This window comes from Pseudomonas farris, from assembly GCF_019145235.1.
GTDB classification, from domain to species: Bacteria; Pseudomonadota; Gammaproteobacteria; order Pseudomonadales; family Pseudomonadaceae; genus Aquipseudomonas; species Aquipseudomonas farris.
In genome coordinates, this window is sequence record NZ_JAHSTV010000004.1 from 1 (window position 1) to 115,343 (window position 115,343).

A 115,343-nucleotide genomic window follows, 5' to 3' on the forward strand; every position below is an offset into this window, starting at 1 on the left:
GCAAGCCCGCTCCCACATGGAATCTGGGGGGCATACAAAACGCCTCGCAAAAAAATTGCGGCGCAGGTGATACTTTTTTTGATCTCGACTGGCTAGGGAAGGAAGAACTTCTCAACCTCGTCGAAAGGGTCATCACTCCATGTTCGTTGCACGCCCTCAGTGTTCGGATCGCTCATTGAAACTGGCTGTCCGTAGCGCGTTGCTAAGCCTTGCCCTGACCGGTGTCGCTAGCCCGTTTGCCTCGGCCGCCGCGCCGGTACAACAGGATGCCACCGCCACCCGTGCCTACAACATCGCGCCGGGGCCATTGGGTGCAACGTTGTCGAGATTTGCCGTCGACGCCGGCATTGCCCTGTCGTTTCAACCTTCGATGACCGAAGGCCTGACCAGCCCGGGCCTGTCGGGCACTTACTCGACGCAGGAAGCGCTGAGCCGATTGCTGGCCGGCAGCGGCCTGGAAATCGTCTCGCGCAATGACGGCAGCTATACCCTGGCACCGCGCCCGGCCGACAGCGCAGGCGGGTTGACCCTTGACGAAACCACCGTCAATGGCATCGACGCTCGCACCAACAGCCTGCCGCCGGTTTATCCCGGCGGTCAGGTTGCGCGCGGTGGGCGCCTTGGTCTGCTGGGCAACAAGGATGTGATGGACGCGCCCTTCAGCGTCAGCAACTACACCTCGGCCCTGATGAAGGATCAGCAGGCGGTCACCGTGGCGGATGTGCTGGAGCGTGACTCCTCGGTGCGTTCCACGGGCCAGACCGGTGGCATTGTCGACTCCTTCTTCATCCGTGGCTTTCCGGTGGGTGAAGGCAACCTCGGTGAGTTGGCATTCGACGGCGTGTACGGCGTGGCCCCCAACTATCGGGTGTTTACCGAGTACGCCGAACGCATCGAAGTGATCAAAGGCCCTGGCGCCCTGCTCTACGGCATGTCACCCAACAGCGGCGTCGGTGGCGTGATCAACGTGGTGCCCAAGCGTTCTCTCGATGACGACCTGACCCGGTTCACCGCCAGCTATGCCATGGACTCGCAGATCGGCGGGCACATCGACGTCAGTCGGCGCTTCGGTGAGGAACGCCAGTTCGGCGTGCGCATCAACGGCAGCACCCAGCAAGGCGACACCGCCATCGACGATCAATCCCGTGATGTCGATATCGGTTCGATCTCGCTGGATTATCAGGGTGACCGCCTGCGCACCACCCTGGACCTGATCAGCCAGAAGGAAGAATTCGACGGAGCGTCACGGCCGTTCCTCATTGCTTCCGGCGTGGACGTTCCCTCTGCAGCCAATGGCCGGACCAACGTCAGCCAGGACTGGGGTTGGTCCGAAACCCGTGACAAGTCCGCCCTGCTCGGTGCCGAGTACGACCTCAACGACGCCCTGACCGTGTTCGCCCACGCCGGCGGCGGCAAGTCGGATGTCGCGCGAATGTCCGACCAGACCCCGACCATCCTCAACAGCGCTGGTGATACGCGATCGGTCCCCGGCTATTACAAATTCGAAGTCGAGCGCTACACCGTCGATGCCGGTGCCCGCCTGCGCTTCGACACCGGCCCGATCAGCCACAGCACCACCGTGCAGGTCACCCGTTACCGTGACGAGTTGTCCAGGGGCATCAACTCCGGGCCGGCGGTTCTGTCGAACATCTATCACCCGGTCGACCGTCCGAAACCGTCGATTGCCAGCCCCGATGCGCTGAAAGTCTCCGAGACCGAACTGTCCGGTGTGGCCCTGGCCGACACCCTGTCGATGATGGACGAACGCTTGCAGGTCACCCTCGGCCTGCGCAAGCAGAACATCAAGTCCGATAACTACAACACCGCCGGTGTGGTCACCACCTCGTACGATGAAAGCGAAACCACGCCGCTGTTCGGGGTGGTGGTCAAACCCTGGGATCACGTTTCGTTCTACTACAACTACATCGAAGGCTTGAGCAAAGGCGACATCGCACCGGCCACGGCCTCGAACTCGGGTGAAATCTTCGCGCCTTACATCTCCCGTCAACAGGAAGTCGGGGTCAAGGTCGACTACGGTACCTTCACCTCCACACTCGCCCTGTTCCAGATCAAGAAGCCCAGCGGCGAACTGGCCAACGGCGTGTTCTCGGTGGAAGGCGAACAACGCAACCGTGGCGTGGAGTTGAACGTGTTCGGTGAAATCGCCCAGGGCACGCGGCTGCTCGGTGGCGTGACCTTGCTCGACGCCGAACTGACCAAAACCGGCACTGCCGCCAACCGTGGCAACAAACCGGTGGGCGTACCCGAGGTTCAGGCCAACCTCTGGGCCGAATGGGACACCCCGTGGGTCGAAGGTTTGACGCTGACCAGCGGCGCGATCTACACCGGCAGCCAATACGTGAACCAGGCCAACACCCAGGAACTCGATCCATGGACCCGCTTCGATGTCGGAGCGCGTTACGCCACGCGCATCGCGGAACACCCGACCACGTTCCGGGCGACGGTGCAGAACGTATTCGATCGTGAGTACTGGTCCGGTGTCGCGTCTTACGGCGCCTTCTCCCAAGGTTCGCCGCGCACCCTGCAACTGTCGGCCACCGTCGATTTCTGAAAACGTTCAGCCCGAGCAGTGGCCTGAGCCGCTGCTCGGGCTGACCCTGTAAAGGCTTCAACCATGGCATCTGTTCATCGACACAGCCACGCCTTCGTTGCCCTGCTATTGGCAGGACTGCTGGGCGTGGCGTTGTTTTTTTCACTGGCGCCGCGCAACGCGGTTGCCGCGGTTCAGGACCCTGCAGCAGTCACGGTGACCGACTTGCTGGGACGCAAGGTCAAGGTTCACCTTCCAGTCAGACGGGTGATTCTCGGTGAAGGTCGTCAGCTGTACCTGGTCGCCGCGCTGGATACGCAGAACCCGATCGAGCGCATCGTCGGTTGGCGCAAGGATTTGATCCAATCTGATCCGGACACCTACGGCGCCTACCTGCGCAAATTCCCCGACATCGCGAAGATCCCCACCTTCGGCGGCTTTGAAGACGGCACGTTCGACATCGAGCAAGCCATCTCCCAGCAGCCGGACGTGATTATTCTCAACATCGAAGCCCAACACGCCACTGAAGACGCCCGCTACATCGAGAAACTCGACGCCCTAGGCATTCCGGTGGTTTATGTCGACTTTCGCAACAACCCGATGGACAACACCGAACCGACCATGCGCCTGTTCGGCAAGCTGTTTGGCAAGGAAGCACGCGCCGAGGCGTTCATTAATTTCCGCAACCAGCAGATCCGCCGCGTTACCGACGTCATCAAGGCCAGCCAAGCGCCGCGCCCGAATGTGTTCATCGAGCGTATCGGCGGTTACACCGATGACTGCTGCCTGAGTTTCGGCAACGAGAACTTCGGTCGTTTCGTCGAGATGGCCGGCGGCAACAACATCGCCAAAGGCATTATTCCCAGCACCTTTGGCCAGTTGAACCCTGAACAGGTGATTGTCGCCAACCCGGATCAAGTGGTCGTGACCAGCGCCAACTGGGAAGCCTTTGCGCCCAACGGCCGTTGGGTCGGTGTCGGCCCGGGTGCCGACCTCACAGAGGCCCGACGCAAACTGGCCTGGTACACCCAGCGCCCGGCGTATGCCGGGATCAAGGCTCAGGGCACCCAGGCGTTTCATGGGATCTGGCACCAGTTCTATAACAGCCCTTACCAATTCGTGGCCATCCAGCAACTCGCCAAATGGTTTCACCCGACACTGTTTGCCGACCTCGATCCCGACGCCTCGTTTCGCGAACTGCATGAGCGATTCCTGCCGGTACCGTACGAATCGGGTTACTTCGTCAGCCTGAAGGAGAGCCGTCAATGAGCTCCTTGGGCGAAGCGCAGATCGTACAACGCGACACGTATCGTCAATTGGTGCTGCGCAAACGGCTGATCCTCGCGGCGTTGTTGGTGTTGCTGGTGTGCAGCGTGTTGCTGGATCTGGCCCTGGGCCCCGCCAGTTACAGCGTGAGCGAAGTACTCAATGCGCTGTTTTCACCGGACACCGCGTCGGCGCAAGTGCGGGTGGTGATGTGGGAAATCCGTCTGCCGGTGGCGCTGATGGCGGTGGCGGTCGGCGCGGCGTTGTCGCTGGCCGGAGCGCAGATGCAGACCATCCTCAACAACCCCCTTGCCAGTCCTTTCACCCTCGGTATTTCTGCCGCCGCCAGTTTCGGCGCGGCCATGGGCCTGGCCTTCGGCGTGGCGCTGTTCCCGTTGGCGGCGCAGTACATGGTGCCGGTGAATGCCTTCATCATGGCGATGCTTTCCGCGCTGCTGATCCATTTCCTGAGCATGCGCCGTGGCGTGACGGCGGAAACCATCGTGCTGCTCGGCATTGCGCTGGTGTTCACCTTTAATGCGCTGCTGGCGCTGGTGCAGTTTTTTGCCACCGAACAAGCCGTCGCGGCGGTGGTGTTCTGGACCATGGGCAGTTTGACCAAAGCCACCTGGCCGAAACTCGGGGTGATTTGCCTGGTGATCCTGATCACCCTGCCGATTTTCGCCAAACGTGCCTGGGCTTTGACCGCCCTGCGCCTGGGCGATGACAAGGCCGCGAGTTTCGGGATCAACGTGCGCAGCCTGCGCTTTCAGACGCTGATCATGGTCAGCCTGCTCGCCTCGTTTCCGGTGGCGTTTGTCGGCACCATCGGCTTTATCGGCCTGGTCGGACCGCACATTGCGCGGATGCTGATCGGCGAAGATCAACGGTTCTTTCTACCCGCCTCGCTGCTGACCGGCTCGCTGATTCTGTCCGCCAGTTCAGTGGTCAGTAAAACCCTGATCCCGGGCGCGATATTTCCCATTGGCGTGGTCACCTCGCTGATCGGCGTGCCGTTCTTCATATCTCTGATTCTCAGCGGGAAGAAAAACTCATGGTGAAGATCCAGCTTGAGAACCTCGGCGCCCGCTACGGCCAGCGCGAGATCATTTGCGGCGTGACCACCTCGACCTTCACCGGTGGCCAGGTGGTCGCCGTGGTCGGGCCGAACGCGGCGGGCAAGTCGACCCTGTTCAAGCGCATGGCCGGGCTGATCGATGGGCCAGGTCAAGTCATTCTGCAAGACTCGAAAAAAGGCTCACGAGGCATCAGCTACATGCCCCAAGGCCTGAATGCCAGCGCCCGCCTGACGGTTTACGAGTCAGTATTGCTGGCGCGCAAACAGCTAACGCCTGGCTGGGTCGTGCACGACGACGAGTTGAGATTGGTGGACGAAATCCTCGGCGCGCTGGGGATCACCGACCTGTCCTTTCGCAACCTCGGCGAACTCAGCGGCGGCCAGCAACAGCTGGTGTCGATTGCGCAAACCCTGGTGCGCGAGCCGGAAATCTTGCTGATGGACGAGCCGACCAGCGCCCTCGACATGCATCGACAGGTGCAAGTGCTGAACTTCATGCGTGCTCTGGCGCGTAAACGCGAGGTGATCGTGTTCATCGCGATCCACGACCTGAATCAGGCCCTGCGCTTCGCCGATCAGGTGCTGGTCATCGCCAACGGTACCAGCCACGGCAGCGGGCCCAGCGATGAGGTGATCACTGAGCAGATGCTGCGCGAGGTCTACAAGGTCGAAGCGCGGATCGAGAAATGCAGCCGTGCCCAGAGCCACATTCTGATCGACGATATCGTCTGAAACCCGACGTCAAAGGTCGAAGCGGTCCACTGCCCGACGGCGTTCATTGTCGTCGCGCACATCGTAATTGGCGGTGGTCTGGATGTTGCTGTGATGGGCCAGTTTCTGCGCAATCGACAGATCGTGCTCTTCAATCACGCGGGTAATGAACGACCGTCGGAAATCATGCGGCATGATTTTCACCCCGACCTGTGCGCCGCGTTGCCGGGCAATGTAGTAGATCGCATGTTTGGTGATGCGCTCGCGGGTAATGTGGCTGCCACGGCGGATGCGGTTGAACAGGAACGGATCGTCCGTCTCGCCCTCCTTTAACTGCGAACGCCGCAACTCCAGCCACGCATCCAGTTTGGCGAAGGCCCAGGCTGGCGCGTACTTGATCAGCTGTTTGTTGCCCTTGGCGGTGACGCACAAGCTGCGCTCGGTGAAATCCACCTGGGCGAGATCGAGATTCACCGATTCCGATTTGCGCATCCCCGAACCGTACAGAATCCCGATGATGGCAGCGTCCCGTAGCCCTTGTGGCCGTGGATCGGCGGCGCAGACCTCCATCAAGTCTCGAATCAAGGTGCGCTTGAGGTTGCGCCCCTGGGGCAGTCGCGTGCCGGCAATGCCTTTGACCGAACGCATTTTCAGCAAGTGCTCCTGACTGATCAGGCTCATGCGCCACGCTTCGTTCATCACCCCTCGCACCGCGTTAACGTAGAGCGATGAGGTGTTCGGCGCGTAGCCGTCTTCGCGCAAGGTCGCCACCAGCGCAATGACATCCTCGGGTTGCAGCTCGTGCCAGGGAATCTCTTCGATGTTCATGTCTTCGAAGTCCAGACGGTCAGCGGCGTCCTGCAACACATAACGCATGGTCAACTGGCTGGACGGCGCCAGACGCGCCAGATACAGGGTCAACGGGTTGGCTTTTGAAACGATGGATTCAGTAGTAGGTAAGTCAATCAATGAAACGGCCTTGAAATGAATAAATACGCAGGCTCCCGTCATCCTTTGAGCCCGCCGGGCCGTCACGCTGCCGACCATGGACTGGAAAGTCAATGGTGGCTTCTTGGGTTGTCGGCGAAACCAGGCATCGCCAATACCGAACGTCTGCTTGACTGGAAACAACACGATAGACGAATTGAAACATGACCCGGCCTATCCTGACTCAGCAACCGTGGCTGCTCGAAGTCCACCAGCGACTGCCCAAGGATGGCAAACGTTATGAACAAGGCAATCTGATGATGCTGATTTTGCCTCAGGAGGCATCATGAGCCTGCTGCTCGTATTGGCTGCCTGCCTGCTGACCTGCCTGGGCCAAATCGCCCAGAAGTACGCCGTGGAAAGCTGGCGCGGCAAGACGTCGGGCTGGGGCGAGAAACTGCGCTCGCCGTGGCTGTGGCTGGCGCTCGCCGCTCTGGGATTGGGCTTGCTGGTCTGGCTGCTGGTGTTGCAGCGCCTCGAAGTCGGCGTCGCCTATCCGATGCTCAGCCTGAATTTCGTGTTGATCACGCTGGTCGCCCGCTTCATCTTCCACGAAACCATCGACCGCCGTCACTGGCTGGGCGTTGCGCTGGTGATCGCTGGTGTGGCCTTGCTGGGGCAACACGCATGAGCCTGCGTCGCGGACTTGCCTTCGCCCTGGGCAGCGTGCTGCTGGGTAGTGCCGCGCAGTTGGGCATGCGCTGGAGCATGACTCGCCTGCCCCATCCCGAACAGTTAATAAGCGCCTTGAGCAACGGCAGCGTCGATGCGTCCGCCGTGGCCGTCGTGCTGGCCGCCATCCTTGCCTATGCCGTGTCGATTTTCACCTGGCTCGCCGCCCTGCGGGATTTGCCCCTGGGTCGGGCCTATTCGCTGCTGAGCATCAGCTACGCGCTGGTGTACGTGCTGGCCGCCAGCCTGCCGCTGTTCAACGAAACCTTCAGCCTTTCGAAAACCCTGGGGGTGGCGCTGGTCATCCTCGGTGTCATCACCATCAACTCTCGACCTGCTCGCGCGCCCACTCTCAGGAGAGCTCCATGAAAATCAGTGTATTTGGCAGCGGTTATGTTGGCCTGGTGCAAGCCGCCGTCCTGGCTGAAGTCGGCCACGACGTGGTGTGCATGGACATTGACGAGAACAAAGTCGCGTTGCTGCAACAGGGCCACGTCAGCATCTTCGAACCGGGGCTGGCCAGCCTGGTGCGTGAGAGCCTGGAGGCCAAACGGCTGCAGTTCACCACCGACGAAAAATTCGCGGTGCAACATGGCCAGGTGTTGTTCATCGCCGTCGGCACGCCGTCCCGGGAGGATGGTTCGGCGGACCTGTGCCACGTGTTGTCGGTGGGTGAAGCCGTGGCGCGTCACCGTGAACAACCGGTGATTCTGGTGGAGAAATCCACGGTGCCGGTGGGCACGGGCGATACCCTGCGCGCGCATATCGAAAAGTGCCTGCTCAAGGTCGGTCGGCTGTTGCAGTTCGATATCGTCTCCAACCCCGAGTTTCTCAAGGAAGGTTCGGCCGTGGCCGATTGCCGGCGCCCGGACCGTATTGTCATCGGCTGTGAACGCGATGACGTGCGCGACGTGATGCGCGACCTCTACGCCCCATTCAACCGCAACCATGACCGCATCATGTTCATGGACCTGCGCAGCGCCGAACTGACCAAATACGCCGCCAACTGCATGCTGGCGACCAAGATCAGTTTCATCAACCAGATTGCCGAGCTGGCCGAACACTTGGGCGCCGACATCGAATCGGTGCGGCTGGGCATCGGTGCCGATTCGCGCATCGGTTATCACTTCATCTATCCCGGCTGCGGTTACGGTGGCTCGTGTTTCCCCAAGGACATGCGCGCGCTGATTCACAGTGCCGAAGCGGCCCATTGCTCCAGCGACCTGTTGCAAGCGGTGGAAGCCATCAACCAGCGGCAGAAACACAAACTGTTCGAACGCATCAACGCCTTCTACAAAGGCGATTTGCGCGGCAGAACCTTCGCCGTGTGGGGCCTGGCCTTCAAACCCAACACCGATGACATGCGCGACGCGCCGAGCCGGGTGCTGCTGGAATCATTGTGGGCCGCCGGGGCTCATGTGCGGGCGTTCGACCCGGAAGCCATGCAGGAAACCCAACACCTTTACCCTGATGAATCTAAGCTGATGCTTATGGGCACACCAGAATCGGTTCTTGCCGGGGCCGACGCCTTGATCATCTGCACCGAATGGCAGCAGTTCAAGGCGCCGGACTTCAACCTGATCCAGCAACGGCTTAACGCACCCGTGATCTTCGACGGGCGCAACCTGTACGACGCCGAACGCCTGGCCCGCAGCGGTTTCCTGTACTTCCCGATGGGCCGCGGTGAATCGCGTAACCTGCCGATTCCCCATCAGCAATGGCCAGCGGCCTCGGTCGTGGCCTGACGCGCCGCTAACTGCCGAAGGCCGCGATCTTTCGCGGCTTTGAAGTTGCTGAAGATCAAGATCAAAAGATCGCAGCCTGCGGCAGTTCCTACATAAAGCTCGGTGTACGCAGGCCTTGTAGCAGTTGCCGAAGGCTACGTCGCCGGTATTTCGATCAAACGATTACCTGGCGCCGCACCATGCCCTTGTAGGAGCTGCCGAAGGCTGCGATCTTTTGGCGGCTTCGAAGTTGCCGAAGATCAAGATCAAAAGACCGCCGTCTGCGGCAGCTCCGACATAGAAGTATTGTCCGTTAGTTATTGTCAGCCACGCTGGAACACATAGGCTTGACGTCAAACCGGCGCCTTCAAATCCACCCCTAACGCCTGGGTAAACGCCTTCACCAGCGGACTGCGCACGGTGTTGTGGCGCAGGATCAGATTGAACGGCGTGACGATGTTGATCAGGTCCGGACGCACCGCCCGAAACTGCCCCTGAGCCACCAACGTTGCGGCGTAGTGCTCGGGCAGAAAACCCACAAAACGGCCGGTCTTGACCAGCAGCGCCACGGCTTCGACTTGAGTCGCCGAGGCGGAAAAGCTGTCGTAGCGGGCAAAATTCAGTTTGTCTCGATGGATCGCGTAACGGTGGTTAATGCACTCGTAATCCTGCAGCACATTGCTGCCCATCTCCGCCTCCGGCATCGAGAACAGTGGATGGCCGACGGCGCAATACACGTACGAGCGTTCTTCATAAAGCGGGAAGTAATCGAACTCTTCCCTTTTCTGATAAACCGGCACGATTCCGGCCATTAAACGCCCCTCGACTACGCCTCTTTCTACTTCATCTAACTGAGACGCCTGAAGTTGAAACCTTACTTTCGGCGATTCTTCATTCATCTTTCGAATCGCCGCAACTAACGGTGAATTATCGTCGGTAATCGTATTATCAATAACACCCACCCCAAGGTCGCCAATCAGTTCGTTCTGGGCTGAACTAAGCCGATCACGAAAGTTGTCGACCGAGGCAAATAAATCGATTGACGCCTGGTACACCAGACGCCCTTCTTCGGTCAGGTGAAAGCCTTCCCGCCCTCGGGTACACAGGCGCATGCCGATGCGAATCTCAAGGTCGGAGATCTGTTTGCTGATGGCTGCCAGGCCCACATTCAGCTCATTCTGCGCTGCGCTGAAGCCGCCGGCCTCGACCACGGCCTTGAACACTTTGAGCAGTTTGAAGTCCAGACCGCTGAGGGCCAGCGGTGCCCGATGTACCGTTTTTGGCGGCGGGTTTCCGGAATTGGAAAGTGGGGTTTCCATAATGCTTATTTACCTCTGGCGCCCTATTCAACAATCTGTGCCCAACAACAAAAACATAGCTGGCCAATAATAATGAACACAGAAAACAAGGCTTGGCAACCGTTAATAAATCCCGCAGATCAGTGCCAACTCACTGATTTCGAACTATTAAAAGCTGACACTTCGATCAGCTCTCGCCATTTAGCAACTGCGCTTTTCCCCTGCCCTTGAATTTGATTGAGCCGAACCACGTCCGAATGATTTTTCGGCGGGTGTTTCGGGCTCGGTATACCGATTTCAATTCGCTTTACGACGAGGAAAACAACAATGTCTCAAACCACCGACCGTCTCTGGGGGGCCCGCTTCAAGAGCGGCCCGTCCGAAGCCCTGGCGGCCCTGTCCCGTTGCCCTGAGCGCTACTTTCGCCTCACCCCGTACGACCTCGCCGGTTCCAAGGCGCATGCCCGGGAATTGCAGCGCGCAGGGCTGTTGAGCGAGCAGGAAACCCAGACCATGCTCGACGCCCTGGAGCGTATCGGTGATGACTTCCGTGCCGGCAGCATCGCGCCGACGCTGGACGACGAAGACGTCCACACTTTCATCGAGCGCCTGCTGACCGAACGCCTCGGCGCACTGGGCGGCAAGCTGCGCGCCGGCCGTTCACGCAACGACCAGACCGCCAACGACCTGCGGCTGTTCCTGCGGGATCACGTGCGCACCCTGGCCGTCGAAGTGCTGGCCTTGCAACAAGCACTAGTGGACCAGGCCGAGCAACACATCGAGAGCATCTGCCCGGGTTTCACTCACTTGCAACAGGCCCAGCCGATCGTCTTCGCTCATCACTTGCTGGCTCATGCCCAATCGATGCTGCGCGACGTGCAGCGTCTGGTGGATTGGGACGTGCGCACCTCGCTGTCGCCACTCGGCGCCGCAGCCATGGCCGGTTCCGCCATCGCGCGCCTGCCGCAGCAGTCGGCCAAGGAAATGGGCTACAGCGGCGTGTGCGAAAACTCCATCGACGCCGTGGCCAGCCGCGATCACGTTGCCGAGTTCCTGTTTATCGCCAGCATGCTCGGGATCAACATTTCCCGCCTCGCCGAAGAATTCTGCCTATGGTCGTCGCGGCAATTTCGCTGGGTCGCACTGGACGATGCCTACGCCACCGGCAGTTCGATCATGCCGCAGAAGAAAAACCCGGACATCGCCGAACTGGCCCGGGGCAAGGCTGGTCGCCTGATCGGTAACCTGACTGGTTTGCTGTCGACCCTCAAATCCCTGCCGCTGTCCTACAACCGCGACTTGAGTGAGGACAAAAACGGCGTGCTCGACAGCGTCGACACCTTGCTGCTGGTGTTGCCGGCCATGGCCGGAATGGTTGCGACCATGAAGGTCAACGTCGAAGAACTGCGCCGTCAGGCACCGCTGGGTTTCACCCTCGCTACCGAAGTGGCCGACTGGTTGGCGGTGCGCGGTGTGCCGTTCAAGGAAGCTCACGAGATCACCGGCGCGCTGGTCCAGGCCTGCGAGAAGCACGACATCGAATTGTGGGAAGCGTCCCCGGCGCTATTGGCCGAGATCGATCCGCGGCTCAAGCCTGAAGTGCGCGACAGTCTGACCCTCGAAGCCGCCATCGCCGCCCGCAGCGGCTGGGGCGGCACCGCGCCGCAACAGGTGCGCGAGCAGATCGGTCGACTGAAAACCGCCCTCGCTGCGCAGCACGAATGGACCGAGAACTATCAAGGTTTCCGGCTCTGAAGCAGGACACAAAACCTGTGGGAGCGGGCTTGCTCGCGAAGGGGCCGTGTCAGTCGCCATTTATGTTGAATGACACACCGCATTCGCGAGCAAGCCCGCTCCCACAGGGGATTGTGGTTGGCTTGAATTACCAAGTGTACGGAGAAATAACATGAGCCAGACTCAGGCAGAACGACTCCAGGCGGAGCGCAAACTGGCGGAAAACCAGTTCGATATCACCCAGTACCAGCATGTGCCACGGCGTTACTACGGGCGGATTTTCTTCGCCACGGTGATCGTGATTGCGATTGTCGGCCTGGTGCGGGCCTTCGCCGAAGGCAAGATCGAATGGTCGTACATCGGCCAGTTCCTGACCTCTCAGGCCATTATGTGGGGCCTGCTCAATACCATCGTCATGGCCGTGCTGGCGATGGCGCTGGGCATCGTCTTCGGGGTGATCACGGCGATCATGCGCATGTCGGCCAACCCGATCCTGCGCTATGTGGCGCTGACCTACACCTGGCTGTTTCGCGGCACGCCGCTGATCCTGCAACTGCTGCTGTGGTTCAACCTGGCGCTGATTTTCCCCACCATCGGCATCCCCGGCCTGTTCGAAATGGACACCGTGAGCCTGATGACGCCGTTCGTGGCCGCCCTCCTCGGCTTGAGCATCAACCAGGGCGCCTACACCGCCGAAGTGGTGCGTGCCGGCCTGCTCTCGGTGGACACCGGGCAGTACGAAGCCGCCAAGTCGATCGGTATGCCGCGTTTGCAAGCCCTGCGCCGGATCATCCTGCCCCAGGCCATGCGGATCATCATTCCGCCGGTGGGCAACGAGTTCATCGGCATGGTGAAAATGACCTCCCTGGCGAGTGTCATCCAGTACTCGGAACTGCTCTACAACGCCCAGAACATCTACTACGCCAACGCCCGCGTGATGGAGCTGCTGATCGTCGCCGGTATCTGGTACCTGGCCACCGTCACTGTTCTGTCCTTTGGTCAAAGCCGTCTGGAGCGTCGTTTCGCTCGCGGCGCCGGCAAGCGTTCTTGAGGAGTTCAACATGAGAAGCATCGTCAAGGCCGTGAGCCTGAACAAGTACTACGACCATTTCCACGCGCTCAAGGACATCAACATCGAGGTCGAGCAAGGCGAAGTGCTGTGCATTATCGGCCCGTCCGGCTCCGGTAAGAGCACCCTGCTGCGCTGCGTGAATCAGCTGGAAAAAATCGACAAGGGCGGCCTGTGGGTCGACGGCGAACTGGTGGGTTACCGCATCGCCGGCAACAAACTGCACGAACTCAACGAGTCGCAGATCGCCCGTCAGCGCCTGGCCACCGGCATGGTGTTCCAGCGTTTCAATCTGTTCCCGCACATGACTGTGCTGCAAAACATCATCGAAGGGCCGTGCCAGGTGCTCAAGCGTTCGCCCAAAGAAGCGCACGAAGAAGCCTTGGAATTGCTCGCTCGCGTCGGCCTGTCCGACAAGCGCAACAGCTACCCGATCGAACTGTCGGGCGGCCAGCAACAACGGGTGGCGATTGCCCGCGCGTTGGCCATGCGACCCAAGCTGATGCTGTTCGATGAACCCACTTCGGCACTCGACCCGGAACTGGTCGGTGAGGTGCTGTCGGTGATGCGCGATCTGGCGCAGAGCGGCATGACCATGATCGTTGTCACCCATGAACTGGGCTTCGCTCGCGAGGTTTCCAACCGCATGGTGTTCATGGACGAAGGACAGATCGTGGAGGCTGGAAGCCCCGAAGAAATACTAATAAGTCCACAAAACCCTCGCACCCAAAGCTTCATTTCTGCCGTTCGAACCTAAGCGCCAGCCTCGGAAACCAAGAGCTGCGTAACAACACTCATAAGAGAACGACCATGAAGAACTTCGTTATTCCAGCAGTACTCGCAGGCGTTATGGCTTCCGGCTTCACCTGGGCCGCCGAGTTACCGGCCAGCATCAAGGAAAAAGGTGAGGTCGTGGTAGCGATCATGCCGAACTACCCGCCGATGGATTTCAAGGACCCGGCCACCAACACCCTCACCGGTCTCGACGTTGACCTGGGCAACGCCCTGGCCGAACGTTTGGGCGTGAAGATCAAATGGCAGGAAACCGGCTTCGAGCAAATGATCAACGCGCTGACCACCGACCGCGTCGACATGGTGATGTCGGGCATGACCGACACCGCCGAGCGTCAGGCCAGCGTGACCTTCGTCGACTACTTCACCAGCGGCCCGCAGTTCTACACCTTGCAGAAAAACAAGGACACCAACGAGATCATCGACCTGTGCGGCAAGAAAGTCGGCACCAGCCGACGTACGACCTTCCCGGCGGAAATCGCCGAGTGGAGCAAGGCCAACTGCGAAGCCGCCGGCAAGCCTGCGATCAACGTGATCGGCACCGAAGGCTCGGCCGACGCCCGCGCGCAACTGCGCCAAAGCCGTATCGACGCGGCCATGCAGGGCAGCGAAACCCTGCCCTACCTCAAGACCCAGGAAAAGGACATGTACAAAACCGTGGGCCTGCCGATTTCCAAGCAGTTCACCGGGCTGGGCGTGAGCAAGAAAAAGCCTGAGCTGAGTGAAGCGGTGAAAGTGGCGATGCAGAGCATGGTCGATGACGGCAGCTACCAGGCGATCCTTAAAAAATGGGACCTGGAACTGGGCGCGATCAAGACCGTGACCATCAACGCCGGCAAGTAATGCTTGCCCCGTAGGAGCGAGGCTTGCCCGCGAAAGCGATTTGACAGGCGACATAGATGTTGAATGTGCCGGCCTCTTCGCGAGCAAGCCCGCTCCCACATTAAGTCTGGGTCTGATCACAATTTTGTGGCCAACCGATAAACCTGTGGGAGCGGGCTTGCTCGCGAAGGCGGTGTGTCATTCAACGTCAATATTGACTGGCAGGGCCTCTTCGCGAGCAAGCTTCGCTCCTACAGGGACTGTGTTTTATCTATAAATAGTTGGAGCACCACATGTCCTCCTCACCACAACCCACCTGGCCCGATCAGCACACAGCCTGCCTCGCCCTGGCCTTCGACCTCGATGGCCCGACCGGCGATGCGATGCTCAACGGTTCGATCTGGCGCAAGCCCGAGTATTTTGGTTTCGGTGGTTACGGCCCCTATCGGGCGCTGCCGCGCATTCTCGATTTGCTGGATGAGTTCCGGATCCCGACCACGTTCTTCGTCCCGGCCTGGGTCGTTGAAAACTGGCCCAAACAGTGCCAGGCGATTGTCGAGCGCGGGCATGAGGTGGCCTACCACGGCTACAAACACGAATCCTTTTACGCCCTGACGCTGGACCAGCAAAAGGACGTGATGAGCAAATCCCGCGAGGTGTTCTGGAAACACCTGAACATCCGCGCCGAAGGTTTTCGCACGCCATCCGGCGACTGGCGAGCCGAGACACCGGCCATGCTGGTGGAAGCCGGCGTGACCTATTCCAGCAGCATGCGCGGCGATGACCGGCCGTACCTGGTCAACGTGCCGGGCTCCGATACGCCGCTGGTGGAAATCCCCGGGCGCTGGGAAATGGATGACTACTCCTCCCTCGCCTACACCCGCGCGCCGGACTTTCCTTCGGGACTCGACCGCACCGCCAGCTACGCGTTGACCCTCGACAACTGGTGCCGCGAGTTCGACGGCGCCATGGATGAAGGATTGTGCCTGACCACCCTGTTCCATCCCAAGATCACCGGCAAACCGGGGCGCATCCTGCTCCTGGAAAAATTCTTCGAACACATGCGCCAACGCGACGACGTCTGGTTCGCCACCTGCCGCGATGTCGCCCACTGGTGGCTGAAGGAGCATCACCATGGCTGATTCCACTGTCTGGCCCAACGGCTACCGCTGCGCCGTGGTGCTGACCGTCGATTACAACGACATCCACGGCATCCTCACCCAGGCGCCGGAAGTCGCCGGGCGCGACAAAACCTTGTCGGTGTGGCGCTATGGCACCCAACGCGGTGTCGAGCGTTTGCTCGGGTTGTTCGAAGAACTACGCGTTTCCAGCAGTTGGTGCATCCCCGGCATCGTTGCCGAGGAAAACCCGCAGCACATCCGGGCGATCCTGGCCGGCGGGCATGAGATTGCCTGCGCCGGATATCGCCATCAGAACTACGACAACCTGACGCTGGCCGAGCAGAGCGCCGAAGTCGCCAAGGGTTGCGCGGCCTTGAGCGCGCTGACCGGTCAGCGTCCGACAGGCTTTCGCATCCCCGCCGGCAACGGTGCGCCAGGTTTCATCGAGGCGTTAAGGGAGCAAGGCATCCGCTGGGATTCGTCATGGCGCGGCGATGATTTGCCCTTCGCGCACCCGACCGCGCCCGACGTGATCGAGTTGCCGTTGCACTATGAACTGGAAGACGAGCCCTACTTCGCCTTCAACCTCAGCCCGGCGGTGCCTCCCGCGCAATCGCGGATCGCCTCTTACAGCCATACCTTGGGCAACCTGCAAATGGACTTCGCCGGGTTTCATCGATTCGGGCTGTGTTACGTGCTGCGGCTGCACCCGGAAATCATCGCCACGCCTGGGCGGATCGGCGTGTTGCGCGAATTGCTGCAAAGCATTCAACAGCATAACGACGTGTGGATCGCCACCGGTGCCGAGGTCGCTCAGTGGTGGGCTGAGTCGGCAGCGCCCTTGGACGAGGATCACCCAGCGGCGGTGTACGAACGTCATTACCGGGATTACGGCGTATGAAAGATCAAGAGATCGCAACCTTCGGTGGCGCCTACGATGGGGTCATGCGGATGGAGCGGCTGGCGCAGTTCTGCGTCGATACTCGCTTCGAAGATTTACCACCCGCACTGGTCGTGCAAGCCAGGCGACACATCCTCGACACCTTCGGCGTAACCCTGGCTGGGGCTGGCAGCGATGTGGCGAAGCAGGCACGTCGGGTTTTCGAGGGTGAAGCCGGGAATACGTTGGTCTGGGGCACCAGTCAGCGAGTCGGCGCAGCGCAGGCCGCCATGCTCAACGGCATCGCCGCGCATGCCCTGGAGCTGGACGACACCGGCGGCTGCGACCACTCCGGCGCAGTGGTGCTGCCGGCGGTGATGGCCGCGGTGTCGATGTCTGAGCGATCGGTTTCTGAAACACCGGTAAGTGGCCGCGAGTTGATCACCGCTGTAGTGATCGGCTACGAAATCGGCCGCCGGGTGCTCGAAGCCTGCGGCAGTTACTCGGCCCACAACGGCGCCGGTTGGCACTCCACCGCGACGTGCGGGGTGTTTGGGGGGGCAGCGGCCAGTGCGCGAATTCTGGGTCTGGATGCGCAGCAAACCCTGGCAGCGCTGGGCATCGCCGGTAGCTTCAGCGGCGGTCTTTGGGCCTTCATTCATGACGGTTCACAAAGCAAAAAACTCCACAGTGGTCGGGCCGCCGAAGGTGGATTGCTGGCGGCGCGGTTTGCTCAACAAGGCATCACCGGCCCGACAAAGCTGTTCGATGATGTCTGGGGCGGTTTTCTCAAGACCCTCGCGGCGGATACCGCCGTGCCTGAGGCGCTGGATGCCGAACTGGGCCATGTGTGGAAACTCGCCCGCTGCTCGATCAAGCCCTACGCGGCATGCCGAGGGACGCATTCGGCGATCGATGCATTGGGCCTGTTGCTGGATCAATTGCAGGTCAGCGCGGATCAGGTCGAGAGCGTTCAGGTTTCGTTGTGCGGATTTCTTCAGGACATGTGCGGCGGTCAGGACATCAACACCCTGCCGGCGGCGCAGATGAGCCTGCGTTATGCCCTCGCGGCCCGGTTGGTGCATGGGCATTGCCGGTTGGAAGCCTACGACGATGAACAACGCCATCACCCGCGGATTGCTCACTGGATGTCGCGCATTCACCTTGAAGTCGACCCGCTACTGTCGGAGGATGGCGAGCCTGTGGTCAGCCTGCAGACCGTGGACGGTCGGCAAGCGAGCCTGTGTGTTGAGGTGCCGCTGGGCGCGCCGGGCAATCCGCTGAGTGATGAGGCGCTGGAGGAGAAATTCTTCAGTCTGGCTGGGCGGGTTATGCCACGGCAGCGGGCGGAAGGATTGATTGAGCAGTTGTGGCGGCTGGAAGAACTGGAGTCGGTTCGGGTGCTTGATCGATGGCTGACTTGAGTATGGCATTGCCTGATCCGGCCTCTTCGCGAGCAAGCCCGCTCCCACAGTTGATCGGGGGTTGATCACAAATTTTGTGATCGGCACAGTTCTAATGTGGGAGCGGGCTTGCTCGCGAATGGCAGCGACTCGATATCCCGGCGAACACTACAGAATCTAAATAAATAAGGACATTTGCCCCACCGTGGCCACTTACTCCCTCGTTATTCGCCGCTTGATGATCGTTTCGCTGACCATCGTCGTCAGCCGCGCCATTACCAGCCCGTTGCTCACCCTGTTTCTGAGCAACAAACTCGGCCTCAACCAACAGGACGTCGGCCTGTTGCTGGGCATCGCGGTGTTTATCGCCACCCTGCTCGCCCTTTACGGCGGTTACATCATCGACCGCCTGGAAAAGCGCCGGCTGCTGATCCTCGCCATGCTCTCCAGCGCCATCGGTTTCGTGCTGCTGACCTTCGCCGAAAACCTCTACCTGACCACCGCCACCCTGGTGATCACCGAAACCGCCTCGGCGCTGTTCCTGATCGGGTCCAAGGCGATCCTCAGCGAAAACCTGCCTATGGGCCAGCGCGCCAAGGCTTTTTCGCTGCGTTACACCCTGACCAACATCGGCTACGCCACCGGCCCCATGCTCGGCGTGGTCATCGCCGGGGTGCAGCCAACAGCGCCGTTCCTGATTGCCGGCGGCATCGCATTCTTCAGTATTTTCCTGATGAGCGGGATTCCCAAAGACCCGGCCCAGATACCCGCCATCGGCCAGCCCCAGAGTTTCCTCAAAACCCTGATCACCCTGAAGAACGACCGCACGCTGATCATGTTCACTTGCGGCTGCCTGCTCAGCACCGTGGTGCACGGTCGTTTCACCCTGTACCTGTCGCAATACTTGCTGGTCACCCAAGACACCAAACGTGCCTTGGAAACCATGGCTGCCCTGCTCGCCTGCAACGCCATCAGCGTGATCCTGCTGCAATATCAGATCGGCCGGTTCCTCAAACGTGAACAACTGCGCTACTGGATTGCTGGGGGCACCAGCCTGTTCATCCTCGGGTTGATCGGTTTCAGCCTGGCTGACAGTCTGGTGAGCTGGTGCGTGGCGATGTTCATTTTCACCCTCGGCGAAATGATCATTTATCCGGCCGAATTCCTCTTCGTCGACACCCTGGCCCCGGAAGAACTGCGCGGCAGCTACTACGGCGCGCAGAACCTCGCGGCCCTCGGCGGTGCGCTGAGCCCGGTGATCTGTGGCTATCTGCTGATGCATACGCCTGCCCCCACCATGTTCTATGCCCTGAGCGCATTGACGGCGATGGGCGGTTTTCTCTGCTTCATGAGCGGTCGGCGCGTGGCAATACTGCATAAATAATGCACTGAAGCTGCATTAATATGAATTTGTCAGCATCAGGAATGATCGGCACACTGTGCGGCGTTCCTCCCCCAATAGTTGGAACTACTTCAAGGGCTTTCTGGGTATCCCAGCTAAGCCTTTTTTTTGCCTCGATTTTTTGGATTGTTTGCCTCATGTTTGCTCGCTGGTTACCTGCCGCCATCAATACCCGTCCTTCAGAATGGAGCCGCGCCGCTATCGGCATGTCGCTCGGCACGATGTTCAGCGTCTGGCTCTGCAGTCAGGTATTCGGCATGCAAGTGGCTCAGCACTTGATCGGCCCGCTGGGTGCCTCCGCAGTATTGCTGTTTGCCGTGTCCTCAGGCGCCCTCGCCCAGCCTTGGTCGATTCTTGGCGGCTACTTGAGCGCCGGGGTGGTTTCGCTGCTGGTCGCTCACGTACTCGGACGCACCCTCGGCAGCGCCTGCCTCGCGGCGGGCATGGCGCTGATTCTGATGTGCTGGCTGCGTTGCCTGCACCCGCCTGCGGGAGCGTTGGCGTTGCTGTTGGTGTTGGCAGACCCGGCGACCATTGCCCTGGACTGGAAAGCACTCGGCCCGGTGATGCTCAGTGGCTCGACGATGCTGCTCAGCGCACTGGCGTACAACAACCTGACGCGCATTCGTTACCCAAAACGTCCCGCTGAACCGGCACCGATGATGCCCGTCCCCGACAGCCAGGCGATCACTGCCGCGGATCTGAAACTGGCCCTCGCCGACATGGAGGCCTTCTACGACATCACCCCCGAAGACCTCGAACAACTGATTCATGCCAGTGAGCTGCATGCCAAGCGGCGTAGCATCGGTGAAGTGCTGAGCAGCAGAACCTGAGGAAAAGGATTTTGTGGTGTGCAGGCTTACCCCGATGCCAGTCAGTCAAGCGCAACCCCACAGGTTCCGTATCTTGACTGACAGATTCGCCGCCGGTTGCTGCCGAAGTTTGCATTCCTTTGATGGTGCCTTAAGGTAAAAATGCAAACAGCACCTGCACGTATCCCGGTTGTACATCACAATTTTGCACTGATACGATCCAGCATCGCTCGCGCGCGAGCTTCTCTATAAAGAACAATAAAAGCAGGGAGTTAGTGATGACTGCTCAGGTTTCATCCCCGACAACACAGCCCATGGATGCCACGCAAAACGAAGTGTTGGCCGAGGTTCGCAATCACATCGGTCACCTGACCCTCAATCGCCCCGCCGGCCTCAACGCCATTACCCTGGACATGGTTCGCAGCCTGCAACAGCAGCTCGATGCCTGGGCACAGGATCCGCAGGTGCATGCGGTGGTGTTGCGCGGCGCGGGTGAGAAAGCGTTCTGCGCCGGCGGTGATATTCGCTCGCTGTACGACAGTTTCAAAAGCGGCGACACCCTGCATGAAGACTTCTTCGTCGAGGAATACGCCCTCGACCTCGCCATCCATCACTATCGCAAACCGGTCCTGGCCTTGATGGACGGCTTTGTGCTGGGCGGAGGCATGGGGCTGGTGCAAGGCGCCGATTTGCGGGTGGTCACCGAGCGCAGCCGTCTGGCGATGCCGGAAGTGGCCATCGGTTATTTCCCGGACGTCGGCGGTAGCTACTTCCTGCCGCGCATCCCCGGTGAGCTGGGCATTTATCTCGGTGTCAGCGGCATGCAGATCCGCGCCGCCGATGCACTCTATTGCGGCCTGGCCGACTGGTACCTGGAAAGCGACAAGCTGGGCACGCTGGACGAACAACTCGATCACCTCGAATGGCACGACACGCCGCTCAAGGACCTGCAAGGCATGCTGGCGAAACTCGCCGTGCAGCAACTGCCGGCAGCGCCCCTGGCGGCGTTGCGGCCGGCTATCGATCACTTCTTCGCCCTGCCTGATGTGCCGAGTATGGTGGAACAACTGCGTGAAGTGACCGTCGCCGACAGCCATGAGTGGGCCACGGCCACCGCCGACCTGCTGGAGAGCCGTTCACCGCTGGCCATGGGCGTGACCCTGGAAATGCTGCGGCGCGGTCGGTACCTGAGCCTGGAACAGTGCTTCGCCCTCGAACTGCACCTGGATCGCCAGTGGTTCGAACGCGGCGACCTGATCGAAGGCGTGCGCGCCTTGCTGATCGACAAAGACAAGAACCCGCGTTGGAACCCGCCGACTCTGCAGGCGCTGGACGCTGAGCACGTGGCGAGTTTTTTCACCGGGTTCGACCAGAGCGGGAGCTGAGTCATGCACGATATCGAATTGAGCGAAGAACAAGTGATGATCCGCGACATGGCCCGGGATTTTGCCCGCGGTGAAATCGCGCCCCACGCACAGGCCTGGGAAAAGGCAGGCTGGATCGATGACGGTCTGGTGGCGAAGATGGGTGAACTGGGTCTGCTGGGCATGGTTGTGCCCGAGGAATGGGGCGGCACTTATGTCGACTACGTCGCCTATGCGCTGGCGGTGGAAGAGATTTCTGCCGGTGACGGCGCCACCGGTGCGCTGATGAGTATCCACAATTCCGTGGGTTGCGGGCCGGTGCTCAACTACGGCACCGAAGAACAGAAACAGCAATGGTTGCCGGACCTCGCCAGCGGCCAGGCCATCGGCTGCTTTTGCCTCACCGAACCCCAGGCCGGTTCCGAAGCGCATAACCTGCGCACCCGCGCCGAACTGCGCGACGGCCAGTGGGTGATCAATGGCGCCAAGCAATTCGTCAGCAATGGCAAACGGGCGAAGCTCGCAATCGTGTTCGCCGTGACCGATCCGGAGCTGGGCAAGCGCGGCATCTCGGCGTTCCTGGTACCGACCGAAACCGCGGGTTTCATCGTCGACCGCAGTGAACACAAGCTGGGTATCCGTGCTTCCGATACCTGCGCCGTCACCCTGAACAATTGCACTGTTCCCGAAGCCAATCTGCTCGGCGAACGCGGCAAAGGTCTGGCCATCGCCCTCTCCAACCTCGAAGGCGGCCGCATCGGCATCGCCGCGCAAGCCTTGGGCATCGCCCGGGCAGCGTTCGAAGCGGCGCTGGCTTACGCGCGGGATCGGGTGCAGTTCGACAAGCCGATCATCGAACACCAAAGCATCGCCAACATGCTGGCCGACATGCACACCCGCTTGAACGCCTCGCGTTTGCTGATCCTGCATGCCGCAAGGTTGCGCAGTGCCGGCAAACCGTGTCTGTCGGAGGCTTCACAGGCCAAGCTGTTTGCATCCGAGATGGCCGAGAAGGTCTGCTCGTCGGCGATACAGATTCATGGCGGGTATGGGTATCTGGAAGACTACCCGGTGGAACGCTACTACCGGGATGCGCGGATCACGCAGATTTATGAAGGGTCGAGCGAGATACAGCGGATGGTGATTGCCCGGGAGCTCAAGCACTACCTGGTTTGAAGCCTTAAAAGCTTCGCGAGCAAGCCCGCTCCCACATTAGTCCTGCGGTGTACACGGCATTTGTGAACACCCGAGATCAAATGTGGGAGCGGGCTTGCTCGCGAAAGCGTCCGCAAGAACGCTACATCACTTACCCTGGAACTCCGCCTCCCGCTTGGCAATAAACGCCGCCATCCCTTCCTTCTGATCCTGCATCGCAAACGCCGCATGGAACACCCGACGCTCAAAGCGCACGCCTTCCGACAGGCTGACTTCAAACGCGCGGTTGACGCTTTCCTTGATCATCATCGCAATCGGCAGCGACTTCTTGGCAATCAGCGCCGCGACTTTCAGCGCCTCTTCCAGTAGCTCATCCGCCGGCACGATGCGCGCAACAATGCCGCAACGCTCCGCTTCCACCGCATCGATCAATCGCCCGCTCAGGCACATTTCCATGGCCTTGGCCTTGCCCACTGCGCGAGTCAGGCGCTGGGTGCCGCCCATGCCTGGCAACACACCGAGGTTGATTTCCGGCTGACCGAATTTGGCGTTGTCGCCCGCCAGAATGAAGTCGCACATCAACGCCAGTTCACAGCCACCGCCCAAGGCGAAACCGTTGACCGCGGCGATGATCGGCTTGCGGCGGTTGGCCACGCGATCGCTGTCACTGAACAGGTCATCGAGGTAGATCTGCGGATAGGTCAGCTCGGCCATTTCCTTGATGTCGGCACCGGCGGCGAAAGCTTTTTTCGAGCCGGTCAGCACGATGCAACCGATGTTCGAATCGGCTTCCAGACCATCGAGGGCGTGGTTCAATTCGCTGACAATTTGCGCATTCAACGCGTTCAAGGCTTGTGGACGGTTGAGGGTAATCAGGCCGACGCGGCCGTGGGTTTCCAGCAAAATCGTTTCGTAGTTCAGCTCTTTATTGCTCACAGAGGGGACTCCTTCTCAAAGATTGCGCGAAATGACCATGCGCTGAATGTCGCTGGTGCCTTCGTAGATCTGGCACACCCGCACGTCGCGGTAGATCCGCTCCAGCGGGAAGTCGTTCAGGTAACCGTAACCGCCAAGGGTTTGCAACGCCGAGGAGCAGACCTTCTCGGCCATTTCCGAAGCGAACAGCTTGGCCATGGATGCTTCCACCAGCGCCGGTTTACCGCTGTCGCGCAACGCCGCCGCGTAATGCACCATCTGCCGGGCGACGGCGATCTGGGTTGCCATGTCTGCCAAGCGAAACGCTACCGCCTGGTGTTCGATGATCGGCTTGCCGAAGCTCTCGCGTTCACGGGCATAGTCGCGGGCCGCTTCGAACGCGGCGCGGGCCATGCCCACCGATTGCGAGGCGATGCCGACACGGCCGCCTTCGAGGTTGGCCAAGGCGATCTTGTAGCCTTCGCCCTCCTCGCCCAGTCGATTGGCCACCGGGACCTTCACATCCTCGAAGAGAATCTGGCAGGTGTCGGAGGCGTGCTGACCGAGTTTGTCTTCAACTCGCGCAACTTTATAGCCCGGCGAATCGGTGGGCACGATCAGCGCCGTGATCCCACGCTTGCCAGCACTCGGGTCGGTCACCGCAAACACAATCACCACCCCGGCGTTTTGCCCGGAGGTGATGAATTGCTTGCAGCCGTTGAGCACGTAGTGATCGCCATCGAGCCGGGCGCGGGTTTTCAGGCTGCTGGCATCGGAGCCAGCTTGCGGTTCGGTCAGGGCAAACGCACCGAGCATCGCGCCGCTGGCCAGCGGTTTGAGGAAGCGTTCTTTCTGATCGTCGTTGCCGAACTTGAGGATCGGCACGCAACCCACCGAGTTGTGCACGCTCATGATGGTCGAGCAGGCGCCGTCGCCGGCAGCGATTTCTTCCAAGGCCATGGCGTAGGCCAGGTAACCGGTGTCGCAACCGCCCCACTGCTCCGGCACCAGCATGCCGAAGAAACCCAGGTCGGCCATCTCGCCAATGGCTTCCTTGGGGAAGCGATGTTCACGGTCCCATTCGGCGGCGAACGGTTTCAGCCGTTCCTGGGCAAACTGCCGGGCCGCGTCGCTGATCTGAAGTTGTTCGTCATTGGGAATCATGCCAAGTCCTTAAAATTCAAGTTGAAACGCAAGACCTGTGGGAGCGGGCTTGCTCGCGAAGAGGCCGTGTCAGTCGACATCAATGTTGAATGACACACCGCCTTCGCGAGCAAGCCCGCTCCCACAGGGATTGGTGTCAGCTTCAGTACAGGCATTCCACAGCCATGGCCGTGGCTTCACCGCCACCGATGCAGATCGCTGCAACACCGCGTTTCAGGCCTTTCTGGCGCAAGGCCGAGAGCAAGGTCACAAGGATCCGCGCGCCAGATGCACCAATCGGGTGACCCAAAGCGCAGGCACCACCGTGGACGTTGATCTTCTCGTGAGGGATTTCCAGTTTGGTCATGGTCACCAGACTGACCACCGCAAAGGCTTCATTGACTTCGAACAATTCGACTTCGTCCAGGGACCAGCCGGTTTTCTTCATCAGCTTCTTGATCGCGCCCACCGGTGCCACCGGGAACAGCCCCGGCGTGTCGGCAAATGCAGCGTGACCATGAATCACCGCCAGCGGTTTCAGGCCTTGTTTCTCTGCTTCGGAACGGCGCATCAACACCAATGCCGCCGCGCCATCGGAGATCGAACTGGAGTTCGCCGCCGTCACGGTGCCGCCATCACGGAACGCCGGTTTCAGCGAGGCGATCTTGTCCAGTTTGGCTTTCGGCGGTTGTTCGTCGTGGCTGATCAGCACCTGCTCTTTGCCGACGGTCACGGTGAGCGGCACGATCTCGGCGTTGAAACTGCCGTCCTTGATCGCCTGTTGCGCGCGGGTGGTCGAAGCAATGGCAAAGGCGTCCTGAGCTTCGCGGGTAAAGCCGTTGGTTTCAGCGCAATCCTCGGCAAAGGTGCCCATCAGGCGGCCCTTGTCGTAGGCGTCTTCAAGACCGTCGAGGAACATGTGATCGAGCACCCGGCCATGGCCCATTCGATAACCGCTGCGGGCGCGGTCCAGCAGGAATGGCGCGTTGGACATGCTTTCCATGCCCCCGGAGACCACAACATCGGCACTGCCGGCGATCAGCATGTCGTGAGCCAGAATCGTGGCTTCCATGCCCGAGCCGCACATTTTGTTCAGCGTGGTGCAACGGGTCGATTTATCCAGCCCGGCGCCCAGTGCCGCTTGCCGCGCCGGGGCCTGGCCGAGGCCGGCGGACAGCACGCAACCGAACAGCACTTCTTCTACGGATTCAGGGGCGATACCGGCGCGCTCAACGGCAGCACGAATCGCCGCGGCGCCCAGCTGCGGTGCGGTCAGGCTTTTCAGTTCGCCCTGAAAACCGCCCATCGGGGTGCGGACGGCGCTGACAATAACAATCGGATCGTTGGAAAGTGTCATGTCTAATCCTCCTTATTTGGCGGCCATGCGCAGGGCACCGTCGAGACGGATCACCTCGCCGTTGAGCATGCTGTTTTCTATGATATGCCTGACCAGCGCGGCGTACTCGCTCGGCTTGCCCAGGCGCTGCGGGAACGGCACGCCAGCGGCCAAGGATTCGCGCACTTCCGGAGTCATGCCGGCCATCATCGGGGTTTCGAAAATGCCCGGGGCGATGGTCATCACGCGGATGCCGAAGCGCGCCAGTTCACGGGCGGCGGGCAAGGTCAGGCTGACGATCGCGCCTTTCGACGCCGAATACGCCGCTTGGCCGATCTGGCCGTCGAAGGCCGCGGCCGAAGCGGTGTTGATGATCACGCCACGCTCACCGCCTTCGTCGGCTTCGGTTTCGGCAATCGCCGCCGCAGCCAGGCGCAGCATGTTGAAGCTGCCGATCAGGTTGACGTTGATCACCTGGCTGAAGCTGGCCAATGCATGGGGGCCGTTCTTGCCGAGGATCTTCTCGCCACGGACGATGCCGGCGCAATTGACCAGACCATTGAGGCCGCCAAACGCTTTGACCGTCGCCTGCACCGCTGCTTCCGCAGCAGCTTCATTGCTAATGTCAGCCACTACGCTTTGCGCGCCCAGACGTGCAGCCTGAGCCGCGACGGCTTCGGCATTCATGTCCACCAGCATCACCTTGGCGCCAGCAGCCACCAGCATTTCAGCAGTGGCGGCACCGAGGCCGGACGCACCGCCGGTGACGAGAAAAACCTTGTTTTCGATCTGCATCATTGTTTCCTTGGATTCAAGCTGAAACGTTCTTCGCGGTGGCCTCTTGAGCCTTGGCGATTTCCTGGTTGCGCAAGATAAAGCGCTGCAATTTGCCGCTTGGGGTTTTCGGCAATTCGCTGACAAATTCGATTTCACGGGGGTACGCGTGCGCCGCCAGACGCTTGCGCACGTGTTGGCGTAGCTCTTCGGCGAGTGCAGGTTCGGCGCGGTATTGCGGGCTGAGCACGACGAAGGCTTTCACCAGCTCGGTGCGCTCCGGGTCGGGCTTACCGATCACCGCCGCTTCGACCACTGCCGGGTGTTCGATCAGCGCACTTTCGACGTCGAACGGGCCGACGCGGTAGCCGGAGGTAGTGATCACGTCGTCACTGCGGCCGACGAAGCTGATGCTGCCGTCCGGGTTCCACTCGACGGTATCGCCGCTCAGGTAATAGTTGCCGACGAAGGCCTTGGTCGGAGCGCCTTCGTAGCCGCCGAACCAGTACATCGGCGACTGGGTACGGTCGATGGCCAGAATGCCTGGCTGGCCGACGCCGAGTTCTTTGTATTCGTCATCGAGCACCACGATGCGGTGACCCGGCGAGGCGAAACCGGCAGCGCCGACGTGCACTGGATGATCGAGGCCGTGGTGATTGCACAGAACCATGCCCAGTTCGGTCTGGCCGTAATGGTCGTGGATCACCACGCCGAGGTTATCGGCGAACCAGCGGATCACTTCCGGGTTCAGCGGCTCGCCAGCGCTGCTGACGATGCGCAGCTTGCCCTTGATCGAGCGGGCGAACTCGTCGCCACCGGCAATCAGCAAGCGATACGCGGTCGGCGAACCGGTGAGGTTGGTGATCCCGTATTTGTTGATCACCCGGCAGGTGCTTTCGAGGGTGAACGGGCCATCGTAAAAGGTGATCGGGTGCCCCATCGCCATCGGCCCGGTGACACCGAAATAGATGCCATAGGCCCAGCCCGGATCGGCGACGTTCCAGAACGCGTCTTCAGGGCGCAGGTCTACGGCATCACGGGTGTAACTCTGGAACGCGACAATTGCCTTGAGCGGCACCGACAGCGCTTTCGACGGGCCGGTGGTGCCCGAGGTGAACATCAGCAGGAACGGGTCTTCGCCAGTCAGCAATACCGGTTCGCACTCGGAAGAATAATTGGCCAGTTCGGCCCAGAAACTGAAATCGCCACGCACGATGCCCTGGCCCTTGGGACCGCCAACGGTGACGATAGTCGGGCAGTCGGCCACTTCAGCAAGTTTCGGGCGATTGACCGCGTCGGTTACTACGACTGCGGCGCCGGAGCTGTTGAGGCGATGTTCGATGGCTTTCGGGCCGAATGCCGTAAAGAGCGGCTGATAGACCGCGCCGATGCGCCAGGTGGCGAACACGGTGATCAGTAATTCAATGTTGCGTGGCAAGAGGCCGGCGACTTTATCGCCCTTCTTCACGCCCTGGGCCAGCAGGAAATTGGCAAACCGCGCGGCCTTATCCTGCAAGTCGCTGAAGGTGTAGGTCGCGCTGGCGCCGTCGCGGCCTTCCCAGAACAGCGCGATGCGCCCCGGCAAGGCATGCCGGTCGCAACACTCGACGCAGGCATTGAGCGCGCTCAACGACCCTGTGAGCGCGGCATCGACGGTGTGCTGATAATTGAACTGTGACGTGGCAGACAAGTAATCGCGCATTGCCAGAATCCCTGTGTATTTTTATTAGGTTGGGGGAACCGTAAATAACAGGGAAATACTCGCTCTGCGCGGGGCGCGGGACAATGGTCAAAGCTATCAAGTTGTGTGACTGGTTTGGCCAAGGTTCAAGGGATGCAGCGCCTGGGCGGACGCCTTCGCGAGCAAGCCCGCTCCCACATAAGTTTTGTGTGGGTTGCAAATAGGTGGGCAGACACAATTCCACTGTGGGAGCGGGCTTGCTCGCGAAGGCGCCAGACCAATCAACACAAAATCCGGATCAACTGGCCTCGTTAAGAATCAAACTCCGATAATGCCCCGGATTAGACCCCGACCACTTGCGAAATGCCTTGTAGAACGAACTGGTATCGGCAAACCCCAAACGGGTGGCGATTTCGGCGAAGCTGATGGCAGGCTCGGCCAGCCAGACGATGGCCAGTTCCTTGCGCACACTGTCCTTGAGCCCCTGATACGTCTGCCCCTCTTCAGCCAGGCGGCGGCGCAGGGTCGAGGCCGACATGCACAGTTGCTGCGCCAGCGCCTCGGTTTCCGGCCAATGCTCGGCGGGCAGTTGCCGCAGATCGTGCTTGATTCGACTGGCCAGGCTTTCGGGGTCGCGATACTTGACCAGAATGTTCGCCGGCGCATGGGCCAGGAAGCGTTTGAGCTCTTCAGAGCTGCGCTTGATCGGCAAATCCAGGCAGTCAGCGGAGAAGATCATCCGCGTGCGCGGCCGGTCGAACCGCAGGTTCTCGGAGAACATCACCCGATAGTCATCACAAAAATCCGGCGCCGGGCAACGCAACTCAATGGCCAAAATCGGTATCCGCCGCCCCGCCAGCCAGCAGGCCACGCCGTGCACAATCATCCAGTAAGTGAAATAGGTGAAGGCACGGCGCGGGTCTTCGTCGTCCTCCAGCAGCACGATTTCCGCCAGGCTTTGCTGGCGAACCAGTTGCGCGGGCATGCGCTCCAGCATCAACGACAGAAAGCTCAGGCCCGAAGTCAGCCCGGCCGCCAGGCTTGGCTGAACCATCGAGCAACGACACAGAAACTCCAGGCTGCCGGACTTGAGCTTGCGCGGGTCCATGCCAAAAAACTCATCGTCCCCGCGGCGGGCCAGCAACCGCCACAACCGCGCATAAGCGGTGGCCGGAACACGGGCGTCGGTGGTTTCCAGCAACGCCGGATCGATGCCGACCTTGTTCAACACCTCTTCGGTGGCAGCGCCCGGGGCGCAACTTTGCAACAGCGCTTCACGCACCAGTTGAATGGAGATGGTGTCTTTTTCCGACATTGACCGTGGCGAGCCTTGTTCTTGTGTGAGTGGTGAGCATATTAGCGCAGCCATCAGCCCGGCGCAGATCCCTGTGGGAGCGGGCTTGCTCGCGAAGGGGCCATAACAGTCAACATTGATGTCGCCTGACACACCGCTTTCGCGAGCAAGCCCGCTCCCACATTGGATTTGAGTCGATCACAATTCCAATGTGGGAGCGAGCCTGCTCGCGATGGCATTTGGGCAGGCGCCACACCTACCCCGCCGTGTTAACCCTCACAAAATCCGATACAACAACCGCTCGATCCGTACCCGACTCACGCGCTTGAGAAACTTGGCCACTCCCGCCGGATAATCCGGCAGCGTTTCCAGATCCTGATACCGCTCAATACGGCTGGTGTGTTGGAAAATCTCCGCCAGCTCATTGCCACGCGGTTCCAGCAATTCACCTTTCGGATCATCAATCAGCAACGCGTTTTCCAGGTCGAGACGGAACGCACGTGGGTTGAGGTTGTTACCGGTCAGCAAGGTGTAGCGCTGATCGATCCACATGCCCTTCAGGTGATAGGTGTTGTCACCATCCTTCCACAAATGCAGGTTCAGCTTGCCACTGTCGATGCTGCGCTGATGGCGCTTGGCGAAGCGTCGCAGGCTGATTTCGTAAAGGTACGGCAACGCCGCGATGACCTTGAACGGCTCGCTAGGCGGAATGTAGAAGTCGTTGGCGGTTTTGTCGCCGACGATGATGTCGATCTTCACGCCCCGCGCCAGCGCCCGGTTGATTTCCCGGGTCACTGCCAGCGGCAGGTTGAAGTACGGCGTGCAGATGGTCAGCTGATGTTGGGCGCTGGCGATCAGCTCGCAGATCACCCGGCTCAACGGGTTGTTCTTGCCCACACCGAGCAAGGGACTGACCGATAAACCGCCCTTCGCCGTATTGCCGGCCGTGGTGTCGTACGCCGCGTGCTTGAGGCGGCTGCGCAGGTCACCGATGTCGTTGCGCAGGCTGCGGGTGGTCGGCAGGTTCGGCAGGTCAAGGCGATGTACCGCTTTGGAGGCGATCAGACCGTGCTGAATCAGGTGCTGCATCGAATCGGCCAGCGCATGATTCTGCAGCAGGTGATAACGGTCGAAGCGGTACTTGTCGAATTTGTGCAGGTAAACGTTGTTCAGGCTCGCGCCGCTGTAGAGCACGCAATCGTCGATCACAAAGCCCTTCAAATGCAGCACGCCGAACAGCTCGCGGGTCTGCACCGGCACACCGTACACCGGCACCACGCTTTCGTGGGTACGGGTCGCTTCCTGATACCAGGCCGAGTTGCCCGGCTGCTTACCGGCACCGATCAAACCGCGCTGGGCGCGCAACCAGTCCACGACCACCACCACGTCCAGTTCCGGGCGCGCCAGTTTGGCGGCGTGCAGGGCATCGAGGATTTCCTGCCCGGCCTCGTCCTGTTGCAGGTACAGCGCGACGATATAGATGCGCTGGGTTGCCTGGGCGATTTGTTCCAGCAGGCAACGGCGGAACTCGGCGGCGCCAGAGAGGATGGTGACGGCATCGGCGGTCAGCGGAAAACTGCGCAGTTTAGGCAGCAGAGAGCGTTTGAAAAGCGACGGCATAGGGCTCGCAAAAGGGTCGAATCCGAAGAACCCGAGAGCTTACACCATGGATTGCCTTGGGTCTTGTTACTGTCTGTAATGGCCTCTTCGCGAGCAAGCCCGCTCCCACATTTGAAATGCGTTCCCCTGTGGGAGCGGGCTTGCTCGCGAAGGCAATTTCACAAGCGACACAAATTACCACTTGACCAAGGAGAACGATCATTCTACTGTTAGCCACATGAACGAAATCACTAGCAACGACACACGCGACATCATTCTGGATGTCACCGAAAAGTTGATCTACAAAAGTGGCATCGCTGCCACCGGCATGGATCTTCTGGTGAAAACCGCCGGCGTTTCCAGAAAAAGTATTTACCGCTACTTCGCCAACAAGGAGGAGCTCACCGTCGCGGCCCTGCAACGCCGTGATGTGCGCTGGATGAATTGGTATCGAAGCGAAGTCGGCAAGGCGCAAACCCCGGCCGACCGGCTGCTCAACCTGTTTACCGTGCTCAAGGCCTGGTTCGCCTCCGAAGGCTTTCGCGGCTGCGCATTCATCAACACCAGCGGCGAAACCGGCGATGCGCAAGACCCGGTTCGCCTGGTCGCCAAAGACCACAAACAGAAGCTGCTCGACTACGTGCGCGAGCTCTGTACCGAACATGGCGCACAAGACCCGGAGACGCAGGCCAAACAGCTGCTGATCCTGATCGACGGTGCCATCACCGTAGCGCTTGTGATGGGTGATCACAGTGCCGCCGATAATGCGCAATGCATGGCGCGAAAGTTATTGGACCTGTAACACTTTTAATAAGCCCGACAACTTGCTTGAACGTTAATTTGATAGGGAGACTTAATATGTCTACTGCCGAAGTTCGTCCGCCATTGCCACCGTTTACCCGTGAATCGGCCATCGAAAAAGTTCGCCTGGCCGAGGATGGCTGGAACTCCCGCGACCCGGAACGGGTGTCCCTGGCCTACACCCTGGACACCCAATGGCGTAACCGCGCCGAGTTCGCCCATAACCGCGAAGAAGCCAAAGCATTCCTGACCCGCAAATGGGCAAAGGAACTGGACTACCGCCTGATCAAGGAACTCTGGGCCCATGGCGCCAACCGTATCGCCGTGCGTTATGCCTACGAATGGCATGACGACTCCGGCAACTGGTTCCGTTCCTACGGCAACGAGAACTGGGAGTTCGACGAGAACGGCCTGATGTTCAACCGTTACGCCTGCATCAACGACATGCCGATCAAGGAAAGCGACCGCAAGTTCCACTGGCCGCTGGGCCGCCGGCCGGATGATCACCCGGGCTTGTCCGACTTGGGCCTATAGGTTCACACAGTTCAAATGTGGGAGCGGGCTTGCTCGCGAACGCGGTGTGTCAGTCGACATCAATATTGAATGTCAGTCCGTCTTCGCGAGCAAGCCCGCTCCCACAGTGGCTTGTGGTGTTCAGGCTACCGCGGCGGTTTGCTTCAGTTGAGCTTTGGCCTCCAACTCCCGCACCAACGGCAACACCCGCTTCCCGAAATATTCCACCTCTTCCTGAAAGTGCAGGAACCCCGCCAGCACCAAATCCACGCCCACCGCTTTCAACGCGACGATCCGCTCGGCGATCTGCTGCGGTGTGCCGATCAGGTTGGTCTTGAAACCATCGTTGTACTGCACCAGATCTTCAAACGTCGATTTCGCCCAGTTGCCCTCGCCCTCGGGTGACGCCCTGCCCGCTTGCTTCGCCGCGTCGCCAAACGCGTTCACGGCTTGCGGGTCGGCCTGATCGATGATCTGCGCCAACACCGCCCGCGCCTCTTCTTCGGTATCGCGCGCGATGACAAACGCATTCACCCCGACCTTCACCGAATGATTGTTCGCGGCCGCTTTCGTGCGGATGTCGTCGACCTGGGCCTTGATGCCTTCGGGGGTGTTGCCGTTGGTGAAGTACCAGTCCGAAACCCGCGCCGCCATGTCCCGGGCCGCACGGGAACTGCCGCCCTGGAAGACTTCCGGCTGGCCCAGCGGCTTGGGTTTGAGGCTGTAGTTGTCGAAGCGATAGAAGTCGCCGCGAAAGGTAAAGTTGTCCTGGGTCCAGATGCCCTTCAATGCACGAATAAATTCTTCGGAGCGGCGATAACGTTCGTCGTGTTCCAGCCAGTGTTCACCGATGGCCTGAAACTCGCCCTTGAACCAACCACTGACAATGTTCACCGCCACCCGGCCGTTGGTGAGTTGATCGATGGTTGCCAGTTGTTTGGCCGCCAGCGCCGGCTGCCATGGCCCCGGCAGGATCGCCGCGATGACTTTCAGTTTAGTGGTGGCGGCCAGCAGCGCATGACTGAAGGCAACGGATTCATGCTGGAACTCGGCGCCATAACCGGCGGTGAAACGAATCTGGGTCAGGGCATATTCGAACCCCGCCTCTTCGGCCAGTTGCGCCAGTTTGCGGTTGTAGTCGATGCCCCAGTGGGTGCGCTGCTCGATCTTGCTGACCACCAGCCCGCCGCTGACGTTCGGTACCCAGTAGGCAAATTTGACGGCTTGATGACTCATTGGCATGTCCTCGGGTTTTCAGGGAAGTCCTGAGGCCAGAGCAGCAACCGTGCCAGCGCTGAATCGCGATTTGTGACACTACCGTCTTGAGTCGAGCGAGATCCCTGTGGGAGCGGGCTTGCTCGCGAAGGCGGTTTAACATTCAACATCTTTATTGACTGGCATATCGCTTTCGCGAGCAAGCCCGCTCCCACAGGGATCCGGGTACACCTGAAGCAATTTGCTGATGCTCTGTTGGCACAGCAACAATTCAGGCCACGCCGAAATCCACAACATCCAATAAACCAAGGTCTGCGAGCTTCGGCATGGACCGTGCAATCCCCCACGGTATTCACTGTCGTCCCAAGGAGCTGTCCCATGACCGAACATCAAGTAATCAACCCGCTATCTACCGGCACGGATTATGAAGCGCTGGCCGCACGTTTTCGGCCGATCTTCCAACGCATCGCCGCCGGTGCCGTTGAGCGCGAACAAACCCGCAGCCTGCCTTACGAACCGATTCAATGGCTCAAGGACGCTGGCTTCGGCGCGGTTCGGGTGCCGGTTGAATACGGCGGTGGCGGCGCGTCCCTGCCGCAGTTGTTCGAATTGCTGATCGAACTGGCCGAAGCCGATTCCAACGTGCCCCAGGCCCTGCGCGGGCATTTCGCCTTTGCCGAGGATCGTTTGAACGCAGCGCCGGGACCGGCTAGGGATGTCTGGTTCAAACGCTTCGTGGAGGGCGACATCGTCGGTTGCGCCTGGACCGAAATCGGCAGCGTGGCGATCGGTGATGTGATCACCAAGGTTTCGCCCGACGGCGATCAGTGGCGGCTCAACGGCGAGAAGTTCTACAGCACCGGCAGCATTTTCTCTGACTGGATCGACGTCTATGCCCAACGCAGCGATACCGGCGGCGACGTGATTGCTGCCGTCCGCACACGCCAATCGGGAATTGTGCAGAGCGATGACTGGGACGGTTTCGGCCAGCGCACCACGGGCAGCGGCACCTCGCGATTTATCGATGCCGAAGTGGACGCCGAGAACATCATCGACTTCGCCACCCGCTTCAAATACCAGACGGCGTTTTATCAATTGGTGCTGTTGGCGACCCTGGCCGGAATTGGCCGCGCCGCATTGCGTGATGTGGCGCATCAGGTGCGCGAGCGTAAACGCATCTATAGCCACGGCAATGCACAGCGGGTCAGCGAAGATTCGCAAGTGCAGCAGGTGGTTGGTGAAGTGGCGGCGTGGGTGTATGCCGCCGAAGCCAGTGCCTTGAAGGCTGCGCAACCGGCGCAGCGGGCTTATCTGGCGCGGTTCTCCGGGGATAAAGCGCTGGAGCGTGCGGCGAATGTGGCAGCGGAGATTGAGTCGGCCAAGGCTCAGGTGGTGGTCTCGGAATTGATCCAGCGCGCGACCACGGGGCTGTTCAATGCCTTGGGCGCTTCGGATGTTCGTGAAGGCAAATCGCTGGATCGGCATTGGCGCAATGCGCGGACCGTGTCGTCGCACAATCCGGTGATCTACAAGGCGCGGATTGTCGGGGACTGGGCGATCAACGGGACTGAACCGCCGTTTGTTTGGCAGATTGGTAATGGGCCTGAGCGCAAGTGATGCGTCGTCGGGGCTGACGCCTTCGCGAGCAAGCCCGCTCCCACATTCGACCGAGTTCCTTCAGGGGAATGCGATTAAATGTGGGAGCGGGCTTGCTCGCGAAAGGGCCAGACCGGTCGCCGCAGAGTTTGGATATGGGTAAGATACCGGCCTTCCTCGCAGCCCTCTTCTGCGCCCTGCCGAATAAGCCCATTCCATGCCTTTCGAACTCAGCGTTGACCCCACTACCCTGGCCGTTCTGGCCCTCGTCGCTTTCATTGCCGGTTTCATCGACGCCATCGCCGGCGGTGGCGGCCTGTTGACCACTCCGGCGCTGCTGACCGCAGGCCTGCCGCCGCATCTGGTGCTGGGCACCAACAAACTCAGTTCGACCTTCGGCTCGGCCACTGCCAGTTTCACTTTCTATCGGCGCAAGCTGTTCCATCCTCGGCAATGGACGCACGCCATCGTCGGCACACTGGTGGGTGCACTCACCGGCGCGGTGGTCGCTCATTACTTGCCGGCGGAATGGCTGAACAAGATGCTGCCGGTGATCGTTTTCGCTTGCGGTCTTTATCTGTTGTTCGGCGGCACACCGAAGGCGCCGCTGGACAGCGACGCACCGATCAAGAAAAAATGGCAATCGACACAAGGCTTCAGCCTCGGTTTCTACGACGGCGTGGCCGGGCCGGGAACGGGGGCGTTCTGGACCGTCAGCAGCCTGCTGATGTACCCCATCGACCTGGTCAAGGCCAGCGGCGTGGCGCGCAGCATGAACTTCGTCAGCAACATCGCAGCGCTGTCGGTGTTCATATTTTCCGGGCAGGTGGACTGGATCATCGGCCTGAGCATGGGCCTGTCGGTGATGGTCGGCGCCTTCTTCGGCGCGCGCACCGCCATCAGCGGCGGTGCGAAATTCATTCGCCCGGTATTCATCACCGTGGTGCTCGGCTTGACCGTCCGGTTAGCTTGGCAGCACTGGTACAGCGTGGCCTAAGCGCCGTGCCACATAGACGTCGATCAGATAACGTGCAATCGAGCGTGACGCCGGCAATGGCGGCAGCTCGTGCACGTTGAACCACTGGGCGTCTTCGATCTCATCTTCCTGACAGACAATCTCGCCCCCGGCGTACTCGGCGTGAAAACCGAGCATCATCGAATGCGGGAACGGCCAGCACTGACTGCCCATGTACTGGATGTTCTTGACCTCGATCTGCACCTCTTCGCGGACCTCGCGAATCAGGCAATCCTCGGCCGACTCCCCCGGCTCGGCAAACCCCGCCAACGTGCTGTAGACGCCAGTGACAAAACGTGGCGATCGGGCCAGCAGAACCTCGTCGCCACGGGTCACCAGCACGATCATGCTCGGTGAAATGCGCGGATAGTGGCGTATATCACACGGCTCACAGTACATCGCCCGCTCACGCGGCACCTGGCTCATCACCTGCCCGCAATTGCCACAAAAACGATGTTCACGGGCCCAGGTACCGATTTGCGCGGCATAGCCTAGAACCTTGTAAACGGTGTGATCGCCCTCGAGCATGAACGCTCGCAAGCCTTTCCAGTTGCAGCCCGGTACTTCGCTGTGACTGCGCAACTCCAGCAGGTAGACCGGTTCGCCATCCAGGTGACCGATGCCATGCTCGGCGAGAATCGACAGGTCCTGACGCTTGAGCCATTCCCGTGGAAACAGCGCGCCATTGTCATCGAACAAAAAGCCTTCAGGGCTGCGGGCCACGGCCCAACCGCCGGGTTGATCGGTGTCCAGTACTGCAGTGGTCCAGCGTGAAATCATGTTTAATCAATCCAGAAATTCGGGTTTCTGTTTGCTCATATGGGCGGCCATAGCCACGCGCAGATCGGTAGATTGCAGCATGGCGGCGTTCCAGGTGGCGACGTATTCGAGGCCGTCGTCGATGCGATGGTCACGCATGTAGCTGATCATCTCTTTGGTGCCGGTGATAGCAATCGGCGACTTGCCGGCGATTTCACGGGCTATGCCCATCACGCCTTCAAGCAGGCTGGTGGTATCGCTGTAGACGCGATTGACCAGGCCGATGGTGCGCGCTTCGTCGGCGCCAAAGGTGCGACCAGTGTAAGCCAGTTCACGCAGCATGCCGTCACCGATTATCCGTGGCAAGCGTTGCAAAGTGCCCACATCGGCTGCCATGCCGATGTCGATTTCCTTGATGGAAAATTGCGCGTCCTCGGCGGCGTAACGCATGTCGCAGGCTGAAATCAGGTCGATGGCGCCGCCTAGGCAATAACCCTGAATCGCCGCCAGCACCGGTTTGCGGCAGTTGTCGACGGCATTGAACGACGCTTGCAGTGCAAGGATCTTGCGCCGTAGCAGGCGCGCATTGCGGCCGACATCCTTACCCAGCTCATTGGCCACACCGGCCAGCATCATCAGGTCGATGCCGGAAGAAAAGTGCTTGCCGGCACCGCTGATTACCACCACCCGCACTTCATCGGTGTCATCGATCCACTGGAAAATCTCGATGATCTCGCTCCAGAACGCGGCGTTCATCGAATTGATCTTTTCTGGACGGTTGATCTGCACATGGGCGATGTTATCGGCCAGTTCGACGCTGAAGGCGGTGTATTGAGACATGGCAGTGATCCTTTACCGGGCAGAATATGAGGCCCGAACTATAACAAGGCATCAGTGCCGGCAGTAAGGCAGCGGTTCGGCCAAATGCGGGACTGGCTTATGGATCTTTAGTGTTTGGGCCGGCCCCTTCGCGAGCAAGCCCGCTCCCACAGGAGGATTGGGAGCGCCCCGGATTCAATGTGGGAGCGGGCTTGCTCGCGAAGGCCGCACCTCCGATCCAACTGCCTTTCACTACCACAAACGCAGCCACTTCATGAAACCGACTTAGCGCACGAGCAAAGTTGTCACTATGCTTGCCCCTGACTTTCCAAGGAGGACCCCCACCCATGCCAATTTCTTCACGAGCAGCCTTGCTGGTTATCGACGTACAGAACGACTTCATCCCCGGCGGTCAATTACCGGTGCCGGAGGGCGACCTGATCGTGCCCTTGATTAACCGACTCGGCCGCCAGTTCAAACAGGTCATCATCGCCCAGGACTGGCACCCGCCTGGCCACGCCTCATTCGCTTCCAGCCACCCCGGTCGCAAGCCTTATGACGTGATTCAGTTGCCTTACGGCGAGCAGACACTTTGGCCTGAGCATTGCGTGCGAGCCACACCCGGCGCCGAGTTCCACGCGGAACTGGACCTGCCCCACGCACAACTGATCATCCGCAAGGGCTGCAATCCGGACATCGACAGTTATTCGGCGTTTCTGGAAGCGGATCGAACCACGACCACAGGCTTGGCCGGATACCTTAAAGAGCGCGGCATCGACACGGTTTACATGGTCGGGCTGGCACTGGATTTCTGCGTGATGTTCTCCGCGCTGGACGCGCGGGCGGCGGGGTTCAATGCGTTTGTGGTGGTGGATGCGTGTCGGGCGATTGATCTGGATGGATCGCTGGCGGCAGCAATCGACCGGATGCAGGTGGCTGGGGTCGGGTTGATTCCATCAACCGAAATACTCGGCTGAACGGTGACTGGTAATGCCCTGTGGCGAGGGGGCTTGCCCCCTCGCCACAGGGGTTTCGCAAGATTCAGGCGGGGGTCGGCAACCACAACCTGAACCGCGCCCCCCCCAGCGGCGACGGTTGCGCAGTAAGTGTGCCGCCCTGTGCTTCCAGCGCCCGGCGGCTGATCGCCAACCCCAACCCGAAGCCGCCAGTCGCCCGATCCCGACTACGATCCAGCCGATAAAACGGCTCGAAAATCCGCTCCCGCTCCTCCTCTGGAATGCCGATGCCATCATCATCCACCCAGATCTCACAGCCCTTGGCGCACACCTGCACACCGATCTGAATCCGTTTTTCGCAATAGCGCATGGCGTTGCGCAGCAGGTTCTGGATAGCTCGGGCGGTCAGTCGCGGGTCCAGCGAGAAGCGTTCGAGCTGGCCGTTAAGCAGCACATCAATGACGATTTCCGGGGATTCCAGTTCTTCGTCGACACTGCCGAGGATGCTGTCGATGAATTCATCCAGCGACACGTCGACCTGTTCCGGCAGCCGCGCCGGGTTTTGCAGTCGGCTGTAGGACAGCAGTTCCAGCACCAACTCATCCAGTTCGCGAATGTGCGCGACCAAGCCTTGCAGACGTTCGCGGCTGGTGGCCGGCAAGTCGTCGGACAGCGCCAGGGCCAGGCCGAAATCCAGCCGCGTCAGTGGCGTGCGCAATTCGTGGGACACGGCGTTGAGCAGATCGCGTTGCTGGTTGAGCAGGTTTTCGATGTCGCCAGCCATGGTGTCGAACACGTGGGCCAGGCTACCGATGTTGGAGCTGGAGGAAATCTGCGTGCGCTCGCTCAAGTGGCCCTTGCCGAAGCGTTCGGCCGTGCCTTTGAGACGTTCCAGGTCGCGCCAGTGCGGGCGCAACCACAGCAACAGGCACGCGAGCATGGTCGCGCCGATCAGTACGTTGATGCTCCAGTACAACCAGCTGACGTCCGTCGGGTCCGGCGGCACGACCATTTCCACGACCATCTGCTCGTTCAACGGCGTCACGGCCAAGGTGCGCCAGCCCCAGTCGCCGATGCGCACGACGTTTTCCCCACGCTGCAAGCGCGCACGTTCATCCAGGGTAAATTCGGCGTCGTCGTTGCGGGCCAGCACGATGTGCAACGGCTGGAATTCCTTGTCCATCTCGGCCGCCAATGCCGGCCACTGCTCAATCGGCACCGCGCGAAACTGCTTGACGATCAGCGTTTGTAACCCTCGGGAGTAATCGAGGTTGTAGGTGACAAAACGCTCATGGAAGACCTGGATCACCAAGTCCGGCACCAAATAAATCGCGGCGCTGAACGAGACGATGGTCACCAGATAGAGGCGAAACAGGATTCTGAACATCGACTCAGCATTCCCACTCGGAGCGGCTGAACAAGTAACCCTTGCCCCATACGGTTTTGATCTTGCGCGCCTCGCCGGCGTGGTCGTCGAACTTGCGCCGCAGCTTGGAAATGGCCACGTCCACCGAGCGGTCGGTGCCGTTGAATTCGATACCGCGCAAGCGTTGCAAAATTTGATCGCGGCTGAGCACTTCGCCGGCATGCCGGGCCAGCACCACCAGCAAGTTGTATTCACCACTGGACAGCTCGACCAGTTGTTCGCGCCAGGTCACGGTGCGCTCGGACAGGTCGATGCACAGATTGCCCATGAGAATGCGGTCGTTGGCGGTCAGCGGTTCGCTGAGACTGCTACGGCGCAGCAAGGTGCGCACCCGGGCCAGCAACACCCGTGGTTCGCAGGGTTTGGTGACGTAGTCGTCGGCGCCCATCTCCAGGCCCAGCACCTGATCGTGGCTGTCGTCGCGGGCGGTGAGCATCAGGATCGGCAAAGTTGCCGAATCGGCTCGCAGCAAGCGGCAGACCTGCAACCCATCGAGCCCCGGCAGCATCAGATCAAGAATCACCAAGTCCGGAGGATTGACCCGCGCCCGTTCGCGCACATGATCGCCACGGCTGATCACGCTGACGCAATAGCCGTTGCGTTCCAGGTAGCTGGCAATCAGTTCGGAGAGCGCGGTGTCGTCTTCGACCAGGAGGATGTTGGGCATGGGGTGTTTCCAGAAAGTGCAGTGGCGCCTGTCAGGGCCTCTTCGCGAGCAAGCCCGCTCCCATTTGATCTTCAGTGCGACACAGATCCAGTGTGGGAGCGGGCTTGCTCGCGAAGGCGGCATGACAGGCGCAAAGGAATCAAGCCGCCAAGGATATACGCCCTCACGCTCGCGCGAGCAAAACCCTTACACAATTTCACACAGCGCCTACAAAGCTTCACCGCTTGCCTCGCCGCCCCCCCGTAGGATACGGGAGGTCATTATTGGGGTATTTACATGTCAAAGAATCTGCTTGCCCGGCTCAGCCTGATTGCACTGGCGTTGACGCTGAGCGCCTGTGACCAGTCCTCGACCGCCGAAGAACAGGCGCCGCTGGCCACCGTGCGGATCGAAACTATCCAGGCCCGGCCGCTGTCGATCAGCAGCGAACTGAGCGGGCGGATTGTCGCGCCACGCATCGCCGAAGTGCGCGCCCGTGTGGCCGGCGTGGTGCTGCAGCAGGCCTTCCGTGAAGGCAGCGATGTAAAAAAAGGCGACGTTCTGTTCCGTATCGACCCGGCGCCGTTCAAGGCAGACCTGGACAGCGCCGAAGCCGCATTGCGCAAGGCCGAGGCCAATGCGTTCCAGGCCAGACTGCAAGAGCAGCGCTATGCCCAGTTGATTGAAGGCAACGCCATCAGCGGCCAGGATTACGACAATGCTCGCGCCAGTGCCCGGCAGACCGCCGCCGATGTCGCCGCCAACAAAGCCGCCGTGGAGCGGGCGAAACTGAACCTGGGTTACGCCACCGTCACCGCACCGATTTCCGGGCGCATCGGCCGAGCGCTGGTAACCGAAGGCGCGCTGGTTGGGCAGAACGAAACCACGCCGCTGGCACTGATTCAGCAGTTGAACCCGATCCACGCGGACCTGACGCAATCGACCCGTGAACTCAACGACCTGCGTCGCGCGTTCCGTTCCGGCAAGTTAAAGGAAGTGGGCCAAGGTCAGGCCAAAGCCACGTTGATTCAGGACGACGGCAGCCTCTATCCATTGCCGGGCAAATTGCTGTTCACCGACATCACCGTCGACCCGGGCACTGGTCAGATCATTCTGCGCAGCGAGTTCCCCAACCCGGACCTCGACTTGCTGCCGGGCAGCTTCGTTCGTGTGCGTCTGGAGCAAGCGTTCATTCAGCAAGGCATCAGCGTGCCGCAACGGGCCATCCAGCGTGACAGCGCCGGCATCGCCCAAGTGCTGCTGCTCGACGCCGAGCAGCGTGTTGGCCAGCAACCGGTCGAACTGGGCACGGTGCAGAACGATCGCTGGATCGTCACCCACGGTCTCAAGCCCGGCGACCGCATCGTCACTGAAGGCCTGCAACATGCGCGCCCCGGTGAAAAAGTCCAGATAGATGACACCCCTCTTCCACTTGCCCAGGTTTCTGGTCAGTAAGCAGGACGCTTTTTTATGCCGCAGTTCTTTATCGACCGCCCGGTGTTCGCTTGGGTGATCGCCTTGTTCATCCTGCTGGCCGGTGCGCTGGCCATTGTGCAGTTGCCGGTGGCGCAGTACCCGAACGTTGCGCCGCCGAAAGTCGAAATCTATGCCACCTACCCGGGCGCTTCGGCGCAGACCGTGGACGAAAGCGTGGTCAGCCTGATCGAGGAAGAGCTCAACGGCGCCGATCATCTGCTGTATTTCGAATCCCAGAGCAGCCTCGGCAGCGCCACCATCACCGCGACGTTCCAGCCAGGCACTGACCCGGAAATGGCGCAGGTCGATGTGCAAAACCGTCTAAAGGTTGTCGAGTCGCGCTTGCCGCAAGCGGTGACTCAACAGGGCTTGCAGGTGGAGAAAGTCTCCGCAGGTTTCCTGCTGTTGATCACTCTCACCTCCAGTGACGGCAAGCTCGACGACGTGGCGCTCAGCGATTACCTCGCGCGCAACGTGATGAATGAGATCAAGCGTCTGGACGGCGTCGGCAAGGCCCAGTTGTACGGTGCCGAACGGGCGATGCGGATCTGGATCGATCCACAGAAGCTGATCGGCTTCAACCTGACCCCGGCCGATGTCAACGCCGCCATCGTCGCGCAGAATGCGCAGGTTTCCGCGGGCAGCATCGGCGACCTACCGACTCGCACCACGCAGGAAATCACCGCGACCATTCTGGTCAAAGGTCAATTGTCGACGCCTGAAGAGTTCGCCGACATCGTGCTCAAGGCCAATCCTGACGGCTCCACGGTGCGCATCGGCGATGTGGCGCGGGTAGAGATCGGCAGCCAGGAATACCAGTTTTCCACCCGCCTGAACGGCAAACCGTCGACCGCCGTCAGCGTGCAACTGTCGCCAGGCGCCAATGCCCTGAGCACCGCGACGCTGGTGCGGGCGAAGATGGATGAACTGGCGCGCTATTTCCCGGCCAGCGTCGAATACAAGATTCCGTACGACACCTCGCCCTTCGTCAAAGTCTCGATCACCAAAGTGGTCTATACACTCGCCGAGGCGATGGTACTGGTGTTTGCGGTGATGTTCCTGTTCCTGCAGAACATGCGCTACACGCTGATTCCGACGCTGGTGGTGCCGGTGGCGCTGATGGGCACTTTCGCGACCATGCTCGCGCTGGGTTTCTCGATCAACGTGCTGACCATGTTCGGCATGGTGCTGGCCATCGGCATTCTGGTGGACGACGCGATTGTGGTGGTGGAGAACGTCGAGCGGATCATGGCCACCGAGGGCCTGTCACCCAAGGACGCGACGCGCAAGGCGATGAAGCAGATCACCGGGGCGATCATCGGCATCACCCTGGTGCTGGTGGCGGTGTTCATTCCGATGGCGTTCATGCAGGGCTCGGTCGGGGTGATTTACCGGCAGTTCTCACTGTCGATGGCCACGTCGATTCTGTTCTCGGCGTTCCTCGCCCTGACCTTGACCCCGGCGCTGTGCGCGACACTGCTCAAGCCGATTGCCAAGGGCGAGCATCACGCCAAGGGCGGCTTCTTCGGCTGGTTCAACCGACGCTTCGAACAACTGACCGAGCGCTATCAGGGTTGGGTCGCCTACGCGCTGAAACGCACCGGTCGTTACCTGTTGATCTACGGCGTGCTGCTGATCGGTCTGGGGCTGTGCTTCAGTCGTCTGCCCTCCTCGTTCCTGCCGGTGGAAGACCAGGGTTACACCATTACCGACATTCAACTGCCACCGGGCGCGAGCAAGAATCGCACGGTGCAGGTGGTCGAGCAGATCGAAGCGCACAACGCCACTGAACCGGGCGTTGGCGACAGCACGGTGATTCTCGGCTTCAGCTTCTCCGGCAGCGGGCAGAACGCCGCGCTGGCGTTCACCACGCTCAAGGATTGGTCGGATCGCGGCAGCGATGATTCGGCGAGTTCGATTGCCGACCGCGCCAACATCGCCCTCAGTCAGATCAAGGACGCCATGGCCTTTGCGGTATTGCCGCCGCCGGTCGATGGCCTCGGCACTTCCAGTGGTTTCGAGTTCCGCCTGCAAGACCGTGGCGGCCTCGGTCATGCCACGCTGATGCAGGCACGCAGCCAATTGCTGGCCGCCGCCGAGAAGAGCCCGGTGTTGATGAACGTACGCGAAAGCGCCCTGGCCGAAGCGCCGCAGGTCCAACTGGAAGTGGACCGCAAGCAAGCCAACGCCTTGGGCATTTCGTTTGCCGACATTGGCAACGTATTGTCCACGGCGGTCGGGTCGGCCTACATCAACGACTTCCCCAATCAGGGAAGGATGCAACGGGTGGTGGTTCAGGCTGAAGGTGATCGACGCAGTCAGGTCGACGATCTGTTGAAGATTCACGTGCGTAACGACGCAGGGAAAATGGTGCCATTGTCGGCCTTCGTCCGGGCCAACTGGACCCAGGGTCCGGCGCAGTTGACCCGTTACAACGGTTACCCGGCTATCAGTATTTCCGGCGAACCGGCAACGGGTTACAGCACCGGCGAAGCCATGGCTGAAATCGAACGGCTGGTGGCGCAAGGCCCGGCCGGGCTGGGTCAGGAATGGACCGGGTTGTCGTTGCAGGAACGCTTGTCCGGCAGCCAGGCACCGATTCTGCTCGGGCTGTCGCTGCTGATCGTGTTCCTGTGTCTGGCGGCGCTGTACGAGAGTTGGTCGATTCCGACATCGGTGTTGCTGGTGGTGCCGCTGGGTGTACTCGGTGCAGTGTTGGCGGTGACTTTGCGCGGGATGCCCAACGATGTGTTCTTCAAGGTCGGGCTGATCACCATCATCGGTCTCTCGGCGAAAAACGCGATCCTGATCATCGAGTTCGCCAAAAGCCTGTACGACGAAGGCCATGACCTGATCGACGCCACATTGCAGGCCGCACGTCTGCGTCTTCGCCCCATCGTGATGACCTCGCTGGCGTTCATCCTTGGTGTGGTGCCGCTGGCAATTGCCACCGGCGCCAGCTCCGCGAGCCAGCAAGCCATCGGCACCGGGGTGATTGGCGGGATGATCACCGCGACCCTGGCAGTAGTGTTCGTACCGGTGTTCTTTGTGGTGGTGATGAAGCTGGTGCTCAAACGCAAGAACATCTAACCAACAACACCAATCATCTGTGGGAGCGGGCTTGCTCGCGAAAGGGCCGTCACATTCAACATTGATGTTGACTGACACGCCGCCTTCGCGAGCAAGCCCGCTCCCACATTTGATCCCATTGGATTCAGCTTTGTGGTCACAACGGACAACGCTGGGCTAAGGTGTTTGCACACCCTGGCCCATCGAGTTCCCATGCCCCTACTCGCCCGCACCCACCCTCGCCTGTCCGCCGCTGCCACACTCGGCGTCGCGGTAGGCATTCTGGCTCCGGCCGATTCGATCCTCGGCAAAATCCTCATCGGCTGGAACGCCGGCGTCTGGACCTATCTGGTACTGATGCTCTGGCTGACCATGCGGGCCAAGGCCCCGGACGTCAAACGCATTGCCGAGGTCGAGGACGAAAACGCCGGTCTGGTGTTGCTGCTGGTGTGCATCGCGGCACTGGCCAGCCTGGGCACCATCACTTTCGAACTCGCCGGCAGCAGAGACCTGGAAACCACCCGCAAACTGCTGCGCTACGGTTTCACCGCGCTGACCGTAATCGGTTCATGGCTGCTGATCGGGGTGATTTTCAGCGTGCACTATGCCCGGTTGTATTACACCTGGAACGGCAAGGAACCGGCGCTGCGTTTTGCCGAAGATTTGAAAACCCCTAATTATTGGGACTTCCTGTATTTCTCGTTCACCATTGGTGTGGCGGTGCAGACGGCCGACGTCGGAGTAGCGACGCGGGATCTGCGCAAAATCGTATTGGCGCAGTCGTTGATCGGGTTTGTGTTCAATACGGCGATTTTGGGGTTTTCGATCAATATTGCGGCAGGGTTGTTTGGCTGAAACTGATTGTGCGCAAACTTCAAAGCGGCGGTTACCCCTATCAACTCTGACAGTTACGCTGGTTGCTCATAGCTCTTACGCTGTGGTTTTCCACTGGTACTTAGTGGATTACCAAACGGCTCAAGGGCCAAGGAGCACAGAGTGATGGACAACCAAATTCCCTACCAGACAACCGGCACCCTGTCGGCCAGCATTGGCTACTTCGACGAACATTTCGAAGGATCGAGTGACTTCGCCATCGTGAAGTATCCTGAGCGGTTTTATGTCAAGGCACGTATGGACCTGCCCGATGGTAATTGGCGATACATTTCGATGTATTTACCCGCCAGCATTCCCGATGATGGATCGAAGTTTGACTTGTCACTCGTGATGAACCCGGATTTGATAACTCAAGCCCGGGCAAACTACGAACAATTTTCGCCTGAAGGCGGAAACCAATGGGGGTCAGCGTCCGGCCAACTCAGAATGAGTTACAACTGGAAAACGGCCCAAATGGAAGGTGATTTTCAGTTCGAGTCCAGGGCTGGCTCCCCAGCGATTGAGGTCAGTGCCGGTGAGTTCGATCTGACGGGGATCACCGACGGCGTCAAGTACAATGGCACGCTCACCGGTAGCGGAACGTTCCAGGCCGCCAGCCAGGAGTGGGGCCCCTTCAATGCCGACGTAGTGAGCATTGAATATAAAGAGATCCCCTTTGATCCAGTCGGTTACTGGGAGATCGTCGGCCGCATGAGCATCGACGATGCCATCCCACCGACCCAATCCCATATTGCGCTATTTATCAAAACAAACGTGGAGGGGAAAGAGCACCAGTTAAAGGACAACAATGACGTTTGGGTCACTTACTTCAGGCCAGACCACGGCGGGTTCTTTCAAGCCATCAAGGGTAGCCTCTCGTTCAAATCGCTGCCCGGAACAGGCCATGCCGAAGGTACGTTGATTGCGTATTTTAACGAGGAAGGGAAGGATATTCTGGTAAACGGCGAGTTCCATATTGAAGACAACGTCCCCAAATTCTGATGCCCACCGCCTCAATAAACCGTCAGCCCCAGGCCGGCGGTTTTGCCCTTCCCCGCATAAACCTTCCAGACACTCTCCCCCTACCATACGCTAATCTGCCCCTTACTCTTCCTCCTCGCAGATTCCCATGCCCAATCACATCTGGATCGATCTGGCCCGGGACGCCGACATAGGCATCGAGGCCCGGTACGCGCATTTCAGCTATCTGATCGGCGTCACCGCAGCCCCGGATAAAAGTCACACTAGTGAGGTTTTGTAAACTAGCAAGTCTGTGAGTTTACAGGGCAGCCCCCTTAGCGCTTTGATACGTCATCCCGGAAGTTGTCTTTAATAGCGGGATATCTTGTCATGACTATGGAGACCGTATTGATGAACATGATCACGCAAAAATTCAGACCATCAGTGAACGTCGGCACCTGCATCGGGACGATCAACACCACGGAAGCGTATAACGCAGGTCTGGTGGAGTTCGAGGAGAAGGTCTTTCCACCACTCCATAACGCCGCTTACGTTATGTTTGCGCGGCAACGCTCTGGAGAACCGAATTTTACGACGAAAGAAATCACACTTTCCTTTTCAAAGGGGTTAAGCAATGGCACCTACGATTTGACGCCGCAAGCGCATACTGTCCGGCTTACCTTCGCTGACAATAGTGATCCCGCCAACCCTGTTATTTACACCCAAAGCGGGGGAACGGCCGAGTGGCAATATAATGCCGTCACCGAGGTTTTTTCCGGAACGTTGAAAAGTGCTGTTGTTGAAAACCACGACAATGACGAACCTAAAGCATTAACGATTGATGTGACATTTTTGGTTAGGAAAAAAAATAGTGCACCCTCCAGCCGTTTGCGCGCCGCTCGGTAATTGCATAACCGATTGATAAAACAGTCATAGTAAAAAAGGAAGCGCGAGCTTCCTTTTTACATTACTTAGCAGGAGTATTTACCACTCGTAACGAACGCCAAGGTTGACCCCAAAAGGCTGTTCAAAATTTCGACCGCTGCTGTAGTCGAAGTCGGCGTGTATATGGAGTTTTTTCGTCATGGCGACGGCAACCCCAGTACCCAACTCAACCCGAGAACCGGACAGATCATTATTAAAGACATTGTTGTTGACCTGAACTTCATTGCTCTTCGCGAACTCGTGAGCCCAAGCGGCCCGCAGGTATGGCTGTATCACACGTCCCTGTTCGAGCGGGATATTCCGCCCTGCGGTAGCCCCCACCTTACCGATAAAGGAACGCGTGCGATCCCCTTCAGCTTGCAAATCGTTGTCCAGGGAAAAGTCCTTGCCCTGAATGACCACCGCGGACCATTGAGTGAAAGGTTCAAGGAAGTTGCCATTGGCGAAGCTGATATGGCGTCCGAACTCAATGGAACCTCCAAGGCCTGAGTTGTCATAGTCGCCCTTGGCCCGGGCTCCATCGCTCAAACCGACTTTCGCTTCATTGCGAAAACGGTTGGCCTTCAACACACCGTCGAAATAATAACCGTTTTGGGGATCGAGCCAGGTGGCGTAAGTGCCCAGGTAGTAACTGTCCACACGCCCTGAGGTACCAGCGTTCAGGTCAAGGTCGGATTTGCTGTGACCGCCCATCACACCTATTAGCCATTGGCCGTCTCCGACAGGCAACGGCGCATCTGCACCCAAGGTGAAACCTCGTTGGGTTTGCTGGTAACCGACACCCGAGCCATCGGCGATGTTGTACTTGTTAGCGTATGTGCGGCCCCAAGCACCCGCTTTACCGCCATTGAAACGCAACTCTCCCATACGGGTGCGCAACGAGGTCAACTCGCCTAACCATACAGTCGATGCCGTATTGAAGAGTGCAAGCACCGAACGTGCGCCCGGACTGACCGTGCGAGTGCTCGGATCAAGTATCCAGTCGTTGCCACTTTTTTCCAGCCCGTAGGAATAGGTCCCAAGATCGACCGCTTTACCCAGGAAGAATTGCGCATCTCCTCCCCCTGTCTGAACCACGCGAATCGGGCCGGCGGGATCAACACCACTGCTCGTAATAAACAATTCATGACGACCAGTGGCGGTCCCCGTGACGTTCAGCAAATCGGTCTCGCCCGTAGAGAGATTTGTGCCCATCACAAACCTGCCATTACCCGACAAATTGGTCACGTTCAATTGATAGAAGGCATTGTCAGCACCAAATATCACCGAGCCGCCATTGTTGAGAGTGAGCGTGCCAACGTTGCTGTTATCCACCAGAACCCATCTGGAACTGTCATTGATGGTGGCGCTGGCCACATTTTCCAGGCGGCCGGTCAAGACTGAATCGTTCTCCAGGATCAGTTGGGTGGAACTGCCTTGCTCGGTAACGATGTTGCCGGTCAACGTACTGCCATTAACGGTCATGGTGGTATTGGCACCGCCTTTCACATCCAGCAGCGTATCGTTGCCTGCCAGCAAGCGAGAATTGTTCAGCGAAATGGTTGCCGTCGAAGTCGCGGCGTTGGCAAAGTCAACCAGGATCGCCGAACCGGTATTACCCTGAACGGTGGTGTTTTCAATGGCCAATACGGCGGGTTGAACGTCATTCGGGTCAAGATCGATGAGTACACCGTTTTGCCCGCCAACGATCGTGCTGCTCCTGGCCGCGGCCTGGCCACTGCGCAACCGAAGCCCGTAACTCGTGGCACCGGTGCCTTGAATGGTTGAGTCGGTAACGTCCAGGGAGCTGTAGGCACTGACCAAGGCGCCACCCGAGACACCGCTAATGGTGCTGTCGGTCACGGTAACCCTGGAGCCGGTCTGAGTAGCAATATTACGAACGGCCTGCAGTCCTACGCGATTACCGGTAATGGTGCTGTTATCAATAGTGGCGTCACTGTTGCTCAGCAAGACAGCTGCAAGGCCACCGATGCCTGAAACAGTCGCCCCGCTCAGATTGACGCTCGAACCATTGCTGGCCGAAATCTGCTGAGTCGTGCCACCGGTGTTTACATTGAGTGTCGAACTGTTGGAGGTGATACTGAGCGTCTGCGCGCCATTGACTGTCAGCGTCGCATTCTGGCTAAGGTCCCAGCTTTCCGGTGTCCCGCCATTAATAGTTACATTTCCTCCAACGACGGGCGCCGCGGTTGCAAATGAAGTGAAGCATGCCAGTAGCGAGGGGCACAGCAATGTACACCTGGACGCATTCCTGGAAAAAAATAAAAATTTGCCTCGCATAGTAGACACCTACCTGAAAAAAACTCGAGCGCTGGCACTCCCGGAGATGAGCGAGGCCAGCCATTTGAGGGTCGCTAGGCTATCTGGGAGTTTCACAAAGTTCTGTAGGATTTATCCTCATTTAATAAGAGAAAAATCCTTCAGAATTTCTCTTCAAAACGTATATCAATGCATTTCAACAGTACGACGAGAGTTTCTACCCGTCGCACTGTTACAAGCCCAGCCTTTATCTATGGAAGAGGATGCACTTCTTCACAGAACTGACCCTCACTATTGTCCAGATCCAACCGATGAATAGCAGGTAGTGATTCAGGCGTTGGAGTGCCTCCTGCACCTCCGCGCGAAATTGTATAGGTGACCCTGCCATTTGCATTGTGTGCCGGCCTGAAGTCCTCCGTGTAGTCGCCTATAGCAATGACGACACCCTCATCGGGGTAATCGCCAACAATGTCGTACGTGGCTTCGGCCTCTGTATCAGTAATTGGAACTGCGGGATCAGTTAAGTATGCAAAATAGTTCAGAGTGATTGTTTCACCGCCAACTGTGTATGCGTTTTTCGGTACGCGCACCTGCAGATTTCGTCTAGGCGTACCATCACCCGGGTCCAACTCCGAAGGGAAGTTCAATGTAGAGCAACCAATTCGTTTAAGTGGACCTGCAAGCTTTAATACTTCCGGCGGGGGCATTTCGATTGGAAATTCTTCTACGAAAATATCCTTTGGCCTGGAGTCAGTTGGATTAACCCCGGTCGGCGTGTACAAAATGTAACTCAAAACCTTGGTTCCGCTTCCCTCGGCAAGTACAGTCGACCAAGGCAGAGGCACAGTAAGCGTGGTGTCTTCTTGTCCTGTTGTCAACGCAATGGGCGGACCGATCTGAACACCACCATAAAAAACAGCAATGAACCAGCCTTCTTCAGTAGGAGGAGTAGCAAAGAGGTCAATAAAGATTTCTATTCCATTGTCTTCGTAGTCCTCTTCCAATATCTGGTCATTATTACCATTCGTTGTTGTCAGCCGGGGAGCATCCAATCCAATAAGAATCGGATCCGGACCAATGAATGAAATATCCACATCTATGTCAACATTACTTGTAGCAATCTCACGATTACCGCGAAACATTTTATAGCTAACTTTTGTGGGCACTATTCCATCGGTGTTGCCATAGACCTCTTTTATAAGATCATAAGTAGCAAAAAATATTAATTTGGCTTCGACTCCCACTCTTTGCTCTGGACCAACAGGCTTTCCTCCCCAATAAACAACGATTGTGTCACCTGCCGCGTTGGGCGTCGGTACCGTAATATCGATTTGTACACCCCTCGCATCAAATTGAGTGTCGGCCAGATCGATAAGATTATCGCCATTTTCACCATTCGCCAAAGGCAGCACTGGCGGTAGAACGGTCGCTGGGTCAGGGTCAGGCAAAAAGACCACATTGCGCTGACTGGAATTTGATGTGCGCCCTTTGTTCCCTGGCAAGTCTGTCGCTACATAAATAAGCAGATTAAGCCCCTCCTCCAGATTTCTAAATACGTCAGCAAGAATTAACGCCTCCATTGAAGCATTCAATAGCCCTTCAAACACTGGCGCATCACGACCCGGATCAGGTGCAGGCCCAATGTAGAACCTGTAAATATCACTCGGGTGATAACTTGCGGAGGCGGCTGGTTTGACAATGATCCCATCTTTACCATCGAGATAAGTGTCATCAATCGGCACGCTCGGCCCCAGATCGGCAGGCCACGTTGGTGCACCCGGCGTACGGTCCGATGCCGGACTTTTCACTTTGTAGGGATATGTCAGGTCAATCGCGTACTGGGTGATATCCGAAATACCATCGTTCGTTCCTCCGGCCCAATAGATGTATCGAAAATCATATTCAGTAGGGGTCTCAGGCGTGAGTGCCTCTATCAAGAAGCTTACCGGAATCTCAAACGGCACGTCCCAATCTCGATCAGCCACTGGACCCAACTCAACAAACTGGTCGGGGGCAATATCTATCCAGGTAGCTTCTCCTAGTTTACGAATCTGAGGTTGTAGAATATCATCATCGTGTTCAAGCAATGGCGTGGGAACGAGGTACTTCAAGGGCGCCAGCAAGTCTGCGACAGGTATCCGCAAGTCGGGTAACAATGTTTGTGCCGGGAAAGTAACCGGCTTCGGCGGATCCGCGAGTGCATCGCCTGCCCTCGCGTATTTTTCTTGAAGTGCTGCTCTTCTGGACACTATGGCCTGTTCAACTATTGCGTTCATTTTAACCGTCTCCCTACATTTATAATTGAGAGCGCAACGATTTCAAACAGGAACAACCACTTCGTGCGCCTCCGCCTTCTCCACTTGTTTCCATGCTCACTCAAGGCCCGCACGGAAGTATTTCGCCTGGTATAACCCTGTCTATTTTTACCAGTGCAATCTTTGATATACCCACAAGCCTCATACCGCGATACACCCGGTATTCAACGGTGGCGGAGTCTTTGTCCACCATTGGTTTTATATGAATGGCGTAAGGTTCGATAACCACGAAGTAACCATTCTGAATATCTGAGTCACTTAAGGCTGGGCGAATGACAGTCTTTCGAGCTTCAACAAGTTCAGGACCACTGCCATTCAGGCTTGAATAACCTCTCCAGAGCACCTCACAGCGATCTCCGACGTTAAATCCCAAGAGCGCCGGAATCTTGACTGTGACACCTTCCCACAAAGGCGGTTTTGTACTGCAATTTAGATAACCCTCATCGTTGACATGAGGAAAATTCGCTTCCTCAAGATCGCTTGGAACAGGTGTATGATTAATAGTCAGTTTTCGACGAAATGAAAAGGAGGGATTGTCAGCCGAGTCTCGAAGCTCATACCACAACTCGCCTACACCATTATTCTGCAAGTATTCCGGGGCGATATGAATAATGAATTCAGGCTTCATATCCGCAGGCAAGTAAGTTTTTTCAATATTTACTGGCAGTTGTCCGAATTGTTCAAAGCGGACTTTCAAAATATCCCTTTCACCTGGGTCCTTCGCTGGTTCGGGCCACAAAGGGACTACCACATCAATACCCGTGAGCAATAACTCAAGTGGAATATGCCCCTCAGAATCATCGTCAGCGACCCCTATTACTTTTGGCGCATCGAATGTCAGAGGTTTATTGGGCTCCATATCGTAAATCCTTTACCTGCTCGTGGGATTATTTCTCTATTCCTTTAATAAATTAAGCGCTTAGTTAAATGGCTTGGCTACTGTCATATCTGACAGGTAAAGCTACCGTTTGTCGGCTTTTTCCTACGCACTGAGGCTTCGCAGGCTTGACGCGTTCTCGTTAATGGTGTCTTCTGAAACCGGTTTCATAGCCAGCTCGGACAAATTCCAATAACAAGGTTAAAAACCGTGAACGACTTCTCCGCCGCCCAACGCAGCCGCGTAACCATGCTCGACGTCGCCGAACACGCAGGCGTCTCCAAGGCCAGTGTCTCGCGCTTCATTGGCGATGACCGCGCCCTGCTCTCCGACGCCATTGCCTTGCGCATCGAGCAGGCGATCAGCGAGTTGGGTTATCGCCCGAACCAGATGGCCCGTGGCCTGAAACGTGGGCGCACGCGCCTGATCGGCATGTTGGTGGCCGATATCCGTAACCCTTATTCGATTGCCGTGATGCACGGGGTGGAAACCGCCTGCCGTCAGCACGGCTACAGCCTGGTGGTGTGCAACACCGATCGCGATGACGAGCAGGAACGTCAGCACCTGGCGTTGCTGCGTTCGTACAACATCGAAGGCTTGATCGTGAACACCCTCGGCCATCACCGCGATGAGCTGCGCGAACTGCATCAGGAAATGCCCATGGTGCTGGTGGATCGCAAGGTCGATCAGCTCGATAGCGATCTGGTGGGGCTGGATAATCCGGCCGCTGTCGAGATGGCCGTTGCCCACCTTGAAGAGCGCGGTTATCGCGATGTGCTGATGGTCACCGAACCTTATGACGGCACCAGTTCACGGATCGAGCGGGTCAACAGTTTCAAGGCGCAGATCGAGCAGCGTCCGGCACTCTCGGGCGCGGTGGTTGAAACGGGCGGCGATCTGACCGCCCGTTTGAACACCTTTCTGCAAACTCCCGGCCTTGGCCCGAAAGCATTGTTCTGTGCCAACGGTATCGCCGCGCTGGCCAGCACTCATTCGTTGCGTGAGTTGAAGTGCAATCTGTTTGAGGATGTCGGGCTGATTGCCCTGGATGATCTGGATTGGTATCCACTGGTGGGTAGCGGGATCACCGCCCTCGCCCAGCCGACGGCGGAGATTGGCGTGAGTGCGTTTGAATGTTTGCTCAAGCGACTGCGTGGGGATGACGGGCCGGTGCGTACGTTGGATTTTCCGGCGCGGTTGATTGTTCGGGGGTCGACCCTGGGGAAGCTTCGGTGAAGGTTCGGGCCCATCGCGAGCAGGCTCGCTCCCACAGGGATCTGTGGTGTTCGCAAAACCTGTGGGAGCGGGCTTGCCCGCGATGGGGCCCTGAAGACCACCACATAACTCACATCAATATTTTTTTGACCAAAAATGAAACCGGTTTCAGAGGTGCATAACAATGAACAAACCACCCGTTTCCATCAGCCTGTCCAGCTACGGCGCGGACCTTGTACACCAACGCGGCCAAGGCAGTTTTGTCGAGGTGCTGGCCGCCGCCGGGGCCACGCACATCGAATGGCGCGAAGAGCTGTTGACCCTGGAAGACCCCGCGCAACTGGCTGACGCCACGCAATCCCGGGGCCTCGAAAGTGTGTATTCCTCGCCGATGGAATTGTGGCTGGCCGGGCAATCGACACCCAACCCTGAACTGCTCTCGACCCTGAAGCGCGCCGAGGCATGCGGCGCCAAATGGCTGAAAGTCTCCTTGGGTTATTTCACCGACAACAATGATCTGCAAACACTGGCGCTGCAGTTGCAACAGAGCCCAGTGCAACTGCTGGTGGAGAACGACCAGACGCTGCACGGCGGCCGCATCGAACCGTTCCAGCGCTTCTTCGCCGACGTCGAGCAACACAACCTGCCGATCAAAATGACGTTCGACATTGGTAACTGGCAATGGCAGGACCAATCCGCCGCCAGCGCCGCGCGGCTGCTCGGTCGACATGTCGGTTATGTGCACTGCAAAGCGGTGGCGCGCCGGGCCGACGGCAAACTGGTGGCGATGCCTCCGGCTGCCAGCGACCTGTATCTGTGGGGCCAACTGTTGCGGCACATGGATCATGGCGTGATGCGCGCGGCGGAGTATCCGCTGCAAGGCGATGACTTGGTGCAATTGACCACCGAGCATGTCGCCGCCCTCGCCCGCCTCGGCCAATCCCGCCTGGAGACTGCTCATGTCTGAGATCGATATTCTGTCGTTCGGTGAAACCATGGCGATGTTCGTTGCCGAGCAGAATGGTGAGCTGGCTGACGTCGGCCAGTTCCACAAACGCATTGCCGGGGCCGACAGCAATGTCGCCATTGGCTTGTCGCGGTTGGGGTTTAACGTCGCCTGGCTAAGCCGGGTGGGTGCGGACTCGCTCGGCAGGTTCGTCATCGATACGCTGGAAAAACAAGACCTGGATTGCAGCCACGTCGACATCGACCCGGCGCACCCCACCGGGTTTCAACTCAAGTCCCGCACTGACGATGGCAGCGATCCGGTTGTCGAGTATTACCGTCGTGGCTCGGCAGCCAGTCATTTGTCGGTGCAGTCCATTGCCCCGCCATTGCTCAAGGCTCGGCACTTGCACGCCACGGGCATTCCCCCGGCGCTGTCTGCCTCGGCCCGGGAAATGTCCTTCGAGCTGATGACCCGCATGCGTAATGCCGGGCGCAGCGTGTCGTTCGACCCAAACCTGCGCCCGAGTCTGTGGGCCAGCGAGCACCAGATGATCACCGAGATCAACCGCCTCGCCGCCCTCGCCCATTGGGTGCTGCCGGGTTTGAGCGAAGGGCGTTTGCTGACCGGTTTTGAAGACCCCGCCGACATCGCGGCGTTTTACCTCGACCAGGGCGCTGACATTGTGGCGATCAAACTCGGGCCGCACGGCGCGTATTACCGCACCCATCTGGATGAAGGTTTCGTTGCCGGCGTACCCGTGGAAACGGTGGTCGATACGGTCGGTGCCGGTGACGGGTTTGCCGTCGGCCTGATCAGCGCGCTGCTGGAAAACCATAGCGTTGCCCAAGCTGTGCAACGTGCCAACTGGATCGGTAGCCGCGCGGTGCAGAGCCGTGGGGATATGGAGGGGTTGCCTGATCGGGCCGAGCTGTATGCCGAATTCGGGGCCGCCAATCGCGAGCAGGCTCGCTCCCACATTGGATCGGGTTCAAACACAGATCCCCTGTGGGAGCGAGCCTGCTCGCGATGAGGCCATAACATTCACCGCAAAAAACTGATTCAAAACCGTTACCTGCTGCGACAAAAACAACAAGCTCAGGAGCATCACTATGAAAACCGCAACACTGGCCACCCGCCGCTGGTGGTACATCATGCCCATCGTGTTCATCACCTACAGCCTGGCGTATCTGGACCGCGCCAACTATGGATTTGCCGCCGCCTCCGGAATGGCCGCAGACCTGATGATCACCCCCGGGCTGTCGTCCCTGCTCGGCGCGCTGTTCTTCCTCGGTTATTTCTTCTTCCAGATCCCCGGCGCGATCTACGCCCAGAAGCACAGCGTGAAGAAGCTGATTTTTGTCAGCCTGATCCTCTGGGGCGGTCTGGCGACCTTGACCGGGATCGTTTCCAACGCCTACTGGCTGATCGTGATTCGCTTCATGCTCGGGGTGGTCGAAGCCGCAGTGATGCCGGCGATGCTGGTGTACCTGTGCCACTGGTTCACCCGGGCCGAACGCTCGCGCGCCAACACCTTCCTGATCCTCGGCAACCCGGTGACCATGCTCTGGATGTCGGTGGTCTCGGGCTACCTGATCCAGCATTTCAGCTGGCGCTGGATGTTCATCATCGAAGGCTTGCCGGCGGTGCTGTGGGCGTTTATCTGGTGGCGTCTGGCCGATGACCGTCCGGCTCAGGCCAAGTGGCTGAGCGACCAGGAAAAACAGGATCTGGAAAGCGCCCTGGCCGCCGAACAGGTCGGTATCAAAGCGGTGAAAAACTACGCCGAAGCCTTCCGCTCGCCGAAAGTGATCATCCTTGCGTTGCAGTTTTTCTGCTGGAGCATTGGCGTCTACGGTTTCGTGTTGTGGCTGCCATCGATCCTCAAGGCCGGCGCGCAGATGGACATGATCGAAGCCGGTTGGCTGTCGTCGTTGCCGTACCTCGCCGCAGTGATCGCCATGCTGCTGGTGTCCTGGGGCTCGGACAAACTGCAAAAGCGCAAACGCTTCGTGTGGCCACCGCTGTTGATCGCCTCGATTGCGTTTTATGGCTCGTACGCTTTGGGCGCGGAACATTTCTGGTGGTCCTACACACTGCTGGTGATTGCCGGCGCCTGCATGTACGCCCCGTATGGGCCATTTTTCGCCATCGTCCCGGAAATCCTCCCGGCCAACGTCGCCGGTGGCGCCATGGCGTTGATCAACAGCATGGGCGCACTCGGTTCGTTTGGCGGTTCTTATCTGGTGGGTTACCTGAACAGCTCTACCGGATCGCCCGGTGCATCTTATTTGCTGATGAGCGGCGCCTTGCTGCTGTCGGTGGTGCTGACGATTTTCCTCAAGCCCGGTGCCAGTGATCGGGTGGTGGCCAAGGCCGCTGTGCCCCGCTCAGTGGCGGCTCATTCCTGAATGGATGTTGATATGACGACGATGAAAAAGCAGGTTGTGCTGTACAAGAAACTCTCGCCGCTGCTGATGGCTCGCTTGCATGAGCAGACCGAGGTGACGCTGATCGACAACCTCGACGCCGAGGGCCTGGCAAAGCTGCGCCAGGCCCTGCCCCGCGCCCAAGGGTTGCTCGGCGCCAGTCTGAAACTGGACGCCGGATTACTGGATCTGGCACCGAACCTGGAAGCCATTGCCAGCGTGTCCGTCGGCGTCGACAACTACGACATCGACTACCTGACCGAGCGACGAATCCTGCTCAGCAACACGCCCGACGTGTTGACCGAGACCACCGCCGACACCGGTTTCGCGCTGATCCTGGCCACCGCCCGGCGCGTGGTGGAACTGGCCAACATGGTTCGCGCCGGCCAGTGGAACCGCAATATCGGCCCGGCGCATTTCGGCAGCGATGTGCACGGCAAGACGCTGGGCATCATCGGCATGGGGCGGATTGGCGAAGCCTTGGCGCAACGCGGGCATTTCGGTTTTGGCATGCCGGTTCTGTATCACAGCCATTCGCCGAAACCGGCGGTGGAGCAGCGATTCAACGCGCAATATCGTAGTTTGAGCGAATTGCTGCAGCAGGCCGATTTCGTTTGCCTCACGTTACCCCTGACCGCTGAAACCGAGGGGTTGATTGGTGCTGAACAGTTCGCCCTGATGCGTCCCGAGACGATCTTCATCAACATTTCCCGGGGCAAGGTGGTGGACGAAGCGGCGTTGATCGAAGCATTGCAACAGAAGCGGATTCGCGCTGCGGGGCTGGATGTTTTCGAACGTGAGCCGTTGGGACATGATTCGCCGTTGTTGCAGTTGAACAACGTGGTGGCGACGCCGCACATGGGGTCGGCGACGCATGAGACGCGGGAGGCGATGGCCCGGTGTGCGGTGGAGAATCTGTTGGCAGCGTTGGCTGGGCAGCGGCCGGCGAATCTGGTGAATGGGCGGGCTTGGAAGGGTTAAGGGATTTGGTGTTTGTCAGATAGCATTCGCGAGCAAGCCCGCTCCCACATTTGATCTGCGTCGGGTATAGATTTTGTACCCGACATAGAACCAATGTGGGAGCGGGCTTGCTCGCGAAGAGGCCAGCCCAAACAACACAAATCCATCAGGCCCGCCGCACCTGCAGCAAATCCGCCGCACACGACGCAATCCGCCGGCACGCATCCGCCAGCCGCCCCTGATCCACCACCAGACCAATGCGAATATGCCCCGCCGCGCTCGGCCCGAAGGCTTCGCCGGCCAGCACCGACACGCCATAGTCTTCCAGCAAGCGCTCGGCAAAACCTTGTGCGCCAAGGCCGGTCTGGCGCACATCGACCATCACGAACATCCCGCCATCGGGCTTGATCGGCCGGATGCCCGGGCAACCGCTTAGCCTCGCGCACACCAGATCGCGACGCTGGCGATATTCCTCGCGCATCAGCGCCACTTCCGGCAAGTCTTTATCGAGCGCTACTTGCGCGGCGTTCTGGACGAAATCCGGAAGGCCGAACAGCATGCACAGCGACAGATGCATCAAGTGCTCAGCCAACGGTTTCGGGCCGATCATCCAGCCCACCCGCCAGCCAGTCATGGCATGGGACTTGGATAAACTGTTGATCGTCGCGGTGCGCTCGGCCATGCCCGGCAGGCTGGCCGGGCTGATGTGCTCGCCCTCATACAACAGGTCGCTGTAGACCTCGTCACTGATCAGCCAAAGGTCATGCTTCACGCATAGCGCCGCCAACGCCTTCCAGCTTTTTAACGACAGACTGGCACCGGAGGGATTGTTCGGGCTGTTGAGCAAGATGACGCGGGTTTTCGGGGTGATCAGCGCTGCGACATCCGCCGGTTCGACCCGAAAGCCACTCTCCGGACGCACCGCCACCGGCACCACACTGGCCCCGCAGGCGCCGAACACACCTTCATAAGTCACGTACATCGGTTCAGCGACGATTACTTCGTCGCCAGGATCGAGCAGGCATTGGGCAACCGAATACACCGCGCACTGCGCACCGGGCAGCACGATCACATGATCGGCATCCACCTCCTGACCGCTGCGCCGCTGATGACGGCTGGCGATGCTGCTGCGCAGGGTACGGGTGCCGCGTACATCCGAGTAATGGGTGTCGCCGGCCAACAGGCTATCGATGGCGGCGTGGACGATGGGCAGCGGCGTGTCGAAATCCGGATCGCCGATCGACAGCAACAGCACGTCGACGCCCTGCTCTCGCAATTCCAGCGCTCGATCGTGAATCTTCCAGGCTGCCGCTCCGTCACCGGCGATTCGTTGGGTCAAGGCTGAATAGCGCATGTACTTCTCCTAACGCGCGAGTTCCAGTTTCAACCCTATCTCAAATCACGAAACGCGCCACCATCGCGTTCAAATCAACCGCCAATCGCGACAACTCGTGGGTGGCGGCACTGGTCTGGTTGGCACCGGCGGCGGACTGAGTGGCCAGGTCGCGAATGTTCACCAAGTTGCGGTCGACTTCACGGGACACCTGAGCCTGTTCTTCCGAGGCGCTGGCGATCACCAGGTTGCGTTCGTTGATCAGTTGAATCGATTGAGTGATCTGTTCCAGAGCGATACCTGCAGCGCGAGCCATCTCCAAGGTGCTTTGGGTGCGCTGATTGCTTTGTTGCATCGACGAGACCGCTTCGCCGGTGCCGTTCTGGATGCCGGCGACCATCTTCTCGATTTCCTGGGTCGACTGTGCGGTGCGATGAGCCAGCGCCCGGACCTCGTCCGCCACCACCGCGAAGCCTCGCCCGGCTTCCCCGGCACGGGCCGCTTCAATCGCGGCGTTGAGGGCCAGCAGGTTGGTTTGCTCGGCAATGGCGCGGATCACGTCCAGCACTTTGCCGATGTCGCGGCCCTGAGCCGCCAGGCCCTCGATCATCAACGCGGTGTTTTGCACGTCGTGGGTCATGGTCTGGATCGCGTCGACGGTTTCCACCACCCGGTCACGACCTTCGCGGGCCGCTTGGGTCGACTGGTTCGAGGCTTCGGACGTCGACACCGCGTTGCGCGCCACTTCTTCCACGGCGGCAGTCATTTCGTTGACGGCGGTGGCCGCCTGTTCGATTTCGTTGTTTTGCTGTTGCAGGCCGCGGGACGCTTCTTGTGTCACGGTGCTGAGTTCTTCCGCGGCGGCGCCCAGTTGCGTCGCGGAGCCGGCGATCTGTTCGATGGTTTTGCGCAGGTTGCTCTGCATGGCGGCCAAGGCGCCGAGCAACCGCGCCGGTTCGTCGTTGCCGTCGACCTCGATAACCTTGCTCAAGTTGCCGCCGGCAATGGTTTCGGCGGCGAGCACCGCACGGTTCAGCGGCGTGAGAATGCTGCGGGTCAGCAGCCAGGCCAGCAGCACGGTCAGCAACGAAGCCATCACCGCCACCGTCACGATGCCGATAAAGGCTTCGCTGTAGTGCTCGCCCGCCTTGGCCGACGCGGCTTTGGCATCGGCGGCGTTGAGTGCCACCAGTTTGTTCAGTTGCTCGCCCATCTGATCGGTGCCTTCCTTGATCCGCGTATTGATCAGGGCGCGCATCTCCTCCAGTTTGTTCTGCTGCGACAGGTCCAGCATCTGGCTCTGTGCTTGCAGGTAATTGTCGAGGGTTGTCGCGAAGGTGTTGTACAGCGCGGCTTCTTCAGGGTTGGCCGGCAAGGCGGCATAACTGGCTTGGGCGCTGCGCGCCTTATCGACGAGCACGCCGATGCGGGTCTGAGCCTCCTGCAACGCCGCCGGATCACGGTTGACCAGCACCCGGAACGAGAGAATCCGCATCCGCAGGACGTTTTCCGTCAAGTTGCCCAGAAACCCGATGCTAGGTAACTGCGTCCTTTCCATATCGACAGAGGCCTGGCGGATGATCGACATGCGGTTGACGGCAAACACACCCAGCACGATCACCAGCAAGGCAATGAAGGCGAAACCCAGGAAAGCTCGAGGCGCGATTTTCAGATTACGCAGTGACATAGGATGATCTCGGTAATTGAGGCGGCGAGCATCCTTGCGGTGATCACTGTTCGGGCGGGCGATGGCGCGGGCACCTTGCAGTTTGGCGCCACTGTTGTAGTTGGTTTGTGTGCGCCTATACGTTGTATCGGCCGGGGTTGAGGTTTGTTGCAGGGGTTGGAGAAATATTTTTCGAGGGAGGCTGGAGTGTTTCAGTGGTGAAACACTCGTTAGCTTAAATGCAGAACCTGTGGGAGCGGGCTTGCTCGCGAAGGCGGCGGCACAGTCAACAATGATGTTGCCTGACACACCGCTTTCGCGAGCAAGCCCGCTCCCACATGGATTGCGTTTAACTGACGGGCATTGGTCAGGTCTTGCGGGCCGCCACCCGCCACACCCGCGCGATATCACGGGCGCGTTCGCGCAGCAAGCGCGGCGCTTCGGCGCAGGCCTGCTCCAATGTCATCGGTCCGCTGGCCAAGGCAAAGGCCGCCTCGATGCCATGCTCGTACAACGCCTGGTACCCCTCGCCCAAGGTCCCGGCGATGACGATGACCGGCACGCCGTGCTGGCGTGCAATGCGCGCCACGCCAAACGGAGTTTTGCCGCGCAACGTCTGGGCATCGAAACGACCTTCACCGGTGATCACCAGGTCGGCGCCTTTGACCGCCTCGGCCAGCTCCACCAATTCGGCGACCACTTCCACCCCGGCCTGAAATTGCGCACCGAGAAACGCCTTGGCGGCAAACCCCAAGCCGCCCGCCGCGCCGCTGCCCGGTTCGTCGCGCACGTCTTTGTCCAGCGCTTGCGCGCAGAGTTCGGCAAAGTGGCCAAGGGCGAGGTCCAGTTGCTCGACTTGCTCGGGCGACGCACCTTTCTGCGGGCCGAAAATCGCTGAGGCACCGTGAGGGCCGCACAGCGGGTTATTAACGTCGGCGGCGATGTCGAAGCGCACCTTGGCCAGGCGTGGATCGATCTCACTCAGATCGAGGCGGGCCAGTTGCGCCAGGGCCAGACCGCCCGGCACCAGAGTTTGGCCCTGAGCGTCCAGCAGCTTCACACCCAAAGCCTGCATCGCTCCGGCGCCGCCGTCGTTGGTGGCGCTGCCGCCAATCGCCAGTATCACCCGTCGCGCGCCGGCATCCAGTGCGGCTCGGATCAATTCACCGGTGCCGTAGGTGCTGCTGGTGCAGGCATCGCGCAGGTTTGGCGGAACCAGTTGCAAACCACTGGCCTCGGCCATTTCGATGATCGCCGTGTGGCTCTGTGGCAACCAGCCCCAGGCGGCAACGACCGTGGCGCCCAGCGGCCCGCGAACATGGGTGCGGCGCAGTTCGCCGTCGCACGCGGCCAGAATCGACTCGACCGTGCCTTCTCCGCCGTCAGCCATCGGGCACTTGAGCAATTGTGCATCCGGCCAGACTTCCGCCAACCCCAGCGCAATGGCCTCGGCCACACCTTGGGCACTCAGACTGTCCTTGAACGAATCGGGGGCGATGACGATTTTCATGCGAATTCTCCAGTTCCAATGCGTCCATGCTGCCAGCCGCCATGAACAATAACGCCGGTCCGCTGCACAAGCGCCCAAGAGGATTATTGTTCATTTCCACAAAACCCGGCGGGAGCAGCGTCGTTCACAAATCTGTGCCCCACCATAAATCACTGTGGGAGCGGGCTTGCTCGCGAAAGCGGTGGGTCAGGCAACATCAATGTTTACTGTGCCGCCGTCTTCGCGAGCAAGCCCGCTCCCACAGTGATTTGTGTGATTCACGGGTTGGCGTCTGTCTGGGGGAGGAGCTGGACGCCGAGGTAGAGTGCGAGCATCCCATCCAGCTTTAGCGGATCGACGCCGCTGAGTTCGGCGATCCGCTCCATGCGATAGCGCAAACTGTTGCGATGGATACCCAAGGCATCGGCGCAGGCCTGGCTCTGGCCGTCGTGTTCGCACCAACTGCGCAAGGTCGCCAGCAGCTGGCCGTTGCCATCCTTGGCGATGACTTTGCGCAGCGGCCGCAGCAGTTCATCCAGCGCATCGTCATTGCGGTGCCGCCAGAGCATCACCGGTAGCCGATAGCGGTTCAGCGTCAGCAAACGTGAATGCGGCAACACATCGCGTCCATAGGCCAGCAGGTCACCGACCCGACGATAGCAGCGGCGCAACCCCGACAACCCATCGGCCTGCCCGCCCACGGCAATGCGCAAAATATTCCAGCCCAGGCCATCGAGCTTCTCCAGCAGCCGCTCGTTCTCGATCGCAGGCGTCGCCGGTCGGCACCACAGCAACGAGGAGTTTGCCGAGCTCACGCACCAACTGTCCGGGTAGCGCGACATCAACCAGGCACTGAGTGCTTCGACGGTCTGGCCCGGGCCATGCTCCATGCCCAACTCGAACAGGTACGGCACTCGCGTCAACTGCGGTTTAAGCCCCAGTTGCTGCGCTTCATCCAGCAACCGCGGCGAATCCCCCGCCTCGCTGAGCAGCAGCGCCAACAGATCATCGCAACGCTGGCGCCGCCATTGCTGCTCGGCCTGCTGATTGCGCTGACCCACCAACATCTCGGCGGTCATGCGCACCAGTTCGGCGTAGGTGCGCAATTGTTCAGGCTCGCCGGTGATGCCCAGCACCCCAATCAAACGCTGATCGAGCAACAGCGGCAGGTTGATCCCCGGTTGCACACCTTTGAGATGAATCGCGGTCTGCGCGTCGATCTCCACCACGCGCCCGTTGGCCAACACCAATTGCGCGCCTTCGTGGCGGGTGTTGATGCGCTCCGGTTCGCCGCTGCCGAGAATCAGCCCCTGACTGTCCATGACATTGACGTTGTACGGCAGGATGGCCATCGCCCGGTCGACGATGTCCTGGGCCAGGTCGTGATCGAGTTCGAACATAGCGCGATTCCTTGAAAACGTGATGGAACGGGTTGTTCACCCGCACAGGCCTTGGTCGCAAACCCTGTGCTCAGGCACAAAGACAACCACCCAAGGGGTGGCCGAGACTCACTGGGCGATCAACGTTACCCTTGCGTCGCAAAAAATCATAATAAAGAGAGAGCCCGCCATGTCACAGAGCGCCGCAGCTACCCTGGCCACCGCTGACGACAAAAACGCCGTCTACAAACGCATTACCCTGCGTTTGATCCCCTTCATCTTCATCTGCTACCTGTTCAATTACCTCGACCGGGTGAACGTCGGGTTCGCCAAACTGCAGATGCTCGACGCACTGAAATTCAGCGAAACCGTGTACGGCCTCGGCGCCGGGATCTTCTTCATCGGCTACGTACTCTGCGGTGTGCCAAGCAACCTGGCCCTGACCAAATTCGGCCCGCGACGCTGGATCGCGCTGATGATGATCACTTGGGGCACGCTGTCGACTTGCCTGTTGTTCGTCACCACTCCGACCGAGTTCTACACCCTGCGCCTGTTTACCGGTGCGGCCGAAGCCGGGTTCTTTCCGGGCGTGGTGCTTTACCTCTCGCAGTGGTTCCCGACGTTCCGCCGTGGCCGCATCATGGCATTGTTCATGTCGGCGATCCCGGTATCCGGTTTGCTCGGCAGCCCGTTTTCCGGCTGGATTCTCAACCACTTCGGCGCGGGCCAGGCCGGTTTGGCCGGCTGGCAGTGGATGTTCCTGCTGCAAGGTATTCCGACCGTTATCCTCGGCGCCCTCGCCTACTTCCTGCTCAGCGACAGTTACGCCAACGCCAAATGGCTGACCCCTTACGAGCGGTCGGTACTAGAGGCCGATCACGCTGAAGACCTGGCCAGCAAACCGAAAACCGCTACTGATTCGCTGTTGGCGGTGTTCAAGAACCCGGCGATCTGGGCCTTCGGCCTGATTTATTTCTGCATCCAGAGCGGTGTCTACGCGATCAACTTCTGGCTGCCATCGATCATCAAGAACCTTGGTTTCAGCGATAACCTGGTGATTGGTTGGCTCAGTGCGATTCCGTACCTGCTGGCGGCGGTGTTCATGTTGATGGTCGGTCGTTCGGCGGACTTGCGCAAAGAACGCCGCTGGCACTTGGTGGTGCCGATGCTGATGGGCGCGGTGGGTCTGTTGATCGCGGTGAACTTCGCCGCCAACCCGGCCATCGCCATCCTCGGCCTGACCATCGCCACCATGGGCGCCCTCACCGGCCTGCCGATGTTCTGGCCGGTGCCGACCGCAATGCTGAGCGCGGGTGCGGCTGCCGGTGGGTTGGCGTTGATCAACTCCATGGGGCAGATGGCGGGTTTTCTTAGCCCGTACCTGGTGGGTTGGGTCAAGGACAGCACCGGGTCGACCGATGCGGCGCTGTATCTGCTGGCGAGTGTGATTGTTTGTGGGAGTTTGCTGGCGTTGCGCATGACGCGGACGTTGCGGGTTTAAGGTTCTGCGAAAACAAAAACGGCCCGAAAGGGCCGTTTCTCATTTCATGAGCGCACAGATGCTGTTGTGGCGAGGGGGCTTGCCCCCGTTCGGCTGCGAAGCAGTCGTAAAACCAGCGAATGCGGTTTATCTGATGCACCCGGGTTGAATGGTTTTGGGGTCGCTGCGCAACCCAACGGGGGCAAGCCCCCTCGCCACAGTCAAGCTCCGAACCACAGATGTGTACTAGCCCTGCGGATCGAGATTATCCAGCACTCGATTGACCGCCAGTTCACCGTTCATCACGACCTGTTGAATCCCAAGCATCGTGCTGCGATAGGGTTCGCCCACCAATGTGGCGAAATCACTGAGCATCACGCTCGCCGATTTCATGGATTCGCAGGCGTGGGCCAGCAGGCTTTCCGAATCGACATCGGGCGCAACGATGAACATCTTGCTGGGTTTTCGGGCAGGTTCTTTGGGTGGCTTGAGGTAATGATCGAGGGCCCGGTCGGCGGCTTCGTGGAGTTTTTTCGAATCGAGGGATTCGTAGGGGGATGTCGGATCTGATTCCGGCGGGTTGGGTGTTGGTTTGAACATAGAAGAAGCTCCAGGTAAGACATTAAGGAGCCATCACCCTCGCTACCAAACGAAGGGTGGCGGCCATACGCAGGTTGGTAGACCGGTTACCTGGTGCAAAAACCCGGCGCATCCGAGGACGCCCTACGCATGACCGCCATAAAACAGAAGACGAAAAAAATCTCTGCATTACGTTGCGTTATGCGACAGGTAACCGGGCTACCAAACCCGATCGCTGTTATTCAGCGACAGGGAAACGATATAGCTCCGGCTCAAGGCGCACTAGCCGGCGGATTCTGGCGTAGTCGTAGGCAACGGCGCAAGGATGTGTAGCCTCCGAGAGTATCCATCGACGTCATTTAAACATTGCTGTTTATTGCCACCGACTCAATGTGGGAGCGGGCTTGCTCGCGAAAGCGGTGTGTCAGGCAAAATCAATGTCGACTGACACGCCCTCTTCGCGAGCAAGCCCGCTCCCACAGGGGGACTGAGTCAATATTCCGATTGCTCCCAGTCAGGGTTCTGGTATTTGATTAGGGCTTTCTGATCGGTAAAAGGATTTCGTCATGAGCTATCGCACGCTGGGTCATTCGGGTTTACAGGTATCGACCCTTACATTGGGCACCATGATGTTCGGCGAACAGACCAGCACCGAAGATTCCTTGCGAATCATCGACAAGGCCTGGGACCAGGGCATCAATTTCATCGACACCGCGGACGTGTACACCAACGGCCGCTCCGAAGAGATCGTCGGCGAAGCGATTGCCGGCAACCGCCACGAATGGGTGCTCGCCACCAAAGTCGGTTACGGCCCGGTGGACGGTGTGCCGAACCGCACCGGCCTGAGCCGCAAGCATCTGTTCAACGGCATCGACGCCAGCCTGACGCGGTTGGGCACCGATTATCTGGACATCTATTACCTGCACCGCGAAGACCACGACACGCCGCTGGAAGTCACGGTGTCGGCTATTGGCGATTTGATCCGCCGGGGCAAGATCCGCTACTGGGGCCTGTCGAACTACCGTGGCTGGCGCATCGCTGAAGTGATTCGTGTGGCCGACAAACTTGGTGTCGACAGACCGGTTATCAGCCAGCCGCTGTACAACATCGTCAACCGTCAGGCGGAAACCGAGCAGATCACCGCCGCGCAAAACTATGGCCTCGGTGTGGTGCCTTACAGCCCGCTGGCTCGCGGTGTGCTCAGCGGCAAGTACGCGCCCGACGTGACGCCAGACGCCAACAGCCGCGCGGGGCGTCAGGACAAACGCATCCTGGAAACCGAATGGCGGGTTGAGTCGCTGCGCATTGCCCAGCAGATCCAGGAATACACTCAGGGCCGTGGCGTGGGCATCGTCGAGTTCGCGATTGCCTGGGTGCTGAACAATGGCGCGGTGACTTCGGCCATCGCCGGGCCTCGGACTGAGGAACAGTGGGATGCGTACACCAAGGCGCAGGCGGTGAAGATCACGGCGGAAGATGAAGCGTTTATCGATTCGCTGGTGACACCGGGGCATGCATCGACGCCAGGGTTCAATGACGTGAGCCACTTTGTGTCGGGGCGTAAACCGCGCACGGCTTGAGATTAATCGCGAGCAGGCTCGCTCCCACAGGGTTCTGTGTCGACCGCAAATAATGTGTACGGCATCGATCAAAATGTGGGAGCGGGCTTGCTCGCGAAGACGGTTTCACATTCAACATTGATATTGGCTGGTAGACAGCTTTCGCGAGCAAGCCCGCTCCCACAGGGATTTTGTGTGGACCGCAAACATTGAGTACAACACCGGCCAACTGTGGGAGCGAGCCTGCTCGCGATGGCGGTTTTGCATCCACCATTTGCCTGTGCTTCTGCCACACTCGTTGGGTGTTGATCGTTCGGACAATATTCGCTTCGAAAACCACGTATCCTCTGCGCCCGCTTCACGCTCAATCAATGTCACGCGAGGGCAGTTTGTCTAAAGGTATCGCTTTATCGGTTTCGGCCTCGGTGCTGTTTGCCGTCATGTATTACTACACTTCGTTGCTCTCACCTTTGAGCGGCGTGGAGATCTTCGGTTGGCGGATGCTGCTGACCGCGCCGTGCATGACTGTGTTCATGGTGGTGTCCGGTGAATGGAAACGCGTGGTCGAGATTGTTCGGCGGCTGGCTGGCAAGCCGAAGCTGATTGTCGGCCTGATTGGATCTGCAGTGCTGCTGGGCCTGCAACTCTGGTTGTTCATGTGGGCACCGCTCAACGGTTATAGCCTCGACGTATCGCTGGGGTATTTCCTGTTGCCGCTGTCCATGGTCCTGACCGGACGAATCGCCTATGGCGAGCGTCTTTCCTATCTGCAGAAAATAGCCGTGTTCTTCGCCAGCCTCGGCGTGCTCAACGAGCTGTATCAGGTCGGCGGTTTTTCCTGGGCGACCTTGCTGGTGGTGGTCGGCTATCCGATCTATTTCATCCTGCGCAAACGCCTGGCCACGGACAACCTTGGCGGGCTCTGGCTGGACATGGCGTTGATGCTGCCGGTGGCGTTCTGGTTCGTGCAGGGTGGTGAACAAGGCTTTGGCGTCTTCGACCAGTATCCGTGGCTGTCGCTGCTGATTCCGCTGCTTGGCGTGATCAGCGCTTCGGCGCTGGTGGTCTACATCATTGCCAGTCGGCTGCTGCCGTTCAGCCTGTTCGGGTTGTTGAGTTACGTTGAGCCGGTGCTGTTGCTCGGCGTTGCCTTGCTGCTGGGGGAAAGTATCAAGGCCGGCGAATGGCTGACTTATATTCCGATCTGGTTGGCGGTGTTGGTGTTGGTGTTTGAAGGGTTCAAGCATCTGGTGCGGCAACGACGCCGGCCGATGTAATTGTCCAAAAAAAAGCCCGGCCAGCATTACTGCTGACCGGGCTTTCTTACATCTGAAACGGCTTAATCGGTGGAGAGTACACCCCGACGAACCTGATCACGCTCGATGGATTCGAACAGTGCCTTGAAGTTGCCCTCGCCGAAACCATCGTCGCCTTTACGCTGGATGAATTCGAAGAACACCGGGCCCATCAGGGTTTCCGAGAAGATCTGCAGCAGCAGACGCTTGTCGCCCGACTCGGACGAACCGTCCAGCAAAATGCCCCGCGCTTGCAATTCGTTGACCGGCTCGCCGTGGTTCGGCAAACGGCCTTCTAGCATTTCGTAGTAGGTGTCTGGCGGCGGCGTCATGAAGCGCATGCCGATGCTTTTCAAGTGATCCCAGGTCTTGATCAGGTCATCACTGAGGAAGGCCACGTGCTGGATGCCCTCACCGTTGAACTGCATCAGGAACTCTTCGATCTGCCCGGCGCCCTTGGATGACTCTTCGTTCAGCGGGATACGGATCATGCCATCCGGAGCAGTCATGGCCTTGGAGGTCAGGCCGGTGTATTCACCTTTGATATCGAAGTAACGGATTTCACGGAAGTTGAACAGTTTCTCGTAGAAGTTGGCCCAGTAAGCCATGCGACCGCGATACACGTTGTGGGTCAGGTGATCGATGATCTTCAGGCCGGCCCCGACCGGGTTGCGGTCAACGCCTTCGATAAACACGAAGTCGATGTCGTAGATCGAACTGCCTTCGCCGAAACGGTCGATCAGGTACAGCGGCGCGCCGCCGATGCCTTTGATCGCTGGCAGATGCAGTTCCATCGGGCCGGTTTCGATGTGGATCGGTTGGGCGCCGAGTTCCAGGGCACGCTTGTAGGCCTTTTGCGAATCCTTGACGCGAAACGCCATGCCACATACCGACGGGCCATGCTCGGCCGCAAAGTACGATGCCACGCTGTTGGGTTCGTTGTTGAGGATCAGGTTGATCGCGCCCTGACGATACAGGTGCACGTCTTTGGAACGGTGGGTCGCGACCTTGCTGAAGCCCATGATCTCGAAGATCGGCTCCAGGGTGTTAGGGGTCGGCGATGCGAATTCGATGAACTCAAAGCCCATCAGGCCCATTGGGTTTTCGTATAAATCTGCCATTGTGGCGCCTCATCATTTCTTATCAATTAACGGATCGTTAGTTGCTAGCAATGCTGAGATCGGCGGGTGGCGCACAGGAGATGCCCCGCACGCTGCGGGCGAGGAAGTCACCGTAGATCAATTGAAACCCAAATATCTTCATTGTCGACCCAAGGCTATTACGGGCGAGGCTTCTGCTGCCAGAAGACGATTATTCTTATATGCGTAACCCGATTCTACACAGCGTAAATCAGTTGTCCATCCTTCTTATAAAATCCCCCTTTTCGCAGCCTGTGCAAGCGGTTTGTTGCACAGAAAAATCCCCGCCAGGATCAGCCCGCCGCCCAAGCACATCACCAAGGTCAATTGCTCGCCCAGCAACAACGCGCCAAACAGAACGGCGGTCAGCGGGTTCAAGGCGATGAACACACCTGAACGTGTCGCACCGATTTTGCGGATACCGTCGTAATAACCAATATAAGCCAATGCCGACCCCAGCACGCCCAGGTACATCAGGCTCAACCATTGTTGCGTGCCGAGTTCGGCCAGCGCCGCGATACTCAGCTCACCACGCACGGCACTGGTCACCCAGAGCATCAGCGTGCCCAGCAAAATCGAGTACGTCACCGTCTGCACCGGCCCCAGCGTCTGATTCAGGCCTTTGGAAAACAGCGAATAAATGCCCCAACCGAGCACGCAGCCGAAGATCAACAGATCGCCGATCCAGGCATCAGTACCACCGGCCAGCAATTGCGGATTGCGGCTGACAATCACCAGACTGGCGCCGGCAATGCAGATCGCGATACCCGCCACTTTCGACCCGCTCAGTCGTTCCTTGAACAGCAGCCACGACGCCAGGCCGATCACCGCCGGATTTAGGGCCACGATCAAGGACGCCCGTGACGCGTTGATGTAATGCAGTCCGTAAAAGAAACACAGGTTGTAGAAATAGATTCCGAAAAAACCCAGCAGCGTCAGTTGCATCCATTGCCGAGGGCTGGGGCGCACCAAAGGCACGCGCGCCAGCAGCAGAAACAGCAGCAACGCCACGCTCGCCAGCAAGAACCGCAGGCTCGCGGCCAATAGCGGACTGAGGCTGTCGGCCAAAAATCGCCCGGCGACGAACGTCCCGCCCCAGATCATGGTGACCGCTGCCAGTTTCAGATAAACCGGTACATCCGAGGAATTCGCCAGGGTCTGTTCACACGTAGTCATAAGTCTCCACCATCAGAAATTGGGCACATGGCGTATCATTCGACTAATGCCAGATCATCGTAAAATGAGTAAATACTCATGACCCTCACGCAACTCGAGATTTTCTCGCTGGTGGCCGAACTGCGCGGCTTCACGGCGGCGGCCCATCGTTTGGAGATTTCCCAATCCGCGGTGTCCCACGCGCTCAAATCCCTGGAACAGGAATTGGGCGTTGAACTGCTGCGCCGGCATCAGTCCCAGGTCGAGCTGAGTGACATCGGCCAACAGCTATTACTGCGCGCTCGGGCGATGCTCGGCCTGGCGAACACCTTGCGCCAGGAAGCGGCGGATGCCCGCGGAATGAAACGCGGCACCCTGCGCATTGGCTCGTTCGGTCCGACTTCATCGATCAAACTGCTGCCGAGAATCCTGCAGCATTACCGCGCCGCCCACCCGGGCATCGAGGTTCACATCGACGAAGGTCCCGATCGCCAGGTGATCCAGTGGCTGGAAGAACGGCGTATTGATATCGGCTTCGTGGTGTTGCCCCTGGAGCGTTTCGACACTTTCAGGCTGGTCGAAGACCAGATGGTCGCGCTGTTACCTGCCGACCATGCGCTGGCCAGTCGCGACAGTTTGAGCTTGAGCGATTTATGCCACGACCCTTTTGTGCTGACCGAAGCCGGCTCTTCGGAGTTGGTCTCGCGCTTATTTAATGCGGCGCGGTTGACGCCGAACATTCGCTATCGCTGCTCGCAGTTGCTCAGCACGCTGGACACCGTCGGCCGTGGCGATGCCCTGACCGTTGTCGCCGAAGGCTCTTTGCCTGACGACAACGACAACCGTTACGTGAAAAAACCGCTGTCGCCGCCGGTCAGCCGCCAGGTCGGGCTGGCGGTGCTCGATCAGCGTCAGTCATCACCTGCGACACTGGCCTTCATCAAACTGGCCTCAAGCCTGAATGAACGTTGAGCGGCATAAGCGCCATCGGCCAACTATCATGGCTGAACTCTTCTGGGAGGCGTGTCGCCCTGCCAGCCTTTGAGAGCCCTCTTTTATCGCGATGGATTTGCGAATGCCACTGAACGTCAAAAGCCGCCGCAAGCGTGGCACCCGGATCGTTGTGACTGTTTTGAGCGGATTGCTTCCGGTGTTGCTGGGAGTCGCCATTCTCTATCTACAGGCTGAACGTACACTCAAGCAAAGTACCGAACTGACTGGCGAAGAAGCCGTTCGCCAATTCGAGCTGATGCTCGACAACACGGCGCAAGCGGCGCAAGAGCTGTTGCCGCTGGCCGGCCAGAACTGCAACGACGTCAAACTAGCCTTGCGCGAACAAGTCACCCGCCGGCCGTTCGTGCGCTCGACCAATCTTGTATGGAACACCAACCTCTATTGCAGTTCGTTGTTCGGTGAATATCAGGAAAAGATCAATCCCGGCGATTACACCCAAGGCAAGCTATGGCTCATGAACGGCAATCCGGTCACGCCCAATACCGCATTGTTGGTGTATCGGCTGAGCGAAGGAAACCAGGGCGCATTGACCACGCTGGACGGTTATCACCTGAGCAACGTGCTGCGCCTGATCGGTCGCAAAACATTATTGTTGCTGCAAGTCGGGCCCCACTGGTTGTCGGCCGACGGCAAGGTCCACGACGATGCCCTGCCCGCCTTGCCCGTGGCGCAAAATACGCTGTCGTCCTCGCGTTATGCCTTTACCGTGGCCGCCGGTTTCCCCGAAGGAGAAACCTGGCGTTACATGCGCAGTGAGTACCCACCACTGTTCAGTCTGTTGATGTTCTTTGGTGTGGTGTCAGGCTCGATCGGGCATATTCTGCAGAAGCGTTCGACGTCACCCAGCCGTGAAATGCAGCGTGCGCTGGAGGCAGCAGAATTCATTCCGTATTTCCAGCCTGTGGTGCATGGCGACAATAAGCAGTGGTCCGGCGCCGAAGTATTGATGCGTTGGCAACATCCCAAGGAAGGCCTGGTGCGCCCTGATCTGTTCATCCCGTTTGCCGAACATTCCGGGTTGATCGTGCCGATGACTCGCTCCTTGATGCGACAGACCTCCGCACTGCTGGCACCCTTGTCGGCGTCGTTCGACGGGCCATTTCACATTGGCATCAACATCACCGCCAGTCACAGCCGGGATCTGGAACTGGTCGAAGACTGCCGCGAATTCCTCAGCGCTTTCGCCCCGGGCAGCATCAACCTGGTACTGGAACTGACCGAACGCGAACTCATCGAGCCGACAGCCATCACCCTGCAATTGTTCGAACAGCTTCACGAAATGGGCGTGATGATCGCGATCGATGACTTCGGCACGGGTCACTCAAGCCTGGGTTATTTGCGTCAATTCAATGTGGATTTCCTGAAAATCGACCAGAGCTTTGTCGCCATGATCGGTGTCGACGCCCTCTCCCGGCACATTCTGGACAGCATCATTGAGCTCTCGGCCAAACTCGATCTGGGTATCGTCGCCGAAGGCGTGGAAACCCTAGAACAAAGTGACTATCTGACCGCCCACGGCGTGAACTTTCTGCAAGGTTATCTGTTTGGTCGGCCGATGCCCGGCGCAGACTTCATTAGAGCATTAAGTGATCATTAACTAACCACTTTAAGCACCGAGATCATGATGATACGCACCAAATTGAATCAAAAGACTACTCTTGTTACATGAAGAAAAAGTCAGGATTTACTCTTGGCCAATTAACTACTACAATTTTTCATACCTGTGCAGAACTGGCAGGTGAGCCATTATCACCGAGTCGCTTCAAGGCTCTTGGCTTATAGCTTTGTTTGCGGTTGGTATCAGCCAAACACACTATTGGAGTAAAGATATTGTCCAGACTCGCTGAATTCCGTGCAGCTGAAAAGGCCCTTCAAGAACAGCTCAAGCAGTTGGAATCGCTGAAAAACGATGCCGGGCTCAAGAAAGAAATCGAATTCGAAGAAAAGCTCCAGGGGCTGATGAAAACCTACGGCAAGAGCTTGCGCGACATCATCGCCATCCTCGATCCGAACCCGGCGAAATCCGGCCTGCAGCAGGCAGCAGCGCCTAAAACCCGCCGCGCTCGCGTGGTCAAGGTCTATCAGAACCCGCACACTGGTGAACTGATTGAAACCAAGGGCGGCAACCACCGCGGCCTGAAAGCCTGGAAGGAACAATACGGTGCCGCCACCGTGGATTCCTGGCTGCGTGGCTAAGCACTCGCGATCATAAAAAAGCCCTGCCAATGCAGGGCTTTTTTCTTGGGTAGCGTCTAAATGCAACGATAGTCGCCGATCAATTTGTTACATATCGTCCAACTTTATGCTTAATCCCTTTGGCTATCTAAAAAATGCCGAACACGCTGAAATCTACTGATACGCAAACCTCAAACTAAAGTTTCAAGCTGTTTCGAGCAGCCGTTATGTCGTCCTGACTTGCCTTATAAACCTCTGCCTGCCCCGCATAGGAAAGAACATAGGCCTTATCGGCATCTACCGCAGCGACCAATGTTTGAGACAGCATATGTCGACCATTCTGCGTAATCGTACAGGTAGTTTCCAGCGCCGATAGCCGGCTCAAGGTAGTCGGGTGAATTTTAGTGCAAACGCTCTGATACCCACTCTGAAAAAAGTCCTTTTGCACCGACTTGCGCATTTCCAGCAACACACCTTCCAGGTTCACCTGGTGACCACTTTCCACTTGAGTCATGGTCAGCTCCATCACCATCACCGGCGTACCCTCCTGATCGTTTTTTACTGCGCGCTGCCGGGACACCTGCGGTTTGGCCTCGTCTTGCGGAACGACTTCGACGGTCCATCCACTTGGCCAGGTCATGACCGGAGCCTCTGCATAAGCGGGGGTAATACCTGAAAGCAGACACATCAGGACCAACATCGATTGACAGAATCGGGTCATTGCAATGAATACTCACGAATTGAGCCGTAAAGTCTGAGCCTCACCTGGCTGTCAGGCAAGCCTGCGGTTTTGGTTTGGCGATGCTGGGGCCCTTGCGTATCATTGTGAGCATTAGGGGGGCGTTCTCAACGCCTCTAGCCCCACTTATTTTCCGGAGGGCCCATGAGCCTGCACGAACTCAATACATTTCCCGGTGTGACCGCCCAACCCGACACCGCTACCCAGAAGTTCGTCTTCAATCACACCATGCTGCGGGTCAAGGACATTACCCAGTCGCTGGATTTCTACACCCGCGTCCTGGGGTTCTCGCTGGTGGAAAAGCGTGATTTCCCGGAAGCCGAGTTCAGCCTGTATTTCCTGGCGCTGGTCGATAAAAACCAGATCCCGGCCGATGCCGCAGCCCGCACCGAGTGGATGAAATCGATCCCCGGCATTCTCGAGCTGACCCACAACCACGGCACCGAGAATGACGCGGATTTCGCTTATCACAACGGCAATACTGACCCACGCGGCTTCGGCCATATCTGCATTTCGGTGCCGGACATTCGCGCCGCGTGCGAACGCTTCGAAGCGCTGGGGTGCGATTTCCAGAAACGCCTGAACGACGGTCGCATGAAAAGCCTGGCCTTCATCAAGGACCCGGATGGTTACTGGGTCGAGATCATTCAGCCTGCACCGATGTAAGCCCCACCACAGATCCCCTGTGGGAGCGGGCTTGCTCGCGAAAGCGGTGTGTCATTCACCAGTGATGCTGGCTGACAGGTCGCCTTCGCGAGCAAGCCCGCTCCCACAATTGGGAATGTGCAAGACACAAAAAACCCCATGATCGCTCATGGGGTTTTGTGTTTTCAGCGTCGGCGTTTATGCAGGCGCCGAGGTGCGGATCAAGTGATCGAATGCGCTCAGGGAAGCCTTGGCACCCTCGCCCACCGCAATCACGATCTGCTTGTACGGCACGGTAGTCACGTCACCGGCCGCGAACACGCCGGGCACCGACGTTTCACCACGGGCATCGACAATGATCTCGCCGCGCGGCGACAGCTCGATGGTGCCTTTGAGCCAATCGGTGTTAGGCAACAGACCGATCTGCACAAAGATCCCTTCCAACTCGACAGTGCGCAACTCGTCCGACTGACGATCCTTGTAGCGCAGACCGTTGACCTTTTGACCGTCGCCGGTCACTTCAGTGGTTTGCGCACTGGTGATCACGGTGACGTTCGGCAGGCTATGCAACTTGCGCTGCAACACCGCGTCGGCGCGCAGTTGTACGTCGAACTCCAGCAGGGTCACGTGGGACACGATACCGGCCAGGTCGATGGCCGCTTCGACGCCGGAGTTACCACCACCAATCACCGCCACACGCTTGCCTTTGAACAGCGGACCGTCACAGTGCGGGCAGTACGCCACGCCCTTGTTGCGGTATTGCTGCTCACCGGGAACGTTCATTTCACGCCACCGGGCGCCGGTCGCCAAAATCACGGTCTTGGCTTTCAAAGAGGCGCCGCTGGCGAAATGGATTTCGTGCAGTTCGCCATTTTTGCCCGGCACCAGCTTGTCGGCGCGTTGCAGATTCATGATGTCCACGTCGTACTGCTTGACGTGTTCTTCCAGCGCCACGGCCAGTTTCGGCCCTTCAGTTTCCTGCACCGAGATGAAGTTCTCGATGGCCATGGTGTCGAGCACTTGGCCACCAAAACGTTCAGCCGCCACACCGGTGCGAATGCCTTTACGAGCAGCGTAGATCGCCGCCGAAGCACCGGCCGGACCACCGCCGACGACCAATACATCAAAGGCTTCTTTGGCGCTGATTTTCTCGGCCTGACGCTCGATGCCGCTGGTGTCGATCTTGGCGAGGATCTCTTCCAGGCCCATGCGACCCTGGCCGAAGTTGATGCCGTTCAGGTAAATGCTTGGCACGGCCATGATCTGGCGCTCGTCGACTTCAGCCTGAAACAGCGCGCCGTCGATGGCGACGTGGCGAATGTTCGGGTTCAGCACAGCCATCAGGTTCAATGCCTGGACCACGTCCGGGCAGTTCTGGCAGGACAGCGAGAAGTAAGTCTCGAAGTTGAACTCACCCTTGAGCGAGCGGATCTGTTCGATCACCTCGATACTGGCCTTCGAAGGGTGGCCACCGACTTGCAGCAAGGCCAGCACCAGCGAAGTGAATTCGTGGCCCATCGGGATACCTGCGAAACGCAGGCTGATATCGGCCCCTGGGCGGTTGATCGAGAACGATGGTTTACGCGCATCGTTACCGTTGTCGAGCAACGTAATCTGGGTGGAAAGACTGGCAACGTCTTTGAGTAATGCGAGCATTTCCTGGGATTTCGCACCGTCGTCGAGGGAGGCAACGATCTCGATCGGCTGGGTGACCCGTTCCAGGTACGATTTCAACTGGGCTTTAAGATTGGCGTCCAACATACGGGCGATTTCCATGTATTTGATAAAAAGAAGTCAACAAAAAACGCCCGAGCGAATCTCGCCCGGGCGTTTTTTAAGGGCGGTGCAGCTTACTTAGGAGGTGCGGAGTGCCGCCCTGATGAAGCGCGTCACAGACTTAGATCTTGCCGACCAGGTCCAGGGACGGAGCCAGAGTGGCCTCGCCTTCTTTCCACTTGGCTGGGCAAACCTGGCCTGGGTGAGCAGCAACGTACTGAGCAGCCTTGATTTTGCGCAGCAGCTCGGAAGCGTCACGACCTACACCGCCGTCGTTGAGTTCAACGATTTTGACCTGGCCTTCAGGGTTGATCACGAAGGTGCCACGGTCAGCCAGACCTGCTTCTTCGATCAACACGTCGAAGTTGCGGGAGATAGCGTGAGTCGGGTCGCCGATCATGGTGTACTGGATTTTGCCGATCGCTGGCGAAGTGTTGTGCCAGGCAGCATGGGCAAAGTGGGTATCGGTGGAAACGCTGTAGATTTCGACGCCCAGTTTCTGGAACTCGGCGTAGTTGTCAGCCAGGTCTTCCAGCTCGGTCGGGCAAACGAAGGTGAAGTCAGCTGGGTAGAAGAACACGACAGACCACTTGCCTTTCAGGTCAGCGTCCGACACTTTTACGAAGTCGCCATTTTTAAAGGCGTCAGCTTTGAACGGTTTAACTTGGCTGTTGATGATAGGCATCGATGACTCTCCGTCAGGGGTTAAGAAGTTGATGAGGTGAATCCTACCCAGTCGATCGCCGGTTGGCTCATTGGCAAACCTGATGCTGCTGATTGGTTTTCGCTATTAGCCGACAGTATTAATAGAAGAAAACGTGATCTACGGCGCCAACGGCTTTTCAGCGATACGGGTCATCCCGAGAAACGGGCTGGCTTCAACATAGCGCATGGCGGACTTCATATCCTTCCAGCCCACGTAATTCATCAACGACTTCAAATCCCAACCGCTCTGATGAGCCCAGGTGGCAAAGCCACGACGCAAGGAGTGACTGGTGTAGTGCTCGGCCGCAATACCGGCGCGCTCCAGGGCCTGACGCAATAACGGAATCACGCTATTGGCGTGCAAGCCCTCCTCGCTCAAATGGCCCCAGCGGTCGATACCCCGGAACACCGGCCCGCGGACCAATGCCGCTTCAGTGATCCATTGGATATAGGCCTGCACTGGACACAAGCGCTGCAATGCCGGCGTCTGGTAGGTCTGGCCGAGGTTCTCGCGGTCGCTCTTGCTGCGAGGCAGGTAGAGGGTGATGCCTGAGCCGGCGCTGGCCCGCACATGTTCAATCTGCACGCGGCACAACTCATCGCTACGGAAACCGCGCCAGAAGCCCAGCAGGATCAGCGCCGTGTCACGCCGGGCCCGCAGCAATCCCGGTTGATCGCCCTGTGCCTTGGCGGTTTGCGCTTCCTGCTCCAGCCAGGCCACCACTTGCTCCAGATGCTGAAGCTGCAACGGCTCGGCCTGTTTCTCCTGCGCCGGGTGCAGCGCGCGAATGCCCTTGAACACTTTGCGCACCACAGGTGCCTTGGTGGGATCGGCGAACCCCTGACTGTTGTGCCATTGCGCCAACGCCGACAAGCGCAACTTCAAGGTATTGATCGACAGCACACCTGCGTGTGCCACGAGATAGCGCGCCACGCTATCGCCGGTCGCCGGCAGGAACCCGCCCCAACTGACTTCGAAATGCTCGATGGCCGCGCGATAGCTGCGACGGGTGTTGTCGCGCGTGGCGGCTTGCAGGTAGCGATCCAGATCAGTCATGGGCTCAGTTCTCGAAAACGTACCGCTCAGGCGGGCGAAACCCGGATTACAGCGCATCACACGGGGTAATACCAGTATATCCCGCATGATTAATCACCGAATTTAAACTTTATTCATATCATGGTACATTGCTTATATTAGTGGTACGTACCACAGTATCAAATCGTAGGAGAACACATGGCACGTGGCGGCGTAAACAAGGCACTGGTGCAGGCGGCACGCTCGGCAATCCTCGCCCGGGGCGAACACCCGAGCATCGACGCGGTGCGGATCGAGATGGGCAATACCGGTTCAAAAACCACAATCCATCGCTATATGAAGGAGCTCGATGACGGCGCCGAACCCGCGCAAGCGCCTTCCGAACCTATCGATGATGAGCTGACAAGCCTGGTATCGCGCCTGGCGCAACGCCTGAAAGATCAGGCGCAAGAACCCATCGATCAGGCACGCGCACAGTTCGAGCAACAACGAAAAGAGCTGGAAACCCAACTGCATGAGGCCCGCGAGGCCAATACCGAATTGCACCAGCAATACGAAATTCAAAGCCTGGCGCTGACCCAGGAGTCGGCAGAACTGCAAGACACCCGCTCCACGCTGCAAAGCGAGCAAACCCGCAACGCCGGGCTGAACCAGGCGCTGGCAGATTTCGAATTACGCTTGCAGGACAAGGACGAGCAGATCCGTTCTTTGGAAGAAAAGCACCTGCACGCCCGCGAGGCACTGGAACACTACCGCAACGCCGTCAAAGACCAACGCGAGCAGGAACAGCGCCGCCACGAAGGTCAGGTGCAGCAGATTCAGATGGAGTTGCGTCAAGCGCAGCAAAGCGCACTGGTACGCCAGGATGAAATCACCCAACTGCATCGCGACAACGAGCGCTTGCTGACGGAAAACCGCGGAACGCTGCGCGAGTTGAGCCTGTCGCAAGAGCAACTTAAGCACACCAATAGCCGACAGGATCAACTGCTGGAACAGGTCAACCGTATCGACAGCGAACGCACCCTCCTCCAGGAACGCTTGCGCATTGCCATGCTGGAAAGCCAGTCACTCAAGCAGAACATCGATGAACAGTCGCACATCAACAAAGCGCTGGAAGTTGAACTGATCAAGTTGCAGGCAAGCCTGGATGAAAGCGTGCGTCAGGCCGCTGTCGTTGCGACAGGGCCAGACGCATCAGCCTCGCGTAAGGACGATTAACCCGCGACCGGCGTACGCATGGTGACGAACTCTTCGGCGGCGGTCGGATGCACGCCGATGGTTTCGTCGAAATCACGCTTGGTCGCGCCCGCTTTCAGCGCAATAGCCAACCCCTGAACAATCTCGCCGGCATCCGGACCCACCATGTGGCAGCCCAAGACCTTATCAGTCTTGGCGTCCACCACCAGCTTCATCAAGGTGCGTTCCTGGCACTCGGTCAGGGTCAGCTTCATCGGCCGGAAACGGCTTTCAAAAATCACCACATCGCACCCGGCCTCTCGCGCCTCTTCTTCAGTCAGGCCGACAGTGCCAATGTTCGGCAAACTGAAGACGGCGGTCGGGATCATCTTGTAATCCACCGGGCGATATTGCTCGGGCTTGAACAAACGCCGCGCCACGGCCATGCCTTCGGCCAGCGCGACCGGCGTCAATTGCACTCGACCGATTACATCGCCCAGGGCCAGGATCGATGGTTCTGCGGTTTGATATTGCTCATCGACCTCGACAAAACCTTTCTTGTCGAGTTTGACGCCGGTGTTTTCCAGCCCCAGGTTATCGAGCATCGGACGCCGACCGGTGGCGTAGAACACGCAGTCTGCCTCCAGTACGCGACCATCCTTGAGTGTAGCTTTCAGGCTGCCATCGGCTTGCTTGTCGATGCGCTCGATGTCGGCATTGAATTGCAGGTCCATGCCGCGCTTGGTCAGCTCTTCCTGCAAATGCTTGCGCACCGCACCGTCGAAGCCACGCAGGAACAGGTCACCGCGATACAGCAACGTGGTCTCGGCACCCAGCCCGTGGAAAATCCCGGCAAACTCCACCGCAATGTAACCACCACCAACCACCAGAACGCGCTTTGGCAGCTCTTTAAGGAAGAACGCCTGGTTGGAACTGATCGCGTGCTCGTGCCCCGGAATCTCCGGGATCTGCGGCCAGCCACCGGTAGCAATCAGAATGTTTTTGGCGGTGTAGCGTTCGCCATCGAACTCAACGGTATGGGGATCGACGATTTTCGCGTGGCCTTCATGCAAGGTCACACCGCTGTTGACCAGCAGGTTGCGGTAGATGCCGTTCAGGCGATTGATCTCGCGATCCTTGTTGGCGATCAGCGTCGCCCAGTCGAACTTCGCCTCACCCGGGGTCCAGCCAAAACCTTGCGACTGCTCGAAGTCTTCGGCGAAGTGCGCGCCGTAGACCAGCAATTTTTTCGGCACGCAGCCGACGTTCACGCACGTACCGCCCAGATAGCGGCTCTCGGCCACGGCGACTTTCGCGCCAAAACCGGCCGCAAACCGCGCAGCCCGTACACCACCGGAACCGGCACCAATCACATATAGGTCAAAATCGTAGGCCATTTCTATCTCCTTGGCAGGTCACCAGCATACCTGCGGGCAGCCTTTGGGCAAGCGTTGCAAGCTATTTGGGGCCGGAAAATGAAAAAGCCACCCGAAGGTGGCTTTTCAATACAAGCAGGTCAGGCGCTATCAGTAAGCCTTGCCTGTCTTGTAGAAGTTCTCGAAGCAAAAGTTGGTCGCGTCGATGTAGCCTTCGGCGCCACCACAGTCGAAACGCTTGCCTTTGAACTTGTAGGCCATGACGCAGCCGTTTTGCGCCTGCTTCATCAGGGCGTCGGTGATCTGGATTTCGCCGCCCTTGCCTGGCTCGGTTTGTTCGATCAGGTCGAAGATGTCCGGGGTCAGGATGTAACGACCGATGATCGCCAGGTTCGACGGCGCATCTTCAGGCTTTGGTTTTTCAACCATGCTGTGAACGCGGTAGATGTCGTCGCGAATCATCTCACCGGCAATCACGCCGTACTTGTGAGTTTCTTGCGGATCGACTTCCTGAATGGCCACGATCGAGCAGCGGAACTGCTTGTACAGCTTGACCATCTGGGTCAGTACGCCGTCGCCTTCCAGGTTTACGCACAAGTCATCCGCCAGTACCACGGCGAACGGTTCGTCGCCGATCAGCGGACGGCCAGTCAGAATCGCGTGGCCCAGGCCTTTCATTTCGGTCTGGCGAGTGTAGGAGAAGGAGCAGTTGTCGAGCAGCTTGCGGATACCGACCAGGTATTTCTCTTTGTCGGTGCCCTTGATCTGGTTTTCCAGCTCGTAGCTGATGTCGAAGTGGTCTTCCAGGGCGCGCTTGCCGCGACCGGTAACGATGGAGATTTCGGTCAACCCGGCGTCCAGTGCTTCTTCGACGCCGTACTGGATCAGTGGCTTGTTTACCACCGGCAGCATTTCTTTGGGCATGGCTTTAGTCGCTGGCAGGAAGCGAGTACCGTAACCGGCTGCTGGGAACAAGCATTTCTTGATCATATAAGTCCTTGAAAGGGCTGTGTGTTCGAGTTTCGGCGCAGTCTAATCAGGCAGCGAGCACCTTACAATGCCCCGCACTGGCTAACCGATGCCATCATAGAGAAATAAACCGGCGAATAGTTCAATCGCCTTCCGGTTCGACGGATCGAGCGGTCCCACTCTACGCCCATGAGCGCCGTTTGCGTGCATTTGACGTATCATGGCCGTCTTGATTCCGCCAACGAGGCAGTTATATGTCGGCAGCACAAAACGCAAACGGTTATTCGGTCAGCCAGGACGAGGACGGTCAGTGGTGGATAGTCAATTACCACGGCGAACAGGTCGCCGGCCCATTGCCCAGCAAGGCGATGGCGGTGGAAGTGGCTGCGGTGTTCCAGGACGACCGCTCTGCCCCGACCGCGCCCCGTGAAGCAGCGCCAGCCCGGAGCCCCCGCCGCAAGAAATGACCAGGACCGGCCCCGGCAAATGCCGTTCGAGCATTGAACGGGGACTCGGTGATGGGTTTGGTTTATCTGTACCGAAATGGCCATTCGCTATACCCTCGCGCCAGCCCTTCCCCTCCCGATGACTGATTTCATGAAAACGATACTGGCGCTGTTTGCAGTTCTGGCCTTGGCGGGCTGTGCCTCGGCTGAAAAAACCTACCTGGACAATGGTGAACAGGGGCTGACCATCGATTGCTCCGGCGAGGCCAATTCCTGGGCCACCTGCTACGAAAAAGCCGATGCCTCTTGCGCCGGCACCGGCTATCGGATTGTCGGTACCGACGGCACACCGTCGCCCCAGGAAAGCGACAAGACCCTGGGCGTCGACGTCGGCAACTACAAAAATCGCAGCGTGGTAGTGGTCTGCAAGTAGCTACATGTGGATTTCGGCAAATTTGATCCCGAGCCCGCGCACGGTCTCGATCAAATCGTCGAGGCGACTGAAGGACTCGACTTCATCGTTGTCATCCACCAGGAAAAAACTGCGCCCGGCGCTTTTCTTGAAAAACACGATCCACTCCCCCGGATTTGCCGGGTTCTGAATCACGTGGGTGGCAGAGATATGACCCTCTGCATGGCGCTCCCGCACCTGCTCTCGCTTCATGCTTAACTCCAGAAATGACAATGCCGTCAAAGCGCGACTTTGACGGCATCGATGCTGACTGGGGGTAGTTTATCAGCCGGATATGCACGCGGTGGCGGCATTGCGCACATCCCATGGGCGCAAAGGCACATTGGAGATGCGTTCATGCAGCTTGATGCTGCTGCCGCCGGAGCGGTCTTCAATTTCAAATACCGCTGCCGGCCCCGACGAGAACTTCTGCGGCACGATAACCCGCACGCCTTCCTTGTGCGGCTCGACTTGCAGGGCTCCACGGCTTTCGGCCAGTTTTTCGACCAGGCATTGCGCGTACTCATGGGGTTTCTTGCCTGAAATCACGCTCATAGTGGGCAGCGACTCATTGATGTCCGAGACACTCGCACATCCACCCACTGCCAATGCCAACGGCATGACCAGAACACCCCACTTCATACAAAACCTCCGATAAAGACCTTCCGACAGCTCAAACGCTGGTTTTCTCCGAGGCTCACTGCTTTTATCGCTCATAGAATTCCGTATAACTGTTTTTAATTGTCAAAGCGCACCTCGAGAGCCGGATAATAACCTGTTCGGGCTGATAAACTGCGTCAATCGCCCATGCTATCGTTTTGATTTTGTAGAAAAAGCCCTTCTGGAGGCGCCTCATGAAATTTATCCACCAGCGCGAGCACCTCAACGAAGACGACATCGTCGTCATCCAGTGCTCCCAAATGTGCAACATCCGCTTGATGAACGACGCCAACTTCCGCAGCTTCAAGAATGGCGGCCGTCATACTTACCACGGCGGCGCATTCGACACGTTCCCGGCCCGCATCACTGCGCCGAGCACCGGTTTCTGGAACATCACCATCGACATGGTCACCCGCCGTCCGATCAGCGTGACTCGCAAACCGAGCCTGACGCACTCGATCAAAATCATCCGCCGCTCCAGCTCGAAACTGAGCTGAGCCCACACCAAAACAGGCAGGTATGACCGTGGCTCAGACGACCAAGTACGTCATCAAATACAAACTCAACGGCGAGCGACGCTTTGAATTCGCCCAGCTTGAAAACGGCACCGAAGAAGAAGCCAGGGCTGCACTGGACGTTATTCATGGCCAGACTGAAGATGTCATCAGCGAGATCAGCGTGAGCAAAGCGCTGTAAAGCGATCTGGAGCGACAACATGGACGTCTGCTCCCCTTTCGAATTCGACCGCAAGCGCCGGAGTGTCCACTCCCGCAACGCTCACTAAACTGGCCGCCTCGACCTTTTGGTCAAGGAGTCAGAACCCTTGTTTACCGACCCGATTCACAACGACGCCCTCGACTGGGGCGCGCTTGTGCAGCAACTCGATCAGGATGGCTGCGCAGTCATCAGGTCGTTTTTAAGCCCTGAGACCTGCGATGAAATAAGCGCCCTGTACGACCGGCCCGGGCCCTTTCGCTCGAAAGTGGTGATGGCTCGCCACGGTTTTGGCCGTGGTGAATACAAGTACTTCAAGTACCCGCTGCCGGATCCGGTGGCCCGGTTGCGTAGTGCGCTCTACCCTCGACTGGTTCCAATCGCCAATCGCTGGTACGAATCGATGGACCTGCCGACCCGCTTCCCCGAATCGCACGAAGCGTTTCTGCAGCGCTGTCATGCCGCCGGTCAGGAACGCCCGACACCTTTGTTGCTGCAATACGGCCCGCAGGACTACAACTGTCTGCATCAGGACCTGTACGGCGAACACGTCTTCCCGCTGCAAGTGGCGATTCTGCTGTCAGAACCGGGGGAAGATTTCACCGGCGGTGAATTTGTGCTGACCGAACAACGCCCACGGATGCAGTCACGCCCGCAAGTCATCGGCCTGAAGAAAGGCGACGCGTTGATTTTTGCCGTGAATCAGCGCCCGGTAAAAGGTGTTCGCGGCTATTACCGAGTGACCATGCGTCACGGGGTGAGTCGCCTGCACAGCGGAAAACGGCATACCCTTGGAATCATCTTTCACGATGCGCTATGACCCCATGAGCCCGATCACCCTCGATTTGTTTGGCGACGCCGAACCCGAGCAGCAGCCCAAGCGCGAGCAGATCAGCGAACAATCCTACGTTCTCAGAGGCTTTGCCCTGCCGTGGCTCGACCGGTTGCTGCCGGCGCTGGAGGCGGTTCTGGCTGCAGCCCCTTTTCGGCAGATGGTCACACCCGGCGGTTTTACCATGTCGGTGGCGCTGAGCAGTTGCGGCACCTGGGGCTGGACCACCGACCGCAGCGGCTACAAGTACACCCGCAACGATCCGCAGACCGGCCTGCCCTGGCCCGAGATGCCCGAGGTGTTTTTCGAGCTGGCGCAAGCGGCGGCGCGAGAGGCAGGGTTTATGGATTTCTTACCGGATTCCTGCCTGATCAACCGCTATGTCCCTGGTGCCAGAATGTCGTTGCATCAGGACAAAGACGAAGATTCCTACGCGGCGCCCATTGTGTCGGTGTCCTTGGGGTTGCCAGCGACATTTCTGTTCGGTGGCTTCGAACGCAGCGCCAAAAGCCAGCGGGTGCCGCTGTTGCACGGCGATATTGTGGTCTGGGGCGGCGTGGACCGTTTGCGTTATCACGGCGTATTGCCGATCAAGGAGGGTTATCACCCTCAGTTGGGCGAACAGCGGATCAACTTCACCTTTCGTACCGCGGGATGAAACCGTTGAATTCAACCGCAAGACCCGGAGTGTGGTGTCTCTGTCGGCTGGTTAATCTGCATGAAACGGGTCAACGGACATGAAGCCATGACAACTCAATCGACAAAAATCGCTACCGAAAACGATCCTCGCTGGGCTGCCGTGGTCGCGCGCGATCCCCGCGCCGACGGGCAGTTTGTGTATGCGGTGAAAACCACCGGCATCTACTGCCGCCCCAGCAGCCTGGCGCGTTTGCCGAAGCCACAGAATGTCGAGTTCTTCGACACAGCCGAGCAGGCCCAGGCGGCGGGTTATCGTCCCAGCAAACGAGCGGCGAAAGATCAAAGCGACGTCGCCGCACAACACGCCACAACCGTAGCCGCTGCGTGCCGTCACATCGAATCCGCCGAGACCTTGCCGGCATTAAATGAACTGGCGGACGCGGCCGGCCTGAGCAGTTTCCACTTCCATCGCGTGTTCAAGGCCATCACCGGCCTGACGCCCAAGGGCTACGCCACAGCCCACCGTTCGCGCAAGGTTCGCGAACGCCTGGCGGACGGCGGCACGGTCACCGACGCGTTGTATGACGCCGGATTCAACTCCAACAGCCGCTTCTATGAGGCCGCGGATCAAGTGCTGGGCATGAAGCCCGGCGATTATCGTGCGGCCGGACAGAACAACGACATTCGTTTTGCTGTCGGCCAGTGTTCCCTCGGGGCGATTCTGGTGGCGCAAAGTGATCGCGGCGTCTGCGCGATTCTGCTGGGGGACGACCCGCATCAATTGGTCTGTGATCTGCAGGACAAGTTTCGGCGCGCCAACCTGATTGGCGCCGATCATGAGTTCGAGCAGTTGATCGCTAAAGTGGTGGGTTTTATCGAAGCACCGGCACTCGGCCTGGACTTGCCGCTGGATGTACGCGGCACGGCGTTTCAGGAGCGGGTGTGGCAAGCCCTGCGGGAGATTCCCGCCGGCAGCACTGCCAGTTATGCCGATATCGCTCAGCGCATCGGCGCACCGAAAGCCGTGCGTGCCGTGGCCCAGGCCTGTGGCGCGAACAGCCTGGCGGTGGCAATCCCTTGCCATCGCGTGGTGCGCAGCGATGGCAACCTGTCGGGCTATCGCTGGGGCGTGGAGCGCAAGCGTCAGTTGCTGGAACGCGAAAACGCAGTTGAGTCCTGAATGCCAATGTAGACCGCCACGGACTCCGGACCGGTGTAGACCTCGAAGTCCGTGGCGAACTTGCGGCGAACCTGCGGGTTATCCTCGAAGTAAGCCCAGACCAGACCCCACGTCTGAATGACGCTGTCGGGCATCGGCCCTTTGGCGCTGAACACCAGGTAATCGCCACCCTCAATTTGAATCTGCGCAAAGTCCTCGAAGGGCGCGGTGACCGCTGCGCCCGCGGTCACATCGAAGTGGCCCGAAGCGTCGGACTCGTAGTTGGAATAGACGCCGTACATAAACGAATCCGGCTGTTTGTGGGCGATCTTGTCGAAAACGTCCTCAACGAAAAATCGTTCCCACATAGGGCCGATACGCGCGGTATCTGGCTGCTGCTCTGCGACATTGAGGGTTCGCACCTGCAAACCCGAGACGCTAAAGGGCTGCACTTCACGTAGCTTTACATCCATTGTCGCTATTTCCTTGTTTCTACAGTGTGTCTGTTTGATTGGCGCCGAGACGATCAACGATTGACGTCGACCACCACCCGGCCGCGCAACTGGCCGGCGAGCAGGCCCGGCGCGGCGTCGATGGCTTCGCTCAAGCCGATTTCGTGACTGATCAGTGGCAGCAAGGCGAAGTCCAGATCCTTGGCCAGGCGATTCCAGGCCAGTATCCGCTTGGCTTTGGGCTGGGTCACGCTGTTGATGCCGGCCAGGGTCACACCGCGCAAAATGAACGGCGCGACGGAGGCCGGGAAATCCATACCTTGTGCCAGACCGCAGGCGGCGACGGTGCCGTTGGCCCGAGTACTTGCGCAAGCGTTGGCCAGTGTGTGGCTGCCGACCGAATCGATCACCGCCGCCCAACGCTCCTTGGCCAACGGTTTGCCCGGTTCGGACAACGTGGCGCGATCGATGATTTCGCTGGCGCCCAATTGCTTGAGGTATTCGTGCTCAGAGGTGCGGCCGGTGGACGCCACCACGCGATAGCCGAGTTTGCTCAGCAGCGCGATGGCGAAACTGCCGACGCCACCGTTGGCGCCCGTCACCAGCACTTCGCCCTGCTCGGGGTTCACGCCGTTGTGCTCCAGCGCCAGGATGCTCAGCATCGCCGTGTAACCGGCCGTGCCGATGGCCATTGCTTGCGCAGCGGTGAATGCTTTGGGCAGCGGGATCAGCCAGTCGCCATTCAGGCGAGCTTTCTGCGCCAATCCGCCCCAATGTCCTTCACCCACACCCCAGCCATTGAGCAGGACTTGATCACCAACCTTGTAGTCCGGATGACTGCTGACTTCGACAGTGCCCGCCAGATCGATCCCCGGCACCATCGGGAATTTGCGCACCACCGGGCTACTGCCGGTGATCGCCAGGCCATCCTTGAAGTTCAACGTACTGTACGCCACACGCACCGTCACATCGCCTTCAGGCAATTGATCGTCATTGATCTCTTGCAACGTGGCCCGGTAACCGCTGTCGTCCTTGTCGATCAAAATGCCTTTGAACATCACTGCCTCCCGATGGAATCGCTCAGTTGTCGTGCTGTTGAAATAACACATGAAAACACATCGCCGTAGCCGACTTTTAGCCAATCCTCAAACTCGACTGGCCTTGGGTCAGACATTACTGATACAAATTCGCTTCTACCGACGTCGGAGAACACTGCACATGAGTCAATGGCCAGACACCCGCATGCTTGACCTGCTCGGGATCGAACTGCCGATTATCCAGGCCCCCATGGCCGGCGCGACGACTTCGGCCATGGTGATTGCGGTGAGCAACGCTGGCGGCCTGGGCTCAATGCCCGCCGCGATGCTGAGCATCGAGCAGTTGCGCGAGGAGCTGAAAACGATTCGCCAACACACCCAGCGCCCGTTCAACGTCAACTTCTTCTGCCATCAACCTCCACCGCCCGATGAGCAACGTGCCCAGGACTGGAAGGACCTGCTGGAACCGTACTATCGGGAATTGGGGGTCGATTTCGACGCACCGACGCCGGTGTCCAATCGCGCGCCGTTCGATAATGCGGCCTGCGAAGTGCTGGAAGAGTTTCGTCCTGAAGTGGTGAGTTTTCACTTCGGCCTGCCGGAAAAGTCGCTGCTGGATCGGGTAAAAGCCACCGGGGCGAAAATTCTTTCCTCGGCGACTACCGTCGAAGAAGCCATCTGGCTCGAGCAGCATGGTTGCGACGCGATCATCGCCATGGGTTACGAAGCCGGCGGCCACCGGGGAATGTTCCTCAGTGATGACCTGAGCAGCCAAGTGGGGACCTTTGCCCTGGTGCCACAAATCGTCGATGCGGTGAAAGTGCCGGTGATTGCGGCGGGCGGGATTGGAGATGCGCGGGGCGTCGCGGCAGCTTTTCTGCTGGGCGCGTCGGCGGTCCAGGTGGGTACGGCTTATTTGTTCACGCCGGAGGCCAAGGTCAGTGCTTCTCACCAGAAGGCGTTGCGCACGGCCAAGGAAAGCGAAACGGCGGTCACCAACATTTTCACCGGCCGCCCGGCACGCGGGATTCTCAATCGGGTGATGCGTGAACTGGGACCGATGAGCGCCAAAGCGCCGGCCTTCCCGTTGGCGGGCGGTGCGTTGATGCCGTTGCGGCCTAAAGGGGAAGCGGATTTCAGCAACCTTTGGGCGGGTCAGGCGTTCACGCTGGGCGTTGAATTGACTTCGGCAGAGCTGACTCGGCGTTTGGCGGATGAGGCGTTGGCCAAATTGACTCACTAGACACAAAACCTGTGGGAGCGGGCTTGCTCGCGAAGACGACGGTACAGTCAACATTGATGTCGCCTGACACACCGCCTTCGCGAGCAAGCCCGCTCCCACAGTTTCCGCACTTAGCAGCATTCAGTGCCAACCCGCTCTCTGCACCCGACAAGTTCCGTTTACAGGCAATTCGCTATATATTCCGCTATATAGCGTTTCATCTCGCCTGCCACGGAGCCGTTTCATGATCATTCGTGCCTCACGTTTTGCCCCCGCGTGCCTGTTCACTGTGTTCGCTTTCGGCTCCGCACAGGCGGACGAAGTCCAGGTCGCGGTTGCTGCCAACTTCACCGCGCCGATCCAGGCCATCGCGGCCGATTTCGAGAAAGACACCGGGCACAAACTGGTCACCTCCTTTGGCGCAACCGGCCAGTTCTATACCCAGATCAAGAACGGCGCGCCGTTCGAAGTGTTCCTCTCGGCAGACGACACCACCCCGCAAAAACTCGAGGCCGAAGGTGATACGGTCAAAGGCTCGCGCTTCACCTACGCCATCGGCACCCTGGCACTGTGGTCGGCCAAGGACGGTTACGTCGATGCCAAGGGCAAGGTGCTGAGCGACAATCAGTATCAACATTTGTCCATCGCCAACCCGAAAGCCGCCCCGTATGGCCTGGCCGCCACCCAAGTGCTGGCCAAGCAGGGCCTGACCGACAAGGTCAAAGACAAGATCGTTGAAGGTCAGAACATCACTCAGGCCTACCAATTCGTTTCCACTGGTAATGCCGAACTCGGTTTTGTGGCCTTGTCGCAGATCTACAAAGACGGCAAAGTCACCAGCGGTTCGGCCTGGATCGTTCCGGCCGATCTGCATGACCCGATCAAACAAGACGCGGTGATCCTCAATAAGGGCAAGGACAACCCGGCCGCCAAGGCACTGGTTGACTACCTCAAAGGTCCGAAAGCCGCCGCGCTTATCAAATCCTACGGTTACCAACTCTAAATGACGCTATCGAGTGCCGATTATTCCGCCATCTGGCTGACCCTGAAACTGGCGTCCCTGACAACTGTGATCCTGTTGGTCATCGGCACTCCGATTGCGTTATGGCTGTCGCGCACCCGTTCCTGGCTGCGCAGCCCGGTCGGGGCGATCGTCGCCCTGCCTCTGGTGCTGCCGCCCACGGTGATCGGTTTTTATTTGTTGCTGGCACTCGGCCCTAACGGCTGGATCGGTCAGCTCACCCAATCGCTGGGCCTTGGCACCCTGACCTTCAGTTTTGCGGGGTTGGTGATCGGCTCGGTGCTGTACTCGATGCCGTTCGTGATCCAACCACTGCAAAATGCTTTTTCCGCCATTGGCACTCGCCCATTGGAAGTGGCTGCCACCTTGCGCGCCAATCCTTGGGACACGTTCTTCAGCGTGATTGTGCCGCTGGCCCGTCCCGGCTTTATCACTGCGGCCATTCTCGGTTTCGCCCATACCGTCGGCGAGTTCGGCGTGGTGCTGATGATTGGCGGCAACATTCCCGACAAAACCCGCGTGGTCTCGGTACAGATCTACGATCACGTCGAAGCCATGGAATACGCCCAGGCTCATTGGCTGGCCGGGGCGATGCTGGTGTTTTCCTTTGTGGTATTGCTGGCGCTCTACTCCAGCCGTAAAACCAAAGCGGTCTGGAGCTGATCGATGATTCATACGCGTTTGAAACTGAATTATTCGGGATTCTCCCTGGATGTGGACCTGCAACTGCCTGGCCGCGGAGTGACGGCGCTTTACGGCCATTCCGGCTCGGGCAAGACCACCTGTCTGCGTTGCATTGCCGGCCTGGAGCAGGCCGAGCAGGGCTTTATTCAAATCAACGATGAAGTCTGGCAGGACAGCGACAAGAGAATTTTCGTACCGCCGCATAAACGCGCTTTGGGTTATGTCTTCCAGGAAGCCAGCCTGTTCCCGCATTTGTCGGTGCAGGCCAATCTGGAGTTCGGCCTCAGACGTATCCCTCGTCAACAGCGCCGGGTCGACATGGCACATGCCACTGAGTTGCTGGGGATCGGCCATTTGCTGGACCGCGATCCGCAGAACCTTTCTGGCGGCGAGCGCCAGCGAATCGGCATCGCTCGCGCCCTGCTCACCAGCCCGAAACTATTGCTGATGGATGAACCGCTGGCGGCGCTCGATACCCAGCGTAAAAACGAAATCTTGCCGTATCTGCAACGGCTGCACGATGAGCTGGACATCCCCGTGCTGTACGTCAGCCATTCCCAGGATGAAGTCGCACGACTCGCCGACCATCTCGTCCTGCTCAGCGATGGCAAGGCGTTGGCCAGCGGCCCCATCGGCGAAACCCTGGCCCGGCTCGATCTGCCGCTGGCGCTGGGCGACGACGCCGGTGTGGTGATCGAAGGACACGTTAGCGCCTATGACGCTGACTATCAGTTGTTAACCTTGCAACTGCCCAACACGGAGCTGAGCATTCGGGTCGCCCATTCGCCGATGGCTGAAGGCCAGGCGCTGCGCTGCAAGGTACAGGCGCGGGACGTCAGCCTGAGCCTGCAAGGCGTCGAGCAAAGCAGCATCCTCAATCGCCTGCCGGTCACGGTGATCAGTGAAATCGGTGCCGATAACGCCGCGCATGTACTGATCCGCCTGAACGCGGCCGGCACACCGCTGCTGGCGCGAATCACCCGCTATTCCCGGGATCAATTGGGCGTGCACCCCGGACAGCAACTCTGGGCGCAAATCAAAGCGGTGGCGGTGCTGGCATAAAATCTGTCGGCACCCCGGCAACGGTACGCGGTCAATGGCTTAACGCCCCATGATTCGTCGCCCAGGATTGCCCGCCATGCCAGATACCGCGTTGCCCGATGTTCTGCCGCCCGACCTGCATTACGTCGATGACAGCCAGCCCGGCATCACCCGCAAGCTCCTGCGCGGCAAATTTTGCTACTTCGACCCGGCGGGGCAACGCATTACCGATCCGGATGAAATCAAACACCTCAATGCACTTGCGGTGCCGCCCGCCTACACCGATGTATGGATTTGCCCCGACCCGTGCGGCCATCTGCAAGCAACCGGCCGCGACGCTCGCGGCCGCAAGCAATACCGTTATCACCCGCGCTGGCGGGAAGTACGCGATGCCGACAAATATTCGCGCTTGCGGGACTTCGGCCAGGCCCTGCCGAAACTGCGCAAACAGCTTGAAACTCTGTTGGCCGCGCCCGGCTTCAGCCGCGACAAGGTCATGGCCACGGTGATTACCTTGCTCGATGCGACGCTGATCCGGATCGGCAACACGCAATACGCCCGGGACAATCGTTCCTATGGCCTGACGACCCTGCGCAGCCGTCACGTCGAGGTCAACGGCAGCGCGATCCTGTTCCAGTTTCGCGGCAAGAGCGGCATCGAGCACCTGATCACCGTAAAAGACCGGCGCCTGGCGCGGATTATCAAACGTTGCCTGGAAATCCCCGGGCAAAACCTCTTTCAGTATCTGGACGAAAACGGTGAGCGGCACACCATCAGCTCCTCCGACGTCAACGCCTACTTGCAGACGCTGACCGGCGCCGATTTCACCGCCAAGGACTACCGCACCTGGGCCGGCAGTGCGTTGGCGTTGGCGGTGTTGCGCGAGCTGCAATGGGAGTCGGAAGCCGACGCGAAGCGGCATGTGGTGGAAATGGTCAAAAACGTCGCCCGGCAGTTGGGCAACACTCCGGCGGTTTGCCGCAAGTGCTACATCCACCCCGCAGTCGTCGATGGTTTCATGCGGGGCGCATTGTCCGAATTGCCGCGATCGAGGGGACGTAAAAGGCTCAGGGCCGAAGAAGTCGCGCTGGCGGTGCTCCTGGACAAACTGATCGAGACGGCCGAAACATCGTGAGGCGAACTAACCGACGAGCTGACCTGCCCATTTTTTTGCATGATTGCAAAGGGCTTCTATGCTTGATCTGAATACGAATAGCTTCGGTGACGCCATGGAAGACATTTTCGTTGTGAAACGCTGCAACAAGATCATTATTCATGGTCGCCGGGCCGGAGAACCCGATCACCCGCCACCCGACGCTGCCGTCTGGTATCGCATCGCCGATACCCGCACTCGCGGCTTCATCGGTGACGGCTTCGATCTTGAAGAGGACGCCGCACGCGAATGTCGACGGCTTAACGCGGTCAGCTCGCCGAAGTCCCGGCAAGCCTGAAGCTGACCGGTTTTATTTCCGGGTCTATACTCAAAGGAGCTGAAGGATCAGCACCCCACCGGCAGAAAGCTCGCTCCTCGCGGGCTTTTTGTTGCCCTTTGCCCGATTTCTTTGAACGGAGGTGTATGTCATGTCCGAGAAAGAGTCCATCACCACCCTGCTTACCCTGCTTGACTCCCGTCAGGCGCGCCTTGCCGCTGCATGCAAGGAAATCGCCGATTGGGTTGATAATCAAGGGGGGCATCCGACAGCCCTCAGGATTCGCGATCGTCTGAATGACATCGAGAAAGACACGCCGCAGATTCGCAGCGCGCTGTCTTCACTCAAACCTGTCGAGCCGCCGCTGCCTCGTTTCAGATGAGTCGACCCAAGTACTTGAGCCAGGCACAAAGCCCCATTCAGGGCACCTGAACGGTGACAATCGTCACCAGGCTTATACCTGCCTGCCTGTCATGCACTACACACCCACCCGGCCACATTTGCCGGGATTTTTTTGTTTGTGTCTTTTCCCATTTCACACGGCCTTCACAATTCATCCCCTACAGTGCATCCACTCCTTTCAAGAAATCCCCTGGCCCGCCCGCATGCGGGCCTTTTTTTTGCCTGCTTTATAGCGAACGAACGCCCTCGCCCGTCTGTCGAACGATTACACATCACGAAGGAGATGTCCCATGGTCACTCACTTCAAAGTCGGCGGGCATCTTGCCTGCGGACACAAAGGCAGCAAGCTGACTTCAAGCACCATACTGACTCGCGTGAAATGCAGAAGCTGCCGAAACACCGATGCATTCAAAGAAGCACGCAAAGCCGAACGCAACGCTGCCCGTCGCGCCGCACGTAAGGCCAAAGTCGCCCACACTGCCACTGACTGGCGCGCAGCCTGGACCCAGCGACTGATCGAAATGCCCGGTTTGCAAAGACTGCCGCGCGGTTTCACCGGCCAGCCATTCGTGTAGCTGACTCCCGAACCCCAAAACGGGGCGCTATAGGAGAGGAAATACCGATGAACAGACTTTTTCTGCTTCTGATCGTCTGCCTGTGCCCCACGTGGGTGATGGCGCAAGGGTGCGACGTCAAAACCCGATCCCAAAGCCCTTCAGTTCCCGTGATCGAAACACACTCCTGCTATGAATACGAAGGCATGCCCGTGGACTCTATAGATTGGTCCTGCAGCAACGAGAGCAAGGAAATGCTGACCAGCACCAAGAAAAAAGTCGCACAGTGCGGCGATCGCTATCGGGCCACCTGCCTGGGCACATTGACTGCAGAGGCGCTGGCCAACCCTCAGTCCATCAGCAAGGACAAGAACAGCAAACCGCTGAACATCCCCGACAATGCCCAGGTCATCACGTATTACTACAGCATCGAGAACCTGCCGCAGGCCAAGATCGATTGCGAAACCGGTGGTGGGAAATGGACGGAGAAGTAGGTGTTTGATGTGGATCTGTAGCAGCTGCAACGCGTGCGTCGGGGCTGAAATGCTTAACCGACTGGCATCGAGGAGGCAGAAACGACAAAGGCCTGCATGAGAAACCTCATGCAGACCTTTGATAAATATGGTGCGAAGCCGGAATCGAACCTTCCTCGTTGTCGCTGAAAATAAAGGAAATTTTTAAGTTCGAAAATTCCTGTACCTCTATGTGTACCCTCATTGGGGTTCCAATGATACGACTGGAACGCAGTGGGGCGCCGCGTATGGATTCTGTTGCCGCTGATGCGATTTTAACCCAGGCTGCCGGAATTCATTGACCTACCCAAACACTCAGCGAACGAAGTCTTTGCGCAGAATTTCAGATACCGCATATAGGTCAGTCAAAATCAGCAGCCTGGGTTAAAATCGCGTCAGCGCCAACACGTCGACCTCATCCGGCGAGGTTTTGAAACGTTCAGACTCCAGGCGCTTGAGCCAGAGACAGAAGCCGTTGCGCTCCCGGTACAACACTTTGACGCGGTTGCGATGGCGATTGAGAAAGACGAAAAGTACGGGGTCGAACACGGCAACTTTGATATCCAACTCGACCAGCGCAGCCAGGCCATCGATAGACTTCCGAAAGTCGACTGGTTTCGGGTAGAGGTACACTTTTTCAACGCTGGCGTTGGGACGCATCATGGTGCTGGCTCCTGAAAGAAATCGGGAGCGCAGCATCAGGCGTCAGCTATCGGCTTGGAATGTGGGGTTCGTGGATCGGATACTGAGCATCGGCACGGCAGTCGCGTTCCTTCAGGAACAGAGCGCGGCGCTGCGAACCGGATTCACCCACGACTGGCAAGCCGAAGCCCGACAGTTCATTCACGAAGGCAACGCTCTGCTCTATGCGTTTCTCTTCGCTCTGATCGTGATCTACATGGTGCTGGCGGCCCAGTACGAAAGCCTGATCGACCCGCTGATCATCCTGATCACCGTACCGCTCTCAACCTGCGGCGCATTGATCCCTCTGGCGATGGGGCTCGCCAGCCTGAACATCTACACGCAGATCGGACTAGTGACACTGATCGGACTGATCAGCAAACACGGCATCCTCATGGTGGAATTCGCCAACGAACTGCGCACCCTCAGCGGCGGCACCTCTGCCCAGGCCATCGTGCGGGCATCGCGCATCCGGCTGCGCCCCATTCTGATGACCGTCGCCGCGATGGTTGTGGGCTTGATCCCGCTGCTATTTGCTTCGGGCGCTGGCGCCAACAGACGCTTCGGCCTGGGCCTCGTGATCGGCATCGGCATCGGCATCGGCATCGGCATGATGACAGGCACCCTGTTCACGCTGTTCGTTCTGCCTGCGATTTATACCGTGCTGTCCCGGGAGGCCAGGCCGGTGGCAAGTCACACGTTGCAGCTTATGGAACAGTGAATGATAAGAGACTGGTTCAGCATCGCGGGAGTGAGCCCTCCAGTTCAACCTCTACCACTGCACTCACCAGACATTCGCCGTCCCAACGGTGCAGCATGAAGCCCGGTGCGCCATTGGCGTAGCAAATATCACCAGAGACCAGATTCAAAGCCAGTGGGCGAGCAACCGACGGGCACACAGCAACTGCTGTGGTATTCCACTTGGCAAAGATCGCCCTGTGGTAGTGCCCCGTCATGATGCCGACGACCTGATCGTGCGGTGCTATGACATTTGCCAACTCAACAGCATTTGTCAGATTGATCCTGTCCAGTCTGTCGACACCGCAATTGATCGGCGGGTGATGCAGAGCAAGAAGCGTAGGCGTAGACGAGTGTTCACGGAGAGTCGATGCAAGCCGGGAAAGCTCATCCCCGGACAAAAAGCCGTGTGACTCGCCCTGTACCGATGAGTCCAGACCGACGACCAAAAGCGAAGTATCACCCCGGCTTAGAAAATGGGTATTGCTCACGATCCCGCGCGGTTCAAGTACAACGCGCATATTTTCAATCAGGTCATGATTACCAGGCAAAACGATACATGGAATATCCGCCGACAGGTTTTCAGCGAAGGCCCGATACTCCGCGATCGATCCGCTCTCCGTAATGTCGCCTGTGAAGACGATAAGATCCGGTTGCTGTTGGAGCTTCGAAATCTGGCGAAATGTATTAGCCAGGCGTTCGATATTGGCAATCTTGGCTGTTGCGCAGTCGCTGCGCACGCCAATATGAATGTCCGTCACTTGGGCGATCAGCATCCGACACGACCCTCTGGAAAACGAAAGGTAAGGACAAGAAGCGCCATCATGAAGAGTGACCTCCCCAGTCAGCCATGGTCCCGGGACTTAAAACGCCGTCTTTGTAAGGCAGCGCCGGCTCACGATCATTCAGGTGCCATAACTGACTGTCCAGGTCGACGAAATCGGCATACGCCGCAATCAACATCCCAGGCGCCGCCGAGAGTGAAGTGCCACCCAGGCAGCCCACCATGACTTTGAGACCTTCTTGTCTGGCTTTATCGACCAGGTCGTAGCCCGCGGTGAGTCCACCACACTTGTCCAGCTTGATGTTAATACCGTCGTAATGGGCCGCAGCAATGCCGAAGTCATTGTCATCGGAAAAAGATTCATCGGCAAAAATGGGAATCGACGTCGAAATTTCAGCAAGGTGGTGATCATCACGCGCTGTAACGGCTGCTCAAGCATTTCGATATTGCATGCTTCCAAGACCGGAATGATGCGTTTTAAAAAACCGACACTCCACCCTCCATTCGGGTCAATGGTAAGACGTGCAAGAGGGGCAGCCTGTCGCACGATTTGTACGCGCTCAGCATCGTTTTCAAGACCACCTTTAATTTTCAAAATGGGCAGGTGAGCGGCAAGCTCTGCAGTCTTTTGCACCACATCTAAACTATCCAGGCCTATGGTATAGGCAATTGATACAGCAAGAGGCCGGGCGCGCGCCGCAAGTTCGTAAACAGGACGTCCTGCCACCTTGGCCTCAAGGTCCCAGAGTGCACAATCGATCGCACAGCGTGCAGGACCGGCGGGAAGAAGTTTCATCAACTCGACCCGATCAAACGAATCGCTGATATGCGCCTGGACTCGCCTGATCTGATCGATGACTTCTTGAGTGGGTCGCTCAAAGAATGAACTGTAAGGTGAGCACTCGCCGCGCCCGACGTGTCCGTGGCGAAAAACTTCAACAACAATGACTTCTTGGACCGCAATCGTCGAGCGTGCATAGCTGTAAGGATTTCTAAGCGCTCGTTCTTCGACAGTAAAGTTCAGGGTGGTCATCAACGAGAGCTCTCCATTGGATTTTTGACGATTTCAGGTGCCCGGCGAACATGATTGTAAGTGTTCAATAAGACCAGGATGGTGATCGCACTGACTGCAATGCTTGCGGCCGTGGTCATGGGGCTACGGCCGTCGACCACCTGCGCTATATAAGTGAGCACCGGCCCCATTGCCAATACCGTGCTGACCGTAACAGGTACACATTTTTTGATGCCAAATTGAATCAACAGAGTTGGAACGATTATACCAACGACCGCAATGGTCATAATCGCAGGGATGCTTGACCGCCAAGCAGTTATCTCTGCCGATGACAGGAATACAACGGCGTAGACAAAGCAGAGGACAATCAACAAATAAAACCTGTGGGCGGCAACCTGCACGGAACTCCAATTGTTACTATAGAGTTTCTTGCTGTATATCGTAACGCCCGTCAGACCTATGCCCGAGGCAATGCTCAGCGCAAGACCGGTCCATATGCCGGCAACGGATTCATTCGACGTTCCCGAAACGCTTGAAAGGCTGAGCAGCACGGTCACGGCCAAAATGCCTGAACCTACAATAATGTCAATCAGTGACCATTGACGATTATTTCTGATGAAGCGGTCCATGATCAATGCCGTCAGAGGACCTATTCCGGTAATAAGGCAACTGACAATCGTCGGCGCAATAAACTTCAACGCGAAATAAAAAGCAATCCACGCCACTGCACTGCACACATTCAGCAGAAGCAAATCTCGCCAGGACGAAATAAAGTCCGGCAGCGACCTGGACGTAATCGCGGCCTGTATATTGAAGTAGCCTGCAGCAATGATGAATGTGCAGACAATCAACACTGCCGGGTTCAAGTGACTGACCAATGAAGAGACATATACGGTTTTTGCCGCACTCATCAACACGGCAAGAAACACAGCAATAGCACCTATCACGTAAAGACTTCGCGTCGATGTGGAGGTTGAGCCTAATGACATGACAGGTACCTCAAGGGTAGCGAATTAAAAGGTTATCGAGCAGGTGCGGCAAATCAGCGATAGAGGACAGGCAATGGGTACCATGATGCTCGACAGACATTGATCCATTCGCAGACTTTCCGGTAAGAACCTGCACTGATCTGGCGCCGATGGCGTTCGCCCCTGCGAGGTCAGTGCTCGGGTCGTCACCGATGACCCATACCTCTTCAGCGCTGCACGCGATAGCCTTGAGGGCCATTTCAAAAAACAGCCGTGAAGGCTTTCCGGTCACTTCGGCAGTCTGTTGAGTGGCCAGTTCAAGGCCGGCAATGAATGCACCGCAATCCAGCTTCGGTCCGTCGACGTCATACCAGAACAGATTCTTCTGCAACGCAATAAGTCTGGCGCCGTTTCGAAGCATCAAAAACACTTCATTCAGATTGTCAAAACAAAACGCTCGGCCGATATCACTGATAACAACGTTATCAGGTCGCTCGTTATCAATGGCGATGCCATCGAAAAGTGGACGCACTGTTTCAGGCACCAGCAGATGGCTTGTCTGCCCCGGCATTTCTTTCAGAAAATCAACGCATGCCGTGGTGGCCGTCTGAATCTGTTGCGCGACAACAGGAAAGCCCAACGTTTGTAAATCAGTCGCAATCGCCTCAGGGGTCCGACCGGTTATATTGGTCAGAAAACGGCACTTTAGCCCGCTGTCCTGGGCGTATTCAATCGCTTTTACGGCGCCAGGAATAGCGATCCCCTGGTGTACTAATGTCCCGTCGATATCGATCAAAAGACCTTTGGGTTTCATGGTTTAGCCTCTTAAAATAAATATTTTTTTGACAGCATCAAGCCAGCGCAAGCGACCATGAAGCCACTGAATAGAAAGTTATAGCCTGACGCATTAACCCTGCGGAACAGCATCTGCCCGATAAACAAATACACCAATGCTGCGATAGCGGCGGAATACAGCGGCGTCAGGCTTGGCTCAAAAGTACCTGTTGCGACCAGAATCAACAATTGGGTCGCTGCAAAACAGGCGTACCCCAAAGCAATATTTTGCCGCACGAGTTTTTTTCTTCAAATGCTGATGAGCAATAGATCGACAGCAGACTCCCCCCCATGTTTGTCAACCCGTGCAATAACCCGGTAGTTGCCAGAGCCACATGGGCATGTTTTGAAAACACGGCGGACAGCCACCGTTTAGGGCCGCTGAATAATCTGAGCGCGCTACTCAAAATCAATAGCAAGGCCACCATCACCTCAATGTTCAACTTCAACAGTCCGCTCAGGTTGGCAATAAGCCCGAGCGCGAGGAACGGCAGACCGAAGAATACAAAAGATCGAAGGTTTGCGCGACCTACCGATTTGTCTATCAACAGTTGCAGAACACTGATGGTCAATGACGCGGGCAATAGTATGCTCAGCGCGACGGGGAACGTGTAACCCATGAAAAGCATTATCGGTGTACCGAATAACAACAAACCTACGCCAAATAACGACTGCACAACTGAAATAATTGCAATGATAATCAGGATCATTCTTCCAGTCCCTCGGATTTTAGTACGGTTTCGATAATTGAAGGCAGGGTCAATTCGCCCACCGATGAACATATAAATGCCGTCTGGCTTGCGTCTACCAATACTCCCCTGAGCCAGGGTGCAGGGTGGTAAACAGTGTGATCGCCGCCCTTGCAACTTCGGCAGACCAGTGTTTCTGAATGGCCGAATCGCAACCGTCCTTCGTCAGGTGGTTGGAGGTAGTAACTTGCTTTCCACGGATCGGAAATCTCAGCGGAAATCGCCTGAAGCAATGAGATCTTCGACAGACCAGACTGAGCCAATTGTTTGTTCAGCACCGCAATCTCGACATCAACGTCAAAACCGCGTGCATGCGCACGCTCTGAGTGAACGACCAAAAGACCATTTTCGGCAGGATGGAAAAAGGCGACGCTACGATCAGCGTCAAGGCTGCCATCCTGCTTCAACGCCATCCAGCCCGCATCGAGTAAATGACGGTTGGGATAGACATCCCATTTCAGCGGTGTCATTCCATGATCAGAATGAATAACGATTCGTGTATTGGTATTGACCAAAGGAAGCAGGTCGGTTCGCCACCGGTCGAACTCAAGCAATACATTGAACAGATGCTGAGATCCTGGACGGTCTTCAGGAGCTGTGGGGAATTCGTTTGCCAGTATCTGATGCGACAGCAGATCGATAACCGGGTAATAGCCGATGATCAGCTGTGCATCGTTGGCCTTCACCGCCCTTGTAATCTCGTCAGTGAAACTCGCATGCAATGGTTCCATGAGGTTGGCAAGGATCGACTCGGCGCTTCCCCCTCCGCCGTCCCTCAAGCGCCGTCCCAACAAGCCGACTTGATACAGTTTTGCCGGGTTCATCGAAACAAAAGCGGAATCCTTTTGCTCCTCATACATTGCGCTGACGGCTGAACCCGAAATCTCGACCTGCGAATAGCCATTCACGATACGACTCTCCTTCAGCCAGCTAAACATGCCTTGGCTCCGCCCGAGCGCGTGATTATGAGGTTCCTCACCCCCCTCTTTCCCTGCGCTTTATGAGACCTGAGCTACTCATACGGCAGTGGAGTCGATCATCCATGTGTCCATGGTTAATCAAACCCTGATCATTCAATCGGGTATGAGAACACTCAAGCATCTGATCAAAAGCTCCGCAATAACACCGTTCCCGAAACCGTTGGTTGATAGATCGTTGACCAAAGGCATGATCGTTCGGGCATGTTGAATCGCCCCTAGTTATTCAAAGACTCAATTCTTGAGCCCTGAATTATGCTCATCGGCGAACTGGGGAATTGCTGAAGATTAATATGCGCGATTTTTAACTAACGCAATTTTCCCTTTGAAGCTTCACCTGCCGCCTGTAATGGGGTAGGAGTAGTGGCTTTCCCAATGACTCACAACGTTGGAGTTAAAGTTCGTGAACGGGTGAATGATCGGGATCGCAGCAATGATGCTCGCGATGCTTCCTAGATAAGTGATGATCCCGGCACCGACTTTCACCGCTGGAGACAGTTTTTGAAACATTCGCTAAGCACAGGGCTGCGTCCGTCTGTGCAGAGGTTGTGGGCAGGCTCAGTGCTCGTCCCTGAAGATCATTGAATCCCGAACAACAGCCAAATAATTCCATTAAACAACTTCGCCGGGCATTGCGATCGGGGAGACGATTGCGGGGACACAAATCGCTGCGCGGCCAACTAGGGACATTTCCAGAGGGCTCTCAAGGGGAGTCTCCGTAGTATTGATATGCACTACGCGCGCGCCTGACTTGAGCGCAATTCTTGGGATCTCTGCCGCCGGGAATACCACGCCTGAAGTGCCGATAGACAGCAGCACATCACAGCCCTGCGCTGCCTGAACCGCCCGTTTCCAAACGGCGGTAGGCAAATCCTCCCCAAACCACACGACCCCAGGTCTCAGCTTCCCGTTACAACGCGGGCGGCGGGGTGGTTCAACGCTTAAGCCCTCGCTGACAAACTGGTGATCCAGAGACACGGAAGCTGGAGTTCGGTGACAAGCGAAGCATTTAGGCAGGTCGAGCGCACCATGCAAATGGATCACCCCGGACGATCCTGCCCGTTCGTGCAGGTCATCGATGTTTTGAGTGACCACGGTCACTTCTCGGCCAGTTTGGGCCAGTTGTGCAACGGCAAGATGAGCAGCGTTTGGGCTGGCTTGGGCGACAAGTGCTCTTCGCCACAAGTACCATCCCCACACCAGTGCGGCGTTTTCCCGGAAAGCATTCGCCGTCTCAAGCTTCTCCGGATCATAGTGGGCCCAGATGCTGGTCAATGGATCTCGAAAAGTGGGAATCCCGCTGTCTGCGGAAATGCCGGCACCGGTGAACACCACGATGCGCTTCGCTCCCGCTATAAGCTCAGCGGCGGCTTTGATTGTGCTGAACACGAGACCCCGGAAAACACTCGGTTGGAAAACACCTGCCGAAGCATTGAATGAGTATCTAAAATCTGTCCAACAATCCAGTGTTGCGACGACCGGTTGAATTCGCCCTGCGACCCTTGATCCGAGTGAAACAGCAGGCCCTGAGGTCTTCCTCGTTGCTCGTAAGCCACATCCAGCGCCTTGATAACCAGATCAGCGTCCGGCTTTTCCGACAGTGCCCAGCCCACCACTCGGCGCGTACAAAGATCCAGCACGACAGCCAGGTAATGCCATTTCCCCTGGGCCCAGATGTAGGTGATTGTCGCCGCACCAGACCTGGTTGGGTGCCGGAACATCGAACTCCCGATTCAAGATGTTCGGGATATCCAACCGTTCAACCGTCGCTCGTTTATAGGCATGTGATCCGGGCTGTTTACTGACGAGGTCAAGCTCGCGCATCAGGCTGCGCACTTTGAATCTTCCGAGCTGCTCACCGTCTTCACGCAGCATCGACAAGATGCTGCGACTGCCCGCAGCACTGCGACTTTGCGTGAACAGTTCATTGACCCGACTGCGCAGCCGAAGCCGCTCAACGTCGGGAGTCCGGCGCCTGAGACGCTGGGCGTAATAACACGAGCGAGTGACTTCAAACACCTTGCACAGCCAATCAACCGGCTCGTGGACACTCAGTTGGTCAATCAGCGCGAACGCTCGTGATCTTCCGACATCAAGAGCGCGGCAGCCTTTTTTAGGATGGATTTCTCTCGCTCAAGCCGAGCGATACGAGCTTCCAGTTCCTGGATTTTCTGCTGTTCCGGGGTCAGGGCTTTGCTCTGCGGAGTGACGCCTTGGCGCTCCTGCTGAACCTGATCAACCCAGCGACGCAGGGCCGACTCACCGACACCCAGTGAACGGCTGGCTTCGATGTAGCTGTAATTTTGCTTGAGGACGAGGTCGACAGCCTCGCGTTTGAATTCAGCAGAAAAGGAACGGCGTTGTTTGGTCATCTGACACCTCGATCTGGCGAGCATTCTCGCCTAAATGGGTGTCCGGTTTCATTAGACCACTACACCTTTACGGCCATTGGGTTGGATTAGGAGATAGAGACCGTCGCCGTCGAAAAGCTTGTAGGGACGGTCTGTTGGCTTGGCTAAACGGCAAGCAGCGTCGGTAAGCGGAGCAGTTGTGCGCGACATAAGGGTACTATCCTTAATCGAACCAAAGACTACCCCTAACTTTACCCTCTAAATGACTGGATTCCAGAAGAATGGACAAGAATCCGACGGAATGCTAAAACGAAAAAACCCGCCAGAAGGCAGGTTTTTCAAGGCTTCCAAAGAACTTAAAAGCGCTCAGTGGAATGCAAGATGGTGCCGAAGCCGGGGTCGAACATACCGTCTACAGGCCTCTATGTTACTGGATTTATCTATTATTCATCTCAGTATGTATACCTAAACGTATACCTAAAACGGGAAGTACCCTTATCTTCTCCGCCTCCAGCCGGTCGCCTGTCGTGCCGACACCCTCCCCCTGTATTGCCGTCGCCAAGTAACGCTTGTGATCATCATTACGATCCCCGTTTAGGGATGGTGGTTAGGAACACAAGTTATGAAGAGATGGAAAAATTGTTTGGGCGCGGGGGCCGATACTGCGAACGCTAATACTTTTGACGCAGCACCTCCCAGCATTCCCCTCAAATTCGCCCAAGACAGCGATTTCCTAAAAAACTACGAATTAATGATTGAAACAGGCAAGGATCGGTCCTTCGGGCGAAGACTCCAGACTTTTGACCTCCCCCTACCTTGCCCGATGGCAAGTTACGGATAAACATCCAATCAGGCACACCATGCCGTATGCAACCCTGCGTCGGGTCTCGAATTACCCGCTAGGGGCGATTACGATCCGTGGTCGGAGTCCGCTTTGATTATTGACCGAGAACGGCCAAAAGCTGCCGGTGACGGTCCACACGATGCGGTCATGATAGGCTTCAGCATTCAAACTTAAATCACCGGTAGTGACTTCTATGGAAGCGAGCGCATGGAAGAAAAATCACCCAGGCGTACCTGATAGCTGGGTTCAATTAGGGGCAGGCGGAAATGCCTATGTATGGACGGATGGGCGCCATGCGATTAAGCGATTAAAACCTGGCGCTAGCCGGGAGGCTGTTGCGAGATTCAAACGCGAGGCTGAGATAGTATTTTCGCTTCAGGAGGTCCCTGGGCTTAGTTTGGTAGCTGTTCGAGAGGTCCGGGAGCGCGCTGGTGACGTCGAAATTGTTATGGAGAAAATGGATAAAAACCTTGAAGAGATCATCCATCTCTTTAGAGGACAACCCGACGCGGCAGCACGGGCGCTCTTACCTATAGCAGACACCCTTGCGGCCTTGGCCCGGCGCGAACGGCCGATCCATCATCGGGATATCAAACCCTCGAATTTACTTTTCAAAGAATCGGAGCAAACTCTTCATCTGGCAGATTTTGGATGCGCATATCTTGCTCAGGATGAGCGTTTGACCCCTCGACTACGGGCTATGGGGGCGTGGGCATATCGCCCTCCCGAATATTCCGTAGGCCGGGTGGCAGAAGTTGATGAAAAAGGCGACGTGTTCAGCTTGGGGAAAGTCTTTTGGGCGATGATCTACGGTGAACGAGGGATCGTCTTTCCCGGCCCCGTGTGGTTCGAAAGGGAATACGACCTTGGTCAGCTGTTTCCAAGGCAACCACTCATTCACCATGCGATGCTGCTCATATCCCATGCTGCCGCGATCAATCCCAATAATCGTCCATCTTTGATCCAGTTTGCCAAGGGGCTTCGTGCGATGTCAGATGGTCAAATCACTAAAGAAGATAGTGATAGGTCAATTGAGTTATTGCGTGCACAGACCTTGATTGAGGTGGAGTACCAGCAACGTCAGGCTTCGACAGCGACGTTTGTTCGGGCAATCCGCTCGGACTTTTTCAACGCAATTTCTACTCTGCATAAAAGCAATCCAGAGCTACAAATGTGGCGCGAATGGCTCGATGAAGCTCTGAACACGCCTCAAACCACGGGAGCTCTAGTAAATCAAGTGGCAACGCATGAATCAGATGCGCCTGTGATAAATGTCCGCTACCGGCGCCGAGTATTGAACTCAAGTTTTCATCCTGCAACCGAGTCGGTACCAGCATTCTTCAGAGCCACGATGTACAACGAAGATTCCCCATCTCAGACCTCAATGCTGATTGTAAGAAACGCACCAGACGGACTCTTTTTTGAAATGCAAATGGTGGACGGGATAGCACCTACTGGGACGTACACTCCTGAAACGCTGCAAATATTCCTTTCATTAACTACACAACGACTACTGAAAGTCTGAGCGCTGTGCAGCGTGCCTCTTTGGCATCGATTTGATCGTACCTTTGCTGGTAACCGGTGTGCGCTTTAGGTTGGTTCCTGCCTGAGGTGACACAAGGAATCGGCCAAAAGCACTACGAAATCAGAAGCGACTCAGTCTGCCGCACTTTTGACCAGCACACGTTGTAACCATGATGGGCTGAGAACGGCCAAAAGCAGTCGGTGGACAGGCCGGCAGTAGATAGATAGCGTCTACGGCAGAAATCGGCTACAAGCAATCGGGGACAGTGGCAAATAGGGGGTGTCCTGCTACCCTCTTTATGGTAGTCGGGCTTGCCGTCACCCCTGTCGGGTTACCTCGCGCTTACCGCGACAAGAAACGCGACATGGCATGTCACCTAATCAGAGAGTGTCAGGATAGCGCCATGAAAGTTCGATGCCCTGATTGTGGTTATATCACAGACTACCTTCCGCCAACCCATAGGTGCCCTAATTGCGACAGTTTTTCCCACGAATGGCTGATTTATGATTGGGAAAGCTTTGCTTCAATGAAGCGTCGACATATTGGATACAACCTTTTAATTATTGGCATAGTGCTAATTGTTTTACTTGCGACAATCACCTCTAAATCAACAGATGCGCGTCATTGGTTGTTCAGCTTATTATTTATCCCAGCAGTGATCAGCTTGTTTAATTGTCGAAAGCAGCTTAGAAGGAAATCGGAGTATGAAGGGCATAGAGGCAGGGCTTTACTCCCCTGGTTTATCGGTTTCGGGGGGATCTAAAGCGGTTAACAAGTCGTATATGGCCACAGGGATGAGTAATGCTTTTCCAATGCTGTCGTCAGTGTGATTGCATTCGTATATCTGGCCGGTGTTGAGCTTGCTTACCCTGGTTACAGTGTTCGCGCAACAGGAACCAGTCGTTCATGGACGATGGCTGGTAGCTGCCAGCAGTGAACGACCGTAAATGATCGTTTTCAGCCGCTTACGACAGGCAGAAACCGGCCAGTTTCTGCCTTTGGGGCACGGCCGCTATGGGTCGGTTTTCTGCCATTCGCGACGGGAAGAAAACGGCAAAAAGCAGCCAAAAGCAGCCAGTTGCGATCGGCTGCAAACGGTCAGCGACTTGCTGCTTGGCCATGGCAGAGTTCAATTACGTGTTGGCGACCTCCGGCCCAGCAAGTTAGAAAACTCAAATAAAATCCACACCCAAAACGTCAAAGAGAGCAGAAAATACGCAATGCTCCCACCAGTTATCAATAATCGATTTTCCGACATCGTCTTAAGCACATGATATGAGTAACGTAGATCACTACTTGGCAACACTTGAAACAGCGGGACCAACAAAAGCATTAGCATGAACCCGACGCTCAAAACCCTTACAAGATAGCTTTTACTCTCAATAGGTTGTAAAGCATGCATGTGAAGACGAGTCAATGACATCACAATAGCAGCAACCCATGACAAAATAATCGCCATAGAAAAACTAACCATTATTACCAATGGATACCTTGAGCCTTCACTAATGCTCCCAATATCCTTGTAACAAACCAAAATCATCTGCTGGACCAGCAACCACCCCCCCTCAGCCGTATCGGGCACAAGGGCGCTGACCATTACCAGTAAAAGGAGAAGCAACACAATCACCAGTTTTGCCTGCCCTATGCTGAAAACTGGAAAAAAAATACTTGTCCTGCTGCGTCCATAGCCGTCATCGGACATAACCTAACCTCAGTTGATACCTGTGTATTGTGATCGAGATATGCTAATGCGAGTGTAGACCAGAAGATTCCGGTAAATTAGAAACGCTTAGATCAAAATACTATCGCGCATGTTGGGACGAAGACCTGCCGCTCGCCAAATTGTAGAGCTCATGGATTGCACTATTGCGCGTATCGAGAGTTGGCATCGAAAATAAGCGAGAAAACTTGCAATAGCGACTCTACGAATGACCGCTTCGGGTCGATAGCGACCATCACTCATTGTGACTGATCCACCCTTGTCCTCCCTCAACGTGGAGGACTAGCCATGAACACTATTGCTGAATACAGCCATCAGCCTTGGAACAAGGGAAAGCTTGTCGGGCAGAAAGCCCCGCTCCGAGTCAGAGATATCTGGGCCATCCGCGTAAGACTTCACAGCTTGCTGAGAAGACACGTGATTTGGCGCTCTTCAACTTGGCCATCGACAGCAAGCTGCGTGCTTGTGACTTAACCAAGCTGCGAGTACGAGACATAGCCCATGGGGAACATGTGTCGTCACGAGCCATCGTGATGCAGCAGAAAACCCAGCATCCAGTGCAATTTGAAATCACTGAGCAAACCCGAATGGTTCTGGAGGCTTGGATACATCAGGCCCGCCTCCGCAGCGAGGACTTCTTGTTTCCGACCCGGTTGCACAACTCAGACCATCTTTCCACAAGGCAATACGCTCGAATAGTCAAAGCGTGGGTGACAGCCATTGGCCTTGCCCCAACCATGTACGGTACTCACACGCTACGGAGAACCAAGGCATCGTTGATCTATCGCAGGACGAAGAACCTGAGAGCTGTCCAACTCCTGCTTGGTCATACGAAGCTTGAAAGCACTGTCAGATACCTGGGAATCGAGGTCGATGATGCCTTGGAAATGGCGGAACAGACGGAAGTCTGATCATCCATAGTGACGGTCGATGCTAGACCGTCGCTATCCGACCCATAGCTGCCGGTGGTGACATGCAGAAAACGGCCATGAGCGGACGTTAGACCCAGCGCTGGCAAATGGACAGCCTTGCCGATGCTGCTTTCGAATCTAGAAAGCAGTAGGGCTTGCCGTAATCTTTTTAGTGCTTCCCTCCGGGCAAAATCGCGTTTGCTGCAACCACGTCTAAGCTAGCTAGACAGGGAAAGGTGTGGTGCTCGTCCGAGCACGCTGACGCCTAACCCCTCCATTAAGCGGGCGTTAGGGAGTCAAGCGGCGTGCAAGAAGCTACCTCACTGCTGAACCCGAGTCGCTTATGGACTCGCTCTGAAGTGCTCACCCGCCCTTGCCCCGTGCCAAGGGAGCCAGGCGTCTATGCCTGGTATTTCCGGTGCATTCCGCCTGGAGTTCCGACGAGCGGGTGCCACACCTACCAGGACCTCACGCTCCTCTACACCGGCATTTCTCCTCGTCTTCCTCCTGCCAACGGAAAACCCCCGTCCAAGCAAAGCCTGCTTCATCGCGTTCGGTACCACTTCCGCGGCAACGCGGAGGGCTCCACGCTCCGACTCACTCTTGGCTGCCTTCTTGCTGAAGAACTCGGAATCGAGTTGCGCCGCGTTGGGAGCGGATTCCGAATGACATTCAGTTCGGGGGAGATGAAGCTGTCGGAGTGGCTTGAAGAAAACGCCTTCGTCGCCTGGTGCCCGCACCCAGCGCCCTGGGTGTTGGAGGAACACATGATTTCCACACTTTCCCTCCCGCTCAACCTTGATCAGAATAGGCGGCATGCATTCCATCAGACGCTCTCGGAACTCCGGCGGACCGCCAAGGCCAAGGCGCGGGAACTTCCGATTGCCCGCTAACAGGTCAATCGACACGGACGTCCTATCGGCTGGCTTCGCCAGCCGAAGAACAACCCGAACGCGGCTGCATTGAGAAACAGCCGTTACGCCGTGAAGGGCTCAAGGAACAGAAAACCGAACCGGAAAACCGAAGCGCGAGTGCTGGACAAGGGAACACGCGAAGCGGGTAAAACCATCGAGAAAGGCCAGAAAATGGCGCAGAATCGAGGCTTACGCGAAGGAACACAACTGCACCATCACGCAAGCTATGATCGCTGCTTACCCCGGAGGTGGACACCATGCTGACCCAGGCGGAACTCGAAAAGATTCACGCTGACATTGTCAGGGTGAGGGCCGAGACCATGCGGTTTGTCGGTGCCGGAACCAGCTTGTCGGCGACTGAATCCAGCGGTACAACTGCCGAACCCAGCAAGCTCACGGCCTGGGAATTGTTCTGGTGCCCGGTGACCATCGTTGCAGGGATGTTCGTGGTCATCGGCGGTGCCATGGCCCTGATCATCCTTTGGAGTGACCATATACGACTATGCAATCCGCTTTGAGCGGGACACCCGAAGCTGATACACCGACACCGCCGTCATGAATGTTTCCGCTTCGAGGCGCAGCTTCTCCACTTCTTCGGCAGGCCCAGTCTCTTGCGCTTCGTGGTATCGGCGTAATGCTTGCACCGCCTGTTCCATCAGCGGCTCGCCTGCTTTTACCTTTTCACCCAAGCTTTGGTCTTCCTCGCTATCCCTATCCTCACTTATCGCATTTCCTTTCAAACTTTCAGCTACCCGTCCTATCACGCCCGTCTTGAATCCCTGCGCGCATCAAAACAAGCCTGATTGGATTTTCTGCTGCAGGATGGAAGCCAGTTCCCGATTAGGGTATTGGGCTTTCAAGCTCCGCGCTTTACAGCCGAGCGCATGACTAAAAGCACCGGCGTCCGTGAGGCCCTGGGCGCTCCCACACAATCGACAGCGCACCAGTACGCCGTCGAGTTTCCAGTGTTTGTTCTAGGCCTCCAGCGGCAGGTACGTCACGGACATTCAAAAGCAGTCCTTTGGCAATGAACGACAAGGGCTAAGTGCGCGTAAAACCATTCACTATGGCAATGGTAGGCCAGCCTCCGGAGGGCTGGTGTCCAGCAGGCGCAAAAAAGTCCACCGAGTGTTTTTTTGTGAGGGGACATTTAACGAAACTCCATTATGCGCTGCCGTTTAAGTGTGTCCCGGAACACACTTAGCCGTGGCGGATCACTTCCGCATCCGCATCTGCTTAGGCAGTTGGCTGCCTTCCTCAGTGCGTGAAGGGCAAAAAACGGCCAAAAGCGGTCATTGTCCAACCGACAGAGCAGCGATACCCCGCCATAGTTGGCGCTTTGAGCGCATTGCTAGACCTCATCTGTCGGCGGTGAAAAGCCTAAGGCGCGTATCACATCAAAGGTAATTCGCTTATTTTCGTCAACTGTCATATTTAGCCACTCAGTTAGTTCATTGAGCCCAGGCCAGAGTTCATTAAGAAATTGTGCAATTTTTTCCGTCGAAACTTCGACTGGAATTTTATTGTCTGCATTTGGGACAGAAGACAACCTCTTTACTTCGGTCAGGCACAGAGAAATAGTCTTTAAGCCGTGACTACGCTCTCCAGCGTATGCAAAAAATAATAGTTCTGGAAGTACTGCGGAGAGCCTTGAGGCGAAAACTCTAACCTCCGAAACTTCGAACAACTCACGGGGATCTTGATCGTACCCATGAAATGAAATTTCTATTTTACCCTGACAATGTTCTGCAAGTTCACGCGTAGATCTAATTCGATCAAAAAACTCTCGAACGCTAGAAAAGTCCAACGCCTCAACATCAACACGATCTATTATGAATAAAAAATGGTTGTGATTAACGATGATATCGTTCATCGCCCAGTAGCTTTCTACCTCGCTCAAGTAGTCTGCTGGTGGAGGTAGCAGATCAGTAATTGCATCCTTCGAAATTTCAAGCTTGTTTTCAAAAGGAATAGTAATCTTCCAATTATTTCCTGCTTTAGATGTGGCACCCGGATCGAAATGAACCCAGTAACAATCATTCGTATCAGGATCGCAAATTATAATCAAAACAGGCGTTGGATAATTAGCAAGATAATTAAAGTGTTTTTGTTCACCGCGAAAAACGTAGCCCCATTTATTTTTTTCGCTAAAAAAAGATGAGCCATACTTAATCTGCAATGCGAGCATTTGCCCTGTGACAGCGCCGCTCTCAAGGACGACATCTACTTGCGCGTCAATCCCGAAGTCATGCTCTTGATGGTTACGTTTGAATAGCCACTCGAATTCCTCGTTTATTACACGCGAAACTATATCAACGCCTCGATCGCCCTTCTGAGCAGCTTTGCTGTACGTTGGAAACCCTCGTGTCATGCCAAAACTCCATTCAATTGGACAGTTGTTGCTGCACGACTATCAGGGGCTGTCCGCTTGAGTGAATGGTTAACTATTCACTCGGCCAACACAATGAAAAAATGTCGGATAGGCATACTCCTCTGACCAATAAAGGCACCGCAATTCAGCATTTGGACGAATTCATCATACGGAAGGGGTTGAGAATGCGAATCCTGAGCGTCAGCTTTGGGTCGGTTGCCGTCCTTCGCGACAGACAAAATTCGACCCAAAGCGGACATTGCCTGTAGCTGAAGTTGACCGACCGTGAATCCGTATTGCAGCATGGAATTGACGTGTGGCGCTGTGCGGCCACTCTGTAAGCGCTACCTTCGCACCTAACCGGAAGAAG

The 115,343-nt window shown here is 57.9% G+C and carries 108 protein-coding genes and 4 pseudogenes; 64 read left to right on the forward strand and 48 right to left on the reverse strand.

Features of this window, described 5'->3' with window-relative positions; translation table 11 throughout:
• Positions 1–139: 139 nt before the first annotated feature.
• The 4 genes from KVG95_RS09065 (at position 140) to KVG95_RS09080 (ending at position 5,627) form a co-directional block, all read left to right on the forward strand.
• Entirely contained in the window at positions 140–2,572 is a 2,433-nt protein-coding gene (locus KVG95_RS09065; RefSeq protein WP_217855826.1) for a TonB-dependent receptor, read from the forward strand.
• Between the two features lie 63 nt (positions 2,573–2,635).
• The gene (locus KVG95_RS09070) at positions 2,636–3,820 is read left to right on the forward strand and encodes an ABC transporter substrate-binding protein (RefSeq protein WP_217855828.1); all 1,185 of its coding nucleotides are present in this window, start codon (positions 2,636–2,638) and stop codon (positions 3,818–3,820) included.
• Positions 3,817–4,878: a FecCD family ABC transporter permease gene (locus KVG95_RS09075; RefSeq protein ID WP_217855830.1), complete on the forward strand. Its 1,062-nt coding sequence runs from the start codon at positions 3,817–3,819 to the stop codon at positions 4,876–4,878. Before KVG95_RS09070 ends, KVG95_RS09075 begins: the two co-directional genes overlap by 4 nt.
• Positions 4,872–5,627, forward strand: a complete 756-nt coding sequence (locus KVG95_RS09080) for an ABC transporter ATP-binding protein (protein ID WP_217855831.1) — start codon at positions 4,872–4,874, stop codon at positions 5,625–5,627. The genes KVG95_RS09075 and KVG95_RS09080 overlap by 7 nt, the downstream gene beginning before the upstream one ends.
• A gap of 9 nt (positions 5,628–5,636) precedes the next feature.
• Here KVG95_RS09080 and KVG95_RS09085 read toward each other — a convergent pair whose 3' ends face one another.
• Positions 5,637–6,617, reverse strand: a complete 981-nt coding sequence (locus KVG95_RS09085; protein WP_225922991.1) for a site-specific integrase — start codon at positions 6,615–6,617, stop codon at positions 5,637–5,639.
• Positions 6,618–6,757: 140 nt separating this feature from the next.
• On the opposite strand from KVG95_RS09085, the gene KVG95_RS30015 reads away from it, so the two are divergent.
• Genes KVG95_RS30015 through KVG95_RS09100 form a run of 4 tightly spaced genes read left to right on the forward strand, consistent with a single transcriptional unit; the run spans position 6,758 to position 9,010 of the window.
• Entirely contained in the window at positions 6,758–6,883 is a 126-nt protein-coding gene (locus KVG95_RS30015) for a hypothetical protein (RefSeq protein ID WP_264082257.1), read from the forward strand.
• A complete protein-coding gene (arnE, locus tag KVG95_RS09090; protein WP_217855832.1) occupies positions 6,880–7,224 on the forward strand; it encodes a 4-amino-4-deoxy-L-arabinose-phosphoundecaprenol flippase subunit ArnE in 345 nt (114 codons plus the stop codon). Before KVG95_RS30015 ends, arnE begins: the two co-directional genes overlap by 4 nt.
• Positions 7,221–7,634 (forward strand): 4-amino-4-deoxy-L-arabinose-phosphoundecaprenol flippase subunit ArnF, encoded by a 414-nt coding sequence (gene arnF / locus KVG95_RS09095; RefSeq protein ID WP_217855833.1) that lies wholly within the window; start codon positions 7,221–7,223, stop codon positions 7,632–7,634. The genes arnE and arnF overlap by 4 nt, the downstream gene beginning before the upstream one ends.
• Positions 7,631–9,010 (forward strand): UDP-glucose dehydrogenase family protein, encoded by a 1,380-nt coding sequence (locus tag KVG95_RS09100; protein ID WP_217855834.1) that lies wholly within the window; start codon positions 7,631–7,633, stop codon positions 9,008–9,010. The genes arnF and KVG95_RS09100 overlap by 4 nt, the downstream gene beginning before the upstream one ends.
• 332 nt (positions 9,011–9,342) lie before the next feature.
• Here the strand turns inward: KVG95_RS09100 and KVG95_RS09105 are convergent, their stop codons facing one another.
• Positions 9,343–10,308, reverse strand: coding sequence for a LysR family transcriptional regulator (locus tag KVG95_RS09105; protein ID WP_217855835.1), 966 nt, complete (start codon positions 10,306–10,308; stop codon positions 9,343–9,345).
• Positions 10,309–10,614: 306 nt separating this feature from the next.
• Between KVG95_RS09105 and argH the strand changes: the two genes are divergently transcribed.
• The 11 genes from argH to KVG95_RS09160 all read left to right on the forward strand — a co-directional run bounded on the left by argH (position 10,615) and on the right by KVG95_RS09160 (position 22,862).
• A complete protein-coding gene (argH, locus tag KVG95_RS09110; protein ID WP_217855836.1) occupies positions 10,615–12,042 on the forward strand; it encodes an argininosuccinate lyase in 1,428 nt (475 codons plus the stop codon).
• Positions 12,043–12,193: 151 nt separating this feature from the next.
• Entirely contained in the window at positions 12,194–13,072 is an 879-nt protein-coding gene (locus KVG95_RS09115; RefSeq protein ID WP_052966338.1) for an amino acid ABC transporter permease, read from the forward strand.
• Positions 13,073–13,082: 10 nt separating this feature from the next.
• Positions 13,083–13,847, forward strand: coding sequence for an amino acid ABC transporter ATP-binding protein (locus KVG95_RS09120; protein ID WP_217855837.1), 765 nt, complete (start codon positions 13,083–13,085; stop codon positions 13,845–13,847).
• Positions 13,848–13,900: 53 nt separating this feature from the next.
• Positions 13,901–14,725, forward strand: a complete 825-nt coding sequence (locus tag KVG95_RS09125) for an ABC transporter substrate-binding protein (protein WP_217855838.1) — start codon at positions 13,901–13,903, stop codon at positions 14,723–14,725.
• Positions 14,726–14,997: 272 nt separating this feature from the next.
• Positions 14,998–15,846 carry a polysaccharide deacetylase family protein gene (locus KVG95_RS09130; RefSeq protein WP_217855839.1) on the forward strand — a complete coding sequence of 283 codons (849 nt, stop codon included), beginning with the start codon at positions 14,998–15,000 and terminating at the stop codon, positions 15,844–15,846.
• Complete coding sequence (locus KVG95_RS09135) at positions 15,839–16,726, forward strand: polysaccharide deacetylase family protein (protein ID WP_217855840.1); 888 nt, start codon at positions 15,839–15,841, stop codon at positions 16,724–16,726. Before KVG95_RS09130 ends, KVG95_RS09135 begins: the two co-directional genes overlap by 8 nt.
• Positions 16,723–18,129: an MmgE/PrpD family protein gene (locus KVG95_RS09140; protein WP_225922971.1), complete on the forward strand. Its 1,407-nt coding sequence runs from the start codon at positions 16,723–16,725 to the stop codon at positions 18,127–18,129. Before KVG95_RS09135 ends, KVG95_RS09140 begins: the two co-directional genes overlap by 4 nt.
• 184 nt (positions 18,130–18,313) lie before the next feature.
• Positions 18,314–19,492, forward strand: coding sequence for an MFS transporter (locus KVG95_RS09145; RefSeq protein ID WP_217855841.1), 1,179 nt, complete (start codon positions 18,314–18,316; stop codon positions 19,490–19,492).
• A 155-nt stretch (positions 19,493–19,647) separates the two neighbouring features.
• Complete coding sequence (locus KVG95_RS09150; protein ID WP_217855842.1) at positions 19,648–20,343, forward strand: HPP family protein; 696 nt, start codon at positions 19,648–19,650, stop codon at positions 20,341–20,343.
• Positions 20,344–20,600: 257 nt separating this feature from the next.
• Positions 20,601–21,707 carry an enoyl-CoA hydratase/isomerase family protein gene (locus tag KVG95_RS09155; protein ID WP_217855843.1) on the forward strand — a complete coding sequence of 369 codons (1,107 nt, stop codon included), beginning with the start codon at positions 20,601–20,603 and terminating at the stop codon, positions 21,705–21,707.
• A gap of 3 nt (positions 21,708–21,710) precedes the next feature.
• Positions 21,711–22,862, forward strand: a complete 1,152-nt coding sequence (locus KVG95_RS09160) for an acyl-CoA dehydrogenase family protein (protein ID WP_217855844.1) — start codon at positions 21,711–21,713, stop codon at positions 22,860–22,862.
• Positions 22,863–22,988: 126 nt separating this feature from the next.
• Here the strand turns inward: KVG95_RS09160 and KVG95_RS09165 are convergent, their stop codons facing one another.
• From KVG95_RS09165 to pssA, 7 genes are all read right to left on the reverse strand, one after another.
• Complete coding sequence (locus KVG95_RS09165; RefSeq protein WP_217856474.1) at positions 22,989–23,762, reverse strand: enoyl-CoA hydratase; 774 nt, start codon at positions 23,760–23,762, stop codon at positions 22,989–22,991.
• 30 nt (positions 23,763–23,792) lie between these two features.
• Complete coding sequence (locus tag KVG95_RS09170; protein WP_007900180.1) at positions 23,793–24,920, reverse strand: acyl-CoA dehydrogenase; 1,128 nt, start codon at positions 24,918–24,920, stop codon at positions 23,793–23,795.
• Positions 24,921–25,062: 142 nt separating this feature from the next.
• Positions 25,063–26,256 (reverse strand): acetyl-CoA C-acyltransferase, encoded by a 1,194-nt coding sequence (locus KVG95_RS09175; RefSeq protein ID WP_050683239.1) that lies wholly within the window; start codon positions 26,254–26,256, stop codon positions 25,063–25,065.
• A gap of 12 nt (positions 26,257–26,268) precedes the next feature.
• Positions 26,269–27,030 carry an SDR family NAD(P)-dependent oxidoreductase gene (locus tag KVG95_RS09180; protein ID WP_217855845.1) on the reverse strand — a complete coding sequence of 254 codons (762 nt, stop codon included), beginning with the start codon at positions 27,028–27,030 and terminating at the stop codon, positions 26,269–26,271.
• A gap of 16 nt (positions 27,031–27,046) precedes the next feature.
• On the reverse strand, positions 27,047–28,711 hold the full coding sequence (locus tag KVG95_RS09185; RefSeq protein WP_217855847.1) for an AMP-binding protein: 1,665 nt from the start codon (positions 28,709–28,711) through the stop codon (positions 27,047–27,049).
• Between the two features lie 277 nt (positions 28,712–28,988).
• A complete protein-coding gene (locus KVG95_RS09190) occupies positions 28,989–30,005 on the reverse strand; it encodes an AraC family transcriptional regulator (RefSeq protein ID WP_217855850.1) in 1,017 nt (338 codons plus the stop codon).
• A 255-nt stretch (positions 30,006–30,260) separates the two neighbouring features.
• Entirely contained in the window at positions 30,261–31,604 is a 1,344-nt protein-coding gene (gene pssA / locus KVG95_RS09195) for a CDP-diacylglycerol--serine O-phosphatidyltransferase (RefSeq protein WP_217855852.1), read from the reverse strand.
• Between the two features lie 217 nt (positions 31,605–31,821).
• Here pssA and KVG95_RS09200 point away from each other — a divergent pair, with 217 nt between their 5' ends.
• Together KVG95_RS09200 and KVG95_RS09205 are read left to right on the forward strand one after the other, a co-directional pair.
• Complete coding sequence (locus KVG95_RS09200) at positions 31,822–32,385, forward strand: TetR/AcrR family transcriptional regulator (RefSeq protein ID WP_217855854.1); 564 nt, start codon at positions 31,822–31,824, stop codon at positions 32,383–32,385.
• A 56-nt stretch (positions 32,386–32,441) separates the two neighbouring features.
• On the forward strand, positions 32,442–32,918 hold the full coding sequence (locus KVG95_RS09205; RefSeq protein ID WP_217855856.1) for a nuclear transport factor 2 family protein: 477 nt from the start codon (positions 32,442–32,444) through the stop codon (positions 32,916–32,918).
• A gap of 120 nt (positions 32,919–33,038) precedes the next feature.
• Here the strand turns inward: KVG95_RS09205 and sfnG are convergent, their stop codons facing one another.
• A complete protein-coding gene (gene sfnG, locus KVG95_RS09210) occupies positions 33,039–34,133 on the reverse strand; it encodes a dimethylsulfone monooxygenase SfnG (protein ID WP_217855858.1) in 1,095 nt (364 codons plus the stop codon).
• A 357-nt stretch (positions 34,134–34,490) separates the two neighbouring features.
• Between sfnG and KVG95_RS09215 the strand changes: the two genes are divergently transcribed.
• Together KVG95_RS09215 and KVG95_RS09220 are read left to right on the forward strand one after the other, a co-directional pair.
• Positions 34,491–35,729, forward strand: coding sequence for an acyl-CoA dehydrogenase family protein (locus KVG95_RS09215; protein WP_217855860.1), 1,239 nt, complete (start codon positions 34,491–34,493; stop codon positions 35,727–35,729).
• Between the two features lie 196 nt (positions 35,730–35,925).
• Entirely contained in the window at positions 35,926–36,705 is a 780-nt protein-coding gene (locus KVG95_RS09220; protein ID WP_217855863.1) for a TSUP family transporter, read from the forward strand.
• Here KVG95_RS09220 and nudC read toward each other — a convergent pair.
• The gene (gene nudC, locus KVG95_RS09225) at positions 36,673–37,503 is read right to left on the reverse strand and encodes an NAD(+) diphosphatase (RefSeq protein WP_217855865.1); all 831 of its coding nucleotides are present in this window, start codon (positions 37,501–37,503) and stop codon (positions 36,673–36,675) included. The genes KVG95_RS09220 and nudC overlap by 33 nt on opposite strands.
• Before the next feature lie 6 nt (positions 37,504–37,509).
• Positions 37,510–38,322, reverse strand: a complete 813-nt coding sequence (locus KVG95_RS09230) for a crotonase/enoyl-CoA hydratase family protein (RefSeq protein WP_217855868.1) — start codon at positions 38,320–38,322, stop codon at positions 37,510–37,512.
• 326 nt (positions 38,323–38,648) lie between these two features.
• On the opposite strand from KVG95_RS09230, the gene pncA reads away from it, so the two are divergent.
• Positions 38,649–39,278 (forward strand): bifunctional nicotinamidase/pyrazinamidase, encoded by a 630-nt coding sequence (gene pncA, locus KVG95_RS09235; RefSeq protein ID WP_123722664.1) that lies wholly within the window; start codon positions 38,649–38,651, stop codon positions 39,276–39,278.
• Positions 39,279–39,342: 64 nt separating this feature from the next.
• Here the strand turns inward: pncA and KVG95_RS09240 are convergent, their stop codons facing one another.
• Positions 39,343–40,644: an ATP-binding protein gene (locus tag KVG95_RS09240; RefSeq protein ID WP_217855870.1), complete on the reverse strand. Its 1,302-nt coding sequence runs from the start codon at positions 40,642–40,644 to the stop codon at positions 39,343–39,345.
• Between the two features lie 4 nt (positions 40,645–40,648).
• On the reverse strand, positions 40,649–41,350 hold the full coding sequence (locus tag KVG95_RS09245) for a response regulator (RefSeq protein WP_052964682.1): 702 nt from the start codon (positions 41,348–41,350) through the stop codon (positions 40,649–40,651).
• A gap of 276 nt (positions 41,351–41,626) precedes the next feature.
• Here KVG95_RS09245 and KVG95_RS09250 point away from each other — a divergent pair, with 276 nt between their 5' ends.
• The 6 genes from KVG95_RS09250 (at position 41,627) to KVG95_RS09270 (ending at position 48,613) form a co-directional block, all read left to right on the forward strand.
• A complete protein-coding gene (locus KVG95_RS09250) occupies positions 41,627–42,784 on the forward strand; it encodes an efflux RND transporter periplasmic adaptor subunit (protein ID WP_217855873.1) in 1,158 nt (385 codons plus the stop codon).
• 15 nt (positions 42,785–42,799) lie between these two features.
• The gene (locus tag KVG95_RS09255) at positions 42,800–45,895 is read left to right on the forward strand and encodes a multidrug efflux RND transporter permease subunit (RefSeq protein ID WP_217855875.1); all 3,096 of its coding nucleotides are present in this window, start codon (positions 42,800–42,802) and stop codon (positions 45,893–45,895) included.
• A 192-nt stretch (positions 45,896–46,087) separates the two neighbouring features.
• Complete coding sequence (locus KVG95_RS09260; RefSeq protein WP_052964679.1) at positions 46,088–46,729, forward strand: DUF1345 domain-containing protein; 642 nt, start codon at positions 46,088–46,090, stop codon at positions 46,727–46,729.
• 144 nt (positions 46,730–46,873) lie between these two features.
• Positions 46,874–47,749 carry a hypothetical protein gene (locus KVG95_RS09265; RefSeq protein ID WP_217855877.1) on the forward strand — a complete coding sequence of 292 codons (876 nt, stop codon included), beginning with the start codon at positions 46,874–46,876 and terminating at the stop codon, positions 47,747–47,749.
• A 127-nt stretch (positions 47,750–47,876) separates the two neighbouring features.
• Positions 47,877–48,008, forward strand: a complete 132-nt coding sequence (locus KVG95_RS30020) for a hypothetical protein (protein ID WP_264082250.1) — start codon at positions 47,877–47,879, stop codon at positions 48,006–48,008.
• A 110-nt stretch (positions 48,009–48,118) separates the two neighbouring features.
• Positions 48,119–48,613, forward strand: a complete 495-nt coding sequence (locus KVG95_RS09270; RefSeq protein WP_217855879.1) for a hypothetical protein — start codon at positions 48,119–48,121, stop codon at positions 48,611–48,613.
• A gap of 78 nt (positions 48,614–48,691) precedes the next feature.
• Here the strand turns inward: KVG95_RS09270 and KVG95_RS09275 are convergent, their stop codons facing one another.
• From KVG95_RS09275 to KVG95_RS09285, 3 genes are all read right to left on the reverse strand, one after another.
• Entirely contained in the window at positions 48,692–50,932 is a 2,241-nt protein-coding gene (locus tag KVG95_RS09275) for an autotransporter outer membrane beta-barrel domain-containing protein (protein WP_217855881.1), read from the reverse strand.
• A 230-nt stretch (positions 50,933–51,162) separates the two neighbouring features.
• The gene (locus KVG95_RS09280; protein ID WP_217855883.1) at positions 51,163–53,187 is read right to left on the reverse strand and encodes a hypothetical protein; all 2,025 of its coding nucleotides are present in this window, start codon (positions 53,185–53,187) and stop codon (positions 51,163–51,165) included.
• Between the two features lie 100 nt (positions 53,188–53,287).
• Entirely contained in the window at positions 53,288–54,085 is a 798-nt protein-coding gene (locus KVG95_RS09285) for a hypothetical protein (RefSeq protein ID WP_217855885.1), read from the reverse strand.
• 228 nt (positions 54,086–54,313) lie between these two features.
• On the opposite strand from KVG95_RS09285, the gene KVG95_RS09290 reads away from it, so the two are divergent.
• The 5 genes from KVG95_RS09290 (at position 54,314) to KVG95_RS09310 (ending at position 59,674) form a co-directional block, all read left to right on the forward strand.
• Positions 54,314–55,339 (forward strand): LacI family DNA-binding transcriptional regulator, encoded by a 1,026-nt coding sequence (locus KVG95_RS09290; protein ID WP_367616734.1) that lies wholly within the window; start codon positions 54,314–54,316, stop codon positions 55,337–55,339.
• A gap of 163 nt (positions 55,340–55,502) precedes the next feature.
• Entirely contained in the window at positions 55,503–56,285 is a 783-nt protein-coding gene (locus KVG95_RS09295; RefSeq protein WP_217855887.1) for a sugar phosphate isomerase/epimerase family protein, read from the forward strand.
• Positions 56,278–57,297, forward strand: coding sequence for a sugar kinase (locus tag KVG95_RS09300; RefSeq protein ID WP_217855889.1), 1,020 nt, complete (start codon positions 56,278–56,280; stop codon positions 57,295–57,297). Before KVG95_RS09295 ends, KVG95_RS09300 begins: the two co-directional genes overlap by 8 nt.
• A gap of 79 nt (positions 57,298–57,376) precedes the next feature.
• Entirely contained in the window at positions 57,377–58,675 is a 1,299-nt protein-coding gene (locus KVG95_RS09305) for an MFS transporter (protein ID WP_052964670.1), read from the forward strand.
• A gap of 21 nt (positions 58,676–58,696) precedes the next feature.
• Positions 58,697–59,674, forward strand: a complete 978-nt coding sequence (locus KVG95_RS09310) for a 2-hydroxyacid dehydrogenase (RefSeq protein ID WP_217856478.1) — start codon at positions 58,697–58,699, stop codon at positions 59,672–59,674.
• A gap of 145 nt (positions 59,675–59,819) precedes the next feature.
• Here KVG95_RS09310 and KVG95_RS09315 read toward each other — a convergent pair whose 3' ends face one another.
• The 4 genes from KVG95_RS09315 to KVG95_RS09330 form a co-directional block, all read right to left on the reverse strand.
• Positions 59,820–61,007: a pyridoxal phosphate-dependent aminotransferase gene (locus KVG95_RS09315; protein ID WP_217855891.1), complete on the reverse strand. Its 1,188-nt coding sequence runs from the start codon at positions 61,005–61,007 to the stop codon at positions 59,820–59,822.
• 40 nt (positions 61,008–61,047) lie between these two features.
• Complete coding sequence (locus tag KVG95_RS09320) at positions 61,048–62,673, reverse strand: methyl-accepting chemotaxis protein (RefSeq protein ID WP_217855893.1); 1,626 nt, start codon at positions 62,671–62,673, stop codon at positions 61,048–61,050.
• A 346-nt stretch (positions 62,674–63,019) separates the two neighbouring features.
• Entirely contained in the window at positions 63,020–64,162 is a 1,143-nt protein-coding gene (locus tag KVG95_RS09325) for a glycerate kinase (protein WP_217855896.1), read from the reverse strand.
• A 257-nt stretch (positions 64,163–64,419) separates the two neighbouring features.
• The gene (locus KVG95_RS09330; protein ID WP_217855898.1) at positions 64,420–65,541 is read right to left on the reverse strand and encodes a sugar diacid recognition domain-containing protein; all 1,122 of its coding nucleotides are present in this window, start codon (positions 65,539–65,541) and stop codon (positions 64,420–64,422) included.
• A 169-nt stretch (positions 65,542–65,710) separates the two neighbouring features.
• Between KVG95_RS09330 and KVG95_RS09335 the strand changes: the two genes are divergently transcribed.
• Complete coding sequence (locus KVG95_RS09335; protein WP_217855900.1) at positions 65,711–67,021, forward strand: MFS transporter; 1,311 nt, start codon at positions 65,711–65,713, stop codon at positions 67,019–67,021.
• Between the two features lie 225 nt (positions 67,022–67,246).
• Here the strand turns inward: KVG95_RS09335 and KVG95_RS09340 are convergent, their stop codons facing one another.
• Positions 67,247–67,600, reverse strand: a complete 354-nt coding sequence (locus tag KVG95_RS09340) for a DUF6124 family protein (protein ID WP_217855901.1) — start codon at positions 67,598–67,600, stop codon at positions 67,247–67,249.
• A gap of 545 nt (positions 67,601–68,145) precedes the next feature.
• On the opposite strand from KVG95_RS09340, the gene KVG95_RS09345 reads away from it, so the two are divergent.
• Both KVG95_RS09345 and rarD read left to right on the forward strand, forming a co-directional pair.
• Positions 68,146–69,159 carry an aldo/keto reductase gene (locus KVG95_RS09345; protein ID WP_217855903.1) on the forward strand — a complete coding sequence of 338 codons (1,014 nt, stop codon included), beginning with the start codon at positions 68,146–68,148 and terminating at the stop codon, positions 69,157–69,159.
• 368 nt (positions 69,160–69,527) lie between these two features.
• On the forward strand, positions 69,528–70,415 hold the full coding sequence (gene rarD / locus KVG95_RS09350; RefSeq protein WP_217855905.1) for an EamA family transporter RarD: 888 nt from the start codon (positions 69,528–69,530) through the stop codon (positions 70,413–70,415).
• 62 nt (positions 70,416–70,477) lie between these two features.
• On the opposite strand, the gene hppD is transcribed toward rarD, so the two are convergent.
• Both hppD and KVG95_RS09360 read right to left on the reverse strand, forming a co-directional pair.
• On the reverse strand, positions 70,478–71,554 hold the full coding sequence (hppD, locus tag KVG95_RS09355) for a 4-hydroxyphenylpyruvate dioxygenase (protein WP_008012875.1): 1,077 nt from the start codon (positions 71,552–71,554) through the stop codon (positions 70,478–70,480).
• A 246-nt stretch (positions 71,555–71,800) separates the two neighbouring features.
• Complete coding sequence (locus KVG95_RS09360) at positions 71,801–72,748, reverse strand: DMT family transporter (RefSeq protein WP_217855908.1); 948 nt, start codon at positions 72,746–72,748, stop codon at positions 71,801–71,803.
• Between the two features lie 78 nt (positions 72,749–72,826).
• Here KVG95_RS09360 and KVG95_RS09365 point away from each other — a divergent pair, with 78 nt between their 5' ends.
• From KVG95_RS09365 to KVG95_RS09375, 3 genes are all read left to right on the forward strand, one after another.
• Positions 72,827–73,699, forward strand: coding sequence for a LysR family transcriptional regulator (locus tag KVG95_RS09365; protein ID WP_217855910.1), 873 nt, complete (start codon positions 72,827–72,829; stop codon positions 73,697–73,699).
• Between the two features lie 103 nt (positions 73,700–73,802).
• Complete coding sequence (locus KVG95_RS09370; protein ID WP_217855912.1) at positions 73,803–75,338, forward strand: EAL domain-containing protein; 1,536 nt, start codon at positions 73,803–73,805, stop codon at positions 75,336–75,338.
• A 233-nt stretch (positions 75,339–75,571) separates the two neighbouring features.
• A complete protein-coding gene (locus tag KVG95_RS09375) occupies positions 75,572–75,937 on the forward strand; it encodes a histone-like nucleoid-structuring protein, MvaT/MvaU family (protein WP_008075430.1) in 366 nt (121 codons plus the stop codon).
• Between the two features lie 175 nt (positions 75,938–76,112).
• Here KVG95_RS09375 and KVG95_RS09380 read toward each other — a convergent pair whose 3' ends face one another.
• Positions 76,113–76,616, reverse strand: a complete 504-nt coding sequence (locus tag KVG95_RS09380) for a DUF4946 domain-containing protein (protein ID WP_437180790.1) — start codon at positions 76,614–76,616, stop codon at positions 76,113–76,115.
• 183 nt (positions 76,617–76,799) lie between these two features.
• Here KVG95_RS09380 and gloA point away from each other — a divergent pair, with 183 nt between their 5' ends.
• The gene (gloA, locus tag KVG95_RS09385; protein WP_030131431.1) at positions 76,800–77,321 is read left to right on the forward strand and encodes a lactoylglutathione lyase; all 522 of its coding nucleotides are present in this window, start codon (positions 76,800–76,802) and stop codon (positions 77,319–77,321) included.
• A 177-nt stretch (positions 77,322–77,498) separates the two neighbouring features.
• Here the strand turns inward: gloA and ahpF are convergent, their stop codons facing one another.
• From ahpF to KVG95_RS09400, 3 genes are all read right to left on the reverse strand, one after another.
• Positions 77,499–79,061 (reverse strand): alkyl hydroperoxide reductase subunit F, encoded by a 1,563-nt coding sequence (ahpF, locus tag KVG95_RS09390; protein WP_217855914.1) that lies wholly within the window; start codon positions 79,059–79,061, stop codon positions 77,499–77,501.
• A gap of 136 nt (positions 79,062–79,197) precedes the next feature.
• Positions 79,198–79,761, reverse strand: coding sequence for an alkyl hydroperoxide reductase subunit C (gene ahpC / locus KVG95_RS09395; RefSeq protein ID WP_007900047.1), 564 nt, complete (start codon positions 79,759–79,761; stop codon positions 79,198–79,200).
• A 138-nt stretch (positions 79,762–79,899) separates the two neighbouring features.
• On the reverse strand, positions 79,900–80,838 hold the full coding sequence (locus tag KVG95_RS09400; RefSeq protein WP_217855916.1) for a site-specific integrase: 939 nt from the start codon (positions 80,836–80,838) through the stop codon (positions 79,900–79,902).
• Positions 80,839–81,015: 177 nt separating this feature from the next.
• On the opposite strand from KVG95_RS09400, the gene KVG95_RS09405 reads away from it, so the two are divergent.
• The gene (locus KVG95_RS09405) at positions 81,016–82,035 is read left to right on the forward strand and encodes a DNA-binding protein (protein ID WP_217855918.1); all 1,020 of its coding nucleotides are present in this window, start codon (positions 81,016–81,018) and stop codon (positions 82,033–82,035) included.
• Here KVG95_RS09405 and gorA read toward each other — a convergent pair.
• Entirely contained in the window at positions 82,032–83,390 is a 1,359-nt protein-coding gene (gene gorA / locus KVG95_RS09410) for a glutathione-disulfide reductase (RefSeq protein WP_217855920.1), read from the reverse strand. The two genes, KVG95_RS09405 and gorA, sit on opposite strands and share 4 nt — an antisense overlap.
• Before the next feature lie 129 nt (positions 83,391–83,519).
• Positions 83,520–84,359 carry a UTP--glucose-1-phosphate uridylyltransferase GalU gene (galU, locus tag KVG95_RS09415; RefSeq protein WP_010460715.1) on the reverse strand — a complete coding sequence of 280 codons (840 nt, stop codon included), beginning with the start codon at positions 84,357–84,359 and terminating at the stop codon, positions 83,520–83,522.
• A 233-nt stretch (positions 84,360–84,592) separates the two neighbouring features.
• Here galU and KVG95_RS09420 point away from each other — a divergent pair, with 233 nt between their 5' ends.
• Both KVG95_RS09420 and KVG95_RS09425 read left to right on the forward strand, forming a co-directional pair.
• Entirely contained in the window at positions 84,593–84,805 is a 213-nt protein-coding gene (locus KVG95_RS09420; RefSeq protein ID WP_217855922.1) for a hypothetical protein, read from the forward strand.
• A gap of 130 nt (positions 84,806–84,935) precedes the next feature.
• Positions 84,936–85,217, forward strand: a complete 282-nt coding sequence (locus tag KVG95_RS09425) for a hypothetical protein (protein WP_095053888.1) — start codon at positions 84,936–84,938, stop codon at positions 85,215–85,217.
• On the opposite strand, the gene KVG95_RS09430 is transcribed toward KVG95_RS09425, so the two are convergent.
• Both KVG95_RS09430 and KVG95_RS09435 read right to left on the reverse strand, forming a co-directional pair.
• Complete coding sequence (locus KVG95_RS09430) at positions 85,218–85,448, reverse strand: hypothetical protein (RefSeq protein ID WP_007935641.1); 231 nt, start codon at positions 85,446–85,448, stop codon at positions 85,218–85,220.
• A gap of 72 nt (positions 85,449–85,520) precedes the next feature.
• A complete protein-coding gene (locus tag KVG95_RS09435) occupies positions 85,521–85,877 on the reverse strand; it encodes a hypothetical protein (protein ID WP_052964646.1) in 357 nt (118 codons plus the stop codon).
• A 212-nt stretch (positions 85,878–86,089) separates the two neighbouring features.
• Between KVG95_RS09435 and KVG95_RS09440 the strand changes: the two genes are divergently transcribed.
• From KVG95_RS09440 to ada, 5 genes are all read left to right on the forward strand, one after another.
• On the forward strand, positions 86,090–86,392 hold the full coding sequence (locus KVG95_RS09440; RefSeq protein ID WP_038983189.1) for a DUF1883 domain-containing protein: 303 nt from the start codon (positions 86,090–86,092) through the stop codon (positions 86,390–86,392).
• 28 nt (positions 86,393–86,420) lie between these two features.
• Complete coding sequence (locus KVG95_RS09445; RefSeq protein ID WP_176466905.1) at positions 86,421–86,591, forward strand: hypothetical protein; 171 nt, start codon at positions 86,421–86,423, stop codon at positions 86,589–86,591.
• A 127-nt stretch (positions 86,592–86,718) separates the two neighbouring features.
• Positions 86,719–87,429 (forward strand): 2OG-Fe(II) oxygenase, encoded by a 711-nt coding sequence (locus KVG95_RS09450; RefSeq protein ID WP_217855924.1) that lies wholly within the window; start codon positions 86,719–86,721, stop codon positions 87,427–87,429.
• Positions 87,419–88,099, forward strand: a complete 681-nt coding sequence (gene alkB, locus KVG95_RS09455; protein ID WP_217855926.1) for a DNA oxidative demethylase AlkB — start codon at positions 87,419–87,421, stop codon at positions 88,097–88,099. The genes KVG95_RS09450 and alkB overlap by 11 nt, the downstream gene beginning before the upstream one ends.
• A gap of 87 nt (positions 88,100–88,186) precedes the next feature.
• A complete protein-coding gene (gene ada / locus KVG95_RS09460) occupies positions 88,187–89,260 on the forward strand; it encodes a bifunctional DNA-binding transcriptional regulator/O6-methylguanine-DNA methyltransferase Ada (RefSeq protein WP_217855928.1) in 1,074 nt (357 codons plus the stop codon).
• Here ada and KVG95_RS09465 read toward each other — a convergent pair.
• A complete protein-coding gene (locus tag KVG95_RS09465; protein WP_217855930.1) occupies positions 89,224–89,712 on the reverse strand; it encodes a GyrI-like domain-containing protein in 489 nt (162 codons plus the stop codon). The two genes, ada and KVG95_RS09465, sit on opposite strands and share 37 nt — an antisense overlap.
• Positions 89,713–89,765: 53 nt before the next feature.
• On the reverse strand, positions 89,766–90,749 hold the full coding sequence (gene acuI, locus KVG95_RS09470) for an acrylyl-CoA reductase (NADPH) (protein ID WP_217855933.1): 984 nt from the start codon (positions 90,747–90,749) through the stop codon (positions 89,766–89,768).
• Between the two features lie 160 nt (positions 90,750–90,909).
• Between acuI and KVG95_RS09475 the strand changes: the two genes are divergently transcribed.
• The 9 genes from KVG95_RS09475 (at position 90,910) to KVG95_RS09515 (ending at position 97,576) form a co-directional block, all read left to right on the forward strand.
• Positions 90,910–91,971: an NAD(P)H-dependent flavin oxidoreductase gene (locus KVG95_RS09475; RefSeq protein WP_217855934.1), complete on the forward strand. Its 1,062-nt coding sequence runs from the start codon at positions 90,910–90,912 to the stop codon at positions 91,969–91,971.
• Between the two features lie 223 nt (positions 91,972–92,194).
• Positions 92,195–92,953, forward strand: coding sequence for a molybdate ABC transporter substrate-binding protein (gene modA / locus KVG95_RS09480; protein ID WP_217855937.1), 759 nt, complete (start codon positions 92,195–92,197; stop codon positions 92,951–92,953).
• Positions 92,954–93,634: a molybdate ABC transporter permease subunit gene (gene modB, locus KVG95_RS09485; protein WP_217855939.1), complete on the forward strand. Its 681-nt coding sequence runs from the start codon at positions 92,954–92,956 to the stop codon at positions 93,632–93,634.
• 3 nt (positions 93,635–93,637) lie between these two features.
• Positions 93,638–94,717 carry a molybdenum ABC transporter ATP-binding protein gene (modC, locus tag KVG95_RS09490; protein WP_217855941.1) on the forward strand — a complete coding sequence of 360 codons (1,080 nt, stop codon included), beginning with the start codon at positions 93,638–93,640 and terminating at the stop codon, positions 94,715–94,717.
• A 76-nt stretch (positions 94,718–94,793) separates the two neighbouring features.
• Entirely contained in the window at positions 94,794–95,831 is a 1,038-nt protein-coding gene (locus tag KVG95_RS09495) for a DNA topoisomerase IB (RefSeq protein ID WP_217855943.1), read from the forward strand.
• 58 nt (positions 95,832–95,889) lie between these two features.
• Positions 95,890–96,147, forward strand: coding sequence for a hypothetical protein (locus tag KVG95_RS09500; protein WP_038983179.1), 258 nt, complete (start codon positions 95,890–95,892; stop codon positions 96,145–96,147).
• A gap of 130 nt (positions 96,148–96,277) precedes the next feature.
• Positions 96,278–96,508, forward strand: a complete 231-nt coding sequence (locus KVG95_RS09505) for a hypothetical protein (RefSeq protein WP_008012835.1) — start codon at positions 96,278–96,280, stop codon at positions 96,506–96,508.
• Between the two features lie 310 nt (positions 96,509–96,818).
• Positions 96,819–97,103, forward strand: coding sequence for a hypothetical protein (locus KVG95_RS09510; protein WP_123358501.1), 285 nt, complete (start codon positions 96,819–96,821; stop codon positions 97,101–97,103).
• 47 nt (positions 97,104–97,150) lie between these two features.
• The gene (locus tag KVG95_RS09515; RefSeq protein ID WP_217855945.1) at positions 97,151–97,576 is read left to right on the forward strand and encodes a hypothetical protein; all 426 of its coding nucleotides are present in this window, start codon (positions 97,151–97,153) and stop codon (positions 97,574–97,576) included.
• Positions 97,577–97,978: 402 nt separating this feature from the next.
• Here the strand turns inward: KVG95_RS09515 and tnpB are convergent, their stop codons facing one another.
• Positions 97,979–98,257 (reverse strand): IS66 family insertion sequence element accessory protein TnpB, encoded by a 279-nt coding sequence (tnpB, locus tag KVG95_RS09520; protein WP_225922972.1) that lies wholly within the window; start codon positions 98,255–98,257, stop codon positions 97,979–97,981.
• An 82-nt stretch (positions 98,258–98,339) separates the two neighbouring features.
• Between tnpB and KVG95_RS09525 the strand changes: the two are divergent.
• Positions 98,340–98,996 (forward strand): annotated as a pseudogene (locus tag KVG95_RS09525) (efflux RND transporter permease subunit); the annotation flags it as partial.
• A 16-nt stretch (positions 98,997–99,012) separates the two neighbouring features.
• On the opposite strand, the gene KVG95_RS09530 reads toward KVG95_RS09525, so the two are convergent.
• The 10 genes and pseudogenes from KVG95_RS09530 to KVG95_RS09570 form a co-directional block, all read right to left on the reverse strand.
• A complete protein-coding gene (locus KVG95_RS09530; protein WP_217855947.1) occupies positions 99,013–99,789 on the reverse strand; it encodes a metallophosphoesterase in 777 nt (258 codons plus the stop codon).
• Between the two features lie 46 nt (positions 99,790–99,835).
• Complete coding sequence (locus KVG95_RS30115) at positions 99,836–100,189, reverse strand: enolase C-terminal domain-like protein (RefSeq protein WP_367616744.1); 354 nt, start codon at positions 100,187–100,189, stop codon at positions 99,836–99,838.
• Positions 100,190–100,191: 2 nt separating this feature from the next.
• Positions 100,192–100,830 (reverse strand): annotated as a pseudogene (locus KVG95_RS09535) (enolase C-terminal domain-like protein); the annotation flags it as partial.
• Positions 100,830–101,798 carry a DMT family transporter gene (locus KVG95_RS09540; RefSeq protein ID WP_217855951.1) on the reverse strand — a complete coding sequence of 323 codons (969 nt, stop codon included), beginning with the start codon at positions 101,796–101,798 and terminating at the stop codon, positions 100,830–100,832. The gene KVG95_RS09540 and the pseudogene KVG95_RS09535, both read right to left, overlap by 1 nt.
• Positions 101,799–101,808: 10 nt before the next feature.
• Positions 101,809–102,591: a TIGR01458 family HAD-type hydrolase gene (locus KVG95_RS09545; protein WP_217855953.1), complete on the reverse strand. Its 783-nt coding sequence runs from the start codon at positions 102,589–102,591 to the stop codon at positions 101,809–101,811.
• An 11-nt stretch (positions 102,592–102,602) separates the two neighbouring features.
• Complete coding sequence (locus tag KVG95_RS09550; RefSeq protein WP_217855955.1) at positions 102,603–102,800, reverse strand: hypothetical protein; 198 nt, start codon at positions 102,798–102,800, stop codon at positions 102,603–102,605.
• On the reverse strand, positions 102,794–103,321 hold the full coding sequence (locus KVG95_RS09555; protein ID WP_217855956.1) for a hypothetical protein: 528 nt from the start codon (positions 103,319–103,321) through the stop codon (positions 102,794–102,796). Before KVG95_RS09555 ends, KVG95_RS09550 begins: the two co-directional genes overlap by 7 nt.
• Positions 103,318–104,298, reverse strand: coding sequence for an alkaline phosphatase family protein (locus KVG95_RS09560; protein ID WP_217855958.1), 981 nt, complete (start codon positions 104,296–104,298; stop codon positions 103,318–103,320). Before KVG95_RS09560 ends, KVG95_RS09555 begins: the two co-directional genes overlap by 4 nt.
• Positions 104,299–104,949: 651 nt before the next feature.
• The gene (locus KVG95_RS09565) at positions 104,950–105,726 is read right to left on the reverse strand and encodes an SIR2 family NAD-dependent protein deacylase (protein ID WP_367616737.1); all 777 of its coding nucleotides are present in this window, start codon (positions 105,724–105,726) and stop codon (positions 104,950–104,952) included.
• Positions 105,727–105,830: 104 nt separating this feature from the next.
• Positions 105,831–106,709, reverse strand: a pseudogene (locus tag KVG95_RS09570) (IS3 family transposase); the annotation flags it as partial.
• 1,016 nt (positions 106,710–107,725) lie between these two features.
• On the opposite strand from KVG95_RS09570, the gene KVG95_RS09575 reads away from it, so the two are divergent.
• Positions 107,726–109,057 carry a protein kinase domain-containing protein gene (locus tag KVG95_RS09575; protein ID WP_217855960.1) on the forward strand — a complete coding sequence of 444 codons (1,332 nt, stop codon included), beginning with the start codon at positions 107,726–107,728 and terminating at the stop codon, positions 109,055–109,057.
• A 1,129-nt stretch (positions 109,058–110,186) separates the two neighbouring features.
• Here KVG95_RS09575 and KVG95_RS09580 read toward each other — a convergent pair.
• Complete coding sequence (locus KVG95_RS09580; RefSeq protein ID WP_217855962.1) at positions 110,187–110,759, reverse strand: hypothetical protein; 573 nt, start codon at positions 110,757–110,759, stop codon at positions 110,187–110,189.
• A 306-nt stretch (positions 110,760–111,065) separates the two neighbouring features.
• Between KVG95_RS09580 and KVG95_RS09585 the strand changes: the two are divergent.
• The 3 genes and pseudogenes from KVG95_RS09585 (at position 111,066) to KVG95_RS09595 (ending at position 113,120) form a co-directional block, all read left to right on the forward strand.
• A pseudogene (locus KVG95_RS09585) lies at positions 111,066–111,688 on the forward strand (tyrosine-type recombinase/integrase).
• Between the two features lie 380 nt (positions 111,689–112,068).
• Positions 112,069–112,581 carry a GIY-YIG nuclease family protein gene (locus KVG95_RS30120; RefSeq protein WP_217856484.1) on the forward strand — a complete coding sequence of 171 codons (513 nt, stop codon included), beginning with the start codon at positions 112,069–112,071 and terminating at the stop codon, positions 112,579–112,581.
• 278 nt (positions 112,582–112,859) lie between these two features.
• Positions 112,860–113,120, forward strand: a complete 261-nt coding sequence (locus tag KVG95_RS09595) for a hypothetical protein (RefSeq protein WP_217855964.1) — start codon at positions 112,860–112,862, stop codon at positions 113,118–113,120.
• Here the strand turns inward: KVG95_RS09595 and KVG95_RS09600 are convergent.
• Together KVG95_RS09600 and KVG95_RS09605 are read right to left on the reverse strand one after the other, a co-directional pair.
• A complete protein-coding gene (locus KVG95_RS09600; RefSeq protein WP_217856518.1) occupies positions 113,103–113,291 on the reverse strand; it encodes a hypothetical protein in 189 nt (62 codons plus the stop codon). The genes KVG95_RS09595 and KVG95_RS09600 overlap by 18 nt on opposite strands.
• Before the next feature lie 662 nt (positions 113,292–113,953).
• Positions 113,954–114,973 (reverse strand): DUF4365 and DUF1817 domain-containing protein, encoded by a 1,020-nt coding sequence (locus KVG95_RS09605; RefSeq protein ID WP_217855966.1) that lies wholly within the window; start codon positions 114,971–114,973, stop codon positions 113,954–113,956.
• Positions 114,974–115,343: the final 370 nt, after the last annotated feature.

Coding starts and splice junctions, on each gene's coding strand:
- KVG95_RS09065 (WP_217855826.1), top strand. CDS start 140: ATGTTCGTTGCACGCCCTCAGTGTTCGGATCGCTCATTGAAACTGGCT.
- KVG95_RS09070 (WP_217855828.1), top strand. CDS start 2,636: ATGGCATCTGTTCATCGACACAGCCACGCCTTCGTTGCCCTGCTATTG.
- KVG95_RS09075 (WP_217855830.1), top strand. CDS start 3,817: ATGAGCTCCTTGGGCGAAGCGCAGATCGTACAACGCGACACGTATCGT.
- KVG95_RS09080 (WP_217855831.1), top strand. CDS start 4,872: ATGGTGAAGATCCAGCTTGAGAACCTCGGCGCCCGCTACGGCCAGCGC.
- KVG95_RS09085 (WP_225922991.1), bottom strand. CDS start 6,617: ATGACGGGAGCCTGCGTATTTATTCATTTCAAGGCCGTTTCATTGATT.
- KVG95_RS30015 (WP_264082257.1), top strand. CDS start 6,758: ATGACCCGGCCTATCCTGACTCAGCAACCGTGGCTGCTCGAAGTCCAC.
- arnE (WP_217855832.1), top strand. CDS start 6,880: ATGAGCCTGCTGCTCGTATTGGCTGCCTGCCTGCTGACCTGCCTGGGC.
- arnF (WP_217855833.1), top strand. CDS start 7,221: ATGAGCCTGCGTCGCGGACTTGCCTTCGCCCTGGGCAGCGTGCTGCTG.
- KVG95_RS09100 (WP_217855834.1), top strand. CDS start 7,631: ATGAAAATCAGTGTATTTGGCAGCGGTTATGTTGGCCTGGTGCAAGCC.
- KVG95_RS09105 (WP_217855835.1), bottom strand. CDS start 10,308: ATGGAAACCCCACTTTCCAATTCCGGAAACCCGCCGCCAAAAACGGTA.
- argH (WP_217855836.1), top strand. CDS start 10,615: ATGTCTCAAACCACCGACCGTCTCTGGGGGGCCCGCTTCAAGAGCGGC.
- KVG95_RS09115 (WP_052966338.1), top strand. CDS start 12,194: ATGAGCCAGACTCAGGCAGAACGACTCCAGGCGGAGCGCAAACTGGCG.
- KVG95_RS09120 (WP_217855837.1), top strand. CDS start 13,083: ATGAGAAGCATCGTCAAGGCCGTGAGCCTGAACAAGTACTACGACCAT.
- KVG95_RS09125 (WP_217855838.1), top strand. CDS start 13,901: ATGAAGAACTTCGTTATTCCAGCAGTACTCGCAGGCGTTATGGCTTCC.
- KVG95_RS09130 (WP_217855839.1), top strand. CDS start 14,998: ATGTCCTCCTCACCACAACCCACCTGGCCCGATCAGCACACAGCCTGC.
- KVG95_RS09135 (WP_217855840.1), top strand. CDS start 15,839: ATGGCTGATTCCACTGTCTGGCCCAACGGCTACCGCTGCGCCGTGGTG.
- KVG95_RS09140 (WP_225922971.1), top strand. CDS start 16,723: ATGAAAGATCAAGAGATCGCAACCTTCGGTGGCGCCTACGATGGGGTC.
- KVG95_RS09150 (WP_217855842.1), top strand. CDS start 19,648: ATGTTTGCTCGCTGGTTACCTGCCGCCATCAATACCCGTCCTTCAGAA.
- KVG95_RS09155 (WP_217855843.1), top strand. CDS start 20,601: ATGACTGCTCAGGTTTCATCCCCGACAACACAGCCCATGGATGCCACG.
- KVG95_RS09160 (WP_217855844.1), top strand. CDS start 21,711: ATGCACGATATCGAATTGAGCGAAGAACAAGTGATGATCCGCGACATG.
- KVG95_RS09170 (WP_007900180.1), bottom strand. CDS start 24,920: ATGATTCCCAATGACGAACAACTTCAGATCAGCGACGCGGCCCGGCAG.
- KVG95_RS09175 (WP_050683239.1), bottom strand. CDS start 26,256: ATGACACTTTCCAACGATCCGATTGTTATTGTCAGCGCCGTCCGCACC.
- KVG95_RS09180 (WP_217855845.1), bottom strand. CDS start 27,030: ATGCAGATCGAAAACAAGGTTTTTCTCGTCACCGGCGGTGCGTCCGGC.
- KVG95_RS09185 (WP_217855847.1), bottom strand. CDS start 28,711: ATGCGCGATTACTTGTCTGCCACGTCACAGTTCAATTATCAGCACACC.
- KVG95_RS09190 (WP_217855850.1), bottom strand. CDS start 30,005: ATGTCGGAAAAAGACACCATCTCCATTCAACTGGTGCGTGAAGCGCTG.
- pssA (WP_217855852.1), bottom strand. CDS start 31,604: ATGCCGTCGCTTTTCAAACGCTCTCTGCTGCCTAAACTGCGCAGTTTT.
- KVG95_RS09200 (WP_217855854.1), top strand. CDS start 31,822: ATGAACGAAATCACTAGCAACGACACACGCGACATCATTCTGGATGTC.
- KVG95_RS09205 (WP_217855856.1), top strand. CDS start 32,442: ATGTCTACTGCCGAAGTTCGTCCGCCATTGCCACCGTTTACCCGTGAA.
- sfnG (WP_217855858.1), bottom strand. CDS start 34,133: ATGAGTCATCAAGCCGTCAAATTTGCCTACTGGGTACCGAACGTCAGC.
- KVG95_RS09215 (WP_217855860.1), top strand. CDS start 34,491: ATGACCGAACATCAAGTAATCAACCCGCTATCTACCGGCACGGATTAT.
- KVG95_RS09220 (WP_217855863.1), top strand. CDS start 35,926: ATGCCTTTCGAACTCAGCGTTGACCCCACTACCCTGGCCGTTCTGGCC.
- nudC (WP_217855865.1), bottom strand. CDS start 37,503: ATGATTTCACGCTGGACCACTGCAGTACTGGACACCGATCAACCCGGC.
- KVG95_RS09230 (WP_217855868.1), bottom strand. CDS start 38,322: ATGTCTCAATACACCGCCTTCAGCGTCGAACTGGCCGATAACATCGCC.
- pncA (WP_123722664.1), top strand. CDS start 38,649: ATGCCAATTTCTTCACGAGCAGCCTTGCTGGTTATCGACGTACAGAAC.
- KVG95_RS09240 (WP_217855870.1), bottom strand. CDS start 40,644: ATGTTCAGAATCCTGTTTCGCCTCTATCTGGTGACCATCGTCTCGTTC.
- KVG95_RS09245 (WP_052964682.1), bottom strand. CDS start 41,350: ATGCCCAACATCCTCCTGGTCGAAGACGACACCGCGCTCTCCGAACTG.
- KVG95_RS09250 (WP_217855873.1), top strand. CDS start 41,627: ATGTCAAAGAATCTGCTTGCCCGGCTCAGCCTGATTGCACTGGCGTTG.
- KVG95_RS09255 (WP_217855875.1), top strand. CDS start 42,800: ATGCCGCAGTTCTTTATCGACCGCCCGGTGTTCGCTTGGGTGATCGCC.
- KVG95_RS09260 (WP_052964679.1), top strand. CDS start 46,088: ATGCCCCTACTCGCCCGCACCCACCCTCGCCTGTCCGCCGCTGCCACA.
- KVG95_RS09265 (WP_217855877.1), top strand. CDS start 46,874: ATGGACAACCAAATTCCCTACCAGACAACCGGCACCCTGTCGGCCAGC.
- KVG95_RS30020 (WP_264082250.1), top strand. CDS start 47,877: ATGCCCAATCACATCTGGATCGATCTGGCCCGGGACGCCGACATAGGC.
- KVG95_RS09270 (WP_217855879.1), top strand. CDS start 48,119: ATGAACATGATCACGCAAAAATTCAGACCATCAGTGAACGTCGGCACC.
- KVG95_RS09275 (WP_217855881.1), bottom strand. CDS start 50,932: ATGCGAGGCAAATTTTTATTTTTTTCCAGGAATGCGTCCAGGTGTACA.
- KVG95_RS09280 (WP_217855883.1), bottom strand. CDS start 53,187: ATGAACGCAATAGTTGAACAGGCCATAGTGTCCAGAAGAGCAGCACTT.
- KVG95_RS09285 (WP_217855885.1), bottom strand. CDS start 54,085: ATGGAGCCCAATAAACCTCTGACATTCGATGCGCCAAAAGTAATAGGG.
- KVG95_RS09295 (WP_217855887.1), top strand. CDS start 55,503: ATGAACAAACCACCCGTTTCCATCAGCCTGTCCAGCTACGGCGCGGAC.
- KVG95_RS09300 (WP_217855889.1), top strand. CDS start 56,278: ATGTCTGAGATCGATATTCTGTCGTTCGGTGAAACCATGGCGATGTTC.
- KVG95_RS09305 (WP_052964670.1), top strand. CDS start 57,377: ATGAAAACCGCAACACTGGCCACCCGCCGCTGGTGGTACATCATGCCC.
- KVG95_RS09310 (WP_217856478.1), top strand. CDS start 58,697: ATGAAAAAGCAGGTTGTGCTGTACAAGAAACTCTCGCCGCTGCTGATG.
- KVG95_RS09315 (WP_217855891.1), bottom strand. CDS start 61,007: ATGCGCTATTCAGCCTTGACCCAACGAATCGCCGGTGACGGAGCGGCA.
- KVG95_RS09320 (WP_217855893.1), bottom strand. CDS start 62,673: ATGTCACTGCGTAATCTGAAAATCGCGCCTCGAGCTTTCCTGGGTTTC.
- KVG95_RS09325 (WP_217855896.1), bottom strand. CDS start 64,162: ATGAAAATCGTCATCGCCCCCGATTCGTTCAAGGACAGTCTGAGTGCC.
- KVG95_RS09330 (WP_217855898.1), bottom strand. CDS start 65,541: ATGTTCGAACTCGATCACGACCTGGCCCAGGACATCGTCGACCGGGCG.
- KVG95_RS09335 (WP_217855900.1), top strand. CDS start 65,711: ATGTCACAGAGCGCCGCAGCTACCCTGGCCACCGCTGACGACAAAAAC.
- KVG95_RS09340 (WP_217855901.1), bottom strand. CDS start 67,600: ATGTTCAAACCAACACCCAACCCGCCGGAATCAGATCCGACATCCCCC.
- KVG95_RS09345 (WP_217855903.1), top strand. CDS start 68,146: ATGAGCTATCGCACGCTGGGTCATTCGGGTTTACAGGTATCGACCCTT.
- hppD (WP_008012875.1), bottom strand. CDS start 71,554: ATGGCAGATTTATACGAAAACCCAATGGGCCTGATGGGCTTTGAGTTC.
- KVG95_RS09360 (WP_217855908.1), bottom strand. CDS start 72,748: ATGACTACGTGTGAACAGACCCTGGCGAATTCCTCGGATGTACCGGTT.
- KVG95_RS09365 (WP_217855910.1), top strand. CDS start 72,827: ATGACCCTCACGCAACTCGAGATTTTCTCGCTGGTGGCCGAACTGCGC.
- KVG95_RS09370 (WP_217855912.1), top strand. CDS start 73,803: ATGCCACTGAACGTCAAAAGCCGCCGCAAGCGTGGCACCCGGATCGTT.
- KVG95_RS09380 (WP_437180790.1), bottom strand. CDS start 76,616: ATGTTGGTCCTGATGTGTCTGCTTTCAGGTATTACCCCCGCTTATGCA.
- gloA (WP_030131431.1), top strand. CDS start 76,800: ATGAGCCTGCACGAACTCAATACATTTCCCGGTGTGACCGCCCAACCC.
- ahpF (WP_217855914.1), bottom strand. CDS start 79,061: ATGTTGGACGCCAATCTTAAAGCCCAGTTGAAATCGTACCTGGAACGG.
- ahpC (WP_007900047.1), bottom strand. CDS start 79,761: ATGCCTATCATCAACAGCCAAGTTAAACCGTTCAAAGCTGACGCCTTT.
- KVG95_RS09400 (WP_217855916.1), bottom strand. CDS start 80,838: ATGACTGATCTGGATCGCTACCTGCAAGCCGCCACGCGCGACAACACC.
- KVG95_RS09405 (WP_217855918.1), top strand. CDS start 81,016: ATGGCACGTGGCGGCGTAAACAAGGCACTGGTGCAGGCGGCACGCTCG.
- gorA (WP_217855920.1), bottom strand. CDS start 83,390: ATGGCCTACGATTTTGACCTATATGTGATTGGTGCCGGTTCCGGTGGT.
- galU (WP_010460715.1), bottom strand. CDS start 84,359: ATGATCAAGAAATGCTTGTTCCCAGCAGCCGGTTACGGTACTCGCTTC.
- KVG95_RS09420 (WP_217855922.1), top strand. CDS start 84,593: ATGTCGGCAGCACAAAACGCAAACGGTTATTCGGTCAGCCAGGACGAG.
- KVG95_RS09425 (WP_095053888.1), top strand. CDS start 84,936: ATGAAAACGATACTGGCGCTGTTTGCAGTTCTGGCCTTGGCGGGCTGT.
- KVG95_RS09430 (WP_007935641.1), bottom strand. CDS start 85,448: ATGAAGCGAGAGCAGGTGCGGGAGCGCCATGCAGAGGGTCATATCTCT.
- KVG95_RS09435 (WP_052964646.1), bottom strand. CDS start 85,877: ATGAAGTGGGGTGTTCTGGTCATGCCGTTGGCATTGGCAGTGGGTGGA.
- KVG95_RS09440 (WP_038983189.1), top strand. CDS start 86,090: ATGAAATTTATCCACCAGCGCGAGCACCTCAACGAAGACGACATCGTC.
- alkB (WP_217855926.1), top strand. CDS start 87,419: ATGCGCTATGACCCCATGAGCCCGATCACCCTCGATTTGTTTGGCGAC.
- ada (WP_217855928.1), top strand. CDS start 88,187: ATGACAACTCAATCGACAAAAATCGCTACCGAAAACGATCCTCGCTGG.
- KVG95_RS09465 (WP_217855930.1), bottom strand. CDS start 89,712: ATGGATGTAAAGCTACGTGAAGTGCAGCCCTTTAGCGTCTCGGGTTTG.
- acuI (WP_217855933.1), bottom strand. CDS start 90,749: ATGTTCAAAGGCATTTTGATCGACAAGGACGACAGCGGTTACCGGGCC.
- KVG95_RS09475 (WP_217855934.1), top strand. CDS start 90,910: ATGAGTCAATGGCCAGACACCCGCATGCTTGACCTGCTCGGGATCGAA.
- modA (WP_217855937.1), top strand. CDS start 92,195: ATGATCATTCGTGCCTCACGTTTTGCCCCCGCGTGCCTGTTCACTGTG.
- modB (WP_217855939.1), top strand. CDS start 92,954: ATGACGCTATCGAGTGCCGATTATTCCGCCATCTGGCTGACCCTGAAA.
- modC (WP_217855941.1), top strand. CDS start 93,638: ATGATTCATACGCGTTTGAAACTGAATTATTCGGGATTCTCCCTGGAT.
- KVG95_RS09495 (WP_217855943.1), top strand. CDS start 94,794: ATGCCAGATACCGCGTTGCCCGATGTTCTGCCGCCCGACCTGCATTAC.
- KVG95_RS09500 (WP_038983179.1), top strand. CDS start 95,890: ATGCTTGATCTGAATACGAATAGCTTCGGTGACGCCATGGAAGACATT.
- KVG95_RS09505 (WP_008012835.1), top strand. CDS start 96,278: ATGTCCGAGAAAGAGTCCATCACCACCCTGCTTACCCTGCTTGACTCC.
- KVG95_RS09510 (WP_123358501.1), top strand. CDS start 96,819: ATGGTCACTCACTTCAAAGTCGGCGGGCATCTTGCCTGCGGACACAAA.
- KVG95_RS09515 (WP_217855945.1), top strand. CDS start 97,151: ATGAACAGACTTTTTCTGCTTCTGATCGTCTGCCTGTGCCCCACGTGG.
- tnpB (WP_225922972.1), bottom strand. CDS start 98,257: ATGATGCGTCCCAACGCCAGCGTTGAAAAAGTGTACCTCTACCCGAAA.
- KVG95_RS09530 (WP_217855947.1), bottom strand. CDS start 99,789: ATGCTGATCGCCCAAGTGACGGACATTCATATTGGCGTGCGCAGCGAC.
- KVG95_RS09540 (WP_217855951.1), bottom strand. CDS start 101,798: ATGTCATTAGGCTCAACCTCCACATCGACGCGAAGTCTTTACGTGATA.
- KVG95_RS09545 (WP_217855953.1), bottom strand. CDS start 102,591: ATGAAACCCAAAGGTCTTTTGATCGATATCGACGGGACATTAGTACAC.
- KVG95_RS09555 (WP_217855956.1), bottom strand. CDS start 103,321: ATGATCCTGATTATCATTGCAATTATTTCAGTTGTGCAGTCGTTATTT.
- KVG95_RS09560 (WP_217855958.1), bottom strand. CDS start 104,298: ATGTTTAGCTGGCTGAAGGAGAGTCGTATCGTGAATGGCTATTCGCAG.
- KVG95_RS09575 (WP_217855960.1), top strand. CDS start 107,726: ATGGAAGCGAGCGCATGGAAGAAAAATCACCCAGGCGTACCTGATAGC.
- KVG95_RS09580 (WP_217855962.1), bottom strand. CDS start 110,759: ATGTCCGATGACGGCTATGGACGCAGCAGGACAAGTATTTTTTTTCCA.
- KVG95_RS09595 (WP_217855964.1), top strand. CDS start 112,860: ATGCTGACCCAGGCGGAACTCGAAAAGATTCACGCTGACATTGTCAGG.
- KVG95_RS09605 (WP_217855966.1), bottom strand. CDS start 114,973: ATGACACGAGGGTTTCCAACGTACAGCAAAGCTGCTCAGAAGGGCGAT.